Raw genomic sequence first — 112,373 nt, 5'->3', positions numbered from 1 at the left:
TGCCGTCGGCCGCCATGACATAGATCTGCGGCTGTCCGGCGCGCGTCGAGACGAACGCAAGCCGCCGCCCATCCGGGGCGAACGTGGGGGAAAGATTATCGGAGTACCTCCCGACGGTCAACCGCTGCACGCAGCAGTTCTGCACCACATCCGCGACGAAGATGTCGGTGCCGTCCTCCCCGGAGTGCGCGTAGGCCAGCAGGCGGCCATCCGGGGAGAAGCTCGGCGTGATGTTCAGCGCCGTGGCCGTACCCGGCACCACGCTCCGCGGGCCGCCGCTGGTGCCCTGGATCACCACGCTCCCGGTGCCAGCGCCGAACCGGGTGTAGGCATACCGGCTTCCGTCGGGACTCCATGTCGGGGAGAGCACCTCCTCCCCGGGTGCGGAGACCTGGGTGAAGCCCCCGCCATCGCTGTCCACCCGGTAAAGCTTCCGCTCTGCCACGAACAGCAGCTGCGATGCGGCGTAGCCCGGCGTCCCGCTGATCCACCGGATGACCTCGTCGGCGGCCCGGTGCACCGCCAGGCGGAAGGCCACGTCGAACGGCGCCGGAAAAAGGAACCGCTGCTCCCGCCGCACCGTGCCGGCCACGACATCATGGAGGCGGAGCATCACGCCGCTCCCGTCCATCCCGACCTCCAGGGCGTACTCGGCGCCGAGGGTGCGGAACAGCGGGTAATTGACGGTCCGGCCACCGGCATTCGCGGCCACCGCCGCGCTGTCGCCGGCGGCCAGGGGGATGACCTCGAAGCGGTCGCTGAAGTCGAGGTCCCGGGTCACGATGGCGCGCACCGAATCGAGGCCCCGGGTGGGAAGCACCACGATGGCCGGCCGCACTCCGGGCCGGTACTCGATCCCGATCCGGACCCCGTCGGGGGGCCGGAGCGTATCCTGGGCGGCCGCGCCGCGGGGAGCCGCGGCCGCAAGGAGCAGCAGGCCGCAGGCGGCGAGCGAAGGGGTGAGGCGCAGGGTCATTGCGTCCGTGGCGTGAAGTAGAAGGACACCGGCAGCACGTCCGCCGGATAGCCATCGGGAAGGCCACCGAAGGCCCGGCTGGCCCCGGCGGCCTCGATCGCGCCCTGGGCCGTCAGGTCGAACGAGAAACTCCCCGAGGCCCGGGTCAGACGAATCTCGCGTACCGAGCCGTCCCGGAGTATGAGGAAGCTCACCTCCGCCCGGAGCGCGGCGTTCCCGAGCGGCCGGGCCCAGCGCCGGTAGACCTCCTGCACGATGTTCCGGAGGTAGTCGGGATACGGGAATGCCATGCCGGGCACATTGACGGTGACGGCGTCGTTCCCCGTGCTCGGCGTCTCCCCCGGCAGGGGCTGGGTCCGCGGCGTGCTGACGGGGTTTGGCTCGGTCCGGGCCGGCGGCTTCTGCGGCGTCGGCTTCGGTGGCGCCGGCGTGGGCTTGGTCGGGGTGGGCTTGGTCGGGGCGGGCCTGGGCGGCTCCGGCGCCGGCGGGCGCGGCGCGGCCTCGGGGGTGGGCCGGGCCTCGGGCGCAGGCGCCGGGGCCGCCACCAGCTCCACCGCATACGCCGTGGGACCGAGGTCCACCGGCTTCACGGTGGTCCACAGGAGCGCGATCGCCGCGGCGTGCACCACCACCGTCCCCGCCAGCCCCGCGGCGATCCCCGGCCGGTCCCCGGGACGGCCGCCCTTCCCCGTCACGGCTGGTCTTCCTCCTCCGCCACCAGTCCTACATCAGATACCCCGGAGGTCCGGATCGTCGCCAGCACCCGTACCACGTCGCCGTACGGGACGCGCCGATCGGCGCGGAGGTAGACGGACTTGGGCCGCCGGCTCTTCACCAGCGCGGCAAAGGTCAGCCGGAAGTCGCTGTACGAGACCTGGGTCTCGTCGATGAAGATCCGGCCCTCCCGGTCCACGCTCACCACCATCCCCTCCTGCGCCGTGATCGGCCTGGCGGCGGCCTGGGGAAGCTGGACGTCCACCCCGCCCTGCATGATCGGCGCGGCGATCATGAAGATGATCAGGAGCACGAACGCGATGTCGACCAGGCTGGTGACGTTGATGTCCGCGTTGAGCGGCAGCTCGCCGTGCCCGCGCAGCCCGCCGCCCCGGCCGACGCCCCAGGCCATGCTAGAGCAGCCCCTCGCGGGCCATCGTGCCGATGAGCTCGTTGGCAAAGCCCTCGAGCTCGCCCGCGAAGAGGCTCAGCCGGTTGACGAAGAGGTTATAGGCGATCACCGCCGGGATGGCCACTGCCAGGCCCGCCACCGTGGTCACCAGCGCCTCCGCCACGCCGGGCGCGACGGCGCTGATGTTGCCCGAGCCCTTGGAGGCGATGCCGATGAAGGCGTCCATGACCCCGAGCACCGTGCCGAGAAGCCCGAGCAGCGGCCCGACCGAGCCGATGGTGGCGAGCCACGGGATGAACCGCGCCATCACGTCGCGCTCCGAGGCCACTTCCTTGCCGAGCACCATCTTCAGCGCCTCGAGCTGGGTCATGCTCAGGGTCCCCGGCGCCGGCGCCTGGCCGGCATCGCGCAGCGACCCGGGCCGGAGCTCGCCCAGGAAGGACAGGCCCTCGCGGAACAGCCGGTTGAACGGAGACGGGGGCAGCTTCATCACGGCGTGATAGGCGTCCTTGAGGCGCGTGGTCCGCTCCAGCTCGGCGAAGAACCGGTTGGCCTGGAGCCGGCTGCGGCGGAACTGCCACCACTTGAGGACGATGACGAACCAGGAGATCGCCGAGAAGACCAGGGTGATGGCGAGGACGACCTTTGTCTCCGGGCTCGAGTGGAGCACGAGTTCCCAGGACGACGAGGGGAGGGCGGGACCGGCCTGGAGCATCAGCGGCACCATCGAAGCGGGGTGTCGGACAGTTCACGGGCCCCGCCCCGCACGACGCCGACCAGCGCGGCGCTCACGCGGGACAGGGCCCGGAAAGGATAGGCGAGGGGCCCGTCCTCAGGAAGGCAACTTGGCGATCTGGCGGGCCTCCGTGCCCGGCGGGATGTCGGGATGCACCACGCTCACCACCCGGGCCGTGGCGGTCCGTTCGCCCACGTGCACCACCTGGATGGTCCCCATCGGATCATCGGTGACCGTCGCCATGTCGACCCGGCCCCGCGCGCGCTGCCGCAGCTCGAACAGGTCGCCGATCGCCACGCCGTCCTTCTTGCCGCGATTGAGGAAGACGACGTCCTGCGGGCCGGTCAGCGGCTGGCGATCGCGGTGGGCCAGCATGTTGGCCTGGACCCCGTCGGAGATCGGCACCGGGCGCACGTTTCCCGGGTCCACGAAGCGCTCCGCGGGTAGCACCACCTGGTGATCCCGGACCGGGGCGTACGTCGCGATGACCTCGGCCACGTTTTCCGGCCGGCTCACGTCGACCACCCGGACCAGTCCTGTGGGCACCACCACCTGGCCGTAGCCCTCGATCGTCTGGCGGACCAGGCCGACCATGAGCGTGTCGCCCACCTGGTAGGTGCCGCCGACCGGCGGCACGATGCCGATCCGGGCATGCAGCGTCGCGGTGGTGCGGGCGGAGACTTCCTCGATCTGCAGTGGCGTGGTCGTCCCGAGCACCCGTCCGAACGGCAGTTGCTGCTCCTCGGTCAGGAACCCCGAGCTGTAAAACTCGCTGCGCCGGATGGGCCGGTAGTTCCGTTCCAGCGCCAGTTCGAGACTCGGCCCGACCTGCCCGAGCCGCCGACGGTCCCCGACCAGCGGCGTGAGGTCGACGTCGTCCCGGTTGTCGGACACCGGCTCCTCGGTGATATCGGCCACCTGCGGCTCGGCGAGGCCGGCCGCCGCCGGATCTTCCGCGGCGGCCTCGGCGGGTTCCTCCACCGGGATGCCGGCCTGCGGCTGCGCCTCGACCGCCACCGGTTCGGCGCCCGCCGGAACCGGGGTGTCGGTGGCGGGGACGGCGGCGACGTCGCCGCCACCCGAGAGGCGGAGGACCTCGTTGGGGTAGATCCAGTGGGGATCTTCCACCACGTTGGTGTTGAGGCGGTAGATCTCGGGCCAGAGGAACGGATCGCCGAGGTACTGGCGGGCCAGATCCCACAGGGTGTCGCCGGGGCGAACGGTATGGGTCTCAGGACGCGCCTGAGCCCCGGCCGCGAGAGGCAGAGTCAGCGCCGCGAGCACCGCGCAGAGGCGCAACCGAGCGGAAGTGGACATCACGCTACCCTCTAGGGTGGGAGACAGGGTAACCCAATATATGACATGGGGCTTCGCGGCGCCACTCAGAGACTAGGTGAGGCGGGTAGCCGTAAGTCGAATGGAATGATGCGGTTGGGCTGGTGATGCGAGTCACACCCACCGGGGACGGGGCGAACGGGAGCTCCGTCAGGGCGAACAACACGACCGCCAGCGGCCCCGCGGGGCGGCTGGCGGCCGAAGTCAGGTGGGCGCGGTGACTCAGAACGGCAGGTCGTCGTCCTCGCCATCGAGTGCGCCGGGAAAGTCGTCGAACGACTCCTTGCCGCCCTCCTTGCCGCCTTCCTTCGCATCCTTCTTGGCCGGCGCCGCCGGGCTGGCGGCCCCCGCGCGCGCGGGGGTGAACCCGCCGCCGTCCCCTGCCGCTCCACCCTTGCCGGAGAGCATGATCACTTCGTTGGCGATGATCTCCGTGGTGTAGCGGGTCTGCCCGTCCTTGTCCTGCCAGGAGCGGTACTCGATCCGACCCTCGACGTAGAGCTTGTCGCCCTTCTTGCAGTACTTCTCGATGACGTCGGCGAGGCCGGTGCCACCCCCGCGCGTGTTGTTCCACGCGACGACGCGGTGCCACTCGGTCTTCTCCTGCTTGTCACCGCCCTGGCCGCTCCACTGGCGGCTGGTGGCCAGGCTGAAATTGGCGACGCGGCCACCACCGCTGGTGCTGCGCACTTCCGGATCCTGACCGATGTTGCCGATCAGGGTCACCTTGTTGAGGCTGCGACTCACGGGAACCTCCACTGCTGGGGGACAGTTGGTCTGGACGGACGGGGCCGAGAATACCGGGAACCGCCGTCCGTCGCCTACACGAAATCTAGCGGGATGGGCACGGAATCACGCGCCATCGGGGAGGGCGAGGCGGAGGACAATGGCATCCTCGGCCGGATTCCGGTAGTACCCTGACCGGCGCCCGACCGGGCGGAAGCCGCGCCGCTCGTAGAGGGCGCGCGCAGCCTCATTCCCCGCCCGGACCTCCAGGTACACCTGCCGCGCCCCGCGCGCCCGGAGGAGGCCCAGCCCCTCCTCGAGGAGCCGGGCCCCGAGACCCTCCCGGCGGTGCTCCGGCGCCACCGCGAGGTTCATGATCTCGCCCTCGCCGGCCACGGCGCGCCCCACCAGGTACCCGCCGATCTGGCGGTCCCACTCGGCGACCAGGCCGATCCCGAGGGGAAACCGGAAGACGTCCTCGAACGCCGCGGCGCTCCAGGGGTCGCTGAAGCACCGCTGCTCGATCGGCGCGATGCGCGCGGCGTCAGCGGCCCGCGCGGGCCGGATCAGCCAGGGGTCGGCCATGCTTGAGTTCCCACTGGACCTGGGCTTCGGCGGGGCGGCCATACTCCGGCTCCCAGGCAGCCACCGCGGCCACCTGACGGACCCCGCCCGCGCGCCCCACGAGATCGAGCAGCATCGCCGCCTCCGGCCACGTCGGCGGGCTCCCCAGCGTCGAGGCCGCCGGCCCGACAATCGCCACAGGCGCGGGCACCAAGGCGTGGATGGCGTCGGGACGAAGCACCGCGGGCGCCAGGATGGTCTCCACCCCGGAGGGGCTGACGCGATAGGCGGCGGCGAAGAGGTCGCCGCGGAGGGCGTTGCTGACGGCCAGCACCACGCCGTCGACCGTTCCCCGCGCCGCGGCGCACACCAGGAGCGACGGCGTCACCCACAGGGGCATGCGCCGCGCCCGGACCAGGGCCTTGGCCACGGCCGCCCCCACCCGCAGCCCCGTGAAGCTGCCGGGACCATCCGCGAGCACGATGCCCTCGAGGGCGCCATACCCCAGGCCCGCCTCGGCCAGGCAGCGTTCGATGGCGGGCAGCAGTTCGGCGGCGTGGCGCCGGGCACCGACAACCTCGGCCCGCGCCGCCACGAGCCCCGGCCCGCCGAGGGCGATGGAGGCGCGGTCGGTGGCGGTGTCGATGGCCAGCCACATCAGGCCAGTTCCTCGAGGCCGCGACGGTCGGGATCCGGCAGGTGTGTCAGGCGGTACCGTCGGTCGGCGGCCGGGAGCCAGGGACCGGCGCGTTCCGGCCACTCGACGATCAGGGCATCGCCCTCGGCGAGCAGCCCCTCCCAGTCGAGGTCCGCCGCCTCGGAGGGATCCCGGAGGCGGTAGCAGTCGAGGTGGAACACCGGGCCGCGCCGGCCGGCGTAGCGGTGCACCAGCGCGTAGGTGGGGCTGGTGGCCTCCTCGCGGACGCCGAGCCCGCGCGCGAGGGCGCGCGCGAAGGTGGTCTTGCCGACCCCGAGGTTGCCCTCGAGGGTGAGGACCGTGCGGGGCGGGAGCGCCGCCCCCAGCGCCTCGGCCGTCGCGGCAAGTTCCGGTTCGGTCAGCACCTGGATCATGCGCGCTTCCGGGTGGTCGCCGGGCCGCGCCCCACCTCGGGCGCCTCCAGCGCCCGCAGCTCGGTCACCTGGTCGCGGAGCATCGCGGCCACCTCGAACTCGAGGTTGGCGGCGGCTTCCTTCATCTGGCGTTCGAGCGCGGCGATGGTCTGCGCCCGCTTCGCAGGGTCGCGGAAGTCGAGCTCCACCAGACGCTCGTCCTTCCGCTTCTCGGGCTTCTCGGTGCGGGCATCGGCCACGCGCGTGGTGAGGCGGACCTCGTCCATGGACTTGATGATGGAGCGCGGGGTGATGCCATGCTCCGCATTGTGCGCCAGCTGCCGGACCCGCCGCCGCTCCATCTCCTTGAGCGCACGGTCCATGGATCCGGTCATCCGGTCGGCGTACAGGATGGCCTTCCCGTTGACGTTCCGCGCCGCGCGGCCCACCGTCTGGATCAGGGAGCGGTCGGAGCGCAGGAACCCCTCCTGGTCGGCGTCGAGAATGGCCACCAGCGACACCTCCGGCAGGTCGAGCCCCTCCCGCAGAAGGTTGATCCCCACCAGGACGTCGAACTCCCCGAGCCGGAGCCCACGGAGGATCTCCATCCGCTCGATCGCGTCGATGTCGGAGTGGAGGTAGCGCACCCGGACCCCGGTCTGCTGGAGGTAGTCGGTGAGGTCCTCCGACATGCGCTTGGTGAGCGTGGTGACCAGCACCCGTTCCCGCAGGCGGACCCGCTCGCGGATCTCGCCGAGGAGGTCGTCCACCTGGCCCTGCACCGGCCGGATCTCCACCATCGGGTCGACGAGGCCGGTGGGACGGATGATCTGCTCCACCACCCGCCCGGCGGAGATCCGCAGTTCGAGCTCACCGGGGGTGGCGGAGACGCACAGCATTTGCGGCACGATGGTCATGAACTCGTCGAAATGCAGCGGCCGGTTGTCCAGCGCCGAGGGCAGCCGGAAGCCGTACTCCACCAGGGTGGTCTTGCGAGCGCGGTCCCCGTTGAACATGCCGCCGATCTGCGGCAGCGTGACGTGGGATTCGTCGGCCACGACCAGGAACTCGGGCGGGAAGTAGTCGAGCAGGCAGGCGGGCCGCTCCCCGGCCTGCCGTCCGGAGATGGGCCGGGAGTAGTTCTCGATCCCGGCGCAGGTGCCCACCTCGAGCATCATCTCGATGTCGAAGGTGGTGCGCGACTCCAGCCGCTGGGCCTCGAGCAGCTTCCCTGCCTCGCGCAGCTGCCGCAGCCGCTCCGCCAGCTCGGCGCGGATGACCTTCACCGCACGCTCGATGGTGGGCCGCTCGGTGACGAAGTGCTTGGCCGGGTAGATGGCGCAGCGCTCGAGGCTGGCGATGACCTTGCCGGTCAGCGGATCCACCTTGGCCACCCGCTCCACGCGGTCACCCCAGAACTCCACCCGGAGCGCCTGTTCGGCGTACGCCGGGAAGATCTCCACGGTATCGCCGCGGACCCGGAAGGTGCCCTGCTCGAACGCCACGTCATTGCGCCCGTACTGGATCCGCACCAGGTCCGCGAGCAGGCTGTCGCGGCCCTTCTCCTCGCCCACCTGGGCAGTCACCAGGAGCCGGCGATACTCGGCCGGGTCGCCGAGGCCGTAGATGGCGCTCACCGTGGCGACGATGACCACGTCCTCGCGCTCCATGAGGCTCGAGGTGGCCCGCAGCCGGAGGCTTTCGATGTCGGCGTTGATGGAGGCGTCCTTCTCGATGTAGACATCGGTCGAGGGGACGTAGGCCTCCGGCTGGTAGTAGTCGTAGTACGAGACGAAGTACTCGACCGCGTTCCCGGGGAGGAACTGGCGGAGCTCGCCGTACAGCTGGGCGGCCAGGGTCTTGTTGTGAGAGAGCACCAGCGTGGGCTTGCCGTAGTTGGCGATGACGTGGGCCAGCGTCATCGTCTTCCCGGATCCGGTGACCCCGAGGAGGGTCTGGTAGCGGTCCCCACGGACCAGCCCCGCCGTGAGGTCGGCGATGGCGCCGGGCTGGTCGCCCGCGGGCTGGAACGGGGCGACGACCTGGAAGGCGGGGCTCGACATGGGCCCAATATACCAGCTACGGCGTTTCTTCGGGAGCCGGAGCCGTCAGCGGCCGGCGGCGAGCTCCAGCAGGCGCTTCCAGTGCTCCGGCGCGACGGGCATCACGCTGAGGCGGCTCATCCGGACCAGGGGCAACTCGGCGAGCTGGGGATCCTGCTTGATGGCCGCGAGCGGTACCGGATGAGGCAGCCGGGCACCGGGGGCAAGGTCTACGACCACGAGCTTGGGGTCGTCGCGAGTCGGATCGGCATAGGCGGCGCGGGTGACCCGGGCCTGCCCCACCACGGCCTTCTCCGCCCCGGAGTGGTACACCAGGACCCGGTCGCCGCTCTTCATCTCCCGCAGGTACTTGAGCGCCAGGTTGTTGCGGACGCCATCCCAGACCGCGGTCCCCTCCGCGACCAGGCGGTCGAAGGAATACGTGGAGGGCTCGGTCTTCAGCAGCCAGTAGTTCGTCATCCGTCAGGGCCGGTCGGGAGTCGGGCCGGCTAGGATAGCCGTTCCCGGAGCGGGGTCAATGCCGAAGCCTGCCGCTGTTACAAACTGGCAAGCCGCGCGAGGTCCGGCTTGCCGCTCGGCAGGCGTGGCAGCTCCGTGAGGACCCGGATGGTGGTGGGCTGCAGGTGTCGCGGGAGTTCCCGCCCGCAATACCGGCGGATGGCGGCGACCTCCACGCCGGGCGCCAGGACCACGTAGGCCACCAGCGCGTGGCCGCGCATCGGGTCGGGGAGGGCCAGCACCGCGTGGGCCCCGGTCAGGCCGGAATCGGTAAGCGCGTGCTCCAGTTCCTCCGGGTTCACCCGGTAGCCGAGCGACTTCACCTGCCGGTCGCGGCGTCCCACAAAGTAGAGGAACCCCGCGGCATCCCGGCGGGCGAGGTCGCCGGTGCGGACCGCGCGACCGGACGCCCCGCGCGGATGGGGCACGAAGGCGCGGGCCGTGGCCTCCGGGTTGTCCCAGTACCCCAGGGTCACGGTGGGCCCCGCCTGCACGATCTCCCCGACCTCGTCGATGCCGCACTCCGCCCCATCCTCGCGGACCAGGAAGATCTCGGTCTCGGCGATGGCCCGCCCGATCGAACCGGCCCGACGATGGACCTCCTCGGGGGGCAGAAAGGTGCTGCGCAGCGCCTCGGTCAGGCCGTACATCAGGAACAGGCGGGCGCCCGGCTGGGCCCGCACGATGGCCAGGGCGGTTTCCGCGGAAATGCCGCCGCCGGCGTTGGTCAGCACCCGGAGGTCGGGCAGTGGCTGTTCCCGGAAACCAGGGGTCGCGAGCCACTGGTGCCACAGCAGCGGCACCGCTGCGAGGACGGTGATCCGTTCCCGGCGGAAGGCATCGATCACGTCGGCCGGCAGCGCGGCGTCGATGATGACCAGCGTCGAGCCGGCCTGCACCGCGAGCAGCACTTGGCTCAGTCCATAGACGAAGCTCACCGTGAGCACGCTCGCGATGCGATCGGTGGGAACAATCCCGAGGTATTCCGTCACGATCCGCGCCGAGGCCACCAGGTTCCCGTGCGTCACCACCACGCCCTTGGCGAGGCCGGTCGAGCCGGACGTGTAGATGAGCTGCGCGGGATCGTCGGCATCCCGGGCGATGGGGGTCCGCCCGCCGACTCGTGTCAGGTCCGTCGAACGGAGCAGTGTCAACTCTGCGTGGGGGATTCCCTGGGGGAGGCAGCCCGGATCCGCGACCACAATCCGGGCACCGGAATGGCGCAGAATGTGCTTTATCTGTGCATCGCGGAAGGCCAGATCGAGCTGCACCGCGATACCACCGGCCGCGAGAACCCCGAAGTAGGCAGCGATGGCCTCCGGTCCGCGCGGGCAGAGGATGGCCACTCGATCGCCCGGCACCAGGCCTGCCCGCGCGAGGGCCGCCGCCCACGCGGAGGCGCGGCGCCTGAGGCCCAGCCAGGATGTGGCCGATCCGGGAGCGAGGATCGCTGGCCGATCCCCGGACTGTTCTGCACGGACCCAGAGCAGCTCGGCGAGGTTCACGGTTGGACTCCGGGCGCAGAGTTGCTGCAATTTCAGCCATGCCGGTGACCTGGCTCGCATATCCGTCGTCAGGCACCTGTTGCATGGACGCGTCAGTTGTCGCAGTATCAGGCTACCATTTCAGGAACTGCCATGTCCATGCCAGCGGGCCGTGCGGTCCCTCAACCACTGCTTGGTAACCCCGACGCCGAGATTGCGCGGATCGCCAGCGCCCTCCGGAAGTCCCTTGCGGAAACCCTGGGCCGCCGCGGCTTCGTCGTGGCGATCAGCGGCGGTATCGACTCCGCCGTCTGCGCGGGCCTGGCTGCCCGGGCGGTGGGTCCCGCCCGGGTGTTCGGCCTGCTCCTCCCGGAATATGAGTCCGATCCCCTCAGCACCCGGTTGGGACGCGCGGTGGCCGATGCGTTCGGTATCCCGACCGTGGTCGAGGAGATCGGACCGACCCTCGCGGCCCTGGGCTGCTACGCCCGCAGGGATGAGGCCATCCGACGCGTAGTTCCCGCGTTCGGCCCTGGCTGGGGCTGCAAGATCGTGACCCCGACGGACCGTCTCGAGGCGGACAGCCTCAACGTGCCGTCCCTGCTGGTGCAACCCCCGGACGGTGAAGCACAGCGGGTGCCGCTGCCGGCCCGCGAGTATCGCGAGATCATCGCGGCCACCAACTTCAAGCAGCGCGTCCGCAAGCTGATGGACTACTACCACGCCGACCGGCTGCACTACGCCGTCATCGGCACGCCCAATCGCCTGGAGTACGACCAGGGGTTCTTCGTGAAGGGCGGTGACGGCCTGGCGGACGTGAAGCCGATCGCCCACCTCTACAAGTCGCAGGTCTATCAGCTGGGCGCCGTGCTGGGCGTCCCGGAGGAGATCCTGCAGCGTACCCCGACCACCGACACCTTCTCCCTGCCCCAGACCCAGGAGGAGTTCTTTTTCGGGCTGCCCTACACCACGCTCGACGCCGTGCTCCATGCCCGGAACGCCGGCTGGAGCGTGGTGGAGGCGGCCGAGCGCCTGGGCCTCACCCCGGAGGGGGTGGAGCGCGCCTGGAGCGACCTGGCCCAGAAGCGCGCCACGACCCGGTACCTCCACCTGCATTCCCTGCTGGTGGAACCGGTGGACCTGGGCGAGGGGGCGCCGGCCTGATGTGCGGACTGGCGGGGATCCTGCTCGGCCAGCCCCGGGGCGTGCCCCGGGAGCAGCTGGTGCGCATGGGCAGCGCCATCCGCCACCGGGGACCGGACGGCTTCGGGCTCTACCTCGGCCGCCGGGTCGGGCTGGCCCACGTGCGGCTCAGCATCATCGATCTCGCGGGCGGCGCCCAGCCGCTCACCAACGAGGTCGGCGACGTGATCGTCGCCTACAACGGGGAGATCTACAACTACCGGGCGCTGCGCGCGGAGCTGCTGGCCCTGGGTCACCGCTTCCGCACCGCGAGCGATACCGAGGTGCTGGTGCACGCGTGGGAAAGCTGGGGCCCCGCGATGCTCCCGCGCCTGGAGGGGCAGTTCGCCTTCGCGCTCTATGACCGGCGGACCGAGCGGCTGGTGCTGGCACGGGACCGGTTCGGGGTGCGCCCGCTGTTCTATGCCCAGCACCGTGGCGACCTGTACTTCGGGTCGGAAGTGAAGGCACTCTTCGCGAGCGGCGCCCTGCCCCGCGAGGCGGACCCCGTCGGCGTGGACCAGGCGCTGCTCCTGTGGGGCCCCCGGGCGCCCCGGACACCATTCCGCGGGGTGCGTCAGGTGGAGCCGGGGAGCTGGCTCGAGTGGCACGCCGGGTCGCTCACCGGGGGCCGCTACTGGCAGCCGGACTTCCCGGAAGCGGCCGCGGCCCCCGCTGACGCCGTGGAGCAGCTGGATGCGCTGCTCCGGGCCAGCGTCCGCGACCGCCTGGTGGCCGACGTGCCGGTGGGTGCCTACCTGAGCGGCGGGCTCGACTCGAGCGTCATCTGCCGCCTGGCCAATGAAGCGGCCCATGGCGGCCTGCGCACCTTCTCGATTGCGTTCGAGGACCCCCGCTTCGATGAGCGGCCGCACCAGGAGCTGGTGGCCCGGGCGCTTGGCACCCGGCACACGGCGCTGACCATCGGGAACCGCGCGATCGCCGAGGCGTTCCCCGCCGCGGTCTGGCATGCCGAGACGCCACTCATGCGGACCGCGCCGGTCCCGCTCTATCACCTGGCGCGGCTTACCCGCGAGCACGGCATCACAGTGGTGCTCACCGGCGAAGGCGCCGACGAGCTGTTCCTCGGCTACGACCTGTTCAAGGAAACGCTGGTCCGCCGCTTCTGCCTGCGGCAGCCCGGATCGAGTGTCCGGCCGCGCCTGTTCGAGCGGCTCTATGGCTACCTCGGCGGGGCCGCCGGGGGAGAGTTCTGGCGTCAGGCGTTCCTGGAGGCCGGACCGATCGACGACCCGCTGTTCTCGCACCTGCCGCGCTTCGCCGCCAGCGGCGCGGTCCGCGCCTTCTATTCCCCGGCATTCCGGGCGGCGGTCGAGTCCGCGGACCCGCTCGTGGAGCTGCGGGCCACGCTCCCCGCGGGTTTCACCGGGTGGTCGGCGATGAACCGGGCCGCGTGGCTGGAGCTGGAGACGCTGCTCGCCGGCTACCTGCTCGCGGCCCAGGGCGACCGCATGAGCCTCGCCTTCGGCGTCGAGGGCAGGTACCCGTTCCTGGACCACCGGCTCTTTGCGTTCGCGGCGGCGCTGCCGGAATCGGCCAAGCTTCGCGGGCTGCGGGACAAGCGGTTGCTGCGGGCCTGGGCCCGCACGATGCTGCCGGCGGCCGCGGCGGAACGGCCGAAGCAGCCGTACCGGTCCCCGGACGCGCAGGCCTTCTTTGCGCCGGGCGCGCCCGGCTGGATCGACGAGGCCCTGAGCCCCGAGGCGCTGGCCACCGTGGGGCTCTTTGCCCCCGCGGCGGTGGCCGGGCTGGTGCGTCGGGGCCGCGCCGGGCGCATCACCGGCGCCCGGGAGGGCCAGGCCCTGGTGGGCATCATCTCCACCCAGTTGTGGCACCAGGCGTTCCTGCGCGATGCCGAGATCGGCGTCGTGCTCGCGGTTCCCGATACGGTCCTTGATGAGTCGCGCCTGGTCGGACAGGGCGCCGCCTGACGCAGTCCCCGGAGGATGCACCCATGACCGACGCACAAGTCCTCGCCGATGTCCGACAGTTCATCGTGGAGAACTTTCTTTACATGCGCCCGGAGATCGTGCTGGCCGACGACGACCGGCTCCTCGAGCGGCGCCTGATCGACTCCATGGGCATCATGGAGGTCATCGGGTTCCTCGACGAGCGCTTCGGCGTGCAGGTGCCCGAGGGGGACATCCGGGAGGCCAACCTGGGCAGCCTGCGCGCGATCGCGGACTACGTGCTGCGGCGGCAGCATGGAGACCGGGCGGCGTGAGCCCGTCGCAGTTCGGCGCCCATCCTGCCGGGGTAGCACCCAGCCATGCGCTGGAGGTCTCGCTGGCGCTGCTCAAGGGTCGCTGGTACAAGTTCTGGTACCGGCTCCGCGGCCTGCGGTTCACCGCCGGGCGCAATTTCCGGGTCTTCGGCACCCTGGTGCTGAGCGGGCCCGGGGAGGTGATCATGGGCGACAACATTTCGCTCATGGGTCGGGTGACGCCCTGGACCCACGGCCGCGAGGCCCGGATCACCATCGGTGATGGCACCATGATGGACGGGGTCCGCCTCGGCTGCGCCCAGGCCATTTCCATCGGCCGGGATTGCATCATCGCCGAATGCCGGATCACTGACACCGATTTTCACAGCACGCACGTGAATCGCCGGACTGACCCGACGGCCCCGATCCGGACGGCCCCGGTCATCGTCGAGGACAACGTATGGATCTCGCTCGAGGTCGGGCTGCTGCCCGGCGCCTGGATCGGCCGGAACTCGGCCGTGGGCTACGGCTCGGTGTGCGTCCGCCGGTATCCCGAGAACGTGATCCTCTTCGGGAACCCGGCCAAGGTGGTGGCGCCGGTCCCCGGCACCGAACCGCCGACCGACGGCCCGACTCTCCTCGACTCCAAGGAACGCTGACATGCCCCGTCGCGCCGCCTCGGCGGTCCTGCCCGCCCTCCTCGTCGGCCTGCTGGCATGCGAGACCACGGACATGAGCCACGTCGCGGACTTCCCCGCCCCGCCCGCGCTCCCGGCGCTCGCGGCGGTACCCGACAGCGCCCTCACCCGGCTGGCGGCGCGGGTCGTGCTTTTCGGGCACCAGTCCGTCGGCGCCAACCTCCTCGAGGGAATCCGGGAGGTCGCCGGGCGCGACCCGCGGGTGGCCCTCCGGGTCACCCCGCTGCGCGAGGTCGGCCCGGCGCCCGCCGGGGCGTTGCTGGAGACGCTGATCGGTGACAATGGCCAGCCGGCCCGCAAGACGGACGATTTCCTCGCGGCCCTCGGCTCCCCCGCGGGGCAACAGGCGACCCTCGCGCTGCACAAGTACTGCTACCTCGACTTCGGGCCCGGGACCGACCCGGCGGCGGTCTTCGCCAACTATCGCGAGCGGATGGCGGCGCTCCGCCTGGCCCGGCCCGGCCTGCTCCTGGTCCACGTCACGGCGCCCCTCACGGCGCGCGAGACGGGGCCCAAGGCGCTGGTCAAGCGCCTGCTCGGCAAGACCACGCAGGATGACCTCAACGCGCGCCGCGCGGCCTACAACGCCCTCCTCCGCGCCGAGTACGCCGGGAAGGAACCGGTGTTCGACCTCGCGGCCTACGAGTCCACCGGGCCGGACGGGGTGCGCGCCGGGGTGCTGCGCCAGGGCCAGGCCGTCCCGGCGCTCGCCCCTGCCTGGACCGATGACGGCGGGCACCTCAACGCGGCCGGCCGGCAGCGGATCGCGGAGCAGCTCCTCGCCTTCCTGGCCCAGCTCCCCTGAACGCGCACGGGCGGCCCGCCCGGGCCGCCCGTGCTGCAGCTTCCCGCCGACCGCGGCGGCCCTAGGTACCGCCGCTCGCGGGGGCCTCGCGGCGCTCCACGTCGTTGATGCCCTTCACCTTCCGGATGGCCTTGATCACCCGGGCCAGGTGCGCCCGGCTCTCGACCTCGACCACGATCGAACTGAAGACGGTCCCGTCCTTGGTGGAAAGTTCGGCGGCCTTGACGTTGGTGCCGCTCTGGCTGATGGCCTGCATGACGTCGGCATAGAGCCCGCGGCGGTCGTCCCCGCTCACCGCGAGGCGCACCGCGAAGGCCTCCCCCTTGGCCTCCTGCCAGTCGATCTCGACCCGACGGCCCTCGCCGTTGAGATTGAGCAGGTTCGGGCAGTCGGCGCGGTGGATGGAGATGCCGCGACCCTGGCTCACGTACCCGACCACCTGGTCCCCGGGCACCGGCTGGCAGCACTGCGCGTAGCGCACCATCAGGCCGGAGAGCCCCTGGATGCGGATGCCCGATCCCAGGCGGATGCGGTCGATCACCCGCCCGATGACGCTCGGCTTCTGCTCCTGCAGGTCGTCGGCGGAGACCTCCGGGTAGACCGCCCGCAGCACCAGCACGATGGTCAGGTCGCCCCGCCCCAGGCCGATGACCACCTGCCGGCCATCCACCACGCCGAGCCGCTCGGCGGCCTGATCGAGCGCGCCCGGCTCCGGCACCGCCAGCCGGCGCCGCTTGCACTCGCGGGCCAGCAGCTCCTCGCCCAGGGAGAGCGCCTCCTGGTCCTCCTGGTGGCGGATCCATGCCTTGATCTTGTGGCGGGCCCGCGCGGTCTTCACGTGCGCCAGCCAGTCGCGGCTGGGCCGGGGCGCGGCGCCGGTGAAGACCTCCACGGTGTCGCCGTTCTTGAGCTCGCGGTGCAGCGGCGCAATCCGGCCGTTCACCTTGGCGCCCTGGCAGCGGAGGCCCACGTCGGTGTGGACGATGAACGCGAAGTCGATCGGGGTGGCGCCCTTGGGCAGCTGCTTCACGTCGCCCCTGGGGGTGAACACGAAGATCTCGTCCTGGTAGAGGTCCACCTTGAGGAACTCGAGGAACTCCTCGGCGCTGTGGGTGTCCTGCTGCAGCTCCAGCAGCTGGCGGAACCAGGCGAAGTGGTGGTCGATCTCCTTGCGCTTCGGGTCGGCCTTGTAGAGCCAGTGCGCCGCGATGCCGTACTCGGCGGTCCGGTGCATCTCCTGGGTCCGGATCTGCACCTCGAAGAGGTGCCCGCCGGGCCCGAAGATCGTGGTGTGCAGCGACTGGTACGCGTTGGACTTGGGGCTCGCGATGTAGTCCTTGATCCGTTCCTGCAGCGGGGTCCAGTTGTGGTGGATGATGCCCAGGACGTGGTAGCACTCCTGGACCGACGTGACGATCACCCGGACCGCCATGAGGTCGTAGATTTCGTCGAACGGCTTGTTGCGCTTCTTCATCTTCTGGTAGATCGACCAGAGATGCTTGGGCCGCCCGGTGACCTCGTACCACGAGATGCCGGACGTCTTGAGCTCGTGTTCCAGCGGCACCTGGAGCTTGAGGATCATCTGCTCCCGCTCGGCCCGCCGCGCCTGCACCTGCGTGACCAGCGCCCGATAGTCCTCGGACTCGAGGAACTTGAAGGCCAGGTCCTCCAGCTCCGCCTTGATGCCCGCCATGCCGAAGCGGTGCGCCAGCGGGGCGTAGATCTCGCGGGTCTCGGTGGCGATCCGGGCGCGCTTCTCCGGCGCCAGCGGGTCGAGGGTCCGCATGTTGTGCAGCCGGTCGGCCAGCTTGATGATGATGACCCGGGCATCCTTGGCGATCGACAGCAGCAGCTTGCGGTAGTTCTCCACCTGCTGCTCCGCCGTGGAGCGGAAGGTCAGGCTGGCGATCTTGGTGAGGCCATCGACGATGCCGGCGGTCTCGGCGCCGAACTCCCGCGCGATGTCCTCGGTGCGGATATCGGAGTCCTCGACCACGTCGTGCAGCAGCGCCGCGACGATCGACGTGGTGTCGAGCTGCTGCTCCACCAGGGTCCGCGCCACCGCGATCGAGTGCTGGATGAAGTCCTCGCCCGAGACCCGCTTCTGGCCCCGGTGGGCCGACGCGCTGAACCGCAGGGCGCGGTCGATCTGCTCGAGGTCCAGCCGGTCGGCGTGGCGCTCGAGCAGGGCGCGGAAATCGGGGGCGATGTCGGGCAGCGTTCCGGTCATGCGTGTCCAGGGCGACGAACAGCCCCACCCCCGCTCGGAAGGAAGCGGCGGGCGTTCCGGGGCTCCTGAACGTAATTCCGCACCGGATGCGGGGTTGCGCAAGTGGCGGCAGTCCCTGCCGCCCCGTCAGAGCAGCCCGGCAGCCACGAAGGACAGGAATCGATCCCCCGCCACGATCACATGGTCATACACCGGAAGGTCGAGCAACCGGCCCGCCTCCACCAGCTGGCGGGTGGCGGCCCGGTCTTCCGCCGACGGCGTGGGATCCCCGCTGGGGTGATTGTGGGCCAGGATAATCCCCGCACCGGCCTCGGCGATGGCCGCCCGGAAGACCTCCCGGGGATGCACCAGGGCGCTGTTGAGCAGTCCCCGGCTCACCAGGACGTCACGCCGGACCCGGCTCTGGCTGTCGAGGACCAGGACGTGGAACTCCTCCACGGGGAGGTCCCGCACCCGGGGCCCAAGAAGGGCAGCGACGTCCGCGGGCTCCCGGACCCTGGGGAGGACGGGACGCCGCTCCTCCACCAGCCGGGCGGCCAGTTCCAGGGCGGCCAGCAAGCGGGCGCCCTTGGCGGGCCCGACCCCACGGCTGCGAGTCAGCTCCGCGGGCGGCCGGGCGCGGAGCTCCCGCAGGGACCCCCCTGCGCGCTCCAGCAGTTCGGCCGCGATGGCGCCGGCGCCCTGCTCCGCCGCTCCGGTGCCGAGCAGGATGGCCAGCAGCTCCGCGGTGGCGAGCGCCGGCGCCCCGAGTCGCCACAGGCGCTCCCGGGGGCGATCAATGGGGCTGGCCTCGGAAGGGGCGGTCATCCCCTGACGATAGCCGTCGCGCCCGGCCGGACGGGTGCCGGAATCGCGCGATGCGGGAGCCTTCCGCCGGCGAAAACAGCACCGCCCGGCCGCGAGGGCCGGGCGGTGGCGGGGGGCGGTCAGGCGGGGGCTACTTCCCCACGCCGTGGCATTTCTTGTATTTCTTGCCGGACCCACAGGGACAGGGGTCGTTGCGGCCCACCTCGGCCACCGTTTCCGTGCCGGCCCTGGCGGGCGCCAGGGGGCCCCGATTGGTGGTCATCGGCGGGGGCGCCGGCAGCCGCGGCCCGACCTGCGGCGGGGGCGCCGGCGGCGCCTCCCGGGCATCCGGCGCGAACATGTCATCGGCCCCGGCGCTCGGGGCCGGCGGCCGCCGCGGCGCCGCGGCCGCCGGCGGGGGCGGGGCCTGGGGCCGGGGCGGCTCGGCGGTGATCTGGATCTTCAGGAACCGCTCGGTGAAGCTCGCGTGCACGTCACGCATGAGGTCCTCGAACATCTCGAAGGCCTCCTTTTTATACTCGACGAGCGGGTCTTTCTGGCCATAGGCCCGGTACTGGATGGCGTTGCGGAGCTGGTCGAGGTCGTAGAGGTGGTCCTTCCACTTCTCGTCCAGCACGGTGAGCATCACCGTCGACAGCACCTGGCTGTCCACATCGGGGGCCCCCAGCTGCCGGCCGAAGTCGAGCAAGTACTCGATCTTCCGGCGGAACGCCTCATGGCCTGCGGCGCGCGCCAGCCCCCGGATCTGGTCCAGGGTCCCGGCCCGGGCGGTGTCGGTGACCTCGTCGGCCTGCACCAGGAACTGCTGCAGCAGCGCCGCGCGGAGACCCTCGCGGTCGTAGTCCTCGGGCTTCTCGGCGTCGGCCAGCATGAGGGTGACCACGCGGTCCATCGCCTGGTCTACCATGCGGGTGGCCTCCGCCTTGAGCTGCTCGCCCCGTTCCAGGGCGAAGAGTCGCAGGCTGTAAACCACCTCGCGCTGCTGATTCATCACGTCATCGTACTCGAGCAGCCGCTTCCGGGCCTGGAAGTTCTGCAGTTCCACCCGCTTCTGGGCCTGGCTGATGGCGCCGGTGACCCACGGGTGGGAGATGACCTCGCCCTCCTCCGCCCCGCCCTTGTCCATCCACCCCGCGATGCGGTCGGTGCCGAAGAGCCGCATGAGGTCGTCTTCGAGGGACAGGAAGAAGAGCGAGCGGCCCGGGTCGCCCTGGCGGCCGGAGCGGCCCCGCAGCTGCCGGTCGATCCGGCGCGACTCGTGGCGCTCGGTGCCGATGATCTGGAGCCCGTCGGTGCTCTCCACCTTGGTGACGTCGGCGCCGAGTTTGATGTCGGTGCCGCGCCCGGCCATGTTGGTCGCGATGGTGATCGCGCCCCGCTGCCCCGCCTGCGCCACGATCTCGGCCTCGCGCTGGTGGTACTTGGCGTTGAGGACCTCGTGCTTGAGCCCGCGCCGCTTGAGCTGGCGCGACAGGGTCTCCGAGACCTCCACGGTCACCGTGCCGATCAGCACCGGCAGCCCCGCGGCGTGGATCCGCTCGACCTCGTCCGCGATGGCGTTGGTCTTCTCCCGGCGCGTCTTGTAGATCCGGTCCTCCTCGTCCGACCGGCGGATGGGCCGGTTGGTGGGGATGACGGAGACCTCCAGGCCGTAGATCGTGAAGAACTCCTGCTCCTCCGTCTCGGCGGTGCCGGTCATGCCGGAGAGCTTGTCGTACATCCGGAAGTAGTTCTGGATGGTGATCGTGGCGAGGGTCTGGGTCTCGCCCTTCACCTGCACGCCTTCCTTGGCCTCCACGGCCTGGTGCAGCCCGTCGGCCCAGCGCCGGCCCGCCATGACGCGACCGGTGAACTCGTCGACGATCACCACCTGGCCGTCCTGCACCAGGTAGTCCACTTCCTTCTCGTAGAGGGCGTGGGCCTGCAGCAGCTTGTGGATGATGTGCAGCTTCTCGCTCTTGAGCGCGTACTCCGCCTCGACCTCCCGCCGCCGCAGCACCCGCTGGTCGGGGGGCAGGCTGGTGTCGCGGTCGATCGCGTGCACCGCCTCCGAGATGTCGGGGACCACGAACAGCCCGGGATCGTTGGGCGACATCGCCACCGCGCCCTGGTCGGTCAGGTGCACCGAGTGGCCCTTCTCGTCCAGCACGAAGAAGAGCGACTCCTCCAGCTCCCGCATGGCCTGCTGCCGCATCGGGAGCTTGCGGTCGGCGATGTGGTCGAGCTCCACCCGCTGCACCGCGGACTTGACCCCCGGCTCGTTGAGCAGCTTGAGCAGCTTCTTGTTCTTGGGCATGCCCAGCCGGGCCACGTAGAGCTTGCGGGCCCCCTCGGCCAGCGTCTTCGGGTCGGCCAGCAGCGGCTCCCCCTCGGCCAGCATGGTGTTCACCACCGCCGTCTGCCGCCGCACCAGCTCCACCACCTGGCGATTGTGCTGGGCGTACTTGTCGTCGTTCTCGTTCCCCACCGGCCCGGAGATGATGAGCGGGGTCCGGGCCTCGTCGATGAGGATCGAGTCGATCTCGTCGACGATGGCGTAGGCGTGCTCCCGCTGCACCCGCTGCTCCAGCGAGAACACCATGTTGTCACGCAGGTAGTCGAACCCGAACTCGTTGTTGGTGCCGTAGGTGATGTCGGCGTTGTAGGCCGCGCGGCGCTCGGGCGAGGAGGGCTCGGTGTCGTCGAGGCAGCCGACGGTGAGCCCGAGGTAGCGGTAGACGTGGCCCATCCACTGGCTGTCGCGGCGGGCCAGGTAGTTGTTCACCGTGACCAGGTGGGCGCCCCGCCCCGCCAGGGCATTGAGGTACAGCGGCAGGGTGGCGACGAGCGTCTTGCCCTCGCCCGTGGCCATCTCCGCGATCCGGCCCTGGTGCAGGACGATCCCGCCGATCAGCTGCACGTCGTACGGCACCATGTCCCAGGTCAGTTCCCGGCCGGTCACCAGCACCGTGGTGCCGACCAGCCGGCGGCAGGCCTCGCGGACCGTGGCGAACGCCTCGGGGAGGATCTCGTTCAGGGCGGCCGCGAGGGCCTTCTTGTAGCGGAGTTCGAGGTCGTGGTAGCGGTCCTCGAGGGCATCGCGCTCGGCGGGATCGGCGCAGTCATGGCGCGCCTGCCGGACGGCGTCGAGTTCCGTCTTCATGGCGCCCGTGCGCTCCGCGAGCAGGGCCCGGAAGCGGGGGGTCTGCGCCTTCAGCTGGTCTTCCGTGTAGTCGGCGAGCGCGGCCTCCTGGCGCTTGATGGCGTCCACGAGGGGCTGGACCTTCTTCACTTCGCGATCGAACCGGGTCCCGAAGACCTTTGTGATCAGACTCTTAAGCATCCGCCAAATATAACCCGTTGGCAGAGATGAACCCCGCCACCGGCTCCGGAACCCAGTAGCGGATCGGCCGGCCTGACGCCACCCGGGCCCGCACCGTGGTGGCGGAAATCTCGACCTCGGGCACCGCGACCCTCCGGCAGGGCCAGGGCAGCACGGGGACCTCGACCCCGGACCGGGCGAATACGACCAAGGTGGCCAGCCCGACGAGGGCGTCCGCCTGGTGCCACGTCGGGAGATCCCGGGCGGCATCCGCCCCGACCAGGAGGGCAAATTCCCGGTCCGGCTCCCGGGCCCGCAGGGCCCGCAGGGTGTCGACGGTGTAGGAGGGGCCCGGGCGCTCGAGTTCCAGCGGTTCCAGGGCGAACCGTGGCTCCCCCGCGATGGCCAACGCCACCATCCGGGCCCGGGCCGCGGCCGGGGCGCCGTGGCGGCCGATCTTGAAGGGCTGTTCGCGGGCGGGCACGAACCGGACCTGCTCCAGCCCGAGCGCCTCCAGGACCGCCTGGGCCACGAGCAGGTGGCCGTGGTGGATCGGATCGAAGGAGCCGCCGAGCAGGCCGATCATCGCGGGAGGGGGAGCGGGGGAGCGGCCGCCGCGGTCAGGTGCCCGCGGCGGTCGAGTCCGCTGGCGCCGGGCAGGCGAGGTCCAGGCCGGGCGTCGAAGGATGGAAGCGGCGGATGTAGGTGCAGGTTTCCCGGCGATCCTCGGCGTACCCGACCGCCCGGTACGCGTCCACCAGCCGCAGGAGGGCGGTCGGGGTGATGCTCGCGCGGGGGTAGGTGGCGGCGATGTCCTTGAGGTAGAGGATCGCCGAGTCGTAGGCCTTGAGCCGGTAATAGTACTGGGCCGAGCGATACGCCTTGACCGCGAACCACTCCTCGAGGTCCACCACCCGCATCCGCGCCCGGGCCGCCGCCGGCGCGTCGGGGTAGCGATTGAGGAGTTCCTGGTAGGTGGCCTTGGCGGTCTGGGCGTAGCTGTCGTCCAGCTCCGGGCGCCGCCAGAGGTCGGCATAGGCATCGCCGGTACGGAGCAGCGCCTCCGGGGCCAGGCGGTTGTTGGGCGATTCGTCCGAGACCTTCCGGAACTCGCGCGCCGCCTGCAGCTGGTTGCCGAGCCCGAAGTACGACTCCGCCAGGTGGAAGTGGGCCATCACCGAGAGGGTGTCGCCCACCGGTACCTCGAGGGTCACCCGCTCGAAGAGGGTGGAGGCCTTGCTCCACCGGCCGCGCCGGAACTGGGCCATGGCCCGGCCCCACAGCGCGGTCACCTCGTCGCGCGAGAGGCCCGCGGCCGTGGGGACGGGGCCGGGAGTGGCCGCCGGCCGGGGGCCGTGGCCGCAGGCGCCGAGCAGCAGGAGGGCCAGCGGGGCAAGGCAACGCGCGGCACGACGCCGTGTCATCATCGGTCTCTTCACGTCACTGGGAATCCGCGGGGGCCTGGGGCGCCCCGAGGCGGGTCAGGCGTTGCTCCGCCATGGCCACAATGGAATCACTGGCACCGCGGCGCATCGCGTCCTGGTAGGCGATCGCCGCGCCGAGTATGTCGCCCTGGGCCACCCGGGCATCACCGAGCCCGACCAGCGCCCGGCGGCCCCGCTCGGAGTCCGAATCTACCGCCACCACGCGCTGGAACCACTGGGCGGCGACCTGCGGCTCGCCGACGAGCAGGGCCTCGAGTCCGAGCTGGACCCCGCAGGCGCCGAGCCCGTCGGCCGCGCGCTGACGGACGGTCGCCTCCCGGGAGCGCCGCAAGGCGACCAGGTAGACGTCGGCGGCCTCGCTGCAGGCGGTGGTCTGCTGCAGGGCGGCGCCGTACATCACGAGCATCTGGTCCACCTGGGCGGCGTCTCCCGCTGCCGCGAGCGCCAGCGGCCCGATGCCCGCGGCTTCGGCCGGTTCGAGCTGCCCGCTGCGCACCAGCGCCACGGTCTGCCGCGCGCTCACCCGCTCCGGGGCGAGGCGGCGCAGCGCCTCCACCGCCTGGCGCAACGCGACGCCATCTTCGGACTGCTGTGCCGCGCGGGCCACCTGCTCGAGGCCCCGCGCGGCCTCGGTGGCGCGCGTCGGGTCGGCGCTGGCCATCCGCGAGTACGCCTCGGAGGCCTCGCGGAGGTCGGCGGACTTGAGGGCGGACGCGGCGAGCTTGGCCCAGACGCGGGCGTGGTCGTCATCCCGGGCGGCGGCGCGGTACTCCTCGAGCGCGGTGCCGTACTCCCCCTGGCCATACGCGGCGTCGCCCAGGCGCTCATGATCCGCGGCGGAGCCGACACAGCCCAGGCAGAGGACGAGCAGCGGGGCCCAGCCCTTCACTCGGTGGCCCGTTCCAGCATGGCAAGGTAGGCCTCGACCCGGGCGTTCTTGGGACGGGCGAGGAGGCACTCATGCCAGACCTGCTGGGCGCCGGCGGCATCACCGGAGAGGTAGCGGGCCAGCCCGAGGGAGGCGAGGGCGTCGACGAAGTTGGGCCGGTCCCGGACCACCCGTTCCAGCTCCTCCCGGGCGGAGAGCGCATCCCCGGCCTCGAGGAGGGCGCGGGCCAGCTTGTACCGGATGTCGGCGAAGTTGGGGCCCAAGGCCACGGCCGCCCGGTACTGCTCGATGGCCTGCGGGAGCGCCCCCGATTCAGCGTAGGCCGCGGCCAGCAGGGAGTGGTGGTTGGCCAGGTTGGCGGCCACGTGCGCCGGGAAGCCGGAGGGCAGCTTTTCGTTATGGTCGGCGGCGTGGCGGAACGCCTCCTCCGCCTCCACGGTCCGGCCCAGGTCGTTGAGCAGGATGCCCCGGTGGATGTGCGCCTCGATGTAGCGCGGATTCTGCTCGAGGGCCTGACCGAAGTGCTCCAGGGCACGCAGGGGCTGCCCGAGCAGGGCGTAGCAGAGGCCCAGCAGGTGGTGGCAGTCGGCGAAGGTGCGGCCCGAGTCGACCACCCCCTGCAGGAGGTGGATCGCGCCGTAGTAGTCCTGCAGCGCAAAGCGCTCGCGGGCCTGGTTGATCAGCGGTTCGTCACTGACGCGCATTGGTCTCCCGGTACCAGGCGACGAAACGGCGAATACCCTCAGGAAACGGCGTGGCCGGATGGTACCCCAGCACGCGGGCGGACTTGGCAAGATCGGCCGAGGTGAGCAGAACGTCCCCGGGCTGCCGGGGGGCCCGCTCGATCCGGGGGGTGACGCCCAGCGCCCCGGCGATCGTCTCGATCATGCGCCGCAGGGGGACCGCCTCGTTGCCCCCGAGGTTGAAGGGCTCCACCCCGACGGGGGCGGTGGCCGTCCAGTCCACGGCGGCGAGGACCCCCGCCACGATGTCATCAATATAGGTGTAGTCCCGCGCCTCCGTGCCCTCCCCGAACATCGTGATCGCCTCCCCCCGGGCCAGGCGGCCGGTGAACTTGTGGATGGCGAGGTCGGGACGCTGGCGGGGACCGTACACGGTGAAGAACCTGAGGGAGGCCACCCGGAGGCCGGCGTGGGGCGCCAGCGCCTCCAGCAGCAGCTCGCCGGCCCGCTTGGTGGCGGCATAGGGGCTGATCGGGTGGATGGCGGCGGCATCCTCCCGGAACGGGGCCGGCGTGTCGTCCCCATACACCGACGAGGAAGACCCGAACACGAAGCGGGTGACCCCCGCGGCCCGCGCGGCGTCGACCAGGGACTGGGTGCCCGCGATGTTGGCGCGGACATACCCCGCCGGGTCCTCGAGCGAGGGACGCACCCCGGCCTTGGCGGCCAGGTGCACCACCACCGAGGCCGGAGTGAGCAGCGCCCCGAGGGCAGCGGTGTCGAGCAGGTCGCGTTCCTGGAACTGGAAGCCGCGCATGGCGCGGGCGGTGGCGAGGTTCCGCTCCTTGACGGCCCGGGGGTAGAAGGGATCGAAGTTGTCGATCCCCACCACCTCGTCGCCGCGGCGCAGCAGGTGTTCCGCCAGGTGGGAGCCGATGAAGCCGGCGGCCCCCGTCAGCAGCACGCGGGTCATTGCCCGAGGTGGGTCCGGAAGTAGGCGATGGTGTGCCGGAGCCCCTCCTCGAGCGGGACCTTCGGCTCCCAGCCGAGCAGCGTGCGGGCCTTGGTGATGTCGGGCTGGCGCACCTTCGGGTCGTCCACCGGCAGCGGGCGGGACTCGATCGTCGAGGCGGAGCCGGTGATCGCGAGCACCTTCTCGGCCAGCTGGCGCACCGTGAACTCGATCGGGTTGCCGATGTTGGTCGGGTCGGTGTGGTTGCTCATGAAGAGCCTGTAGATGCCGTCGACCTCGTCGGAGACGTAGCAGAACGAGCGGGTCTGCTGTCCCTCGCCGTAGATCGTCAGCGGCTCGCCCTTGAGCGCCTGGACCACGAAGTTCGAGACCACCCGCCCGTCCCGGGCGCGCATCCGCGGCCCGTACGTGTTGAAGATCCGGATGATCCGGGTGTCGATGCCGTGGTAGCGGTGGTAGGCCATGGTCATGGCCTCGGCGAAGCGCTTGGCCTCGTCGTAGACCCCCCGCGGGCCCACCGGGTTCACGTGACCCCAGTAGCTCTCCGGCTGGGGATGCACCTGCGGGTCGCCGTAGACCTCGGAGGTGGAGGCCAGGAAGAACCGCGCGCCCTTGGCCTTGGCCAGCCCGAGGGCGTTGTGGGTGCCGAGGGACCCGACCTTGAGGGTCTGGATGGGGAGCTCGAGGTAGTCGATCGGGCTCGCCGGCGAGGCGAAGTGGAGCACACCGTCGAGCGGGCCGTCCACCTGGATGAAGCGGCTCACGTCGTGGAGGATGAACTGGAACTTCCGGTTCCCCTCGAGGTGGGCCAGGTTCTCGCGCGCCCCGGTGATCAGGTTGTCCATCCCGATCACCTCGTGGCCCTCGGCCAGGAAACGGTCGGTGAGGTGCGAGCCGAGGAACCCGGCGGCGCCGGTGATCAGGACTCTCATGAGACCTTCCGGCCGATGCCGTGGTAGGAGAAGCCGAGCGCGCGCATGCGCACCGGGTCATACAGGTTGCGCCCGTCCACCACCAGTGGCTGCCGGAGCAGCGACTTGACCCGGTCGAAGTCCGGGTTCCGGTACACCAGCCACTCGGTGACGATGGCCAGGGCGTCGGCGCCGTGCGCCGCGCTGTAGGGGTCGGCGGCGTACATCACCCGGTCGCCGAAGACCTCGCGCGCGGTCTCCATGGCCTTGGGGTCGTGGGCCTGCACCCGGGCCCCGGCCGCGAGCAGCCCCTCCACCAGCGGAATCGACGGGCTCTCGCGCATGTCGTCGGTCTCGGCCTTGAACGCCAGGCCCCAGAGGGCCACGGTGCGTCCCGCGAGCTGGCCTCCGAAGGCGGACCGCAGCTTCTCGAGCAGCACCATTTTCTGCTTGTCATTGACGCGCTCGACCGCGTCGAGCACCTCGAAGTGCAGCCCGACCTCGGCGCCGGTCTTGATCAGCGCCTTGACGTCCTTGGGGAAGCAGCTGCCGCCGTAGCCGGGGCCCGGGAAGAGGAACGCCGGCCCGATGCGCCGGTCGGTGCCGATCCCCTTCCGCACGCTGTTGACGTCGGCGCCCACCCGCTCGCAGAACATCGCGATCTGGTTCATGAAGCTGATGCGCGTCGCGAGCATGGCGTTGGCGGCGTACTTGGTCACCTCCGCCGAGGGGATGTCCATGAACAGCACCGGGTTGCCGGTCCGCACGAACGGCTCGTAGAGCTCGGCCATGATCTCGCGGGCGGCGTCCTGGTCCACACCGACGACGATCCGGTCCGGCTTCATGAAGTCGTCGATGGCCGCGCCTTCCTTGAGGAACTCCGGGTTGGAGCAGACGTAGAACGTGCCCTGGGTCTCGGCGGCCACGGCGCTCCGCACCTTCTCGGCGGTGCCCACCGGAACGGTCGACTTTGTGACCACCACCTTGGGACCGTTGAGGTGACGGCCGATGGTTCGCGCCACCGCGAGCACGTGCTGCAGGTCGGCGGACCCATCCTCGCCTGGCGGGGTGCCGACCGCGATGAACACCACCCGGGCCTCTTCCACCGCCTTGCCCACGTCCGTGGTGAATGTCAGGCGGCGGTCCGCCTGGTTGCGCCGGACCATCTCCTCGAGGCCGGGCTCGTAGATCGGGATGTCGTTCTGCTTGAGCCGCTCGATTTTCCGCGCGTCGATGTCCGCGCAGACCACCTCATTCCCCGTCTCGGCCAGGCAGGCCCCGGTGACCAGACCGACGTACCCGCTCCCGACGACCGCGACTTTCATCCGCACACCCCCGAACGCATGTGGACCCGCCACTCACGCCTGACGATAGAATCCCGACACCGCGGCGACCACCGCGTCCTGCTGGGCGTCCGTGAGCTCCGGGTAGATGGGGAGCGACAGCACCGAGGCCATCGCCGCCTCCGTGACCGGCAGGCTGCCCCGGCGGTACCCGAGGGACGCGAAGCAGGGCTGCAGGTGCAGCGCCAGCGGATAGTAGACGGCACAGCCGATGCCCTGCGCCTTGAGGTGCTCGACCAGCGCGTCGCGCCGGTCCGCCCGCACCGTGTACTGGTGGAAGATGTGCTCGTTCCCCGCCTCGACCCGCGGGGCGCAGATGGCGGGCAGCCCCGCGAAGGCGGCGGTGTACCGCGCCGCCCGGGCCCGCCGCGCGGCGCTCCACCCGGCCAGGTGCGGCAGCTTGGCCAGCAGCACCGCCGCCTGCAGGGTATCCAGCCGGCTGTTGTAGCCCACTTCCTCGTGGTGGTACTGCTTGGCGCCGCCGTGGGTGCGCAGCCGCCGCAGCCGCGTCGCGAGGGCATCGTCCTGGGTGACCATCATCCCGGCGTCGCCCCAGGCCCCGAGGTTCTTGCTCGGGAAGAACGAGAACGCCCCCACGTAGCCGAGTTCCCCCGCCAGGCGCCAGGCGCCACCGACCTGCCGCCGGGCCCCGATGGCCTGGGCCGCGTCCTCGATGAGGGAGAGCCCGTGCCGCGCGGCGATGGCCCCGAGCGCCTCCATGTCGGCCATCTGCCCGAACAGGTGCACCACCACGATGGCGCGGGTGCGCGGCGTGATCGCCGCCTCGACCGCGGCCGGCGCGAGGTTGAAGCTCGACGGCTCGATGTCGGCGAAGACCGGGATGCCCCCGGCGTTGTGGATGGTCCCGGCGGTGGCAAAGAACGTGAAGGCCGGGCAGATCACCTCGTCGCCGGGCGCCAGGTCGAGGGTCCGGAGCGCGAGCAGCAGCGCGTCGGTGCCGCTGGCGCAGGCGATCCCGTGCCGCGCCGCGGAGAGCGCCGCTACCTGCTGCTCCAGCCGCGCGACCTCCTCCCCCAGGATGAACTGCTGCCGCTCCACCACCCCCATCAGGAGGGGCAGCACGTCATCCTTGATCGCCCGGTACTGGGCGACGAGGTCGAGCAGCGGCACGTTCACGCGAGACTCCGGGGGTCGGATGGATCGCCGGGGGCAGGGTGGCACCACCCGGTGGCGCCCCCGCCGGGGAGCAATATCAGGGCCAGCGAAGGCCCCGGAACCTAGCGGGCGTCCCGGGGAGGGTCAATCAGGCTAAGTGCGCCCTGGTCTTCACGATAGCTCGCGCCGCAGCCGCTGCAGGACGCCCCCCTGTCGCGCACATGCAACCGTTCCCCGCACTGGCACATCCAGCCCACCCGTCGCGCCGGCACCCCGACCATCAGGGCGTAGGCCGGGACATCGCTGGTCACCACCGCCCCGGCGCCCACGAAGGCGTATTCCCCGAGGGTCACGCCGCAGACGATGGTGGCATTGGCACCGATCGACGTGCCGCGACGGACCAGGGTGACCCGGTACTCGTGCTTGCGGGAGATGTGGGAGCGGGGGTTGTTCACGTTGGTGAAGACGCAGCTCGGACCGCAGAAGACGTCGTCCTCGAGCGTGACCCCCTCGTAGATCGAGACGTTGTTCTGGATCTTCACGTTGTTGCCGATCCGGGTCCCCGGCATCACCACCACGTTCTGGCCGAGGTTGCAGCGCTCGCCGATCACGGCGCCCGGCATCACGTGGCTGAAATGCCAGATCTTCGTCCCGGCGCCGACGGTGGCGCCGGCATCGACGTAGCTCGACTCGTGGACGAAATGGTCTGCCATCGCGCGAAGGCCTTGTTGGGTTCGCGCGAAAGATAGACGGGCAGGGGCGGGGGGCTACTGGGGCCGGAGCGGCAGGCGGAGCAGGATGGGCGGAGGCCAGCCGGTCCCGGGGAGGGGGGCACCGGCGTCGTCGTAGTTGGCCCAGGGGCTGTTGGCCACATAGACCAGCGCGCCCCCCGTCAGCACGCCCAGGGTAGGCTCGGTCGCGAGGGGCAGGTGGCGATCGAGCACCTCCAGGCGCGCCACGCGCTCCCCGGCGGCGTCGAGCGTGAGCGCCACCACGCGCGGTGGCGCCAGGCCATTCTGCAGCGCCACCAGCCGCCCCGGCGCGGCGAGGACGAGTCCGTCCAGCCCGAGCAGCGTCCCCACCCCATCGAGGGGCACGGTGCGCACCCGGCCGGAGGCGAGGTCCACGACCTGCAGGCCGTGCGACCAGTCGGCCACGTAGAGCCGCGCACCGTCCGGCGCCAGCGCGAGGCCCTGGGGGCTGCGGAGCAGCGGGTCGCCGCGGATCACGGCCTCGAGGGCCGGCGCGCCCGGCCGCAGCCGGTGGATGGCCTGGCCCACGTCATCGGAGAGATAGACGGTGCCATCGGGGCCGAGGGTGAGGTCGCCCAGGCCGGCCCCGGCGGCATCGACCCGGCGCTGGAGCGTCCCGGTGGCCAGGTCATAGGCGTAGAGCGCCGAGCGGCCGGCGTCGGCCGCGGTGTACCCCTCCTGGTTGGGGAGGGCCCGGGAGGCCAGCCAGAGGACGCCGGCCATGGAGTCCACCCCCAGGCCGATGACCGCATCGAGCCCGTCCTGGCCCGGGCGCAGGAACGGCACGGTCCGCCCCTGCAGGTCCACCGCCACGACCTGCCGCCTCCGGATGCTCGACACCAGGAACCGCTGCCGTGCCCCGTCCCACGCAATGCCCTCCGGATGGAACAAGGTGTCCGGCAGGGTGGCCTGCACACGGCTCCGTGCCAGCGGCGCCACGCCCGCCTGCATGCGCGCCTGAAGGGCCGCATACCCGGGGGCCCCGGCGAGCGCCGCGTGCAGGGGGTCGCGGTCCGTCCAGCCGGCCCCGAGGGCGATCACGGTGTCGAGTTCGCGGAACGCCAGTTCAGCCCGCCCGGCCCGCGCCGCGAACCGCGCCAGCGTCAGCCGGTAGGCCACCTGCGTGGGCCAAGCGCGCACCGCCAACTCCGCGGCACCGAGCGCCGCGGCGGTGTCCCCGGCGCGGAGCGCCGCGTTCGCGGCGCGCAGATGGGCGCGGGCCGCCTGGGCGGAATCGGCCGCCTGGGCCGCCAGGAGCCCGGGGCACAACAACACGAACAGGATCGCGTGGCGCATGCACAGCTCCTGGAGGTCTACCGGTCGAGGATTGTCCCGGAGCATAGCGGCAGGGCCGTCTCGTCGGGTTCGGCGGGGGTCCGGGCGGTGTTCGGATCTGGTAAGGCGCCCTCCCGCGGGAGCGCCCGCGGTATCTTCCGCGCATGGCTCCCGCCTCCCTGCCGCGCCATGACCGGCGCGCCGCACAGCTGCTCGGTCTCGGCGTCGCGGCCGCCATCGCGCTGGCGGCAGTAGCCGCCCACGGCGCCTGGCGGGCGGCGGAGCGCCATCGCCGCGCCGCGGAGGCCGCGGTGCACAGCCAGGTGACGCTCCTCGCCGCGGCGATCGCCAACAGCGTCCAGGTGCAGGCCTGGTTCGCCATCCGCACCCTGCTCAAGGCCAGCCATGATGCCGCGACGGCCGGCCCCCTGCCCGACCTCCAACGCCTCGTGGCCCGCGCGGAGCGCGAGGCGATCGGCCCCGGGTTCACGCTGCTCGCGCCCACCCGCGCCTTCACCGTCAGCGCCGATGGGCGCTGGACGACGGTCGGTCGCCCGCTCGATGGCGCCACCCGGACGGCCCGGCAAACGCTCCTGGCCGAGCGGATCCGCCGCGGCGCCGCGGACGGTGCCTCGTGGGGCCCCGGGGTCAGCGGCCCCGGCACGACCGTGGCCGCCCGCTTCCTGTACCTGGTGGCGGACGCCGGCGAGCAGGCCACGCTCCTTGTGGCCGCGCCGCTGGATGCCCAGGGACGGTGGCATGGGTTCGAGGTGCCCCTGGCCCAGTTCCAGGCGCGGATCCTGGCTGGCGTGGCCCGGTCGTACGCCGTCGCGGTACCGGGAGACAGCAGCGCCACACTCCGCCTCCGGATCACGAGCCCCGCCGGCGAACAGCTCTACCAGAGCGACCCGCCCCCCGCCCCGCCGTACCTGGCCGAGGCCCACATGGGCGGGAGCCTTGCGGCGCTGGTCGAGGTCTCGCTCCCGCCGGGGGCCGCCGAGCGGCTGGTGGATGGCGGGCTCCCGACCTCCCCGCGGGCGTGGATTCTCGGGGGCTTCCTGTTGCTCACCCTGCTCATCCTCGGCATCGGGGTGGCGGCCTGGCGCACCTGGCGACTCGGCCGGCAGCAGGCGGACTTCGCGAGCAGCGTCACCCACGAGCTCCGCACGCCGCTCACCCAGATCCAGCTCTTCGCGGAGACGCTGCAACTGGACCGGGCGCGGAGCCCGGAGGCCCGCCGGGGCGCGCTCGAGGCGATCGTGCGGGAAACCCGCCGCCTGGTGCAGATGCTGGAGAACGTGCTGGCCGTCTCGCGGGTGGGCCGCCCCTCCGAGCGCCTGTACTTCCGGGAGGAGCGGATCGACCTGCTGCTCCAGGAGGTGATGGCGGGCTTCGGGCCGCTGCTGCGGCAGCGCGGCATCACGCCCGTGGTGGACGCCGCGACGCCACTGCCCTTCCCCGCCGACGGCGAGGCGCTGCGCCGGATCCTCATCAACCTGGTGGACAACGCCATCCGGCACGCGCCGGGGGGCCGCGCCATCACCGTCCGCGCCGCCCGCGAGGGTGACGGCCTCCGGCTGAGCGTCGAGGACGAGGGCGCGGGCGTGCCCGAGGGCGACCTGGCGCGGCTGTGGCGGCCCTTCGAGCGGGGAGCGGCGACCGGCGGCAGCGGGCTCGGCCTGGCGGTGGTGCGTCGCCTGGTGGACCTGCACGGCGGCGCGGTGCGGGTGGAACGCGGCGCTGCCCGGGGCGCGCGCTTCGTCGTGACCCTGCCACGCCCGGCCGCAGGGGCGGCGGCATGACCCGTGTGCTGGTGGTCGAGGATGATCCCGGCATCGGGGAGGGGCTGCGGCTCAACCTTGAACTCGAGGGCTATGCGGTCCGCATCGCCACCACAGGCCCCGAGGGACTGGACCTGGCCCGCCGCTGGCAGCCAGCGCTGGTGGTGCTCGACCTCATGCTCCCCCTGCTCGACGGCATGCAGGTGCTGCGGACGCTGCGGGAGGAGGGCCACGACGTCCCGGTGCTGATCCTCTCCGCCCGGGGCGACGAGGCCGACCGGTTGCGGGGTTTCCGGCTCGGCGCCGACGACTACGTGGTCAAGCCCTTCTCCCTGCCCGAGTTGCTGGCGCGCGTGGCTGCCATGCTCCGCCGCGCGGGTCGCAGTGGGGGTACGGCGCACGAGCGGTGGGAATTCGCCGGCATCGTGGTCGACGCCGGGACCCACGAGGTCCGCCGCGACGGGCAGCCGGTGGCGCTTCGACCCCGCGAGTTCGACCTGCTCGTCGCCCTGCTCCGGCGGGAGGGGCGCGTGGCCACCCGGACTGAACTGCTGGAGGAAGTGTGGCGTTACGAGGCCGACGTGGTGTCCCGCACCGTCGACGTGCACGTCGTGGAGCTGCGGCGCAAGCTGGAGCCTGACCCGGCGCGCCCGCGGCACCTGCTGACAGTGCGGAAGACGGGATATCGCCTGGTCCCCGGGTAAGGCCGGGAGAGCGGTGGCCTAGGACAGCGCGGGCTCGAAGCTCCCATCCGGCCGGACCATCTTCACCTCGGTTTCCAGCTCCACCCCGAACTGCTCCCGCACCGTCCGCCGTGCCAGTGCAATCAGTCCGCGCACGTCGGCGGCACTCGCGCCGCCGGTGTTCACGAAGTAGTTGGCGTGCATCGGCGACACTTCCGCCCCGCCCACGCGAGTGCCCTTGAGTCCCGCCGCCTCGATCAGCTGACCCGCCGAGCGGGGCGCGTCCGGCCGCTTCCAGCCCGGCCCCCCCGGGTTCTTGAAGACGCTGCCGCAGCAGGGCTGGTTGAAGGGCGTACCCTCCTGCCTCCAGCGGAAGAGCTCCGCCACCTCCGCCTCGATCGCGGACCGGTCGGTGGCCTCGAGGCGGACGGTCGCCGTGAGCACCACGAGCCCGGTGAGCCCGCTGTGCCGGTACCGGAAGGGAATCTCCCCGCGCGGGATCACCCGGTCCACACCGCTGGCGTCCACGGCGAGCACCGACTCGACCACCTCGGCCCACTCGCCGCCGTGGCAGCCGGCGTTCATGTAGACGCCGCCCCCGACGGTGCCGGGGACGCCCACGAAGCGGTGCAGCCCCGCGAAGCCGGCCTCGGCGGTCTTCCGGGCGGCCAGCGGCTGCGGCAGGCCGGCGCCGGCGCGCCAGCGCCCGTCCCCGAGGGGCTCCAGGCGGTCGAGCCCCCGGCCGAGGCGGATCACCAGCGCGTCGAGGCCTTCATCGGGGAGGAGCAGGTTGGAGCCGAGCCCGAGGGCGAACCACGGAACCCCGTGGGCCGCGGCGCACTGCAGCGCGGCGCCCACGTCCTCGGGCCGCTGCGGGAGGAGGACGGTGGCCGGTCCGCCGATGCGGTAGGTGGTGTAGCGCGCGAGGCCTTCGGCTTCCCGCACCTCGCCCCCCACCCGCGCGCGGAGGGCGGCGATGAAGGCCGGGGTGCGGGCGGAACTCATGTCGTCTCGCGCGACTTCCGGGCGATCTCGTGCCATTCCTGCAGCGAGCAGACGGTGCGTTCCCGGCTCTTGAGCGCGATGATCGCGTCGCAGGCCGCCGACGCCGCCGACATCGTGGTGGTGTACGGCACCCGGTGGGCCAGGGCCGCGGCGCGGATGGTGTAGTCATCCTGCTGGGTCAGCTTGCCGAGCGGGGTGTTGATCAGCAGGCGGATCTGCCCGGAGACCAGCAGGTCGATCGCGTTGGGCCGCCCCTCGTACACCTTGAGCACCCGTTCGGCGGGGATGCCGCGCACCCGGAGGTGCCGCGCGGTGCCGTCGGTAGCGTAGATGCGGAAGCCGAGCTCGTGCAGTCGCCGTGCGATGGGCACCACGGTGACCTTGTCGTGGTCGTTCACCGTGACGAAGACGCCGCCCTCGAGGGGCAGCGGGCCATCGGCGGCGTGCTGGGCCTTGGCGTACGCCATTCCGAACGACTCCGCGATCCCCATCACCTCGCCGGTGGAGCGCATCTCCGGGCCAAGGATGAGGTCCACCCCGTGGAGCTTGTTGAAGGGGAAGACCGCCTCCTTCACCGCCACGTACGGCTGGTCCACGCTGTCCTGCAGGCCGAGCTCGTCGAGGGTCTTGCCGGCCATGACCGCGGCGGCCAGGCTGGCGAACGGCACCCCGGTGGTCTTGGAGACGAACGGCACGGTGCGCGAGGCGCGCGGGTTCACCTCGAGCACGTACACCACACCATCCTTGATGGCGTACTGCACGTTGATGAGCCCCACCACCCCCAGCTTCGCCGCGAAGGCCCGGGTGTAGCGCTTCATCTGCTCCACCTGCGCCTCGGAGATCAGGTAGGGCGGCAGCACGCAGGCGGAGTCGCCGGAGTGAATGCCGGCATCCTCGATGTGCTGCATCACCCCGCCGATCACGCAGCGGTGGCCGTCGGCCAGGGCATCGACGTCGGCCTCGAAGGCATCCTCGAGGAAGCGGTCGATCAGCACCGGGTGGCCGGGCGCCACCCGGGTGGCGCGGCCGAAGTAGTCGCGCAGCGACGGCTCGTCGTAGACGATCTCCATCCCCCGCCCGCCCAGCACATAGGAAGGCCGCACCAGGCAGGGGTAGCCCACCTGGCCGGCCACCCGCACCGCCTCGTCGAGCGACATCGCGGTCCCGGCCGGCGGCTGGGTGACGTCGAGCTCCCGGGCCAGCGCCTCGAAGCGCTTGCGGTCCTCGGCGGCATCGATGTTGTCGGGGGAGGTGCCCAGGATCTTCACCCCGGCGGCCTCGAGCCCGCGGGCCAGCTTGAGCGGCGTCTGCCCGCCCAGCTGCACCACCACGCCGAGCGGCTGCTCCACGTGCACGATCTCCAGCACGTCCTCGAGCGTGAGCGGCTCGAAGTAGAGGGTATCGGAGATGTCGTAGTCGGTGGAGACGGTCTCGGGGTTGGAGTTCACCATCACGGTGCGGAAGCCCAGCTCCCGGAAGGCCAGGGTGGCGCGGACGCAGCAGTAGTCGAACTCGACACCCTGCCCGATGCGGTTGGGACCGCTGCCCAGGATGATCACGGTCTTCTCGCCGCGGGCCCGGGCCTCGTTCTCCTCGTCGTAGCAGGAGTACAGGTACGGGGTCTGCGAGGGAAACTCCCCGGCGCAGGTGTCGACCGTCTTGAAGACCGGCCGGACGCCCAGGGCGTGCCGCCGGGCCCGGACGTCGGACTCCCGGGTCCCGCGGAGGTCGGCGAGCTGCCGGTCCGAAAAGCCGAACTGCTTCATGCGGCGCAGCTGGTCCTTCTCCGCCGCGCCCTCCGGCCGCCGCTCCGCGTAGTCGCGCTCGGCCTCGATCAGCTCCAGCATCTGGTCGAGGAACCAGGGGTCGATGCCGGTGCGGTCGGCGACCTCCTCGATGGTGACCCCCATGAGCATCGCCCGCTTGACCTGGTAGATCCGTTCCGCGGTCGGGGTGCGGATCGCGGCCTTCACCGCCTCGAGCGAGGTGTCCGTCAGCCGGTCGTCGATCGGGGCCTTCCCCACCTCCCAGCCGGAGCGGTCCGCCTCGAGCGCGCGGAAACCCTTCTGGAACGCCTCCTTGAAGGTGCGCCCGATGGCCATCGCCTCGCCCACCGCCTTCATCTGGGTGCCGAGCCTGGGGTCGGCGGTGGGGAATTTCTCGAAGGCAAAGCGGGGGATCTTCACCACCACGTAGTCGAGCACCGGCTCGAAGCTGGCCGGGGTGGTCTTGGTGATGTCGTTCGGCAGCTCGTCCAGCGTGTACCCGACCGCCACCTTGGCCCCGATGCGGGCGATGGGGAACCCGGTGGCCTTCGAGGCGAGGGCCGAGGAGCGCGACACCCGGGGGTTCATCTCGATCACCAGCTGCTCGCCCGTGGTGGGGCAGACGGCGAACTGGATGTTGCAGCCGCCGGCGGCGACGCCCACCTCCCGGATGATCTTGATCGCCCCGTCCCGCATCGTCTGGTACTCGCGGTCGGTCAGCGTCATCGCCGGCGCCACGGTGATCGAGTCGCCGGTGTGGACGCCCATCGGGTCGAGGTTCTCGATCGAGCAGACGATCACCACGTTGTCCTTGCCGTCGCGCATCACCTCGAGCTCGAACTCCTTCCACCCGATGATGCTCCGCTCCACCAGCACCGAGCCCACCGGCGAGAGCTCCAGGCCCCGCTCCACGATCGCGATGAACTCGTCGCGGTTGTAGGCGATGCCGCCGCCGGTGCCGCCCAGCGTGAACGAGGGCCGGATGATCGCCGGGTAGCCGGTGTCGGCCACCGCCTCCAGCCCCTCCTCCAGCGAGCGGATGGTGCGGCCCCGCGGCGTGGCCAGGCCGATCCGCTGCATGGCGCGGGCGAACTCCTCGCGGTCCTCCGCCACCCGGATGGCCCGCTCGTTGGCGCCGATCAGCTCCACGTTGTACTTGGCGAGCGTCCCGTCCTTGTGCAGCGCCATCGCCACGTTGAGCGCGGTCTGGCCGCCCATGGTGGGCAGCAGGGCGTCGGGGCGCTCCCGCTCGATGACCCGGGCCACCCACTCCGGGGTGACCGGCTCGATGTAGGTCCGGTCCGCCACCTCAGGATCGGTCATGATCGTGGCAGGGTTCGAATTGACCAGGATGACCCGGTAGCCCTCCTCCTTGAGCGCGCGCACCGCCTGCGTGCCCGAGTAGTCGAACTCGGCGCCCTGGCCGATCACGATCGGGCCGGAGCCGAGCAGGAGGATGGAGCGAAGGTCAGTCCGTTTGGGCATTGACGACGTCCTGGAGGGTCTGGGCGAAGGAGAGCTGGGGCGTCCACCCGGTGTCGGCCGTGAGACGACGGGCGTCCCCGACCAGGTGCGGAATGTCCGCCGTGCGAGTGAGCTGCGGGTCGACCTGGGGCGTGGCGTGCACCCCCAGCAGGCCGGCCAGGTCGGTAAAGATGCTGCCGAGGCTGCGGCCCTGCCCCGAGGCGATGTTGTAGGCCTGGCCCGGCGTCCCCTGGAGCAGCAGCGCCAGGTACGCCCGCACCACGTCGCGAACATCAAGGAAGTCGCGCACCGGCTCCAGGTTCCCGGTCTTGACCGTGGCGGCCCCGATGCGGCGCGCGGCCGCGAGCCGGCGCGCAAAGGCGGGCACCACGTAGTTCTCGGTCTGGCCGGGCCCGGTGTGGGGAAACGACCGGGCAATCACCACGTGCAGCCCGGTGCGCCGCGCCACCTCGAGCGCGGCCACCTCCGCCCCGACCTTGCTCGAAGCGTACGGCGAGACCGGCTGCAGCGGGTCCTCCTCCGTCCGCAGGCGTCCCATCGTGCCGTGGCCGTACACCTCGGCCGTGGAGACGAGCAGGAACCGGGGCTCTCCCGCCCCTTCGTGACGCCGCTGTCCGAGGGCATCAGCCAGGCGGGCGGTGCCGGCCGCATTCACCTCCCACGCCAGGCCGGGATCGCGCCGCGCCTCCGCGCCGGAAGCGAGGGCCGCGAGGTGGATCACCGCGTCGGGCAGCTCCTCGACCGCGGCCCGCACCGAGACCCCGTCCGAGAGCTCGAGCGGCAGCCAGCGCACCCGTAGCCGCTCCGCGGCGGAGAGGAAGTCCGGCGGCGCCTCGCCGGGAAGCCGGGTGCCGAGCACCTCATGCCCGGCCGCCACCAGGGCGGGCACCAGCCACCGCCCCACGAAGCCCCCGGCCCCTGTCACCAGGATCTTCATTTCCCCGCGCCGAGGAGCGCCAGGTCGGCGTCCACCATCATGGTCACCAGCCGCCGGAAGTCCACCGTGGGCGACCACCCCAGGTCCCGGCGCGCCAGGCCGGGGTCGGCCAGCAGGACATCCACCTCGGCCGGGCGCAGGAACTTCGGGTCGGTCGTGACGTACTGCTGCCAGTCGAGCCCCAAATGGCCGAAGGCGATCTCGACCAGTTCGCGTACGGTGTGGGTCTCGCCGCTGCCGATCACGTAGTCCCGCGGCTCGGGCCGCTGCAGCATGCGCCACATCGCGTCGACATAGTCCCCCGCGAAGCCCCAGTCCCGCCGGGCATCGAGGTTGCCGAGCTTGAGCTCCGTGGCGCGGCCCAGCTTGATGCGCGCCGCGCCGTCGGTGACCTTCCGGGTCACGAACTCGATCCCGCGCCGGGGCGACTCGTGGTTGAAGAGGATCCCGCTCACGGCGTAGAGGCCGTAGCTCTCCCGGTAGTTGACCGTGATCCAGTGACCGTAGCACTTGGCCACGCCGTAGGGCGACCGGGGATAGAACGGGGTGGACTCCCGCTGCGGCGTTTCCATGGCCCGGCCGAACATCTCGGAGCTCGAGGCCTGGTAGAACCGGGCCCCGGGCCAGGCCAGGCGGATGGCCTCGAGGATGCGGGTCACGCCGAGGGCGGTGAACTCGCCGGTCAGGACGGGCTGGGACCAGGAGGTTGGCACATACGACTGGGCCGCGAGATTGTAGACCTCGTCCGGCTGCGTCTCGCCGATGACGGTGGTCAGGGAGTGCTGGTCAAGGAGGTCTGCCGGGAGGATCGTCACCCGCTCCAGCAGGTGCTCGATCCGCTCGTAGCTGTGGTGGCTGGTGCGGCGGACCACCCCCACGACCTCATAGCCCTTGGCCAGGAGCAGCTCGGCGAGGTAGGACCCATCCTGGCCGGTGATACCGGTAATCAGTGCCCGCGGCATGGTGGCGGGACCCTCCGGAGTTGTGCCAAGCGATTCAGGCGGTTATACTTGTGGGCTCTTTCAGCCGCCACAGTTCCACGTACTCTGGAAGGAAGCTTCGTATGGCCCGGGTGTGCACCGTCTGCAAGAAGGGGCCGATGACTGGCAACAACGTCAGTCACGCCAACAACCGGAAGAAGCGTCGCTGGTACCCGAACCTCCAGACCGTCCGTGTGCTGGTCGAGGGAGCGCCGCGCCGGGTGGCTGTCTGTACCCAGTGCCTCAAGTCTAACCGGGTCAAGAAGGCGACGACGGCTCGCGCCGTCGCCGTGTAGGCGCCTGCGGCGGCCGACGCTCACGTCGGCCGCCGACACCCGCGGGACCAGGCCAGAAAAAAGGGGACCAATCGGTCCCCTTTCGTCGTTCCTGGCGGAGGCGAAGGCGGCTGCCATCACTCGGGCAGCAGCTCGATCCGCGCCACCTCGGCGCCGTCGCCGGGCCGGTGGCCGAGCTTGAGGATCCGGGTGTAGCCGCCCGGCCGGGCGGCGAACCGCGGGCCGATCTCGGCGAACAGGCGGGTAAGCGCCTCGCGCTCCCGGATCTTGGCCGCGACCTGCCGGCGGGCGTGCAGGTCGCCCCGGCGGGCCAGGGTGATGAGCTTCTCGGCGTAGGGACGCAGCTCCTTGGCCTTGGCCACGGTGGTCTCGATCCCGCCATGCAGGATGAGGCTGGTGGCCATGTTCCGCATCAGCGCCCGGCGATGTTCGGACGTGCGCGAAAGCTGCCGGCCCTTGGCTTGGTGTCGCATCAGCCCTCCTCGCCGCCGTCCAGGGCCACGCGGGCACTCGGCGGGGTACCGGGGTGAGCCACGCGGAGGTCGCCATCGGCCTCCTCGAAGCGCATCCCGAAGTTCAGGTCCTGCTGGCGGAGGAGATCCGCGATCTCCTTCAGCGCCTTCTCCCCGACATTCTTGACCTTGAGCAGCTCGTCCTCGGTGTAGGTCACGAGGTCGCCCAGGGTGCGGATGTTGGAGTTCTTGAGCGAGTTGAGCGACCGGACCGAGAGACCGAAGTCATCGATCAGCTTGGTGAGCTTGTCGCGCAGGGCGCCACCGCCTTGCAGCCCGGCGGGCGCCTCGGGACGGCCCATCGGGACCTTGCCGAACTCGACGAAATACCGGAAGTGCTCCTGGGCCAGGGCCGCCGCATAGGCGATGGCGTCCTCGGGCGACAGGGTGCCGTTGGTCTCGACGCTGACCGTGAGCCGGTCGTAGTCGGTGCGCTGGCCCACGCGGGTCTCGGCAACCGAGAAATTGGCGCGGCGGACCGGGTTGTAGATCGCGTCGATGGTGATGAGGTCCACCGGCAGCGAGCGGTCCTTGGGGTGCAGCTCCGACTCGACGTAGCCGCGGCCCTTGTTGACGTGGAGCTCGCCGTTCACCTCGCGGTCGTCCTGCACCGTGAAGAGGAGGTGGTCGGGGTTCACCACGCGGACCGAGCCGCTCGGGATGATGTCCCGGGCGTACACGGGGCCGGCGCCGTCCTTCTTGATCTTGAGCACCGCCTCGTCGACGTCGTCGGCGAGCACGAGCGTGAGGCTCTTGAGGCGCTGGATGATCTGGTGCACGTCCTCGTGCACGCCGGGGATGGTCTGGTGCTCGTGCACCACCCCGTCGAGGCGGAACGCCCACACGGCGCTGCCCCGCAGCGAGGACAGCAGCAGGCGCCGGAGCGAGTTGCCCAGCGTGTACCCGAATCCCCGCTCGAGCGGCTGCAGCCGGAACTCGGCGATGTTCGGGTTGTCTTCCCGCTTGGTCATCTCGACCAGGTGCGGGCGGACCAGTCCGGTCAGGTCAATGGTCATGGTCACTTCGAGTAGAGCTCGACGATGAGCTGTTCCTGCGCATTGAGCGGGATGGCGTCGCGCGTCGGGCGCTCCGTGACGCGCCCGGCGGCCTTCTCGGTGTCCACCGAGAGCCACGACAGCGTGGTCCCGCGGGTGGCGAACTCCTGCGCGGCCCGGACCGTCACCAGCTCGCGGCTGGCCGGCGCCACGCGCACTTCCATGCCCGGGCGGATCACGTAGGACGGCACGTCGACCTTGCCGCCGTTCACCTGCACGTGCCCGTGCCGGACCAGCTGGCGGGCCGACTTGCGGCTGGCGGCGAAGCCCATGCGGAAGACGATGTTGTCCAGCCGGGTCTCGAGCGCGATCACCAGGTTGGTGCCCTTCACGCCGCTCTCGCGCGAGATGCGGTCGAAGGTGTTCCGGAACTGGCGCTCGGTGAGCCCGTAGATGCGCTTGACCTTCTGCTTCTCACGCAGCTGCTTGGCGTACTCCGACGCCTTGCGGCCACGGCCGGCGTTCTGGCCATGCTGGCCCGGGGCGTAGCCCCGGCGCTCCACGGCGCACTTCTCCGTCAGGCAGCGCGTGCCCTTGAGGAACAGCTTGGTGCCTTCCCGACGGCACTGGCGGCAGCTCGGACCGGTGTAGCGCATGGCTCAGACCCGCCGCTTCTTGGGGGGACGGCAGCCGTTGTGCGGAATCGGCGTGACGTCGCGGATGGAGACGACCTTGAGGCCGGCGGAGGCCAGCGCCTGGATGGCCGACTCCCGGCCGCTGCCCGGACCCTGGACCCGGACGTGCACCCGGCGCAGCCCGAGGTTCATAGCCTCGCGGCCGCAATTCTCGGCGGCCACGGTGGCGGCAAAGGGGGTAGACTTCTTGGAGCCCTTGAAGCCCGCCTTGCCGGCGGAGCCCCACACCAGGGCATTCCCCTTCATGTCCGTGATCGTGATGAGCAGGTTGTTGAAGGTGGCGGCGATGTGGGCGACGCCCTCGCTCTCCACGACCTTCTTGCCGCGCTTGGCGGCAGGCACCTTCGCCGGGGCTGCGGCGGCGGGCGCCGCGGCCGGGGCGGGCGTCTGGGGCTTCTCGGGAGCAGTCATTACTTCTTCGTCACCTTCTTCTTGCCCGCGATGGCCCGGCGCGGGCCCTTCTTGGTGCGGGCGTTGGTATGCGTGCGCTGCCCGCGGACCGGCAGGCCCCGGCGATGCCGCACGCCGCGATAGCTGCCGATATCCATGAGCCGCTTGATGTTCATCGCGATCTCGGTGCGCAGGGCGCCCTCGACGCGAAGCGAACGCTCGATGAACTGGCGCAGCCGCGCCACTTCAGCGTCCGAAAGGTCCCGCACTCGGGTATCCGGGCTCACGCCAGTCTCGGACAGGATCCGGTTGGCGGTCGGACGGCCGATGCCGTAGATGTAGGTGAGGCCGATCTCGACCCGCTTCTCTCGCGGCAGATCCACGCCAGCAATACGCGCCATCGGTTACCCCTGCCGCTGCTTGTGCTTCGGGTTGCGCTTGCAGATGATGCGGAGCGTGCCCTGCCGCCGCACGACCTTGCAATGCTCACAAATCGGCTTGATGCTCGAGCGAACCTTCACGGACTTCCCCCAGGAACAGGGTTTCGAAGAGCACGAGAATGTACCGGGGGCATGTGGATAATGCAAGGGAGGGGACGGACTTAGGCGGGGGTTTTCAGCCCTGGGGCCGGGCGGCCTCCGCCATCTCCCGGTAGACCGCCCGGGGATCGGCCGCCTGGAGGATCGGCCGACCCACCACCAGGTGCGTGGCCCCCGCCCGCGCCGCAACGTCCGGGGTGGCGGTCCTCACCTGGTCCCCGGCGGCATCCCCGGCCCGCCGGATCCCGGGCACCACCACCCAGGCCTCCGCCCCCAGCCGCGACCGAACCGTCGCCACCTCGAGGGGGGAGCAGACCACACCCCGGAGCCCGGCCACCTGCGCGGCCTCCGCCAGCCGGCCAACCTCGTCCAGCAGCACCACCTCCGGCCCCCGCCCCGTGGCCGCGCCGTACCCGGCCCGGCTGTGCGAGGTCAGCACGGTGACCCCCACCACCCCGAGCCGGCCCCCGCTGGCCCGGGCGGCCTCGGCCATCATGTCGGCCCCGCCCAGGGTGTGGACCGTGGCCATGGCCACGCCCAGCCCCGCTGCGGATTCGACCGCCCCCGCCACGGTGTGGGGGATATCGTGCCACTTGAGATCGAGAAAGACCTGGAGTCCCCGGCCGGCGAGTTCCCGGAGCAGCGCCGGGCCCTCCCGGGTGAACAGGATCGAGCCGACCTTGACCCAGCGCACCTCGGGGAGGCGGTCGAGCAGCCGCCGGGCCTCGTCACCCGGCAGGTCGAGCGCCACGACGAGTTCAGCCATCGCCCGCCTCCAGGTCTGCCACGATCCGCTCGGGGATCCTCGGGTTGCACATGGCCGCAGTCCCGACTGCCACCAGCGCGGCCCCCGCCTGCAGGTACTGTCGGGCATCCCCCGCCGACCGGATGCCACCCATGCCGATCACCGGCATGCCGCCGCTGCGGTCCATGATCTTCCGCACCGCCAGGACCCCGACCGGCAGCAGGGCCGGCCCGCTCACCCCGCCGTTGCCATTGCCGAGCCTCGGCAGCTGGGCCTCGCCGTAGAGGTATCCCGGCATGGTGTTCACCACGCTCACGCCGTCGGCCCCGGCGCCGCGCACCGTCAGCGCCATGCCGGCGATATCCGGCAGCGCGGGCGAGAGCTTGGCGAACAGCGGCTTGCGGGTCCGTGCCCGGCACAGCTCCAGGACCCGGGCGGCACTCGTGGGATCGGCGCCGAACTCCATGCCGCCGGCGTGGGTGTTGGGGCAGGAGAGGTTGATCTCGAAGCCCGCGATCCCGTCGAACTGGTCCAGCCCGGCCACGACCTCGGCGAAATCCGGCGCCTCGAACCCGACCACGTTGACCAAGGCCCGCGCGGCGTGCAGGTGGCGCATGAGCCACGGGAGCTGCTCCGCCTGGACCCGGGCCAGCCCGGGGTTGGCCAGGCCGACGGAGTTCATCATGCCGCCAGGGAACTCGGCCACCCGCGGCGCCCGGTTGCCGGGACGGGGCGCGGTGGACACCGCCTTGGTGATGATCCCGCCCAGGCGCTCCAGGTCGATCACGCCGGCCACCTCGCGGCCGAAGCCGGCCGTGCCGGCCGCGAGCAGGACGGGGTTCTGGTAGGCGACGCCGACTACGGTGCGGGCGAGGGCGCTGGCCACTAGCGGTTCACCGGTTCCCGCGGCGAGGTGGTCGGCCGGGCCGGCTGTCCCGGTCGGCCCGTCGGCCGGCGCACGCCCTCCGGGCGGAAGGCGGCGATGAACCGGCGCAGCGAGTCCTCGAGCGCCGCCACTCCGGGATCGTCCCCCGCGGCGGCGAGGCGCACGTAGGGGCTGGTGCCGTACCGATCCTCGAGGACGCGCACCAGGCTGTCCCGTGCCTCGGGCTGCAGGTCGATCAGCGCCATGATGGCCTTGGGGGCGAAGGGCGACTCCGGCCACTCCTGGGCGATCCGCGCGAACTGGTTCCGGCTGAATGCCGTGGCCCCCACGCTGTCGCGGGCCATCTCCCCCGCGGCGAAGAGCCGGAGGTCACCGCGCGGTGTGCCGGCGGGGGCGGAATCGGCGGCGATGGCCACCCGGCGCACCTGGGTGCCGAGCACCGACAGCCGCGGGCCGTAGGGTCCCGGCACGTCATCGCCTCCCTCCAGCTCGTCGAGCAGCGCGAGCAGGTCGGGCACGGTCTCTGCCCGGGCGACGCGGACACGGACACGGTGATAGCGCGCCTCGCCCTCGAGGGGCGACCGGCCGGCGAGCGTCATGGCCTCGCGGAACCGCCGGTCGGCGCCCGCCGTGTCGGCGGGGGCGCGGCGGACGCCATCCTGGAGCAGGAGGGCGGCCCGGAGTTGCGGCGGGAGGCCCGGCGCGGCGGCGAGGGTCTCGAGGAGGGAATCGGCCACCGCGGGGTGCTGCCGGGCGAGGACAGCCATGAGGGAATCCCAGGGCGCCGCCGAGTCAGCGGCGTCCCGGAGCGAGTCGGCGAGGCCGAGCGCGTCGGGCACCCGCCCGACGCCGGCGAGGGCCACCATCCGCTCCCCCGGCGCGCGGGGGTCCGCGGAGGCGGACAGCTCGGCGAGCGCCGGGACGAAGTCCCCGGCGATGCGGAGCGCGCGGCCATGGGCGTAGAGCGCCAGGTTGCGTCGCTCGGGGTCCGGGCTGTCCGTCAGGCGGGCGTAGGCCGCGGTCGCGCCGACCGGGTCGCCGAGGGTCACCCGGCACCCGCCGACCAGCATGGCGGCCTGCTCACGGAACTCCCGGTTCTCGGCGCGCACCATCACCTGCTCCAGCAGCGGGAGCGCCCCGGCGCAGTCCTTGAGCCGCGCCTGCGCGGTGCCCTGGAGCAGGCGCGCCTCATCGTCCCACTTGCTGCCGGGATGGCGCACCAGCACCGATTCGGCCTTGACCGCGACCTGCCCCCAGAGCGAGCTGGCGTCGAAGGTCCGCCCCTCGCGCTCCGCCTTGCGGGCCCGGCCGGCGAGGCGCTTGGCGTTGTACATCCCGTTGTAGTAGGCGCACCCCGCCCCGAGCAGCAGCAGTGGCAGCAGCCAGGTGGCCCGCTTCACCGGCTCCCCCCCGCTCCACCGGTGCCGCTGCGGCGTTCGTACTCCAGCAGGTAGGCCACCACCGCGTCCGCCATGGCGGCGGCGAAGGACTCCTGTGACTTGCGGTTGGTGAGGAGGCGGGCATCCTCCGGATTGGTGGAGAAGCCCATCTCCACCAGGATGGCGGGCCGCCGGGCGGTATTGAGCACCGCCAGCCGGTTGTGCTGCTTCACCCCGCGGTTGTCGCCAGCGTGCACCAGATCGAGGTTCTCCTGCACCAGCTCCGCCGCGCGGGCCGACTCGCGGAGGTACTCGTTCATCTGGAGGTTGCGGAGGATGAAGTCGAGGTCGCCCCCCTGCTGCCGCGGGGCGTCCTCATACCGGAGGGCATCGTTCTCCATGTCGGCGATCCGGTCGGTGGCCTCGGTGTTCTCCTCGCCGATGATGATCGTATGAAACCCCCGCACGGTGGAGAACCTCCGGCGGGCGCTGGTGGGCAGTGCGTCGACGTGCAGGCTCACGAAGAGGTCGCACTCGGCCGTGCAGAATGGGGCGCGTTCGAGCACGCTGATCAGGGTGTCCGTCTGGCGGGTCATCACCACCCGGATTCCCCGGCGGCGGAGTTCGTCCCGGAGCAGCAATCCCACGGCGAGGGTCACGTGCTTCTCGTTCATGCCCCGGGGGAAGTAGATCCCCGGGTTGCCCGGATCCCGGCCGCCGTGCCCCGGGTCCACCACCACCACGTGCCCGGGCCGCAGGCCGTTCGGGAGGCGGGCGACCGGCGCGGACGCCGGGGGCCCCGTCTCCACCAGGCGCGCCGCGCCGGGCTGGAAGTCGTACCGCTCCGCCAGCACCCCCGGCAGCACCTCGGCGACGAACTGCAGCGGCAGGAACAGCGAATCACGGCCGCGCCAGGCCCAGCCGACCAGCGGCTGCAGCCGGTCGTTGAAGACGAGCCCGGGCGCATTCAGCAGGAATCGGAATGACTGCCGCGCCAGGATCACCTCGGCCCAGGGCTCCCGGATCTGCAACCGCCCGTTGAGCGCCTCGACGAACGCCGTGGCCGAAACCCCGGGGCCGGCGGGGCCATGCGCCGTGACCGGCAGCCGGGTGGTGCCACGCGGTGTCTGCACGGTGACCATCTGCGGCGCCGGCCGGGGCCCGCCGGCGAGCGCCGCCAGGAAGAGTGCCGTGATCATGCGCGCCGGCTCATCGCGCGCGCCATCTCCCGCTCGGCGTCACGCTTCTTGAGGTCTTCCCGCCGGTCGTGGGCCTTCTTGCCGCGGCCCAGCGCGAGCGTCACCTTGGCCACCCCGTTGCTGAAGTAGAGCTCCAGGGGGACCAGTGTCAGGCCCTTCTGCTCCACGGCGCCGACGAGCCGCTCGATCTCGCGCCGGTGCAGCAGCAGCTTCCGGGTCCGGACGGGATCGTGGTTGTAGCGGTTGCCCTGCTCATACGGGGTGATGTTCACGCCCTCGAGGAAGACCTCCCCGTTGGCGAGGCGGGCGAAGCCCTCCTTGATCGAGGCCTTGCCGCTGCGCAGCGACTTCACCTCAGTGCCGGTCAGGACCAGCCCCGCCTCCCACGTCTCGAGGATGTGGTAGTCGTGGGTCGCCTTGGGGTTGCGGGCGACCGAGAGTCGCCCCGAGGCGTCGGGAGTACGGCGGGCCCGGGAAGTCATCGTAACCCGAAGATAGACAGGGGGTTCGGCCCGGGGGAAGGTATCCCAAACGAAACGGGGCCAAGGTGTGCCTTGGCCCCGCGTCGGGGAGAGTGCCGAAGGGGGGACTCGAACCCCCACGGGCTTGCGCCCACTGCGCCCTGAACGCAGCGCGTCTACCAGTTCCACCACTTCGGCGTGGGCGGACAAACTACCCTTTCACCGTGGGCCGCGTCAACTCGCCCCCCGGGCTCAGTACCGAGGCAGCGCCGGGTCCTGCTCGGCTGCCCAGGCGTCGATGCCGCCCGCGAGGCTCCGTGCCCGCTGGAAACCCGCCGCCCGCAGGAGCTCGACGGCCTGCAGCGACCGCATGCCGTGGTGGCAGAGCACCACGAGGTCCCGCCGTGAGTCCACCTCGGCCAGCCGGCCCGGCAGGTCCCGCAGCGGAATGAGCTGGCTGCCCGCGAGGTGCGCGATGGCGAACTCGTGCGGCTCGCGCACATCGAGCAACGCGGGCGGCGCCCCGCCCTGCAACAGTGCCGCGAGTTCCGTGACCGCGACTTCCATCTCCCCGTGCGACGCTGGAGCGCCGAGGCCGCAGAAGGCCTCGTAGTCGATGAGCGCCGTGACCGTCGGCTGCGGCCCGCAGAGCGGGCACTCCGGATCCTTGCGCAGGCCGAGTTCGCGGAAGCGGAGCCGCAGCGCATCGAAGAGCACCAGCCGGCCCACCAGCGACTCCCCGGCGCCCAGGATCAGCTTGATGGCCTCCAGCGCCTGCAGGCTCCCGATGACGCCGGGCAGGACGCCGAGGACGCCCCCTTCCGCGCAGCTTGGCACCAGACCCGGGGGCGGTGGCTCGCTGTAGAGACAGCGGTAGCAGGGGCCGCGCGTGGCGTCGAAGACCGAGACCTGTCCCTCGAACCGGAAGATGCTCCCGTACACCAGGGGCTTGCCCAGCAGGACGCAGGCGTCGTTGACCAGGTACCGGGTGGGGAAGTTGTCGCTGCCGTCGACCACCAGGTCGTAACGGCCGAGCACCTCGAGCGCGTTGCGTGAGGTGAGCCGCTCCCCGATCGGTTCGAGGTGGACGTGGGGATTGAGGTCGTGCAGGCGGTCGCGGGCGGACTCAAGCTTGGGGCGGCCGATATCGGCGGTCCCGTGGAGGATCTGCCGCTGCAGGTTGGTGACGTCGACCCGGTCGAACTCGGCCAGCCCCAGGTGCCCCACGCCTGCCGCCGCGAGGTAGAGCGCCGCCGGGGAGCCCAGTCCGCCGGCACCGACCAGCAGGACCCGGGCGGCCTTGAGTTTCCGCTGTCCCTCGACGCCCACCTCGGGCAGGAGGAGGTGGCGGGAATAGCGCAGGATCTCGTCGTTGCCGAGGAGGGGGGTATCCATGGGGAGGAAACATAACGCCCGGCCTGCGAGGGCCGGGCGTGGAGTGCCGTGGAAAGGCAGCGTTCAGACGGTCGGCGCGATCGACACCAGCTCCTGGACCTGGGTCTCGTGCTTCATGAGATCGGCGAGCGCGATCCCGCCGAGCAGGTCGTCGACCCGCTGCTGCAGCGCCTGCCAGACCGGCCGGATGCTGCAGGCCGCCCCGGGATTGCACCGGTCGTTGTCGACCTGATGGGTGGCGCAGTTCATCTCGAACGTCTGGTGCTCGGAGGCGGTCATGATGTCGCGCATGGAGATCGCGGCCGGGTCCTTGGCCAGGTAGTACCCACCCTTGGCCCCGCGCACGCTCTCGACCAGGCCGGCCCGACGCAGCCGCAGCAGGATCTGTTCGACGTAATCCCCGGGAAGCCGTTCCTGCTCGGCGATCTCGCGGGCAGCCACCGGTCCACTCCCCGCCGCACCACGCCGGGCGAGATGAATGGAGATGATGAGGCTGTATTCCGTCCAGGTTGTGATTCGCATAGGGGAACTATACGACCGTATATTGAAAACCTGCAAGCGGATAACCGTGAAATCCGCATAAACATGCGTTCATGCTTGGTGCCCCCCCGGCTCAGCCCCCGCCAGGCAGGCCGACGCCCCCAGGGACCCCGATCTCGGTCATCGCCCGGAGGTCCAGGACCTCCTCCAGCTCGGCGCCGGCCAGCAGCCCCTTCTTCACCACCAGTTCCTTGACCGTCAGGCCGGTGGCGATGGCCTCCTTGGCCAGCTTGGCGGACTCGGCGTACCCGATCTTGGGGGCCAGCGCGGTGACCAGCGCGGGGCTGCGCTCCAGCCAGTAGGCACACAGCTTCTCGTCCGCCCCGATGCCGGCCACGCACCGCTCCGCCAGCACCCGGGTGGCGTTGCCCACGATCGTGAGCGCGAAGACCATGTTGTGGGTCATGACCGGCATCATCACGTTGAGCTCGAGCTGCCCGGCCTCGGCCGCGAGAGCCACGGTGGTATCGAGGCCCAGAGCCTGGTAACAGACCTGGTTGACCATCTCGGCGATCGACGGATTCACCTTGCCGGGCATGATGCTGGAGCCGGGCTGCACGGCCGGCAGGAGGATCTCGGCGAGCCCGGTGCGCGGACCGGAGGCCAGCAGCCGCAGGTCGTTGGCGATCTTGTTGAGGTCGAGCACCCAGGCCCGGAAGGCCCCCGAGAACGTGGCGATGTCGCCCATCGACTGCATGAGCTGGATGCGGTCCTCGCCCTCGTGCAGCTCGAGCCCACTCACCGCGCGCAGGTGCTTCACCATCAGCGCCGGGTAGGCGGCCTCGGCGTTGAGCCCGGTGCCCACCGCGGTGCCGCCGATGCCCATGGCCCGGAGCCAGTCGGCGGCCTGGGCGAGCTTCTGCCGGTGGCGAGCCACCGTGTGGCCGTACGCGGTGAACTCCTGGCCGAGACGGATGGGCGTGGCGTCCTGCAGGTGGGTCCGGCCCGACTTGATGACGTGGTCGAACTCGCGGCCCTTCGCCAGGAAGGCCGCGGCCAGCGCATCCATCGCGGCGAGCGTGGCCGGCAGGGAGGCCAGGGTGGCGAGGCGCATGGCGGTGGGGATCACGTCGTTGGTGCTCTGCGCCATGTTCACGTGATCGTTGGGGTGCACCGGCTGGTAGGCGCCGCGCGTCCCGCCCAGGATCTCGTTGGCCCGGTTGGCGAGGACCTCGTTGCAGTTCATGTTATGGCTGGTCCCGGCGCCGGCCTGGTACACGTCCACGATGAACTGGTCACGGTACCGGCCCCCCAGGATCTCGTCCGCGGCCTGGACGATGGCATCAGCCAGGCGCCCCTCGAGCCGGCCGGTCTGCTTGTGCGTCAGGGCGGCGGAGCGCTTGATCCAGAGGACCGCATCGACGAACGCCGGCAGCGGTCGCAGCCCGGAGATCGGGAAGTTCTCCGCGGCCCGGACGGTCTGGATGCCATAGAGGGCCTCGGCGGGCACCGGCTTCTCGCCGAGCGGGTCCTTCTCGATGCGGGTGGTCATGGCGTGTTCCTTGGCGGCTCGACGGCTCGGCGGCTCGACACATTGGCGAAGGGTGGGACGATGACGATGGCGCAGCGGCACCTCCCGGCGGAGGCACGGTTCGACGTGAGCCAGGGCACGAAGGCGGACCTGTTCCGCGGCCCGGGGTTGCTTGCCGGGCTCAACTGCTTTGAGCGGGGACAGGCGCAACGGGTCCATGCCCACGCCGGCGCGGACAAATTTTACTTCCTCGTCTCGGGAAAGGCGAGGATGCAGGTGGGCGAGGAGACCTTCGACGCCGTGGCGGGCGACCTGGTCTGGGCCCAGGCTGGCGTGCCGCACGGCGTGCTCGAGACGCTGGAGCGGACCGTCATGCTGGTGGCGATGGGTCCTCCGCCGGGGTGATCCCGCCCCGCCGGGTGAACCGCGCCACCGCCCGGCGCAGCGGGACCAGCCCGAAGGCGCGCAGGGCGAGCGCCACGCCGAGCAGCACCCCGATCCCCACCGTGTAGAAGCGCCAGGCGAGCAGGAGCGTCACGCCCCCGCTGAGCTGGCCGGCCGCGCCGCCCAGCAGCGCGAGGTCCACCGCGCCCGCGCCCGCGGGCGTCGGCAGCAGCAGCTGGCTGTAGAGCAGGACGAAGCTGCCGACGAGCAGCACCCCGAGCGGGGGAGGCGCCGGCAGCGTGGCCGCGAGCACCGGCAGCACCAGGGTCCGCGCGGCCACGTTGATGAGCGAGGTGGGCAGGCAGACCAGCAACAACGGCCAGGGGAGCCGCGCCCTCCCCGCGCGGAGCCGGTGCGCCCCGCGCTCCGGCTCACGGAACGGCACCCGACGCCAGCGCCACGCCACCGCGCCGGCGGCGACACTCAGCAGCCCCACGAACGCCACCCAGGGCCAGCCGCTGCTGAGCCGGCCGCGCAGTTCCGGCCCCGCCTGGCTCCACCAGTCCGGGGCGTACCGCCAGAGCAGGATCCCGCCGAAGGCGAACACCACCGGATACGCGAGCACGACCTCGATTCCGACGGCGAGGAACGCCTGCGCCGCCGGCACCCCGGCGCGAAGCAGTCCCGCGAGGCGAGCGGCCTCGCCGCCGACGCGCATCGGGGTGAGGCCCGCCGCCGCATCGCCCCAGGCGTTGAGCTGGAGGGCCTGCCGGGGCGTGACCGGGTACCCGACGGCGCGAGTGCAGGCCCGGATGCGCACCGCGCGGGCCGCCAGGTCGAGCAGGACGAGCGCCAGGCAGGTCCCGTGCGCGGCGAGCGGCGAGAGGGCCATCACCGCCCGGACGCCAGCAGCGAGCGATACACGGCGAAGATCCCGTCGAAGGCCTGGTCCCAGGCGTGGTGCCGCTCCGCGAAGCCGCGGGCCACCTGCCCCAGCGCCTGGCGGCCGCCGCGCAGCAGGGTCAGCGCCGCCTCGGCGCAGGCGTTGGTGTCACCGACGGCGTACAGCGCCCCGGCGCCGGAGGCACGCACCCGATCCGCGACCCCGCCCGCCTCCACCGAAAGTACCGGCGTCCCGGTGGCCATCGCCTCGAGGGCGCTCAGGCCGAAGCTCTCCGCCGGCCCGGGGGAGAGATAGAGCTCGGCTGCGGCGAGCAGGCGGGCCACCTCATGGCGGTCCCGGACATACGGGATGAACCGCACCTGCTTCCCTTCGGCCAGGGCGCGCAGCCGCGCTTCCCGGGGACCGGCGCCCACCAGCACCAGCCAGGCCCCGGTACGGCGCTCCACCTCGGGCCAGGCGCCGAGCAGCAGGTCGAGCTGCTTCTCTTCCGTGAATCGCCCCAGGTAGAGCGCCAGCGGCGCGTCCGGCAGGTTGTACCGGCGCCGGGTCTCGGGGGCCTCCGCGCGGAGGTCCGGATGGAAGCGTCCGAGGTCCACGCCGAGGGCCACGCGGTGCACCGGCCCGACGCCTTCCTGCTCCAGTTCGCGCGCCATGCTCTCGCTCGCGGCGAGGATGCCGCGGTACATGCCCGCGAGTCGTCGGACATAGCCCCAGGCCGCGCGGCCCAGCGTGGAGCGCACGCCACCGGCACCGAGCGGATCGATGATCCGGGGAAAGTGCGTGTGATAGAACCAGACCAGCGGCGCCTGCAGGGCCCGGTTGGCCCGCCGGGTGATCCAGGGCACCAGCCACGGGCTGCCGACCTCGATCAGGTCGGGCCGCTCGTGCTCGAGGATCCGGCGGGTGGTGCGGGTGGCGAGCAGGAAGCGGTACGACTGGTCGAACGGGATGCGCGGCCCCTTGAGCCGGTAGCAGCGCACGTGGCCGGCGTGCCCGAGGCCATCGTGCGGGCCGGGGACGACCAGCAGCTGCCGCAGGTCGGCCCGCGACTGGACGTACGCAGCCTTGGCCAGGAGATAGGTGCGGATGCCGCCGGTGGCGTCGCCGAAGTACTTGGTGATGTCGAGGACGGTGAGCGTGCCGGGGCGCGCGAGCCGGGAGGGGAAGCTGCTGCGCGAGAGATCGAGCGCGGGGTCGCCCGGGGGCAGGAAGCCGGGCGGCGCGCCGCGATCAGTCGGAACAGTCACCGAGCGGATACACGGTGCCGCAGTTGGGACAGGGGTTCTTGCAGCCCCAGGGCCGGCGCGTCACGGCAACGCCGCAGCGGTTGCAGGCCGGAGGCTCCGCGGCACGCCGGCTCGGCGGCGCGGCCGTCGATCCCGCGCCGCGTGGCGCCGGGCCGTCACTCATGGCGGTAGGCGCCGGTGAGGAAGGGGTTGGTGAGTCGCTCCACCCCGATGGTGGTTTCCGGGCCATGGCCGCAGAGCACCCGGGTGGAATCGGGGAGCGTCAGGAAGACCCGCTGCAGGCTCTGCATGAGGGTGGCGAAGTCACCACCCGGAAGGTCGGTCCGTCCGACGGAGCCGCTGAAGAGGACGTCCCCGCCGAGGATGAAGCCGTCGGCCACGAAGCTGACGCTGCCGCGGCTGTGTCCCGGCGTGTGACGCACGGTGAAGCGCTCGCCGCCGAACCGGAGCTCCTGCCCCTCCGCGAGCGGCTGATCGGGTGGCGGCGGCGCCTGGAGGGCGAGCCCCATCCACCGGCCCTGCCCCGGGAGGCCATCGTAGAGCTCGCGATCATCGGGGTGCAGGTGGATCGGCGCGCCGGTCTCCTGCTTGAGCCGCCGCACGCCCATGATGTGGTCCACGTGACCGTGGGTGAGCCAGATGGCGGCGAGCTGCACTCCCTCGCGGCGGAGGGTGGCCAGGAACAGCTCTTCCTCCTCCCCCGGGTCCACGATCACCGCCTGCCCTGCCGGCCGGTCGATCAGCAGGTAGCAGTTCTCCTCGAACTGGCCGTTGGGCAGGCAGGCGACCTCAAGCGCCGACACTGGCCTTGGCCCGGCGTTCGGTGAGGTACTTCTCGACGGCGATGGCGGCGGTGGTGGCGTCGCCCACGGCGGTGGTGACCTGGCGGGTGAGCTGTACCCGGAGGTCGCCGGCGGCGAAGAGGCCGGGAATCGAGGTCATCATCCGGTCGTCGGTGATCACGTACCCGCTCGCGTCGTGCCGGAAGTGCTCGCGAATGAGCCCCGAGTTGGGCCGGAAGCCGATGAACACGAAGCAGCCGCTGGCCGCGAGCCGCGACTCCGCGCCGGTCACGGTGTCCTTGAGGCGCAGCGCCGTCACCTCGCGCAGGCCGGCCTGCTCCCGCCCCTCGACCTCGAGCACCTGCTTGTTCCACACCGGCTCGATCTTCGGGTTGGCGAAGAGACGCTCCTGCAGCACCTTGGAGGCCCGGAGCTCGCTGCGCCGGTGCACGAGGTACACCTTGGCGGCGTAGCGGGTGAGGTAGTCCGCCTCCTCGACCGCGGCGTCACCGCCGCCGATGACCGCGATGGTCTGGTTGCGGAAGAAGGCGCCGTCGCAGACCGCGCAGTACGACACCCCGAACCCCGCATACTCGGCCTCGCCGGGCACCTCGAGCTTGGTGGGCGTGCCGCCGGCGGTGAGGATCACGGTCGGGGCGCGGTAGACATCGCCATCGAGGGTCTTCACCTCGAAGGTCCCGTCGGGCTGGCGGAAGATGCCGTCGACCGTGGCCTGGCGGATCTCGGCGCCGAACTTCTTGGCGTGGGCAGTCATCCGCTCAGCCAGCTCGCGGCCGAGGATGGACTCGAAGCCGGGGTAGTCCTCGATCTTCTCGGTGTTGAGCAGCTCGCCACCGGGCACCCGGCTTTCGAGCACCACGGCCTTGAGCATGCCGCGGCCGGCGTACATGCCGGCGCAGAGGCCGGCCGGGCCGGCGCCGACGATGACGGTATCGAGATCGAATGCAGAAGTCTGGGTCATGGGCGTGTTCCACCGGCGCTCCGGCCGGGGGTCGGGTCAGCGGGAAATATAGGCGGGGTCAGGGGGTCAGCGGATGAGGCGGCCGCCATCGACGACGATCGTCTCGCCGGTGACGTAGTCCCCGCCTTCCAGCAGGTAGAGGATCGCCGCGGTCACATCCTGGGGCCCGCCGAGCCGGCCGAGGGGGGTGGTGCGGGCCAGGTGTTCGCGGGCGGCGGCGTCCCAGTCATCCGGGGGAAGCACCGCGCCGGGGGCCACGGCGTTGACCGTGACCTCCGGGGCCAGGGCCCGCGCCAGGGTGCGGGTGAGCATGACCACCCCCGCCTTGCTCACGCAGTGGGCGGCGTAGCGCGGCCAGGGCTCGAGCCCGCCGACGTCGGCCAGGTTGATGACCCGTCCGCGCGCCGCCCGCAGGGCCGGCAGCGCGCCCTGGGTGGTGAAGAACATCGACCGGAGGTTGGTGTCCTGCACCTGGTCCCACAACTCGGGGGTGGTCTCTTCGACCGTGGCGCGCACCATGATGCCGGCGCTGTTCACCAGGACGTCGAGCCGCCCGAAGGCCTCCGCCACCGTGGCCGGCAATGCCCGGGCCGCGGTGGCGTCCGAGAGGTCGGCCTGGAAAAGCTCGGCGCGCAGGCCCAGCTCCCGGATGGCGTGCAGGGTGACGTCGGCCTCGCGGCGGGAGCGATGATAATGCACCGCCACCGGCATCCCGCGACCAGCGAGCGCCAGCGCGATGGCGCGGCCGAGGCGGTGTCCGGCCCCGGTCACCAGCGCCACCCGCCCGGCGAGTTCCATCAGAGGGCGCCGTTGGTCACCGGGAGGATGTGGCCGCTGATGCCGGCGGACGACTCCCCCGCCAGGAAGAGCACCGCGCCGATCAGCTGCGACATCTCCACGTAATGCGCCTGCTCGCCCGCCACCGCCACGTTCTCGGGCGTACGCACCATGCCCGGGGCGATGGCGTTGACCCGGACCCCCTTGGGCCACAGCTCCGCGGCGAGACTCTGGGTGAGGCCGGCCACGCCCGCCTTCGCCGCGGTGTAGGCCGCCATCTGCTCGGCGGGCCGGAAGTAGGCCACGGAGGCGAAGTTCACGATCGCGCCCCGGCTGGCCGTCAGGGCCTCGACCGCGGCGCGGGACATCAGGTAGGCCGTCTTGAGGTTGATGGCGATCTCGCGATCGAAGCCATCCACCCCGGTCTTGCCCACCGGGCCATAGGTGGTGAGCCCGCCCGCCACGTTCACCACGGCGTCGAGCCGCCCGTAGTGCTTGAGGGCGATCTCCACCGCGAGGGCGGCCACGTCAGGCTCGGTGAGGTCGCCGGCGGCGGGCCGGGCCTCGATGCCCTGCGCGGCAAATTCCCGGACCCGCTCCGCCACGCCGACCGCGTTGCGGTCGACCGCCACCACGCGGGCGCCCGCCCGCCCGAACGCCTCAGCCACCGCGTGGCCGATCTGCCCCGCGCGACCCACGCCGGTGACGAGCACCGTCTTGTCCTTGAAGTCCCACTGTGTGGCCATGCTCACTCCCGGTAGTGCGTGGGTGCCCGTGCCGCTCAGGCCGTCGGCGCCGCGACGCGCGGCCGGGCGGCCTCGAGGGCCTCCAGCCACGCCAGCGGCACCTGCTGCCCGCCGATCGCGGCGGTGGCCGGCTGGGTCAGCTCGTCGCCGTGCCAGTCGGACCCGCCACTGACCCGCAGCCCCAGCTGGCGGGCGTGTTCCGCGAGGCGGGAGCGCAGGTCGGCGTCGTGGGTGGGGTGCCGCACCTCCACCGCGTCGAGCCCTTCGGCCTTCAAGACCGCGAGGGCGTTGCGGGTTCCCCGTTCCTTGAGGTGGGCCGCGGAGACCACCCCGCCGGCCTGGTGGACCAGGGCGGCGACCGTCTTGAACGCCGGCAGCCGCTTCTCCACGAAGCCCGGCCGCCCCCAGCCCACATAGCGATCGAACGCATCCTGCACCGTGCGCGCGGCCCCCACCTTGACCAGCGCGCGTGCCACGTGCGGCCGGCCGATCGCGCCGCCGGCCGCCTCGGCCAGCACGTCCTCGAGGGCGATGCTGGCGCCCAGGGCGCGAAGCTTCTCCACCATCTCCCCGCCGCGGCGCGCCCGATCATCCCGGGCCAGCACCAGGAACTCCTCCAGCGGCGCCCAGGCCACCGGCAGGAAATAGCCCAGCAGGTGCATCTCGCCCCACGTGGCCTGGACCGAGAACTCGCAGCCGGGAATGACCCGGAGCCCCGCGGCCTCGCCGGCGGCCAGCGCGGCCGGGACGCCGGCCAGGGTGTCGTGGTCGGTCAGCGCGATGGCGGCAAGGCCAGCCCGCGCGGCGCGGCGCACCACCTCCTCCGGCGGATGGGCTCCGTCGGAGGCCGTCGAGTGCAGGTGCAGGTCAACGCAGGGTACCGGGACGGTGTCGTTCAGCGGCGGTACTCCGTCTCGGGCGCCGTCCACGACGGCTGGGAACGGTGGAACAGCTCGAGCAACTGGGCGTCGGAGAGCTCCAGCAGCGCCTCCTCGGGAAGCCGGGAGCCGAGCGGCGCGAACCGCGCCACGCGCACCTCGCCGGCGGCGCCGGGCTGGCTGAAGCGTACGCCGAACTCGTCACGGGTGTACTGGGAGACGCGGCCGGTCGGGCTCACGTCCCAGCGCTGGCCATCCACGGTCACGCAGCGTCGGGGCATCGGCGGTCCTCCGGGCGTACGGTCGGGAGTTGGGGCATGGCGATCACCCGTCCTGGTCGGGTTCGGCGGCGAGCGCGGGCGGCACCTCGTCCCAGAGGTCCCACGCGTCGGCCTCGTAGGTGGCGAGTTCCCGCAACCGGGCCTCGAGCTTCTGCTCCAGGTCGGTGCGCGAGGCCCGGGCCCGGTGGGTCAGCTCGGTGCGGCTCTCGCTGAATTCGATGAACCGCCCGCCCGCGCCCTGCTGGCGGAAGAGCCAGAGGCTGCGGCCCCGCTGGCCGCCGAGTTCGGCGAGCAGGTGCACGGTCCGCACGTACTCCGCCTCGTGGCTCGGCGGCACGGTCACCCGGGAGATGGTCAGGACGCGGGTCATCTCAGCCGGCGTCGTCCGGGAACTGCTCCAGCATCTTCTTGACGTCGGCCAGGAAGCGGTCGGCGTCGGCGCCATCCACCACGCGGTGGTCGAACGACATGGTCAGCATGCCCTTGAGCCGCGGCGCGATGGCATCGGTGCCGTCGGGCAGGGTCACGACCGAGGCCCGCTTCTCGATGGTGCCGACGCCGAGGATGGCCACCTGGGGCTGGTTGATGATCGGAAGCCCGGCGTAGCTGCCGAAGGTCCCCGGATTGGTGATCGTGAAGGTGCCGCGCTGGACGTCGTCGGGGCTCAGCTTCTTGGTCCGTGCGCGCTCGCCCAAGTCGTTGATGGCGCGGGCGATGCCCAGCAGCGAGAGCTCGTCGGCGTGCTTGATGACGGGGACGATGAGGCCCCAGTCCAGCGCCACGGCGACGCCGAGGTTGATGTCCCGGCGGAAGATCGTGGCGTCGCTCGCGACCGCCGCGTTGAGTCCCGGATGCCGGCGCAGGTTGTCGGCGATGGCCTTCGCGATGAAGGCCAGGTAGGTCAGGTTCACGCCCCGCTCGGCGAAGTCCTTCTTGCGGCGCGCGCGGACCTGCGAGACGCGGGTGTAGTCGACCTCGAACAGCGTCTGCACGTGCGCCGAGACCCGGCGCGACATGATCATGTGGTCGGCGGTGAGCTTCCGGATGCGCGACCACGGCTCCACCCGGTCGCCCTCCCATGCCTCGGCGCCGGGGGCCGCGTGCGCCGGCGCGGGGGCCGCCGCCGGCCGCGCGGGTGCGGCCGGCGCCGTCGGTGCGGCCACGGGTGCCGCCGCGGGCGCCTCGATGTAGCCGATGATGTCGCTCTTGGTCACCCGGCCCGCGTGCCCGCTCCCGGCCACCGTGCCGATGTCGATCCCATGCTCGGCCGCCATCTTCCGGACCAGCGGCGTGGAGCGCCGACGGAGCCGGTCTTCCGCCGACTCCGCCGCCGGCTCCGCGGCCCGGCGGCCCGGCGCTTCGGCGGCCCGGGTCGGCGCGGCGGTGGGTGCCGTCGCGGCCACCGGCGGGCTTGCCGGTGCCGGGGCCGAGGCCGAGGCAGGCGCCGGAGCGGACACGGCGGCGCTGGCATCAGTCTCCAGCCGCGCAACGACCGTGTTCACCGCCACCGTCTGGCCCTGCTGCACCAGGATCTCCGCCAGGATGCCCGCGCTGGGCGCCGGGATCTCGGCATCGACCTTGTCGGTGGAGATCTCGAACATGGGTTCGTCGCGCTTGACCGCGTCGCCCACCTGCTTGATCCACTTCGAGAGGGTCCCCTCGGCAATGGACTCACCCATCTGCGGCATGATGACGTCAATGCGGGCCATGGCAACTCCGTCGGCTCGGCGACTCCGCGCCCCGGCGGCTCGGCGAGAACGGCCGAGTCCGGTGCGGCGGCGGTCGAGCGGTTAGTAACTCGCCAGCCAACGGCTGGCGGTGATCAGGTCCTCGGTCTGGGGCAGCACCGTGTCTTCAAGCGTCGGGGCGTAGGGCAGCGGCACGTCGTGGGCCGCCACCCGGCGCACCGGGGCGTCCAGCCATTCGAACGCCAGTTCGTTGATCCGGGCGATGATCTCGCCCGCCACACCACCGGTGCGGGTGTCCTCGTGGGCCACCAGCACCCGGCTCGTCTTCCGGACCGAGGCCACGATCGCCTCGTCGTCCAGCGGCAGCAGCGTCCGGAGGTCCAGCACCTCCACCGACAGCCCATCCACGGCCGCCAGTCGTTCGGCGGCCTCCAGCGCCTTCCAGACCATCGCCGACCAGGTCACGATCGTCAGGTCAGCCCCGGCCCGGGCCACCCGCGCCCGGCCGATCGGGGTGAGGATCTCCTCCCCGGCCGGGAGGTCCTCCTTGATCCGCCGGTAAAGATACTTGTGCTCGAAGAAGAGTACCGGGTCCTCGTCCCGGATGGCGGCCTTGATCAGTCCCTTGGCGTCCCGGACCGTGGCCGGGCAGACGATTTTCAGCCCGGGGGTGTGGAGAAACGCCGCCTCCGGGTTCTGGCTGTGGAACGGCCCGCCCCGGACGTAGCCCCCGCTCGGGCCCCGGACCACCATCGGGGTCGGGAGCCCCGCACGATACCGGGCGGTGGCCACGTAGTTGGTGAGCATGTCGTAGCCGCAGGCGATGAAGTCGATGAACTGCATCTCGCACACCGGGCGGAGGCCCATGTGCGCCGCGCCGGCGGCCGCGCCGATGATGGCCTGCTCGCTGATGGGGGTGTCGATCACCCGGCCGGCCCCGAACCGCTCGAGCATCCCCTCGGTCACCCGGAACGGCCCGCCCAGCGCGCCGATGTCCTCGCCCAGCAGGAACACCCGCTCGTCGCGCTCGAGCTCCTCCCAGAGCCCCTGGCGGATGGCCTCGAGATAGGTGGTCTCAGCCACGCGGCGGCTCGGCGATGCGGCGGTACCACTCGAGCGGCGCGGCGGCGGGATCGGCGTAGACCCCCGTGAGCGCGGTGCCGGGGTCGGGGAACGGCTCCTCCAGGCAACGGGCCAGCGCCTCGTCCAGTTCCCGCGCCACCCGGGCGTCGGTGGCGGCGAGCTCGGGCTCGGTGGCCCAGCCCTCCGCCCGGAGCCGCGCCAGGTGGCGGTCGATCGGGTCGTTCCGCTCCCACGCCTCGATCTCGCCCGCGGGGACGTAGCGCTGGTCGTCGTGCTCCGCGTGGCCCTTGCGGCGGTAGGTCACGAGCTCCACGAGCGTCACGCCGTCCCCCGCGCGGGCGCGGTCCACGGCGGCCTTCGTGGCCTCCCAGGTGGCCACCACGTCATTGCCGTCGGCGCGCTCCGCGGCGATCCCGTAGCCGGGCGCCTTGTCCACCAGGCGCGCGGCCGCGGTCTGCAGCCGCGCCGGGGTGCTGTAGGCGTAGCCGTTGTTCTCGCACACCACCACCAGCGGCAGCCGCTGCACGGCGGCGAAGTTGATCCCCTCGTGGAAGGCGCCGGTGCTCATGGCGCCATCGCCCACGTAGACCAGTCCCACCCGCCGCTGCCCCGTCATCCGGAAGGAGAGCGCGATCCCGGCCATCACCGGCACCATGGCGCCGAGGGGCGAGACCTGTCCCAGGAAGCCGCGCGCGAGGTCATTGAAGTGGATATTGAGCTCGCGGCCGGCGGTGGGGCTCTCCGCCTTGGCCATGTACTGCCGGAACACCTCGAGCGGGGTCGCCCCCTTGACCAGCATGGACCCGAGGTTCCGGATCAGGGGCGAGAGGATATCGCCGGGCTCGAGCGCGTAGGCGCTGCCCACCGCGTCCGCCTCCTGCCCCAGGGAGCGGAACAGCCCCCCCACGACCTTCCCCTGCCGGTGCAGCCCGACCAGGCGCTCTTCCAGCGAGCGGGTCAGGCGCATCCAATAGTAGAGGTCGAGCAGCTGGGGGCCGGTGAGCCCGGCGGGGGGCGGGGTGGCGCGAGGGGCGGCGGTCATGGATCGGGTTGGGAGGCGGAAGATCGGGAGCCGGGCCGGGGGAGTCAAGCAGGAGGCCCGGGCGATGTGCCCGGGCCTCCGACCCGCTCCCCGCCCGGAAGGTGGCCGTCAGCGTGCCGCGGGCCTCAGCGCCTCGAGCACCAGCGCGGTCATGATGCGCATGGCGTGCGGCACGGTCTGGTCATCGGCGTAGAACGTCGGGGTGTGGTGTCCGCCGGAGACCTTCCCCGCCGGCACGGCGCCGATCCGCACGTAGAAGCCGGGCACCTCGCGCGCAAAGTAGGAAAAGTCTTCCGCACCGGTGACCGGCGGCGCGACCCGCACGTTGGAGGCGCCGGCCACCCGGGCCAGCACGGGGCCGAAGCGCCGGCTCAGGGTGGTGTCGTTGACCGTCATCGGATGCGAACGGTCGAACTCGAGGGTGAAGGTGGCCCCGGCCGAGCGGGTGATGCCGTCGAAGATCTCGCGCATGCGGCGCTCGATGGTGTCCAGGTCCGCGTCATTGAAGGTGCGGATCGTCCCCTCGAGCAGCATCTCGCCCGGGATGATGTTGTTCCGGTCCCCGCCCCGCATCACGCCGACCGTCACGACGTTGTCGGAGAACGGCGACAGCGTCCGCGACCGGATGGTCTGCAGCGCCAGGACGACCTGCGAGGCGGTGACCGCGGCGTCGATACTCAGGTGCGGCGTGGAGCCGTGCGCCTGGCGGCCAAGCACCTTCGCCGACCAGCGCGTGGCCGCGGCGTAGGTGGGGCCCGGCGTATAGGCCACCCGGCCCAGGAGCTCGTCCTCTCCTTCGGCGTCGGGAGGAACGCCATTGGCGTGGAACGCGACGATCAGGTCCGGGCGGGGGTCGCGCAGCGCGCCCTCCGCGATCATGAGCGACGCGCCGCCTGCCTCACCCGGGGGTGGCCCCTCCTCGGCCGGCTGGAAGATGAACACCACCGTCCCGGTGAGCTGGGACTTCATCCCGGCCAGGATGTTGGCCACGCCCAGCTGCGCCGCCACGTGGGTGTCGTGGCCGCAGGCGTGGAAGACCCCGGTCTGGCGGCCGAGATACTCGGCCGTGACGATCGACTTGAAGGGGAGGTCACCCTGCTCCGTCACGGGCAGGGCATCCATGTCGGCGCGGATCGCGACGACCGGGCCCGGCTTCCCGCCCCGGAGGATCCCCACCACGCCGGTCCGGCCCACGCCGGTCCGCACCTCGAACCCGAGCCGGCGGAGCTCGTCCGCCACCAGGCCGGCGGTGCGGGTCTCGCGATTGCTGAGTTCCGGGTGCTGGTGCAGGTCGTGCCGGATCTCGATCATGCGGGGGGCGAGGCGTTCCGTGGCCCGCGCGACGTCGGCGTCGGACTGGGCGGCGAGGGCGGCCGGCAGCAGCAGGAGCGCGGCGGCAAGGGAGCGTCGGGTCATGCCAGGGATTCTCCGGTGAGGGCGCGGCTAGGTTAGCCCGCTTCGGGAGGGGACGGAAGGGCCCGGCGTCAGCGGAGCGTGGCCACGCCCCGCAGGCGGAGGTCGCGCGAGGAGGCGCCGACGAGGACCTCGAGCCGCCCCGGTTCAACCACGGGATGGAGCGCCGCATCGAGCACCGCCAGCTGGTCAGGCTCCACCCGGAACCAGACCTCCCGCGACTCACCCGGCGCCAGGTGCACCCGCTGGAAGCCCGCCAGTTGCATCACGGGGCGCGACACGCTGGCCACGGGGTCGCGGAGGTAGAGCTGGGCCACTTCGTCGCCCGCGCGGGTGCCGGTATTGGTGATGGTACACCGCACCTGCAGCCCGCTGCCCGTCGCGACCGTATCCGGAAGGATGCGCAGGCTGTCGTAGGCGAACGTGGTGTACCCGAGCCCGAAGCCGAAGGGGAACTGGGGCAGGCCGGTGAGGTCGTCGTAGTCGTCGCCGCGGCCGCTGGGCAGGTGGTTGTAGACCAGTGGCAACTGCCCCTCCGCCACCGGGAAGGTGATCGGCAGCCGACCGCCTGGCGACGCCGCTCCGAAGAGCAGCGCGGCCAGTGCCTCGCCGCCGGCCTCGCCGGGGTACCAGAGGTCGAGCACGGCGGCGACCCGGTCCAGCCAGGGGCGCATGGTGACCGCTCCCCCGCCCACGAGGACCACCACCACCGGGGTGCCGGTCGCGGCCACCCGCCGGATCAGCTCCTCCTGGCGCCCCGGCAGCGCGAGCGAGGCCCGGTCGCGGAACTCACCCTCCTCCAGCCCGGCCATCACCACCGCGACGTCCGCGGCTCGGGCCGCCGCCATCGCGTCGGCCATCCGCCGCTCGCCCTCGTCCACCACCCCGACGTCCCAGACCATGCGGAGCCGTCCGTTGCCCGCCGGCTGGCGGGCCTCCAGCCGGAGGCCGATGCCCCGCCCCGCCACGAGCCGCACCGGCACCAGTCGCTCGCTCGCTCCCTGCTCACTCCAGGCGTCGATCACCAGGGAGTCGTTGAGCCAGAGGCGGTACCCATCGGTGCCCACCAGGCCGATGCGGGCCGGCCCGGAGACTGGCGAGGTGATCACGCCATGCCAGCGGGCGCTGAACCAGGACGGATCCAGCGTGGCGGCCGGCGGCAGGAAGGTCCAGTGGAAGTCGATCCGGGAATCGAGGCGCTCCTCGGCCAGGCGCCCGAAGTCCGGCCCGGCGTAGTAGCGTGCCACCAGGCCGCGCACGCCCCCGGCAGCGCTGAGGGCCGTGCCCGGGACGGTCACGTAGCGCTGCACCGACCGGCCCGGCCCGGGGTGGTACCGCACCCGCGCCGCGCCGAGGCGGGCCTCGAGGGCGGCGCGCGCACTGACCAGGCGCCGACCCGACCCGGAGTAGCCGCCCAGCCTCGCCTCGTCGGCATCGACGCCGATGAGGGCCAGGCGGCGGATCCGGCGCGGGTCGAGCGGCAAGGTCCGGCGCTCGTTGCGAAGCAGGACGGCCGATTGGATGGCGGCACGTCGGGCCAGGGCGTGGGCCAGCGTGTCTGCGGCGAGGGCGCGCGCCACGGTGTCGCTGGTGTACGGCGCCTCGAAGAGCCCGAGCGCAAACTTGAGGCGCAGCACGCGCGCCACCGCGCTGTCGACCACCGCCGGCGCGATCAGGCCACGGTCGAACGCCGCCTGGAAGAGGGGGGCGCTGGCGGCATCGCCCTGGAAGATCACCTCGAGCCCGGCGGCCATGGCCTGCGCGGTGGCGTCGGCGTAGTCCGTGGCGGTGCCATGCAGCACGTTGGCGCCACCGACCCCGCCGGCGTCGGACATGACCACCCCGCCAAAGCCCCACTCCCGCCGCAGGACGTCCCGGAGCAGCCATGGACTCGCCGACGCCGGGCGGCCATCCACCGAGTTGTACGCCGCCATCAGGCCTCGCGCGCCGCCTTCCCGGAGGGCGCGGCGGAACGGGGGGAGATCCCGTTCCCGGAGCCGGCGCGCGCTCCATTCGATCGGATAGCTGTCGCGGCCCCCGTCGCCCACATTCGCCACGAAGTGCTTCGGCGTGGAAACGATGCCCCGCCGCTCGAAGGGCTGGATGAACGCCTGCCCCATCAGCCCGGCGAGCCAGGGGTCCTCGCCATAGGTCTCCTCCACCCGGCCCCAGCGGGCGTCGGTGGCCAGGTTGAGCACCGGGGAGAGCACCTGGCGGATGCCCCGGGCGCGGGCCTCGGTGGCGATCGCCGTGGCTACCTCCCGCATCAGCGCCGTGTCCCACGTCGCGGCGAGCGCGATGGCCTGGGGAAAGGCAGTGGCCCCCTCCCCCACCACGCCGTGCAGCGCCTCCGCCACCGGGATGAGCGGAATGCCCAGGCGGGAGCCGGCCAGGGCGTCCGCCTGGACCCGGTTCACCTGGCGGAGGGCATCGATGGTGCCCCCGGCCGCCTGCACCTGGATGCCGTACCGTCCGGGCCCGGCGTCCCGGCCGCTGGTGCTGTCGCCAGGGTGGAGGTAGAGCTGCCAGAACTTCTCCGTCGGCGTCAGCCGGGGCAGCAGGTCGGCCACCCGCGCCTCGATGGGGCGGGCGGGATCCTGGTACGGCAAACGCGTCCCCTGCGCCGGGAGCGCGACGGGGATGGCGGCAACGAGGAGGAGCGGCCTGGGTAGTCGCATGGGATGGGGGAAAAGATAGGGGCGGAGCTCGCGCTCCGCCCCTGGACCGCGCCGGCCGGGCCGGGCGGCTAGTTGGACTCGATCCGCATCCCGTAGAAGGAGCGGTAGACGAAGACCGTGGACACCAGGAAGAACACGGCCGACAGCGCGTGGCCCAGCATCGGGCCCTGGCTCTCGGCCAGGTAGACGCCCAGCTCCACGGCGAGCAGCCCGAAGAGCGTGGTGAACTTGATGACCGGGTTCATGGCCACCGACGAGGTGTCCTTGAACGGGTCGCCGACCGTGTCGCCCACGACCGACGCGTCGTGCAGCGGGGTGCCCTTCGCCTTGAGCTCGGTCTCCACGATCTTCTTGGCGTTGTCCCAGGCGCCGCCGGCGTTGGCCATGAAGATGGCCTGGTACAGCCCGAAGATGGCGATCGAGATCAGGTAGCCGATGAAGAAGAACGGCTCCACGAAGGCGAAGGCCAGGGTGGAGAAGAACACGCCGAGGAAGATATTGAACATCCCCTTCTGGGCGTACTGGGTGCAGATCTCGACGACCTTGCGGCTGTCGGCCACCGAGGCCTTCTCGCTGCCTTCCAGCTTGATGTTGGCCTTGATGTACTCCACCGCGCGGTAGGCGCCGGTGGTGACCGCCTGCATCGAGGCGCCGGTGAACCAGTAGATCACGGCGCCGCCGGTGATCAGGCCCAGCAGGAACGGCGGGTGCAGAATGGAGAGGTTCTCCATGCCCTGGGTGAGGCCGTGGGTCAGGGCCATGATGATCGAGAAGATCATCGTGGTGGCGCCGACCACCGCCGTGCCGATGAGCACCGGCTTGGCCGTGGCCTTGAAGGTGTTCCCGGCGCCGTCGTTCTCCTCGAGCAGCTCCTTGGCCACCTCGAAGTTCACGTCGATGCCGTAGTCCTTCTTGACCTCCTGCTTGATGTTCGGCAGCGTCTCGATCACCGAGAGCTCGTACACCGACTGGGCGTTGTCGGTGACCGGGCCGTAGCTGTCGACCGCGATGGTCACCGGGCCCATGCCCAGGAAGCCGAAGGCCACCAGGCCGAAGGCGAAGATCGCCGGGGCCTTCATGAAGTCGGCGAGGCCCTGGGTGCTGACGCCAAAGGCGAGGGCCATCAGCGCCATGATCGCCATGCCGAGCCAGTAGGCGGAGAAGTTGCCCGCCACCAGGCCGGAGAGGATGTTGAGCGACGCGCCGCCCTCACGGGAGCTGGTCACCACCTCGCGCACGTGCCGCGAGTTGGTGGAGGTGAAGACCTTGACCATCTCCGGGATGATGGCGCCGGCCAGGGTGCCGCAGGTGATCACCGCCGACAGCTTCCACCACATCGACGGATCGAGCTGGGGGCCGAGGGTCGGGATGATCAGCTTGGAGAGCACGAAGGTCAGGATCACCGACACGATCGAGGTGATCCAGACCAGCGAGGTGAGGGGGTGCTCGAAGTCGAACTTGACCGCGTTGCCGTACTTGGCCTTGGCCATCGCCTCGTTGACGAGGTAGCTGCCGGCGCTGGCCAGGACCATCATCACGCGCATCAGGAAGATCCAGACCAGCAGCTGCACCTGCACGCTCGGGTCGTTCACCGCCAGGACGATGAACGAGATCAGCGCCACGCCGGTGACGCCGTAGGTCTCGAAGCCGTCGGCGGTGGGGCCCACCGAGTCGCCGGCGTTGTCGCCGGTGCAGTCCGCGATGACGCCGGGATTCCGGGCGTCATCTTCCTTGATCTTGAACACGACCTTCATCAGGTCGGAGCCGATGTCGGCGATCTTGGTGAAGATGCCACCGGCAATCCGGAGCGCCGCGGCGCCCAGCGACTCGCCGATCGCGAAGCCGAGGAAGCAGGCGCCCGCCACCGTGTTGGGCACGAACAGCAGGATCGCCAGCATGAACAGCAGCTCGACCGAGATCAGCATCATCCCGACGCTCATCCCCGCGCGCAGCGGGATGGCGTAGACCGGGTAGCCCTTGCCCGCGAGGCTGGCGAAGGCGGTCCGGCTGTTGGCCAGGGTGTTGATGCGGATGCCGTACCACGCCACCCCGTAGCTGCCCGCCATGCCGATCAGCCCGAACACCAGGATGATCGCGATCTTCCCCCACTCGAGCCCCGTGATCCGGAAGTAGACCAGGATCACCACCGCAATGAAGGCGAACAGGCCCAGCAGGAACTTGCCCTGCTGCACCAGGTACGCCTTGCAGGTCTCGTAGATGAGCGCCGAGACCTCGGCCATCGACCGGTGCACCGGCAGCTTCTTGACGGCGTTGTAGCTCCACAGCCCGAACAGGAGGCCCAGCACGCAGACCACCAGGCCCGAGAGCAGAATGTCGTGGCCGTTGATGCCGAGGAACTCCACCGTGCCCAGGTCGGGCAGCTGGAGGTTGACCTCGCCGCCGGGCCGGTGCTCGGTGACCGGGGCGGCAGCCCCGGCGTCCTGCGCCATGAGGGGGGCCGCGACGAGCGCGAGGTTGGCCACCAGCACCACGGCGGCCAGCCACGGCGCCAGGCGGCGATTCACCTTGGCCATCATCTTCAGCATGGGGGACCTTCTCCTGGAGGATCGGGATCGAGGGGACGGGCGCGGCGAGGGGCGGATCTGCACCCGCCCCTCGCCGCCCGCCCGGATTCAGTACGCCCCGCGCACCGGGTGCGACGGGTCGGACAGCGTGTGCACCATCGTGAGGAACCGCTTGGCCAGCTTGTCCGCCTCGCTCTCGCCCGGCTGGTTGGTCTCGACCGTCACGAGGGTGTAGTGCCCCCCCTCGGCCTGGACGTTGACCGCGATCTGGCCCAGCGTACCCGAGAACCGGCGCCGCCGCGGCGCCTCCTCGGTCGGCGCCAGCCGCGGGCCGAAGAACGCGTTGGCCTGGGCGATCACCGCCTCGGGCGGGAGGTGGCAGCGATGGAAATATTTCATGGGCGGCTCGGTGGCTCGGCGGCCCGGGTCTGGCGCCTCGGCCGAGGCGCCGGACCACCGGACCACCGGGAGGTCACTTCTCCCCGTACTCGTAGTATTCCACGCCCAGGTGGGTGATCGCCGACTCCCCCATCAGCCAGCGCAGCGTGTTCTTCATCTTGGTCTGCTGGATGAAGAGGTCGTGCTCCGGGTACAGCCCCGGGGCCACCTGCGGGCTCTTGAAGTAGAACGACAGCCACTCCTGGATCCCCGACAGCTTGGCCCGCTGGGCCAGATCGAAGAAGATCGCCAGGTCGAGCACCAGCGGCGCGGCCAGGATGGAGTCGCGGCAGAGGAAGTCGACCTTGATCTGCATCGGGTACCCGCACCACCCGAAGATGTCGATGTTGTCCCACCCCTCCTTGTTGTCCCCACGCGGCGGGTAGTAGTTGATCCGCACCTTGTGGTAGATCTCCCCGTACAGGTCGGGGTAGAGGTTGGGCTGCAGGATGTGCTCCAGCACGCCCAGCTTCGACTCTTCCTTGGTCTTGAAGCTCTCGGGATCGTCCAGCACCTCGCCGTCCCGGTTGCCCAGGATGTTGGTGCTGTACCACCCCGCCACGCCGAGCATGCGCGCCTTGAACATCGGCGAGAGCACGGTCTTGAGCATGGTCTGGCCGGTCTTGAAGTCCTTGCCGCCGATGGCCACGCCCTTGTCCTTGGCCAGCTGCTCCAGCGCCGGGAAGTCGCAGGTCAGGTTCGGCGCGCCGTTGGCGAAGGGCACCCCCTCCATCACCGCCGCCCAGGCGTACAGCATCGACGGGGCGATCGTCGGGTCGTTGGTCTCCATCCCCTTCTCGAACGCCGCCAGCGTCTGGTGCGCCGGGCCGGGCTGGATGAAGATCTCGGTCGACGCGCACCACACCATCACCAGCCGGTCACAGCCGTGCTTGGCCTTGAAGTCGCGGATGTCCTTCCGCAGCGCCTCGGCCAGGTCCTTCTTGGTCTTGGCGGTCTTGACGTTCTTGCCTTCCAGCTTCTTGACGTAGTGCTGGTCGAACGCCGCGGGCATCGGGGTGATCGCCTGCAGGAAGTCCTTGATCGGCTCGACGTGTTCCCACTTGTCGAGCACGCCGCAGTGCAGGCAGCTCTGGTAGGCGTTGTCCGGGACCGGGTCCCAGGCGCCGAAGACGAGGTCGTTGAGGTCGGCCAGCGGCACGAATTCCTTGATCAGCGGGGCGCGCCCTTCGGTGCGCTTGCCGAGACGGATGGTGCCCATCTGGGTGAGGGAGCCGATCGGCTTGGCCTTGCCGCGGCGGATCAGCTCCACCCCCGCGATGAAGGTGGTCGCCACGGCGCCGAGACCGACGCAGAGGACACCGAGCTTGCCCTGGGCCGGCGCGATCGGCCGGGGAGTTCCTGCGGTCGACACTAGGACTGTCCTTTCGACGCTTCGGGCGCGGCCGCGCCCTCCGTCACCTGGTAGACATACACGAAGCGCTGCACCACCGTGATCACCGAGGTGAGCGCGAGAACCGCCACGATCCAGAACAGCACGACGCCGCCGGGGCCCGCGCCCCAGAGGAGCGTCGGGAGGCTGAGCCCCACGATCCGCTCCGCCCGCTGCACCATCCCCACCTTGCAGTCGATCCCCAGGCCTTCGGCGCGTGCCCGGGCATACGAGACCAGCAGGCTCGCGATGATCGCCACCATGCTGATGATGATCGCCAGCTCGCGATGGGTCACCGACCCGTCGGGCGCGAGCAGGTAGAAGACGGCGATCCCCATGAAGGTGGCCCCGTCCCCGACCCGGTCCAGCGTGGAGTCGTAGAAGGCGCCGAACCGGGTCACCTGCTGGTTGGCCCGGGCCACCGCCCCGTCCAGGGTGTCCACCACCCCGCTCAGCAGGTACAGCAGGCCCCCCAACCGCACGTGGCCCAGGCCGAAGGCCACCGCGCTGGCCACCACCAGGAGCGTGCCGATGGTGGTGATCACGTTCGGACGGATACCAGCCCGGATCAGTCCCTCGACCATCGGCCGGGTCAGCCCGTAAAAGACCCGTTCCACCGACTTGGGGATCAGCTTCACCGAATGGGCGTCCTCGGGGGTAGCACAGGGGCGGGCCCGTCCTGGCTGGGGCCCAAAACCGCGGCAAACTATAACCCGGGAAACGCTTTATAGGAAGGACGCGTGCCGCCGCACCCCCGCCCGTGGATCGCTATTCGGGATAGACGAGGAAGGGCCGTCGACGGTCGAGGAACCGCGGCAGTTCGGCGGCCCACTCGGCCAGGAGGCCGGCGCGGGCGTCGCCCTCGCCCCGGATCACCTGGTCCACCTCCCCCCGCGCATGGCCGCCATCGCCGACCAGCCGGTCGAAGTGGGCGGGGTTGGGCGGGAAGAGCCCCCCCGGCACGCCCGCGTCGCTCACGGCGGCGAGCAGCAGGACCGCGGTCCGGATGGGGTCGTAGCGCTGGCGGTCGGTGACCGTGAGGCGGATCCCCGTGACCAGCGTATCGGCGAACTTGCCGTCGCCCGGCCGGCGCGGGGTGAACTGCACGGACTGGAACGACACCCCCGCCGGGGCGGCAGCGCGCAGGGCCGCCAGCACGGCCGCGGTATCAAGGCCGGGCGCCCCCACCTGTTCGAAGGGATGCTCGGTCCCCCGTCCCACCGAGAGCGTGGTGCCCTCGAACAGGCAGGTGCCGGGATAGTGGATCAGCGCGTCCAGGGTCCGGAGATTGGGGGACGGAGGGACGAACGGCAGGCCGGTCTCGTCCTGGTACATCTGCCGCCGCCAGCCGGCCACGGGCACCACCGTCAGCGCGGTGCCGAGGCCCAGGTCGTGGCGCGCCAGCCGCGCCAGCTCGCCGAGCGTCATGCCGTGGCGCATCGGGATGGCCAGCATGCCCACCGGCGTCCGGTACGCGGTGTCGAGCACATTCCCCTGCACCGCCCCGCCGATCGGATTGGGGCGATCGAGCACCACGACCGGGATGCCCCGTGGCGCCGCGGCGCGCATCACGCCCACCGTGGTCCACAGGTAGGTGAAGTACCGGGCTCCGGCGTCCTGCAGGTCCACCAGGATCACGTCCACGCCGGCGAGCTGCGCGTCCGTCGGGGCGGAATTGCGGCCGTAGAGGCTGTAGATTGGGAGGCCGGTCGCGCTGTCGGTGGTCGAACTGACCGCCGCGCCGGGGTCGGCGGTACCGCGGAAGCCGTGCTCCGGGCTGAACAGCGCCACCAGATGCACCCCGGCGCCCCGGAGCCGGTCCACGCCGGCGCGGCCGGCCGCATCCACGCCGGACTGGTTCGTCACCAGGGCCACCCGGCGGCCGCGCACCAGGTGGACGCTGTCACTCAGCAGCACCTCGAGCCCCGGGCGGACCGCGGGCGTCACGTCGGGCCCGGACCGAGCCGGGCCCCGCCCCGGGCAGGCCCCGGCCAGAACCATCCAGCCTCCGAGCAGCCAGTGTCGCGTGTGCATCGATCCCCGTGGGTAATGATGGCCCTGCTGCTGGCGGCCGCGCCGCTCGCCGCGCAGCAGAGCGCGCGCTTCGGCGGCGGCCCCGTGATGACGGCGGTGGACTCCACCGCGGTGGAACGGCTGCTCGACTCCCTGCCGCTCCGCGCCAAGGTGGCCCAGCTGGTGATGCCCTGGATCCCCGGCGCCTACCAGGCCTTCGACGACAGCGCCTTCGCGGTGATGCAGGGCTGGGTCGACTCGCTGGAGGTCGGCGGCCTGATCGTTTCGATCGGGTCGCCCGTCGACGTCGCGCTCAAGCTCAACCGCCTGCAGCGCCGCTCCCGTCTGCCCCTCCTCGTGGCGGCGGACCTCGAAGGGGGCGCCAGCTTCCGCCTCACCGGCGCCACCCCCTTCCCTCCCAATATGGGCGTGGGCGCCGCCGCCCGCGACAGCGACGCCTACGAGGTGGGCCGGATCACGGCGCTCGAAGGCCGCGCCGTGGGGATCCACCTGGCGTTCGCGCCCGTGGCGGACGTCAACAACAATCCCGCCAACCCGATCATCAACACCCGTTCCTTCGGCGAGGATCCCTACCTCGTGGCGCGGCTGGTCTCCGCCGCCATCCAGGGGCTGCAGGATCACGGGATGCTCGCCACCGCCAAGCACTTCCCCGGCCACGGCGACACCGAGACCGACAGCCACCTCGCCCTCCCGGTCATCCCCACCCCCTGGGCGCGGCTCGACACCCTGGAGCTGGTGCCGTTCCGCGCGGCGGTGGTGGCGGGCGCCGCGTTCATCATGTCGGGACACGTGGCGATGCCCGCGATCAGCGGCGACCGGAGCCGGCCCGCCACCCTGGACCCGAACGTGATGCAGAGCGTGCTGCGCGATTCGCTCGGCTTCCAGGGCCTGTTGGTCACCGACGCGCTCGACATGGGCGGCATCGTCAACGCCTACGGCGCGGGCGAGGCGGCGGTCCTCGCCTTCCGCGCCGGCGCCGATCTCCTGCTGCAGCCGGCCGACCCCCGCGCCGCCATCAATGCCGTCACCGAGGCGGTGGAGTCCGGCCGGGTCACCTACGAGCGGCTCGACCGCTCGGTACGCCGAGTGCTCCGCCTCAAGATGCAGCTGGGCCTCTTCGCCCACCGGACCGTGCCCATCGACAGCGTGCCCGTGGTGGTGGGCAGCCGCGCGTTCCAGCCCTTCTCTCGGGACCTCGCCACCCGCGCCGTGGTGCTCGCCCGGGACAGCCTCGGCGTGGTGGACAGCCTGCGCGCGGGGCCCCGCACCATCGCCCTCATCACCTACGGCGAGGAGAACGCGGGCACGGTCGGGAACACGATGCTCCGCCAGCTGCGCGCCGCGGGCCACCGGGTCACGCTCTTCCGCCTCTGGCCCGCCACCGGCGCCGCGGGCCTCGACTCCGCGCGCGTGCTCATCCGGCGCAGCCCCTACACGATCTTCGCCGCCGCCGTGAAAGTGAGCGCCTGGAAGGGCACCGTCGGGCTGCCGGAGCCGGTGGCGCGCCTGTTCGACAGATCGGTCTACCGGCGCCGCATGGTCGTGGTATCCCTGGGCTCCCCATATGTCGCCGGGCAGATGCCCCGCATCGGCTCCTACCTGCTCGCCTGGTCGGCGAATGGCCTGGGCGAATGGGCCGCGGCCCGCGCCCTCACCGGCGAGGCGCCCATCACCGGCCGCCTCCCGGTCCGCATCCCGCCCCACCTGCCCCTCGGCGCGGGACTCGACCGCGGCGCCGCCCGCGCCCCGTGAGGCGCCGTCGCGCGGCGCTGGGCCTCGCCTTCGGCCTGCTGGCCTGCGCCGCGCCCGGCGCCGTGGCGCCGGTGCCCGCAGGCCTGGGGGCCGCGGCTGGTTTCCTCGATTCGGTGATCGCCGATGGCGTGGCCCCCGGGGCGGTGCTCGGCGTGAGCCTGGCGGGCTGCCACTACTATCATGGCGCCGGCCGCCTGGGCCAGGACGACGCCACCCGCCCCGACAGCACCACCATCTACGACCTGGCCTCGCTCACCAAGGTGATCGGCCTGACCACCGCCACCATGGCCGCCGTCGAGCGCAGGGTCCTTGCCCTCGACGCGCCGGTGGTCCGCTACGTCCCCGCCTTCCGCGATTCCGCCGTCACCATCCGCCACCTGCTCACCCACGCGAGCGGCCTCCCGGCCTGGCGCCCGCTCTACCAGGAGGCGCCCACCCGCGCCGCGGCGCTCGCGCTGGTCAACGCCACCCCGCTCGCGGCCACGCCGGGCGACACCTTCGTGTATTCGGACCTGGGCGCGATCCTCCTGACCCAGGCGGTGGAACAGGCGTCGGGCGCACGGATCGACACCCTGGTGGAGCGGCTGCTGGCGGGCCCGCTCCACCTGCGCGAGACCCGATATCTCCCGCCCCCGAGCTGGCGGCATCGCATCGCGCCCACCGAGGACGACCCCTGGCGGGGCCGGGTCCTCCGCGGCGAGGTGCACGACGAGAACGCCGCCCGGCTCGACGGGGTCTCCGGTCACGCGGGGCTGTTCAGCTCCGCCCGGGACCTGCTCCGGATCGGCGACTGGCTGCTCGAGGGCCTCGGCACCGCGCGCGATGCCCCCTGCGCCGGCGCCGCCCTCCCCCCTGGGCCCGCAGCCCTCTCTGGCTTCATCCGCCGCCAGGACTTGCCGCCAGGTTCCAGCCGCGCCCTCGGCTGGGACACCCCGTCGGGCGTGAGCAGCGCGGGCACCCTGATGTCGCGGACCAGCTTCGGGCACACCGGGTTCACGGGGACTTCGATCTGGATTGACCCCACCCGGCGGCTGGTGGTGGTGCTGCTCGCCAATCGGGTGCACCCCACCCGGGACAACCCGCGCTTCGGGCCGGTGCGCGGCCAGGTGGCCGACCGGGTGGTGCGGGGGCTCGGAATCGAGGCGCTTAGCCGTTGACCAGTAAGGGGTTGGGGCCGCCCCGGCCAGCGCGATGATTGACACGGCCGGGCGCAGGTTCGTAGCTTGTACCAGCACCCCGGACCGCTGGCGTTCCGCCAAAGCGGTACCCGGGACAATTCACGAAGGGAGCAGTCAGTCATGGAAAGCACGGAACCGCAGGTCTCCACGCCGGGATTCACGCTCATCCTGACCGATCGGGCGGCGGAGGAAGTCCACAAGTTCATGCAGGCCGAGGACGTCCCGGGCGAGTCGGCGGGCCTGCGCGTGAGCGTGCTCCCGGGCGGCTGCTCCGGATTCAAGTACAGCCTGAACGTCGAGGAGCGGGCGCTCGAGGATGATTCGGTGCTCGAGGTCAACGGCACCCGGGTCTTCGTCGACGGGTTCAGCATGCAGTACCTGAACGGCATCACCATCGACTACGTCACCTCCATGCAGGGCTCCGGGTTCACCTTCCACAACCCGAACGCGACCGGCGGCTGCGGCTGCGGCTCGTCGTTCACGGCCTAGCCTGAGCCCCGCCCGATCTCCGTAGCGCCGCACACCCGTGCGGCGCTACTCTTTTCCCCCCATGGCCACCCTCGATCTCGCGGTCATCGCGCTCTACTTCTGCCTCACCCTCGGCGTGGGCCTCTGGGTATCGCGCCGGCAGCAGACCGCCGGCGACTACTTCCTCGGCGCGCGCGACCTTCCCGCCTGGGCCATCCTCCTCTCCATCGTGGCCACCGAGACCTCCGCCCTCACGGTGATCTCGATCCCGGCCGTCGCCGCCCGCGGTGACCTGACCTTCCTGCAGCTGCCGCTGGGCTACCTCATCGGCCGCCTCGCCGTCTCGGTGTGGCTGCTCCCCGGCTACTTCCGCGGCGAGCAGGACACCGCCTACGCCCGGCTGGAGCACCGCTTCGGCACCCCCACGCGGCGGCTGACCTCGGGGATCTTCCTGGTGACCCGCGCGCTCGCCGACGGGGTCCGGGTCTACGCCGGCGCCATTCCGCTGGCGGTGCTCGCGGGGTGGGACGTGGCCCCCGCCATCGTGGTGATGAGCCTGATCACCCTGGTCTACACCTGGCATGGCGGGCTCAAGGCGGTGGTCTGGGTGGACGTGATGCAGCTGATGGTCTACGTCGCCGGCGGGGTGGTGGCGTTCTGGATCGCGGCCGGCATGGCGGGCGGCCCGGCCGCGGTGCTGAGCCAGGCGGCGGCGGCGGGCAAGCTGCGCTGGATCGACCCCGCCATCAGCTTCACCGCCACCTATACCCTGCTCGGCGGGGTGGTGGGCGGCGCCATGCTCTCCGCGGCCTCGCACGGCACTGACCACCTGATCGTGCAGCGGCTGCTGGCCAGCCGGGGACTCGCCGCGGCCCGCTTCGCGCTGGTCGGGTCGGGCGTGGTGGTGTTCATCCAGTTCACCCTGTTCCTGCTGATCGGCATCGCCATGTGGGCCGCGGGCCAGGCGCCCACTGACCTCCCCGCGGACCAGCTGTTCCCCCGCTTCGTGGTGAACCACTTCCCGCACGGGCTGTCCGGCCTTATCGTGGCGGCGGTGCTCGCGGCCTCGATGGCCACCCACAGCTCGGCCATCAGCGCGCTGGCCAGTTCCGTCACCCACGACTTCTACGCCAGCGCCACCGGACGGCGGGATCCCGCCCACCTGCTCAAGGTGGGCAAGCTGGCGAGCCTGGTCTGGGGGGTGCTCATCACCGTGGTGGCCCTCGTCTTCCACGCCACCGCCGGCGGGGGCCAGACGCCGGTGGTGGTGTTCGCGCTCTCCATCGCCTCGATCACCTATGGCGCGCTGCTCGGCGCCTACCTGCTCGCGGCGGCCCCCGCCCGCATCGGGGGGCCGCACGTGCTCCTCGCGGTGGCGGCGAGCGTGGCCGTGATGCTGACGCTGTTCCTTGCCAAGGCGCCGCTGGCCTGGCCCTGGTACGTGCCGGCCGGCGCGCTGATCACCCTCGTCGTCGGATTCGCGGGGGGCGCGGTGCGCCCCCACCGGGAGGGAGTTGCATGAGCCGGATCATCATCGGGGTAGACGCGGGCGGCACCAAGACCACCGTGATCGTGGCGGAGGACGGCGCCATCGTGGCCCGGGCCAGCGGGCCAGGCGCCAAGATGCGCTCGGGCCGCGGCCTCACCTGCGCCACCACCATCGGCGAGATCGCGCGGCGGGCCCTCGGCGAGCGGGGCCGGCTGCGTGCCGATATCCTGGTGGCCGGCGTCGCGGGCGCGGGCCGCGAGGCCGAGCGGGAGGAGCTGCGACAGGCCTTCCGCAGCGAGGACTTCGCCGACCGGATCACGGTCACCGGCGACACCGAGATCGCGCTGGCGGCAGCGTTCCAGGATCGCCCCGGCATCGTGGTCACGGCGGGCACCGGCAGCATGGCGGTGGCCCGCGACCCCAGCGGCCGGCTGCACCGGGCCGGCGGCTACGGCTGGCAGATGGGCGATGAAGGCAGCGGCTATGCCATCGGGCGCGCGGCGCTGGGCGCGGTGGGCCGCGCGGCCGACGGCCGCAGCCCGAAGACCGCCCTGACCGACCTGCTGCTCAAGGCCACCCGCGCCGAGACCATGGACCGGCTGGTCCAGTGGGCCGCGGCGGCCGGCGTGCCCGAGGTGGCGGCGCTGGCGCCGCAGGTCTTCGAGGCCCAGCGGCTCAACGACACCGTAGCCGCCGGCATCATCGACTACGCGGCCCGCGAGCTCTCGGCGCTGGTCTCCCGCCTGGAGCCCCACTTCGGCGCCGACGAGCGCGCTCCCATCGAGGTGGCCACCAATGGCGGGCTGCTGCTTCACGACGGTCCCCTCTACCGGCTGCTCACCACCCGCCTCGGCGAGCAGCCCCGGTTCCGCCTGCGCCCAGAGGCCATCGACGCGGCGAGCGGCGCCCTCCACCTCGCCGGCACCTAGCGGCGCCCCCGGCCAGGACACGACGAAGGGCCGCCCGCGGGCGGCCCTTCGTCGTTCCGGCCCCGGAGGGCGAACTCAGCCGCAGCTGGCGCGGCTGAACACCAGGTAGTGCAGCACCGCCGCCGCCACGGCCACCCCCAGCAGCCCCAGCCAGGGCATCTTGAACTTGCCGGGGCCATTCGGGTTGCGCATCCGGCTGTGGAACGCCCCGTAGAGGAAGTAGATCACCAGGCCGGCCAGCAGCCACCAGCTGAACCGCCGCCAGGTCAGGCAGGGGAGCTGCAGCATGAGGTACAGGCAGGCCACCACCGAGATGAGCGGGGTGACCGGCACCCACGGCACCCGGAAGGGCCGGACCCGCTCGGGCTCCTTGTACCGAAGCACGATGACCCCCACCGATACCAGCACGAACGCGAACAGCGTCCCGATGTTGGTCAGGTCCACCACCTCCGCAATGTTCGCCGTGGCCGCGAAGGTCCCGACGAACAGGCCGGTGATGATGGTCCCCACGTACGGCGTCTTGTACTTGGGATGCACCTTGGCGATGAACGGCGGCAGCAGGCCGTCACGCGCCATCGAAAAGAAGATCCGCGGCTGGCCCAGCTGGAAGACGAGCAGCACGCTGAACATCGCGATCACCGCGCCGAGGGCGATGATGAACCGCGAGAAATTGAGCACCCAGGCGGGGCCGTTGGCGAACTCGAGCGCCGTGAGCATCGGCTCCGCGGTGCCCAGCGCCTTCCACGGGGCGATGCCGGTCATCACCGCCGAGAGCGCGATGTACAGCACCGTGCAGATCACCAGGCTCATGATGATCCCGAACGGCATGTCCCTGGCCGGCTCCTTGGCCTCCTCGGCGGCGGTGCTCACCGCGTCGAAGCCGATGTAGCTGAAGAAGATGATCGCGGCGCCGGCGCTCACCCCTGCCCAGCCGTTGGGCATGAACCCGCCGGTGGCGGGATCGGACCAGTTGCCCGGCTTGATCAGGAACGCGCCCACCGCGATGAAGAACAGGATCAGCCCCACCTTGAGCAGCACCATCACGTTGTTCGAATCCGCGGACTCCTTCACCCCGCGGATCAGGATCACCGTGATGAGCGCCACCGCCAGGAAGGCCGGCAGGTTGAAGATGATCGGGATGCCGCCGAGGTGCGGGGCATTGGTGATGGCGCTGGCCAGGTAGAGGGTGCCGGGGTCCGCGCCGCCGCCTGCCGCCGCGAGGGCATCGGCCGCCATCCGGGCCGAGCGGAAGTCGGTGGCCAGCCAGGCCGGCAGGTGCAGCCCGAAGAACTCCAGCAGCTCGCGGAAGTGGCCCGACCAGCCGATGGCCACCCCGATGTTCCCCACCGCGTACTCGATGATCAGGTCCCAGCCGATGATCCAGGCAATGAACTCGCCCAGCGAGGCGTAGGCGTAGGTGTAGGCGGAGCCGGCGATCGGCACCATCGCCGCGAACTCGGCGTAGCAGAGCGCCGCGAACCCGCAGGCCACGGCGGTCAGCACGAACGACAGGATGATCGCGGGGCCCGCGCCCGGGCGGACGGCATCCCCGACGATTGCGGTGCCCGTGGTGGCGAAGATGCCCGCCCCGATGGTGGCGCCGACGCCCAGGGCGGTCAGGTGCCACTTGGTGAGCGAGCGCCGGAGCCCGCCACGCTCCGCGATGTCGTTCTCGCAATCGGCGACCGACTTGCGAACGAAGAGACCTTGCATGGAGTTCTAGGGGTAGCGAGGGGTAAGGGAACAGACTAGAACGGCATGTAGCGATACACCCAGGTGCTCTCCGTGGGCCGCCCGTCGGGCCCGAGCGCGGGGTAGAAGCGGAACTCGAGCATGCTCCGCCGCAGCTTGTCCACAAAACGGCTGCCGCCGATCGGCGGGTCGAACACGACCTTCTGTGGCACCCCGGTGGCGTCGATCGTGAACACCACGCGGATCTCGCGACCCCGGAGCTCCTTCGGCACCTCGTCCGGGGGCAGGACCTCGTGCCGCAGCCGGGGCCCCCGACCGATGCCGCCACCCCCGCCGCCCCCCTCGCCGGGCCCCGTGCCAGGGCCGGTCCCTGGTCCGATGCCTCCGCCCGTCCCGCCACCGGCGCCTCCGCCGGCGCCCGGGCCTGTCCCGGGTCCAGCGGCAGCAGTGGCCGAGGGCGCCGGAGCAGCCACTGCGGCCTCCGGCACCGGCGCCACCTCGACGACGGGGGGCGGCACCTCAGGGACCGGCGTGGGGGCAACCTGGACTGGGGGTGGCGTCACGACCGGGGGGGTCACGGCCACGGGCGCCGTGGTGGTGTGCTCCGGCGCGGGGAGAGAAATATACGCCACCTCACGACCGCCGCCACCGCCACCACCTCCCCCGCCCCCGGCCGCCTTGAACGGGTCCCCGGCAGAGAAGATCCGGGCCACGTCGTGCCGCACCGAGAAGAGCAGCAGCGCGGCGAGCACCAGGTGGCACGCCACCGAGACCAGCACGCCCAGGGGGCGGCCGCGTTCGCGGGGGGCGGAGAGCGAGAAGTCGTAACGGGCGCGCAGGGCATGCTCCGGCATCGCAGGGGGGGACGTCCGGTCCCGGGTTCCGCACACGACCGGGAAAGATACGAACCGGGGGGCCATCTGGTGACGGCCCCCCGGTCTGGATCGGTCCCTGCCGGCGCCGCTACGGGGCGGCCGGGGTGAAGCCGATGACCTGCACCCCGGCACCCCGGGCCACGTCCATGGCCTCGATCACTTCCTGGTACAGCCGTTCGGGCGCGGACTTGATGAACAGGAGCTTGGCCGGCCGGGTGTCGAAGATCGCGTGGATCTGGGTGTCGAGCTGCTCCTTCGGCACCGGCTGGGTGTTGATGGCGTAGCCCCCGTCGACGGTGAGCTCGAGCACGATCTGGTTCGAGGCCGCCGTCGGCTTCGCCGCCGCGGTTTCCTGGGGCGGCACCTGGATGTCGAGCGCCATGCGCGCCAGCGGCTGCGACACCATGAAGATGATCAGCATCACGAGCATGATGTCGATCATCGGGATCACGTTGGGTTCCGAGTTGACTTCGCCCGGCCCCGCTGAGCCTCCACCGGCCATGGCTACTCCTCCTTGACGGCGGCGTCGAACAGCCCGCCCTGGACCTGCGGCTCGGTGATCGCGGCCATCACCCGGGCGCCGGAGCGGCGCACCAGTTCCACCGCGTCCTGGATGCGGCCGAACTTGAGCTGGTTGTCAGCCTTGAAGTACACGATCTTGTCCTCGGTCCGCGCGGCGTACATCGCCTTGAGCGTCTCCTCGAGCACCACCGGGTCGACGGGGCCCTTCCCGTTCAGGAAGTACTGGCCCGCGGCGTCCACCCCGAGGATGATCTCGTTCTCGCCTTCCGGCCGGCTGTCGAGGTTCTTGCCCTTCGGCATCGTCGCCTTGAAGCCGGCGGCGATCAGCGGCGTCACGATCATGAAGATGATCAGCAGCACGAGCATGATGTCGATCATGGGGATGACATTCGGCTCGGCCTTGACGGCGCTCCGTCCGGCATTACCCGCTGACATGCCCATGGCCGGTCACCGCCTTCTGGGCCTGGAATTCCTTGGTGAAGATCGAGCGGCCGAACTCGCTCCCCACGCTCTTGATCAGGTAGTCGATCAGCTCCTTGGAGCTGTAGGTCATCTCGACCGTCAGGTTCTCGATCTTGGTGGTGAAGTAGTTGTAGAACCACACCGCCGGGATCGCCACCATGAGGCCGAACGCCGTGGTGATCAGCGCCTCGGCGATACCGGCCGAGATGCCGGCCAGGCCGCCCGACGCGCCCGCGGCCGCCATGCCGGTGAACGCCGTCACGATGCCCATCGTGGTGCCGAGCAGGCCGACGAACGGCGCGGTGGCGCCCACCGTGGCCATGATGCTCATGCCGCGACGGAACTCCGCGAGGGTGATCAGCATCTGGCGCTCCACCGCCCGCTCGGCCGAGTTGATGTCGGCGGAGGTGATGGTGGCGCGGTCCTGGATCAGCGTCTTCACCTCGGAGAGCGCGCCGCCCAGCACCCGGGCCACGTGGCTCTTCTGGTTCTTCTCGGCCAGGGCGATCGCCTTCTCGAGGCTGTCTTCCTGGATCGCGCGGGAGAACTCCGGCGCGAACTTCCGGGTGGCCTGCTGGCTCTTGTAGATGTGGATCATCTTGGCGATGGCCACCGACAGCGACCACAGTGACATGATCGCCATGATCACGATGACGCCGCGGGCGAACATGCCCGCCGCATCCCAGAGCTTCAAGATATCAACGCCGTGTTGCATGACTGACCGTCCTCGGTAAGGAGAAAAGACCTACTGACCGATCTTGAATGACACCGCCTGCTGCACCAGCACCCGGACCGGCTGGCCGCGGGACTTGCCCGGCTTGAAGTTGCACCCGGCGCTGGTGATCCCCTGCCGCGCCGGTTCCTCGAACGCCTTGTGGGTGCTGCTGATCACCTTGAGCGTGGCCACGTCCACCCGCCCGTCGGTGTTCACGATGAACTGCAGCACCACCTTCCCGGGAATCCCGGCCGACATCATCACCGGCGGGAACTTCCCGATGCACGCGCTGCCGTCGATCGCCTGCGGCGTCTCGTCCACCTCGGCCGCCAGGAAGACCTCACCCTCGATCGTGGGCACCGGACCGGTCCCGCCCACCACGCCCGTCGCGATGCCCCCCTCGACGCCCTTGCCCGTGAAGTCACGCGGGTCGAAGCGCTCGTTCAGGTTCACCGGCGGGATCTCCGTCGGGATGTTGTCGGGCGGCGTGATGATCTGGAAGCCCTGCGGCGGCGGGTTGGCGCTCACCACCACGTTCTCCGGCGGCGGCTGCACCGGCGGCGGCGGCGTCTCGGGCGGCTTGAGGAAGACCATCGTGGTGTCGATCACGATGTCCTTCACCACCTCGGCCGCGCCCTGCGTGGCCTTGATGGCACCCACGATGAGCACGCCGTGCAGCGCGAGCGACACGACCTGCTGGCCCAGGGTGTTCTGACGTTTCCGGTTGGATTCGACGAGGTTCTCGAACACGGCGCGACCCCTCCGAGGGTGGGACGGTGACCGAAGCTACAGGGCGCCCATTGCAGCACACCGCCCGGCAAATGACAAAATGATGACAGCCCGATTAGCTCTGCCGTCCCGGCGGGCGCGCCGTTCCGGTGTCACAGTACGCACCAGAGCGCCCCGCTCACACAGCGGGCAGAGGAGAGGAGGGGGCCAATATACGCGTGGCCCGGAGGTGCGCTAGAGGAAGTCCGCCGGGTCAGCCAAGGAGGGTGGGTTCCGGGGCCACGCCGGCCGGCGGCAGCTCCCGGTGCTTGGGGAGGCTCACCGTGAAGACGGTGCCCCGCCCGGGGCGGCTCTGCACGGCGATGGTGCCCCCATGGGCTTCGGCGATCCACTTGGTGATCGCGAGCCCGAGCCCGGCGCCGGGACGGGCCCCGGTCCGGGTGCGCGCGGTATCGACCCGGTAGAACCGGTCGAACACGTATGGCAGGTGGGCCGCCGGGATGCCGATGCCGTCGTCCCCGACGATGATCGCGGCCGTCTCCTCCTGGTCCACCAGCGCCAGGCTCACCTTGCCGCCGGAGGGCGTGTACTTGATGGCGTTGGTGACCAGGTTGAGCAGCAGCTGCCTGATCCGGCTCCCATCCACCGGCACCACCACCGGCGAGGCGGGGAGCTCGGTGCGCACCGCGATCCCCGGCTCCTCGCCCAGGATGCCGGCGGTCTCGGAGGCCTCGCTCACCAGGTCGCGCAGGTCGAGCGGGGTGACGGCGAGCGCGGCCCCGCCCTCGTCGGCCCGGGCGAGCGTGAGCAGGTTGTCCACCATCTCGCTCATCCGGTGGATCTCCTCCAGCACCTCCTCGAGCGCCTGCAGCCCCTCGGTGGAGGCGCCCGGATCGGTCATCGCCCGCTCCACCCCCGCGCGCAGCACCATCAAGGGGGTCTTGAGCTCATGGCTGGCATCCGCCGTGAACTGGTGCAGGCGTTCGAAGCTCTGCTCCAGCCGCGCCAGCATCCGGTTCATGGTGGCGGCGAGCCGCGCCAGTTCGGCGGCCGAGGCCGGCAGCTCCACCCGGCGATGCAGGCTCCGCCCGTCGGTGATCGCCTCGATCTCGTCGACCATCCCCTCCAGCGGGCGCAGGCTGGCATCGGCGAGCACGTAGCCGAGCCCGACGCTCCCGATCAGGATCACCGGGGCGATGACCAGCATGGCCTGCAGCAGCTGTTCCGGCCCGAAGGGCACCGCGTCGAGGGGGGCGGCCACGAAGATCGTCGCGGGATGGGCCCAGACGCCGGGAAGCGGCACCCGCGCGTAGCGCACCACCACGCCGTCATCGGCCAGGTTCACCACCCCGGTGCGGACCGCCTCGAGCGCCTGGCCATCGTCGGTGGCGAGCAGCCGGGCCAGGGCCGCGAGCGAGAGCGGCTTGGCGATGGCGTTGCGGTAGATGGGGGCGCGATCGGGGTCGAACACCACCACGAGGTCCCGGATGCCATCGAGGTAGCCGCCCACCGCACTGAAGCCGAGGCCAGGGGTCTCGCCCGGGGCCAGGCTGCGGCCCAGCTGCCGCTGGTAGCCGATGAAATACTGCGCCGCCAGGTTCCCCTCGAGGCTCAGCCGCTCGTCGAGCTCCCGCACGCTCGAGCGCTGCCGCTCGAGGTAGAGCGCGCCGCCAAACGCCCCAATCGAGGCCAGCAGGGCCACGGCGTACCAGACGGTGAGCCGGCGGCGGATGGAGGACATGCGGGCTAGGCCTTGATCACGTACCCGACGCCGCGGACGGTATGGATGAGCCGGGTGGCCTGGCCCTGGTCCACCTTCTTGCGGAGCCGGTTGATGACCACGTCGACGATGTTGGTCCCCGGGTCGAAGTGGTAGTCCCAGGCGTACTCGGTGATGAGGGTCCGGGACATGACCCGGCCGGCGTGCCGCATCAGGTACTCCAGGACGGCGTACTCCTTGGGCGTGAGCTCGAGCCGGCGCCCGGCGCGGGTCACCTCCCTGGTGCCGAGGTCGAGCTCGAGATCGCCGATGCGGAGGGCGCGGGGCGCCAGCTGCTTGGGCCGGCGGCCCAGCGCCTCCACCCGCGCCAGCAACTCCTCGAAGGCGAACGGCTTGGTCACGTAGTCGTCGGCGCCGGAGCGGAGCGCCTGGACCTTGAAGTCGAGGGCGTCCTGCGCCGTGAGGACCAGGATCGGCATGGTGTTGCCGCGGTCCCGCAGGGTCCGCAGCACCTCGAGGCCGGTCATGCCGGGCAGCCGGAGATCCAGGACGAGCAGGTCAAAGCTGCCGTGCGTGGCCGACTCCAGTGCCTCCGCGCCGTCGGCCACCAGCTCCACCTGGAAGCCCTGCTCCGTCAGGCCGCGGTGCACGTACTGCCCCACGGTGCGGTCATCCTCGACCAGGAGGATCTTCATGCCGGCGCCCCCGGCTCGAGCGGGGCGGACCGCCGCGCGATGGGCAGGAACACCCGGAACGTGGAACCGCGCGCGGGCTGGCTCTCGACCTCGATGCGGCCCCCGTGCTCCGCCACGATGCCGTAGCACACCGACAGGCCCAGCCCCGTCCCGCGGCCGGGCGGCTTGGTGGTGAAGAACGGCTCGAAGATCTTGGCCACCTCGGTGCGCGGGATGCCCACCCCCGTGTCGGCGATGTGGATCTCCACCTCGTCCGCGTGCACGGTGCCCGGCAGGGTGCGCACCGTGAGGCTGCCGCCGTGCTCCATGGCGTCGAGCGCGTTCAGCATGATGGCCATGAACACCTGGATCAGCTGCTCGGCGTTGGCGTGCACCATCGGCAGCGTCTCGCACAGGTCGCGGGTCATCTCGATCCGCTTGAAGCGCTCGTGGTGCTTGATCAGGAACAGCGTGTCCTCGACGATCGCGGTCACGCTGACCGGGCCCTTGGCCTTGCCCTTGGGGCGGCTGAAGTCGAGCAGGCCGTCCACGATCCCCTCGCAGCGCTGCACTTCCTTGTCGATGATCTCGAGGTACTCCTGCATCCCCGCCCGCTGGCCGGCCGGGAGGTCGTCCTCCACCCGGTTCTCCAGCGCCGCCACGCAGGCGCCGATGGTGGCCAGCGGGTTGTTGATCTCGTGCATGATCCCCGCCGCCAGCTGGCCGATGGCCGCCAGCTTCTCGCTCTGCAGGATGCGCTGCCCGGCCACATGGGCCTCGGTGACGTCCTCGCCGATGGTGATGACGTGGGTGATCGTCTCGCCGTCCTGCCGCATCGGGATCTTGCTGATGCGGTAGTACTTGGTCTCCCCGCCCACCGCCACCTCGAGCTCCATCTGCCGCCCCTGCCCGGTGCGGAAGACGTCGTCGAACTCCTCCCGCAGCTGCTCGGCGTTCTGCCGGGTGAGCACGTCGAACACCGGGCGCCCCACCACCTCGTCGCGGCGCAGGCCCTGGGTGCCCATCTCGCGCTTGCGGTTCCAGATCTGGATGCGGTACTCGCGGTCCACCACGTAGAGGCCCACCGGCAGGCAGTCGATCACCAGCGTGATGAAGCGGCGCTGTTCCTCGATCTCCCGGGAGCGGAGCGCCACCTCGTAGGCGAGGTCCTCGGACAGCTCGATGGACGCCAGGAAGGGGGCCAGGATGTCGGCCACGATGGGGAGCAGCGCGCCGTCGCCCACGCTCGCGGGCGTGACTTCGAGCACGCCGAGCCGCTCCCCCTCGTGCAGCAGCGGGAGGCGGAGGGTCTCGGGGGCCACGTCGGGCAGCACGGCGAAGGACCGGCTGGTCCGCCGCCCCGCCGCGGGCACCGGCGCCGTGATGGCCCGCAGGGTGGTCGCGTTCGGCTCGCGCAGCCACAGCTGCACCGCCTGCGCCCCGAGCCCGGCCCGGAGCACCTCCGCCACCGTGCCCAGGGTCTCCTCGGCCGCCAGCCCGGTATTGAGCAGCCGCGCGATCCGCCCCACCAGCGCCAGTCCCTCGCCCTGCTCGACTCCGTGCATGCCCCTCCACCCCTCGGTCAGCGGAAGCCCGTCAGCTGGATCCCCCGAATGAAATACCGCTGCGCGAGCAGAAAGACCAGCAGCAGCGGCAGCGCGGCGGCCACCGCGGCCGCCATCTGGTAGGGCCAGTTGCTGGCGTAAAAGCCATGGAAGGCCGCCACGCCGACCTCCACCGTGCGCCGGTCGAGCGATCGCGTGGCGATCAGCGGCCAGAGGTAGCTCTTCCAGGCGTCCACGAAGGCGAACAGCGCCAGGGTGGCGAGCGCCGGCCGGACCGCCGGGAGCGCCACGTGGCGGAACACCGCGAACTCGCTCGCGCCGTCGAGCCGGGCGGCGTCCTCGAGCTCCCGGGGCACCGCCTGGAACGCCTGGCGCAGCAGGAAGATGCCCCACACCGACACCAGCTCGGTGCTCACCAGGCCGTGCACCGAGTCCACCCACCCCAGCCGGTTGAGCAGCAGGAAGCGCGGGATCAGCAGCACCACCCCCGGCACCATCAGCAGGCCCAGCGTGGCGGCGAAGAGCCGCCGCCGGCCGGGGAACTCGAGCCGGGCAAAGGCGTACCCGGCCGCGGCCGAGGTCGCGACCTGTCCCAGCACCACCCATCCCGCGAAAACGAGGGTGTTGGCGAAGAACCGCCCGAACGGCAGCGCCGTGAGCGCCGCCGGGTAGTTGCGCCACTGCGGCACGGCGGGGAGCAGCGGGGCCGGCTGGCGGAACACCTCGAACTCGTCCATCAGCGAGGTGGAGAGCATCACCGCGAAGGGGGCGAGCATGGCCGCGCCGAGCAGCGCCGCCGCCACCCATCCGAACGCGCGCCGGGGCGACATCGGCTACACCAGTTCCACCCGGCGGCCGAGCCACCGGAACTGAAGCCAGGTAAGCCCCAGCAGCAGGAGCAGCAGCACCAGGCTCATGGCGCTCGCGGTGCCGAAGCGGAGGAACTCCCAGGCCTCCTGGTAGATCCGGTACACGGCCACGTCGGTGGCCTGCAGCGGCCCCCCCTCGGTCATCACCGCCACATAGGTGAAGACCTGGAACGATCCGATGATGCCGGTGACCAGCACGAAGAGGACGGTGGGGCGGAGCAGCGGAAGCGTCACCCAGAGGAACCGGGCCACGGGCCCCGCCCCGTCCATCCGGGCGGCATCGTGGTAGTGGCCCGGGATGGCCTGCAGCCCGCCCAGGAAGACCACCATCTGGTAGCCCACCTGCACCCAGACCGACATCAGCATGAGCGACAGCAGCGCGGTCCGCGGCTCGCCCAGCCAGTCCGGTCCCGCCACCCCGGCCGTCCGGAGGAGGGTGTTGAGCAGGCCGGTGTCGGGCTGGTAGATCCACTGCCAGACCAGCGCCACCGCCACCACCGAGCTCACGAAGGGAATGAACAGCAGCGTGCGAAGCACCCGGACCTGGAGCCCCGACCGGTCGAGCACCACGGCCGCCACCAGGGCCAGCACCACCGTCACCGGGACATGCAGGGCGTACAGCGCCGTCACGCCCAGCGAGTGCAGGAACCGGCCGTCGCCGAGGATGGTCCGGAAGTTGTCGAGCCCGACGAACAGCCGCGCCTCCCCGATGAGATCCCACCGGTGGAACGCCAGCACCAGCGTAAAGCAGGCGGGGAGGAAGGAGAACAGGAAGAGGTGCAGCAGCGCTGGCGCCAGGAAGGCCCAGGCCGCGAGGGTCGCCTCGAACCGGGCCGGATTGGCGCCGCCACGCCCGGCCCAGCCCGTGAAGGCCAGGGCCAGCACCGCGAGCGCCGCCCAGGCCAGCAGCTCGGCGGGCAGCGTGCCGAGGTCCGCCTCGTAAGGGCGTACCTGGAAGGCCAGCCCGCGCTGGGTCCGGGGCGTGGCCGCCACGATCCGCGCCCGGAGCACGCCGGCGCTGTCCTCCCGGGCAATGACGCCGGTCTCCGTGGGCCGCGGCAGGCCCTGGACCGCGGCGCCCGCGCCGATCTCCGGCAGCCGTGACTGGGTCACCCCCGGGGCCGTCGCGGCCATCTGCACCAGTTGCGCCAGCGTGGCCAACCGGGTGTCGGTGGCCTCGACCGCGGTGCGCCGCGCGCTCACGCCGAGGTCGAGGGCCAGCAGGACCGCGGCGACGCCGGCCAGGAGCGGGAGGCTCCGGGCCCAGCGCTCCCGACCACCGCGCTCAGCCACCACGCCCACCAGCACCACCAGCAGCGCCGCCAGGATGGTGAGCAGCCCGGCGTGCACCGAGAACACGCGGCCGGGCACCGTGTCCCAGGCCGCGGCCCAGCCCTTGAGGGTCCACTGGTCCCGGTCCAGGAACGGCACCACCGCCACGCGGCTGCGGGCGTGTGTCGCGATGAAGCCCTCGCTCCCCTGCTCCAGGCCCCGGATCAGCGAGTCCGGGAGTGGCAGGAGCCCGATCGTGTCCCTGAGGAGCGGCGCCTGCCCGAAGGACAGCTGGAAGCCGCCCGGCCAGGCCGACGAACTCGCCAGCGCGTTGGCGCCCGAGAGCAGGCGCCGGGCGTCATAGCTCACCCCGCCGGGCGGCGTCACCACGGCGAGGTACGCGGCCCCGTGCCGCGCGAGGGCCAGATTGGCCTCATCGCGCACCGCCTCCTCGACGGCGCGCGCCGAGTACCACTGCCCGCCCAGCGCGAACAGGGCCACCGCCGGCCCGAGCCCCACCGCCCAGCGGGCGGCGCTCATCGCTCGGTCTCCGCCAGCAGCCGGTCGATGTCGGCCGCGGCCGCGGCGAGCGCCTCGTGCAGCGGCCTCCCGGCCAGCAGCACCTCGTCGAGGGCCTGCGGCAGGCGGTGCTCCACCTCGCGCCAGCCGCGCACCCGCGCGCCCCACGGCACCCGGGCCCCCGGCATGGCCGCCAGGAAGACCTGCTCCCAGCCGAGGCTGTCCGCGGCGGCCACCTCGGCGGCCAGGCGGCTCACCGCCGACAGTTCGAGTCCCTGCTCCACCCGTATCCGCTGCGCCGCGGTGTCGGCGAGCGCCGCCGCCAGCCGCACCGCCAGGCGTCGCCGCGCCACGGTGGCGGGCACCGCCCAGCCCGAGGCGTACACCACGGTGGCGGGCGCCACGCCGGCGGCATGGGGGATCGGCGCAAAGCCGATGTCGAGCCGGCCGTCACGCACGTAGGGACGGAACCGGGGCAGCCAGAAATGCCCCGTTGTCAGCATGGCCACCCGCCCGGAGTTGAAGAGCCGGAACTGGTCGCCGAGGCTGCGGCGCAGCGTCATGACGCGGGGCACGATGCTGTCGCGCGCGACCCAGTCGAGGTACCACTGCAGCGCCCGCTGGGTGGCCGGACTGTCGAGGCACCCCGAGGCCGAGCGGCCGTCGGGGCAGAGCACGTCCCCGCCGCCGGACCAGATCCAGGGGATCCACAGGAATACCCGCCGGTCGAACACCGTGCCCCACTGGTCCACCGTGCCATCGCCATCGGTGTCACGGGTGAGCGCACGCGCCGCCGTTAGGAACTCGTCCCAGGTCCAGTCCCCGCTGGGGGGCGTGAGCCCCGCCTCGCGGAACAGGCGCCGGTTGTAGACCACCACCATCGGGCTGTAGCCCTTGGGAAAGGCCACCAGCTTGCCATCCCGCGAGAAGATGGCGCGGACCTGGGGTTCCCAGGCGGCGGTGTCGAGTCCCACCCGCGCGGCATAGGGGGCCAGGTCGAGGAGCACCTCGCGGTCCGTAAAGGCGGGCACGTCGATGTTGTCCAGCAAGAAGACGTCCGGCGGCGCGCCGGCCGCGATGGACGTGAGGACCTGCTCGCGGTACTCCGCCTGGGTGCTGATGGCGTCGTTCACCACCCGCACCCCGGGGTTCGCGGCCTCGAAGGCGCGGAGGTTCCGGGCCTCGATGCGCTGTTCCATGTCGTCGGCCCACGACGAGATCCGGAGGGTGCTGCCCGCCGGCGGGCCGCAGCCGGCACAGCACAGGAGCACCAGGGCGGCGCGGATCACGACAGGCGCCGCCCCGCCGGGTCGAACCAGTGCCGTTGCGCCGGATCGGCGGTGACGCCCACCGTGGCCCCGTGGGTGAGCGCGGCCTGCCCCGGCACCCGGGCCACGACGGCCTGAGCGCCCACCGTCAGGTGCACCAGGGTCTCGCTCCCCAGCCGCTCTACCAGGGTCACCTGTCCCTCGGCGCCGGTTGGCCCGAGCCGCAGCGCCTCGGGGCGGAGACCGCAGGTCGTGGCCCCGGCCGGCGCCGCGCCGGCGAGCAGCGTGGCGCCCGGCAGCTCCACGTCGAGCGGCAGCAGGTTCATCCCCGGCGCGCCCAGGAACCGCGCCACAAAGGTCGTGGCCGGCCGGTCGTACAGCTCCGCGGGCGTCCCCTGCTGCTCCACCCGCCCCGCGCGCAGCACGACGATGCGATCGGCCATCGTGAGCGCCTCGACCTGGTCATGGGTCACGTACAGCATGGTCGCGTGCAGCTGCCGCTGCACCCGCAGCAACTCGCCGCGCAGCTCGCTGCGGAGGGCGGCGTCGAGGTTGGAGAGCGGCTCGTCGAGCAGGAACGCCTCCGGCTCCCGCACCAGCGCGCGGCCCAGCGCCACCCGCTGCCGCTGGCCGCCGGAGAGCTGCGCGGGATGCCGCTCCAGCAGCTCGCCCAGGCCCAGCAGCTCCGCCACCCGGCGGATGCGGGGTCCGCGCTCCGCGGCGGGCACCCGGCGCATCCGCAGCGGGAAGGCCAGATTCTCGCGCACGGTGAGGTGCGGATAGAGCGCGTAGTTCTGGAAGACCATCGCCAGGTCGCGGTCGCCCGGCGGCGTGGTGGTCACGTCGCGGCGGCCGATGAGCACCCGCCCCCGGTCCGGCAGCTCCAGCCCCGCCACCAGCCGCAGCGCGGTGCTCTTGCCGCAGCCGGAGGGGCCGAGCAGCACCACGAAACTCCCGTCCGCGACCTCGAAGGTGCAGTCGGTGAGCGCGGGAACCGCCGGAGGGTAGACGCGGGTGAGGTCCTGCAGGGTGATGGAGGCCATGCCGCCTGTAAGTTGCCGTCGCCGGACCCCGGCGCAAGATTGCTGTCATGACTGCCACGCCTGAACTCACGCCCTGGATCAACGGCGCCGCGCTGCCGCCCGGCGGTCGCGCCCTCACCCCCGTGCTGGCCCCCTATACCGGCCAGCCCGCCGCGCGGGTGGCGGAAGCCACCGCCGCCGACCTCGACGCCGCCATCACCGCGGCCGAGGCCGGCTATCGCGCCATGCGCGCCCTGCCCCGCCACGCCCGCCGTGACCTGCTCACCCGCATCGCCGACGCCCTCACCCGGGAGCGGCAGTCCCTCGGCGAGGAACTCGCCGTGAGCTGTGGCAAGCCCATCGGCCAGGCGCTCGGCGAGGTGGACCGCGCGGTGATGACCTTTTCCCTTGCCGCCGACGAGACCCGCCGGTTCGGCGGCGAGGTGGTCCCGCTGGACGTGGATCCCCGCACCGTGGGCTACACCGGCACGGTGCACCGCTTCCCGGTGGGCCCCATCAGCGCCATCACGCCCTTCAACTTTCCGCTCAACCTGCTGGCCCACAAAGTGGCGCCGGCCATCGCCGTGGGCTCCGCGCTGGTGGTGAAGCCGCCACCGCAGTGCCCCCAGCTCGCCTTCCGGCTCGGGCGCATCCTCGCCGACTGCGGCCTCCCCGCCGGCGCCTACAACGTGCTCCACCTGCCCATCCCGGTGGCCGAGCGGCTCGCCACCGAGCCCCGGTTCGCCATGCTGACCTTCACCGGCAGCCCCGTGGTGGGCTGGCACCTCAAGAGCGTGGCCGGGAAGAAGAAGGTCTGCCTGGAGCTCGGCGGCAACGCCGCCGCCGTGGTGCATGAGGATGCCGGCGACCTGGACTGGGTGGCCCAGCGGCTGGCCCTCGGCGCCTTTGCGTACGCCGGCCAGGTGTGCATCAAGGTGCAGCGGGTGCTGGTGCACCAGCCGATCTACGAGGCCTTCGTGCGCAAGCTGGTGGCCGCCTCCGCGGCGCTCCCCTGTGGCGACCCGCTCGACCCGAAGACCGTGGTCGGCCCGATGATCGATGCCGGCGCCGCCGACCGGGTGCAGGCCTGGACCGACGAGGCCATCCGCGCGGGCGCAGAGGCGCTGCTCTCGCCGACCCGCGCCGGCAACGTCCTCACCCCGGGGCTGCTGGCCGGCGTCCCCCGGGACGCCAAGGTGTCGTGCCGGGAGGTCTTCGGCCCGGTGACGATCGTGGCGCCCTACCGCGACTGGCCGGAGGCGCTGGCCACCGTGAACGACTCCGACTTCGGCCTGCAGGCGGGCGTCTTCACCCACGACGTCAACCGGATCCACCAGGCGTTCCATGGCCTCGAGGTGGGCGGCGTGATCGCCAACGACTTCCCCACGCTCCGGGTGGACAACTTCCCCTACGGCGGCGTGAAGGACAGCGGCTTCGGCCGCGAGGGGGTCCGCTACGCCATGGAAGAGATGAGTGAGCCGCGCATGCTGGTGATCAACACCACGCGGTAGGCGGTCAGTCGAGGAATGCCACCTCGTCGTGCTCGCCCGTCTCGAAGACCGCTCGGCCACCGCCGAGCGGTTCGTCGTTGAGGAGAATGGGGCCGTCGGGCGCGCCCGGCGGGCGGGCGGCGAGGATCCGTAGCCGGGGGCCGTGGGCCCGCTCCACCCGCAGCACCACCTTGCCGGGCCGGCGGCGCAGGCGCAGGTCGAGTGTCGTCGCGCCCACTCGCACCCCGCGCAGCGCCATCTCGCTCCACGCCGGCGGCAGCCACGGCGCCACCCGCACCGCCTCCGCGAGCGCGTCCGGCGCGATGCCCCACAGCCCCTCGACCACCGGCGCGACCACCATCGCCGCCGACCATGCCTGGTCGGGACAGATCCCCGCGGCGCGCCGTTCCATGCCGTGCAGCACTTCATCGAAGGCGCCGCGGGCGCGCTCGTCGGCCAGCGCGGCGTTGGCGCGCAGGTGCGCCAGCGCCGCGGCGCCGCGCCCGGCGCGCCACTCCGCCAGGGACACCCAGCCGGTGTAGAGCGGCCACACCGCGCCCTGGTGGTAGCCCGCCGGGTCGAAGAGCGGGTCGCTCGCGGCGATCATCCGGACTCCCCAGGGCACGCTGAAGTCAGGGCCGGCCACCGCCGCGTACCAGTCCGCTGCGTCCGCCGCGGGGACCGCGCCCAGCAGCAGCGGCACGGCGAGCATGGCGGTGCAGTGCTCCCGGGGGGTGCCGTCCGCCTCGAGTCCCAGGGCCCAGCCATCCGGGGTGCGGAACCGCGCGGTGATCGTCGCGCGCGCGCGCGCGGCCCGCTCCTGCAGTTCGTCGGCGAGCGCGGTCTCGCCCCGCGCGCGGGCGACGGGCGCGAGCCCCTCGAGGGCCGCGAGCCAGCAGGCCGCCAGGTAGAGCGTGACGTGCAGCCCGCCGAGCGGCCCATGTTCGATCCACCCATGGCCGACGCGGTGGTTTTCGATGAGGCCATCGCCATCGGTGTCGGTCTCGAGGCAGAAGCGGTACGCCGCGAGCACGGACGGCCACAGGCGATCGAGGAACGGGAGGTCGCCCGACCAGGCGGCGTATCGCCCGCAGAGCAGCAGGAAGAGTGGCGTGCTGTCGGCGGCGTCGTAGTGGACCAGCCCGCTGGTGGTGCACTCGTGCATGACCTTGCCGGAGACATCCTGCGTCCGGGCCAGAAAGCGGAGCGTGTCCTTCGCGATCTCGCGGTCGCCCATTGCCAGCGTGGCGAAGCCGGTCCAGCAGGCGTCGCGCCCGAAGTACCACCCATAGCCCGGGCGGCCATCGCCCCACCCCGGCCGGCTGGCGGCGTACCCCGCCAGGAGCGAGCGCCCCACCCCCGGCGTCTCGGCCAGGAAGCTGTCCATCCGGACCTTGGCCCACCCGAAGGCACGGTCGAGGGTCGCGTCCGGCGTCTCGAGCCGGGTGATCCGTTCCTCGAGCCGGCGGGCGTGGAGGATCCGCTCCTGCCGGATGGCGCGCAGCTTCCGCCGGTCCAGCGCGTCGAGCGCGCGGTCCACCTCCGCGGCATCGCTCCCGCCGGCGAAGACCAGCGAGAGGCGGCCCGCGCCCCGCGCCACGACGCCGGCCCCCTCGGGCGCATCGGTGCCCGTCAGCTCGAGCTGCGCCGGGAGGCCCCGCACCTCGAGCACCGGCGGTTCCTCGCTGAGGCCGAGCCGGAGCCGCTGCTCCTCCGTAGCCAGCACGGCCACGCGCGAGCTGCCCGCCGGGTAGGGCCACATCCGCCGGAAGTCGGTGGACCAGGAGAGCGCGAGGGGGATCCCCAGGTCGGCCACGAGGCTGTAGAACAGCAGGCCCTGCTCCAGCGCGGTGCTCACCCGTTCCGTCAGCTCCACGTTGCCCGCGCGGAGCACCCGCACCACCTCGTCCGGCGCCACGCGGACGCTCAGCACCTCCGGGTCCCGCCCATCCACCAGCAGCCGAGCCTCACGGAGCATGCGATAGGGGTGGATCCAGGCCTCCTGCAGCCCGCCGCGTTCGCGGCCCACCGCCAGCACGCGGCGGCCGGCCAGGGTCCAGGGCTCGTCGCTCCGGGCCGGGGATTCGGACGTCAGGGGAGAGGCGGAGGGCGGCCATTCGTCCCATACGGCGCCGGCAGCGTCGGCCCCGGGGCGGCGGGGGCCGCCGCCCGGCGTCGCGGGCGCATCCGGCGTGGACGCCTCGGGGAAGAGGTCGAGCTCCTGCTGTCGTTCCACCGGCGGCCCCGGCCACCACGTCGCCGCGGCCGCCCGGGTGGCGTGCGGGATCGCGTCGCCGCGGATGGCGTTGGCCAGCACGGCGCGCAGCTGGCGGGCGAGGAGCGGGTCGGGGGCGGCGAGGGGCACGTAGGCGCCGAGGCAGAGGAGCCCGCCATCGTCCACCGCCTGTTCCCAGGCCACGGCGCGCTCGGCATTGAGGTGGATGAACGAGCGCTCCACCGCCACCACCCGGCCCCGCGCGGGGCGGGTACGCCGGTAACTCACGGCGGTGTAGCGCTCGCCCTCGGCTGGCGCCCAGGTGAAGGCGCCCTGGTGCAGGCCGTCAAAGAGCGGATGGGGTCCGAAGGCGCCGAGGCCCCGGAGGTGCGGAAAGGCCAGGAAGGAGCGGTACTCCTCGAGCCAGAACTCGTCCGCAGCGTGGCACCACTCCGCCTCACGCCGCTCGTCGGGAGGGGTGGGCTCGAGACCGAGACGCGCGGGCAGCCGCGCCGCGTCGAGGGTGCAGAGCAGCCGGCCCCCCGCCCGCAGCCAGCGCGGCAGGTCGGGACGGGCCCCCGGGAGGATCGCGTGCACCCAGAGCAGGTCCACCGGCTGCAGGGCCACGGCGCCGAGGTCCGCGTGAAGGTCCACCGCGATCCCCTCGAGCGTACCGAGCCACTCCGCCGCCGCCCGCCCTTCGTCCCCCGCGCTGACCAGGGCGACCCGCCTTACCACCGCACCTCCAGCGCGCGGCCCACCCGCCCCGTCCCTGCCTTCCGCCCCTCGACCCGTACCTCGAAGCGCCCGTCCTGCACCGCGACGTCCACCGCGTGCCCCGCCACCACCGCGCCCCGCAGCTCGGTGCGCCCGCCGAAGGGCAGCGGATCCACCAGCATCCCCTCCGCGCCCCGCGGCAGCAGGCCGGCGACGTGCCGGGCCAGGAGGTCGTTGACCCAGGAGTGCTGGTAGTCGTCGATGCCACGATACACACTGCCCCGGCCTGTCACCGGGTGATAGTGCTCGAAGCAATTGGGCCGTGCCGGATCACCCCCGACGCTCATCATCCGCACGAACTGTCGCAGCAGGTGCACCAGCTGCGGCGCCCAGGAGGGCCGGTGCAGGCGCACCACCCGCGCCAGCGCGTCGATGACGTGACTGTTGGTCATGGGCCAGACCCGTCCGTTCCATGGACAGACGTGGCGCTTGCCCTTCCACTCCGCGTCCGGGCTGTAGCGCGGGTCGTCCACGCTCGAGCTGGGCACCGGGAACGGGGTCCAGAACTCGGCGGGATCGAAGAGGTGCGCCCCGAACCCCTCGAGGTGGGCGGGCCCCGCGAGGTCGGTGAGGTAGGGATAGAAGCAGACCGCCGCCTTCACCCGGGTCCGCTCGCCCGTGGCGGGGTCCAGGTCGGAAAACATCCCGAGCCCCGGGTCCCACATCCGCTCGCGGATGGCGGCCGCGGTGCGCGCCGCCCGCCCGGCCCACGTGGCCCGCGTCCCGGCATCCGGGCCGCGCTCCGCCAGCAGCTGGAACAACCGCCAGGCGTAGAGCGTCACGTCGATGCCCTTGAGCCGGAGGCGATTCTCCCAGCCGTACCGGTCGGCGTCGGGGTCCACCGCCTCGTACCGCGACATGTACTCCTGCCCGGTCTCGTACTGGTCCACCACGTCGATCATCCCGCTGCCCTCGGCGTCGCGGGTGCGGACCAGCCACTCCCCGTAGGCCGCCAGGGCCGGCGTGATCGCCGCCAGCCAGGCCGGGTCGGGGTGGGAGTCGAGCAGGTCGGCGACCGCCCCGCCCCAGTCCGCGTGGTAGAAGTCGGGCTGCACCAGATGGTTCAGGTACACCCGGCCCGGCATGGAGCCGTCGGGGCGCAGGCGGTCGAGGAAGGTGTGCGCCACGCCCTGGGCCCAGGCGGGCGTGCCGCACCAGCGCAGCTCCCGGATGTGGCACATGGTGGAGTAGCTGATCGGCTGGTGGAAGTAGCCGATGCCTTCGCAGACCGTCGGGTGCCGGTACTGGCCCAGACCGGCGGGCACGCGGTTGAGGCGCAACCCGTACCAGCGGTACCACCAGTAGCGGTTGAAGTGCTCGTCGCTGGAGCGGAACCGCGGCACCTCGGTCGTGAAGGCCTTCCACTGGCGTACTGCCCGACCGCTCGGCGAGCCACGCACCGCGACGGCTGCCGGGCCCGGCACGGCGCTGCCCGCGGCCGGCGCCACCTCCACCTGCACGGTGGCCACGAAGCGGGCGCTCGCGTGCCGCCGCACCACCAGCCGGCGGCTGAGGCCCAGGTACACCAGCCCGCGGCGGTCGATCCCGCCGAGATGGATCTCCTCCCGCATCCCGCCCGCCACCGTCCACCGGTCGTAGAATGGGGTCAGCGTAAAGTTCGGCGTGGGTCCTGAGTGCTCGGACCGGACGGCGGCCCGGCGCACGGCCCGCGGGCCCAGGCCGTACTGCAGCCACACCTCCACCGCCTGGTCTTTCCGGTCCCGCAGCTGGCGACGCAGGCGGAGTCCCTCCCCCGCCAGCTCCACACCGTCGTCCGGCACCGACTCGCCCGCCACCGCGGTCCACTGCACCACCTGCAACTCCCAGCTCCGCCCGGAGCGATTCTCCAGGTGCCACTCGGAGGCGAGGCACCGCTCCCCCGGCGCGCTCCGCACCTCCCGCGCGTGCAGGCCGGGCGCGAGCAGGTAGTCGAGCGCGAGGTGCGCGGGCGTCCAGTGGGTGGCGTCGGCGCGCGCGGGCAGGGCCTCCCCGCCGGCCTCCACGAAGCTCACCGTGAACAGTGGCCCCACCGGGTACTGCAGCAGGTGCGCGTCGTCCCAGAAGCCCGGGGTGTCGTGCCACGCCGGGAAGGGCGGCGCCCAGACCAGGCCGTCGCCGGCGCCGAGATACCACTTGTCGGGACGGGAGAGGAGGACCAGCGAATCGGTGCGCATGACGGGGGGAAAAAGCAGAGGACCGCCGACCGAGTCAACTGCGACGCGCGGTCGGCGGTCCCGGGAGGCGGCCGGCGGGGCTCACCCCAGCTTGCGCAGCTCCGCCAGCAGCTCGGTGTTCTCCCGGCGGGTGCCCGGGGTCAGCTCGGCGAAGGTCCATTGCACCGTGCCGGTCCGGTCGATCACCACGTACGCGCGATTGGAGAAGAACTTGTCTTCCAGGAGCGTGCCGTACGCGCGGCTCACCTCGCGCTTGAAGTCGCTCAGCAGCTCCACACCGAGCTTCTCCTTGGCCTTGAATTCCTTGAGCGTGGGCACCGAGTCCACGCTGATCGGCAGCACCACCGTGTCGGCCGACTGGAACTGGGCGTAGTCCTCAGTAAACGCACAGACTTCCCTGGTGCACACGCCGGTGAACGCCAGCGGGAAGAACGCCAGCAGCACGTTCCGGCCGCGGAGGGCGGAGAGGGTCACCGTGCTGCCGCTGGTGGAGGCGAGGGTGAAGTCGGGGGCGGGGGCGCCCACGGCGGGCATCGACATCCAGGAGATCCTTGCGCAGGTCCGGCGCGCACCAGAGTGCGCGCGTCCAGCCGCGCGCGCGATCGCGCGCGCGGGTCCAGCACGGCTCAGCGACCGTAGCGCGTCCCGACCTCGGTCCAGTTGACCACGCTCCACCAGGCGTTCACGTAGTCCGGCCGGCGGTTCTGGTACTTCAGGTAGTAGGCGTGCTCCCAGACATCACAGCCGAGCAGAGGCGTCTTCCCCTCCATGACCGGGCTGTCCTGGTTGGCGGTGCTGTAGACCTCGAGCGTGCCATCCTGCTTGCGCGCCAGCCACGCCCAGCCGCTGCCGAAGCGGGTGGTGCACGCCTTGGCAAAGGCCTCCTTGAACTTGTCGAAGCCACCGAAGGTCTTGGTCATCGCCTCGGCCAGCGCCCCGGTGGGCTCCTTGGCGCCGCCCGGCGCCATGATCTCCCAGAACAGGGTGTGGTTGTGGTGGCCACCCCCGTTGTTCCGCACCGCGGTCCGGATCCCCTCCGGGACCGCGTCGAGGTGCGCAATCAGGGCGTCGAGGCCCTTCGCCTGCAGCTCCGCGTGGCCCTCGAGGGCGGCATTCAGGTTGTTGACGTAGGCGGCGTGGTGCTTGTCGTGGTGGATCCGCATCGTCTGCTCGTCGATGTGCGGCTCCAGCGCGGTGTAGTCATAGGGCAGCGGCGGCAGCGTGTGCGCCATGGGAGTGTCCTTGCGAGGGAAGAACTGGGACCGGGCCAGTGCGCCCGGCGTGGGGATCAGGAACAGGGCCCCGACCGCACCCGCGGTCTCGAGGAAGCGCCTGCGCTCCGGAGCATGACGAGAATCACCGGTACGCATGTCGCCAAATATCCACGGGCCACGGATCGGGGTCAACGCGTGACCGCCGAACCCTGCACCCGCGCGAACGCCACGGCGGCCAGCAGGACCGTCACCGCGGTGTACATCGCTTCGGCGGAGAGGCCGCCCGCCAGTGCCGGCGCGAGCGCCGCGGCGGCGGCCAGTGCCATGGTCCCGACGAGCCCCTGCCCCGCACCGCTCAGTCGGCGGCCCCCGCCGACCAGCCAGTCGAGGCCCCGCAGCGCCGTCGCGAGGCCCAGGACCACCAGCCCGCACCAGCCCGCCGTCGGGTCGCTGGAGAGGAGGCCGACGCCGGCGAGCGCCACCAGCGCCAGGTCGTCCCGGCGCCGGGCCGCGGCGAACACCGCGGTCAGCACCACCACCGGATACGCCACGGGCTGCCAGTGCTCCAGCCCGCCCGGCAGCGCCACCGCCACCACCCGGACCAGGAGCAGCCCACCGAGAATCGGGGTCAGTGGGCCACGTCCCATCATATGGAAGGGGGCGAGCCCGAGCAGCACCCCGGCACACCCCAGCAGCGCCGCCGCCATGCCCAGCTCGAACGCGGCGCTGTACGGTGCCTCCCCGAGCATCGCAAGCGCGAGCGGGAGCGGTCCGGCCACCCGGGCGAGCAGGTACCAGCAGGCACAGAGCAGCAGCAGGACCGGGGCGATCACGATCGGCCATCGGCCGGGGCGCGACCAGCGCCAGCCGCTCGCCGCCGACACCACCAGCGCGGGCAGGAAGAGGTGCAGGTGGGGTGCGCCGGCGGCTACGCACGCCGCGAGCAGGTGGACGAGGAACGCCGGAGCATCGATGTCGGATGCGGGCCGTGTGGCCACCGGGGCATCGGCCAGCACGGGCCGTGACCGCCACAGCAGCAGACCACCACCCGCCAGGAGGGCGAGGGTGACGACCTGGAACGACCGCGCCAGCGCGCTGAAGGGCATCGCCCCCGCCGTGGCCACCCGGATGCCCGCGAACGCGAGCCCGAGCAGCACCAGCCCGGCCATCACACGGGCGGCCGAGCGGCGGGAGCCGGCGGTCAGCCCCAGCAGCGCCCCGAGGACGAGGGGGACCGCGTCCCAATGGAAGAGCGGGCTGGTCATGGCGGGCAAAGATAGACGGCACCCGGGGGTCCCGCTGGTGGTGTCCGGCGCCAGATCGCCCTATGTTCGGTACGTCCGCACTGGCATGGCTCCTGCGCTCACGGTTCCCGGCCTCCCTCGACTGGGTGAATTCCGTTGATCTCCACCCGCGCGCGTCTTCCGCTCCTGCTCCTCGCCGGCCTGCTCGGCGCCGCCCCGCTGCCGCTCCTCGCGGATGATGGCGGCGATCCGGCACCGGTGCGGGCCGCGCTGGCCCGGGCGCGCGAGAGCCGGCGGCCGGACGCGGGCGTGCACCTGCGCGCCGCCGCCGACAGCGCCCCCGAGATCGCCGACTGGCTGCTGCTCCGCGCCGCCGCGCTGTCGGCGGATTCCCTCGAGCGGAGTGACCTCTACGCCCGGATCCAGCTGCCGGTGGTCCGGGCACGGATCGGGGTCACCGAGGCCACCGCGCGGGAGCGCGACGGCGACCTCGCCGGCGCCGCGCGCACCTTCGACTCGCTCGGCCTCTTCACTGACGCCACCCGGCTCCGGCTGCGACAGGCGCGGACCGACGCCCAGCGCCGGGGCCTCCGCGACGGCCTGCTGCGCCTCGCGCGACAGCGCGCTGGCACCCCGGCGGCGCAGGAAGCGCTCAAGTTCCTCGCCTCACCCACTGTCGTGCTGACGCCACAGGAGGCGCTCGAGGTGGCGCGGCTGGCCGGCCGGTCTGGGCTCCCGCTCGAGGCGGCCCTGCTCTACTCCCGGGCGGTGCGGCGCGGCCCCGCTGAGCCCGCCGACCTCCTGGCCTATGCCCGGGCGCTGGCCTCGCTCCGCCGGCACCGCGAGGCCATCACCACCTTCCACCGGATCCCGGCCACCTCCCCGCTCAGCGCCGACGCGCTGTACGGCGAAGCCGCCTCCCGGGCCCGCCTCGGTGAACGCACCGCCGCCCGCGCCGCCCTGACCCGGCTGCTGCAGCGCGTCCCCGACGACTCGGTCCTGACGCCGCGTGCGCTCTTCCTGCGCGGCAGCCTCGCCTGGGACGACGGCGCGCACCGCGACGCGCGCGAACCGTGGCTGGCGCTGGTCACCCGCTATCCGCACGCCGACTCGGTGGGCCGCGCGGGATTCCTCGCCGCGCTCGCATTGTATGAGGAAGGGCGGATCGACCAGGCGGCCGCGGAGTGGAGCCGCATCCACCAGCTCGACGCGGGCGCCGATGGCCTCGCGGCGGGGTACTGGGCCGCACGCGCCTTGCGTGAGGCGGGCGACACGAGCCGCGCCACGCTGCTGTGGCAGTCGGTGATGGCGCGCGACTCCGTGTCCTACTACGCCTACGCCAGCGCGGCCCGCCTCGGCCGCCCCGGCTGGCAGCCGGCCGCGGCGCCGGACCGATTCACCCACTTCCTCGATGTCGACAGCGCCATGAGCCGGATCGGCCTGCTCAAGGCCGCGGGCATGGTCGAGGAAGCGTCGTGGGAGCGCGCCTGGCTCACGGCCGAGCGGGTCCGCTCCCCGCAGCGCCTGCTCTCGGTGGCCGATGCTTTCCGGCGCCTCGGCGACCCGGACGCGTCGATTGCCAGCGCGCGCGCGGCCCTGGCCCGCGGCGCCCCACGCGATGCGCGCACCTACCGGCTGCTCTACCCGCGCCACTATGAGGACAACCTGGCCGCCGAGGCCCGGGCCATCGGGGTTGATCCGCTGGTGGTGGCCGCGCTCATCCGGCAGGAGTCGGCGTGGAATGCCGGGGCGCGCTCGCGGGTGGGTGCCCGCGGGCTCATGCAGGTGATGCCCGCCACGGGCCGGCTCATCGCCCGGCAGCTCGGCGTCCGCGGCTGGCGGGTGGATCACCTCGACGAGCCCGCACTCAACCTGCGCTTCGGCACCTTCTACCTGGGGCAGGTGCTGCAGCGGTTCAATGGCGACCTGGTCCGCGCCCTCGCGGCGTACAACGCGGGCCCCGGCCGGGTGCCGCTCTGGTCGGTGGGCCGCGCCGCCGATGACCCGGAGATGTTTGTCGAGCGGATCGGCTTCAAGGAAACCCGCGACTACGTCCGCACCATCCAGCGCAACGTGGCGCTGTATCGGGCCCTGTACCCGGCCGCTCCCGCCACCTGATCGCCGGGGGTTGCGGAATCGGGAGGCCCTGGGTAGCTTAACTGCCAGTTGAACATAGCCCTCAGGGGCCCCGGAGGCGGCAACCGGGTGATGCCAGGCCGCAGCGAGGCGCTCGGTCCCACAAGGGATCGGGCGTTTTGGTTTTCCCCCGCCAGGCCGGCCTACTCCGAACCCTTCACCTTGAGCCGACCCTCGTTCTCGCGGATGAAGGCGCGGATGTCGTCGGCCATGTCGAGCAGCTTTTCCCACTGTTCCTTGTAGAAGGTGATCGGGAAGCGGCCGAGGCCGTAGACCGACACCCCGCCCTTCTCGCTCACCTTGAGGCTGACGCCTCGCTGGGTGCGGTTCTTGAGGGCCGCGTTCTCGGCGCGGAGGCGTTCCAGCTCGGCCTTCATCTCGTCATCGGACATGGGATCGTTCCTGGGGGTCGGAAGCATCGGGACGGACCTGCGAGCGCGCTACAACGATAACCGGTCGGGGCGGGCGGAGAACGAGCGAGGGGCCACCCGGGAACGGGCGGCCCCTCGTCTGGTTCCCACAGGAGTGGAGCGGACCGGGATCGAACCGGTGACCCCCTGCTTGCAAAGCAGGTGCTCTCCCAGCTGAGCTACCGCCCCGTCTGGCGCCGCCTGAGTGGCCCGCGCCGGTGGCGAAGATACTCAGGGCCAGCCCGCCGGGCCAGCGATCCTACGCGTCAGCTCCCATACCCGCCGGGACGCCGTCGGCCTCCGCCGCGCGCGCGCGGCCCGCCCGCGGGAGGCGCGCCCCCTGACCGCGCGGTGGCACGCCCGCGGCGCCCGCACCGCCGCGGAACTGGGCCACCAGCGAGGAGAGCCCGCTTGCCAGGTCGGCCAGGTTCGCGCTGGTGCTCGAGATCTCCTGCGCGCCCTCCGACACGCTGCTGCTTCGCTGGTTGATCGTCACCAGGTCGCGACTGATCTCGTTGGCCACCGCGCTCTGTTCTTCCGCCGCCGTCGCGATCTGCGCGTTCATCGCCTGGATCTGCTCCACCGCGGTGTCGATCGCGTCGAGCGCATTGCGCGCCTCAACCGCCTCCGCGACCGTCGCCTGCGCCCGCATGCGGCTCTCCAGCATCGCGGCGGCCGCCTCCCGGGCCCGCTCCTGCAGGTCGCTGACGATCCGGGCGATCTCCTGGGCCGAGTCCCGCGTCTGGGTGGAGAGGGTCCGGACGTTGCCGGCCACCACGGCGAACCCCCGGCCCTGCTCCCCGGCGTGCGCCGCCTCGATCGTGGCGTTGAGGGCCAGCAGCCCCGTCTGCTGCGCGATGTCCTCGATCACCTTGAGCACCGTCCCGATGCTGGCGCTGGACTCCCCCAGCCGCTGCATGATCTCCGCGCCCCGGTTCACCTCGCTGGCCAGGCCGTTGATCGCCTCCTGGACCTGGTGCATCACCCGACGACCCTGCCCCGCGGCCGATTCCGCCGCCGCCGCCGCGGACACCGCGGCCGTGGTGCTCTGGGCGACTTCCTTCACCGTGGCGGCCATCTCGGTCATCGCGGTAGCCACCTGGCCGGTCTGCGCGTCGAGCTCCTCCACGGAGCGGCTGCTCCGGCTCACCACCTCCGCGGTGCGCCCCGCCATCCCCGAGACGTGACCGGCGGAATCCTCGATGCGCGCCACCACCGCCTGGAGCCGGTGCTCCGTCATGCTGAAGGCAAGCTCGAGTTCCCCGAGGTCGTCGCGGCGCCCGGTGATCACATGCTGCGCCAGCAGGTCCTGGTGAATGCTCCGCGCATGCCGCACCAGCCGCCGCAGCGGCCAGGCCACCACCCCCACCACCGCGGCCAGGACGGCCAGCCCCGCCGCCGCGGCGGGCGCGAGCGCCGCGTACGCCAGCCCCGTCTGCAGGTGCAGCAGGTAGCCGGCGGCCCCGAATGCCAGGGCCCCACCGGCCAGCATCCGGCTGGCGATCCCGGGGGTCCGCCACAGCAGCAGCCAGGTGGGCCATCCCGCGTTGATGCGCGTGTAGAGCCGCTCGGCGCGCCGGACGCTGTCCCGGTGCGGCGGGGTGCGCACCGACTGGTACTCCTTGAGCTGGCCGTCCTGCATGATCGGGGTGGCAAAGGCGTCCACCCAGTAGTAGCCCCCGTCCTTGCACCGGTTCTTGACCAGCCCGATCCAGGACTGCCCCGACTTGAGCGTGCTCCACAGCATCGCGAATGCCGCGCGCGGCATGTCCGGATGCCGGACGATGTTGTGGGGCTCCCCGAGCAGTTCCTCCTGCCCGAAGCCACTGATGGCGAGGAAATCGTGATTGACGTAGGTGATGCGGCCCTTGGCGTCGGTCGTCGAGAGGATGACCTCGTCCGGCCGGACCAGCCGTTCCACGTTGGTCACTGGCAGGTTCTTGCGCAACTGTTCCCCCGGGTGCGGTGAATTCCGTGCTCGCAGTATCGGCGAGCCGCCGTGGCGGGTTGAGCCCTGCCCGGGGGGGGGAACCGGGCCCCGAAACGCCAGCGAGCGCCGGCCCCGGGGGGCGCCAGCGCTCGCACAGCGGCCGGGGACCGGCGGCCGGGACGGGCTACCAGGCCAGCAGGCCCAGCTCGTCCAGGAGGGCCGCCACCGGAACCAGCGACCCGACGCTCGGCTCCCGCTTGAAGGCGTGGGCCGCCTCGCGGAGGGCGGCGGTGCCGGTCCGGCCGGTGGACAGCCGATAGCGCCGGTGGGCGTCGCCCAGTTCGCGGAAGACGCTGCGCAGGCAGGCGCGTTCCCGTTCGCTGTCGGCCTGTCCCTCAGCGGGCGTCGGGACGAGACTCAGCGTACCCCGGGCCGGCTTGCGCCGGGTCTTGGGACGGGTGGCCCGGTGGCGGCGGTCGAACATCTTGCCGGCCATGTCCAGGCGCTCGAGCACCCGGGCGGTCATGGGGTCCACGGGCGGCGTGCCGCGCGACCGGGAGGTGGAACGAGGGGAGTCCGTCATGGGCACCAGCCTTGTGGAGGGATGGCTGCCGGCTGGTAGCGCACCAGTCCGATGGAGGAAGATAACCGGGTTCCCGGATCGCCGGGGCCCCGCGCATTGCCTTTCGGGTCGGGGGTGGTATCATCAGGCGCGATCGATGCGCCAGTGCGCGGAGAAATTCCGAGCAGACAGTTGAGGCCCAGCACATTGCTGGGCCTCTTTTGCTTCCAGGATCGCATGCAGCGGTGGGGGAGTTCCCCACGTTGTGGGAGCACCCCCGCCCGTGAGGGTTTGTCACGGAATAGTTGGGACGGCGCCGGCACCCTGCCGGTTCTCCCGTCTCGAACATCAAGGAGTATGGCAATGCGTACGACCGGCACTGTGAAGTGGTTCAATGACGCGAAGGGCTTCGGCTTCATCACCCCCGAGGGTGGCGCGAAGGACTGCTTCGTGCACCATTCGGCGATCATCGGTGATGGCTACCGGTCCCTCGCCGAGGGCGAGCGGGTGGAGTTCGACGTGGTCCAGGGCCCCAAGGGTCCGGCCGCCGAGAAGGTCAGCCGCGTCGCGGCCAGCTGAATCGCGCCGCAGTGAGCGTGTAGGCACCGCCCGCCTGACTCCGGTCAGGCGGGCGGTGTCGCGTTGGGGAAGCCGGATGCCCGGTGGGCGGATCGGAACGCGCCCGCGCTTCCGGGCCCCGGGACGGGGAACTGGGGAACGACGGGCCGGGAGCCGTGCCCCACCGTGCCGTCATCCCGAGGGCCGCAGGCCCAAGGGATCCCTCAAGGTCCGAGGCGGCCCCGAAAGGATTCCCCCGGTCGCCGCGCTCCCTCGGAATGACAGCCAGTGGGGGGAACTCCTCGCGCGCGGCGCGCCCTCGGCATGACGGGCGGTGGGCGGCCCGGGCGTGCGTCCGGGCCATCTCCGACGGTCCGACGGCCCGACAGTCACCCGATCCCGGCATGGGCCCGGTTCAGCACCCCGTCCTCCATCTCGTAGATCGTGTCGAAAACATCTAGCGCCCGCTGATCGTGGGTCACCACGATCACGCCGGTGCCATGTCGATGCGCCACGTCGCGAAACAGCTCCATCACCTGCCGGCCCCGCACGCTGTCGAGGGCGGCCGTCGGTTCGTCCGCGAGGATGAGGCTCGGCTGGTTGGCCAGCGCCCGCGCCACGGTCACCCGCTGCTGCTCCCCGCCGGAGAGCTGGGTCGGCCGGTTGGCGGCCCGCGCGCCCACCCCAGCAGCTCCAGCAGCTCCATCGCCCGGTGACGAGCCGCCGCCGCCGGGTGCCCGATCAGCTCGCCCACCACCTGCACGTTCTCCACCGCGTTCAGGAACGGGATGAGGTTGGATTTCTGGAAGACGAAACCGACATTCTCGCGCCGGAACCGTCGCAGGTCGGCCAGCACCCGGGCGCCGTCCACCACCGGCTGGCCCCCGATCGCGACCCGGCCCCGCGTGGGCGGGTGGATGAGGCCCACACACAGGAGGAAGGTCGACTTGCCGGCCCCGCTCGGGCCCAGCAGCGCCACCAGCTCGCCGCGGCGCACCCGCATCGTCGCGTCGCGCAGGGCTACCACTTCGGTGTGGCCGCTGCCGTAGATCTTGGTGAGCCCCTCGGTCTCCAGGGCGGGCGTCTCCCCCACCCCGGCCCGGTGTGCGAGCGCCGGCATCAGCCGATCGCCTCGTTCGGGGCCACCCGCATTGCCTTCCAGATGCCAAGGAGGCTCCCCGCCACGGAGATGAGCAGGACGATGCCCGCCAGCCGGAGCAGGTCGTCGCCGGTCACCAGCACCCGCCGCGGGAAGAGGGGAAAGAGCCGCTGCCCGATGACGTACCCGATGCCATAGGCCAGGGCGCCCATGATGAGCGACTGCTGCAGGATCAGGCCGATGATGGTGTGGTTGGGCGCGCCGATGAGCTTGAGGAGGGCGATGGGGTGGAGCTTCTCCAGGGTGAGGGTGTAGATGATCAGGGCCATGATCACGGCGGAGATGATCGTCAGGAGCACCCGGAAGAGCAGGATCTGCCGCCGCGCACGGTCCACGCTACCCTTGAGCAGCAGGTCCTCCTGTTCCGCGGCGGCATAGACGGCCACGTCGCTCCAGCCTCGCAGGGTGCGGAGCACGGCGGCCGTGTCGGCCCCGGGGGCCAGCCGCGCGATGACGGCGCTGATCGCCGGCCCCGGCAAGGCGGCGATCGTGGCGGCCGGCCCGGCGGCGCGTTCCAGCACCGCCGGCTGAGTCCGCCCGAAGTCGCCCGCCAGCGCGCGGGCGCCGCGGGCCTCGCGTTCCAGGCGGGCGGCCTCGCCCGGCTCGTCGAACTGGATGGCCTGGGCGTCCCGGCTGGTGACGCTGGCAAGGCCGTCGCCCCCGGAGGAGACCATCCCGCGGGTGATCCCGACCACGGTGTAGCTCTCCTTGCCCAGCCGCACCCGCTCCCCGAGGGCCAGGCCAAGGCTCGCGTCGGCGATCATCTGGAAGTGGTTCCGGGTCAGCGGGCCCCCCGCCACCAGGGGCAGCCCCTCGCCCTTGTCAGTGGGCCAGCCCAGCCCCAGTACGCCCATCCGGAGCGGCTGTCCCCGGTGCTCGCGCTGGATGGTGTGGAACACGAACTCGCGGGCGCCGGTCACCCCGGGCACCGCCGCCACCCGGTCCACCACGCTGCGCGGCAACCGGGACACCTCGGCGAAGGGGCCGCGGGTGTCGCGCTGCACGATCCAGAGGTCGGCCCCGACGCCGCGGGTGACCACCAGCGCATCATCCACCAGCCCGCGGTAGATGCCACCCATCCCCATCACGACCATGAGCAGCATCCCCACGCCGATGGTCGTGAGCGTGAAGCGGCCCAGGCTGTGCCGGATGTCGCGGATGGCGAGGTTCATCGCGGCGTGACCCGGCGGCCTTCACGGAGCGGCGCCGGGCCGGCCGCCGCGGGGCTCACCACCAGGTCTCCGGCGGCCAGCCCCGCCGTCACCTCCACCAGATCCGCCCCCCGCAACCCCACCGAGACCGCGCGCCACCGGGCGCTGCCCTCCACCGCGAGCAGGACCCCGGGCGCGCCGTCCTTCACCCGCAGCAGGCCGACTGGCAGGGCCACCACGCCCTCCCGCCGCTCGGCCAGGATGTACACCTCTGCCCGCTGCCCGACCGCCCACCGGGCCGGCAGCGCCTCGAGCCGGACATCCACCACGAGCTCCCGGGTCTCGCGATCGGCCTCCCGTCCCACCCGGGCCACCCGCCCGACATACTCCCGGCCCGGCTCGGAACGGAACACGACCCGCGCGGGCTGGCCATCGGCCAGGCGGGCCAGCTCCGTTTCATCCACCCACGCGCTGATCCACATCTCGCGCAGCGAGACCAGCCGCAGCACCGTCGCCCCGGCCGACACCACGTCGCCCGGCTCGCGGTCGCGTCGCACCACCAGCCCGTCGAACGGCGCCTCGACCGAGGTGTCGCGCAGCCGCGCCCGCTGGTACTCCAGCGAGTGCTCCGCGGAGGCCAGTCGCCGCTGTCCCTCTGCGATGGCCGCGCCGGCACTGGTCAGCTCGGCCTCCGCGATCGCCAGTGCCTCCACCGCCATGTCCAGGTCCACCGGCGCGGCCGAGTTCCGGGCGAGCAGCTCGGCCGTCCGTGCATGGTGGGTCCGGGCCTGCGCCAGGACGGCGGCGGCCCGCCGCTGCCCGGCCTGCAATCGCTCCAGGGTGGCCGTCGCCGCGGCCACATCGGATTCCGCCATCGCGACCTGTTGCCGGATGTCGCTGTCCTCGAGCTGGAACAGCAGTTCCCCGGCCCGCACCCGCGCGCCCTCGTCGACCGCGACGCGGGTGATCAGCCCACCCAGCTTGGGCCCGATGACCGCCGCGTGGCGCGCCTCCAGCGTCCCGGTGCCGAGGACCTCGGCGGAGATGGTGCCGATCGCGGCGGTGTGGATGGTGACCGGGACGGGAGCGAGGAAGAACCGCCACGCCACGGCCACGAGCACGAGCAGCGGCACGGCCACCCGGAGGCCCATCCGGACCGCCGGGGACTGGCGCCGCCACCACGGCGGGCGGCGCGCCGGGCCGTCGGGACCGTCGCTGGCATCTGTCATGGACTCGCCTCCCCCTGGGTGTCTCCCGCCGCGCCCCCGCCGCCGCGGGGTCGGCACGGCGGGTCAGCTTCGAGTATCATATAACTATATGGCTATACATTGGCCGTCAAGGCGGAGGCCCCGGACGGGCCGGGCCCCCTGCCGCCGGGGGGCCCCGACCGAGCGGGATGTGGGGCGATCACAGGCGGGACGTGCAGGGCGAAGGCGGACCCTGCGGGCGCAGGGCCGGATCGGGTTGCACGCGCGGGCCGGGCACGGGGGGCCATCGGCCGCCGCCCGAACGCCTGGAGGCGGGGGCGGGGCGGCGCGGCGGCCACGACCGCCGCCCGCTAGACCTCCTGCAACCGGCGACCCGTGGCTGCCCCGTGCACCACCCGCCCGAGGCTCGAGAAGCCCAGCGCCGCCACGAAAAGCACCAGCCCCACGCCGCCGTCGGACCAGGCCATGATCCGCGACAGCAGCAGGTAGTAGACCAGCCCGAGGTCCGTCAGGCCGACGAGCGCGAGGTTGAGCCAGAACCCGAGCCGCGAGTTGTGCCAGTTGAGCGTGAGCGCGATCGCCGTCACGAGCAGCCCGATCCACAGCAGGTTGAACGCCCCCATCCCCATGAACGCGGCCGCCGGCGCGGCCACCGCGGGCATCGTGACGCCCGGCGGCCCGGCGCTGGCCAGCATCGCCGCGAGGCCGGCCCCGCCCTCGCGCCCGAGCCGGGAGAGTTGCATCCCGGCGCCGAGCACGTGCAGCACGCCCCAGAGCGCGTAACAGATGGCGCCCGTCCGCGCCGCCCAGTGGGTTCGCATGGGTCAACCCTCCAGCGTGGCGGGCCGCTCGGGACGGCGACCCTGCTCGATGTATGGCTTCAGGATGTCATGCAGCAGCCAGGTCCAGCCCTGCTGCAGCCCCGCCAGCGCCGCCTCGCCCAGCAACCCGAAGGGCGTATCGCGGAAGGAGATGAGCGTGGTGCCGGCGCGGGGACCGGCGGTGAGCCGGAAGGTGGTGACCGAGCGCGCCGGGCCCCCGAAGTCCGCGGACATGTCCCCGGCCCACTGCAACGTGGCCTGTTCCTCGAAGACCGTGATGGTGCCGAAGAGCGAGCCTTCGCCGTTGCCCCAGTCTTCCACCACCTGCCCGCCCACGCGGCCCTCCAGCCGGAAGCGCTTCGGGCTGGTCCCGACGTAGAACTGCTTCGGCCACCACTCACCGATCTCTGTGGTCAGCGAGCGCCAGACCTTGTCCCGGCTCGCGGCGATCTCCACCTCGAGCTGGATATCCAGTGCCCTGAACTCCGTCGCCTTCGCCATGATGTCCTCCGTGGGTCGTTCTGCGTGGAACTTCAGCCGCAGCAACTGCTCCGCCGCGGCCGCTTCAAACGGCCGGATCCAGCGCCGGGCGATCTGGTGGATGGGCATCGGGTTGAGGTGGTTCCAGCGCTGGCGACCCTCGCGGCGGACCAGCACGAGCCCCGCCTCGACCAGCACCCCGAGGTGCTTCATGACCCCGAACCGGCTCAGCGCACAGTGTTCCACCAGGTCGCCGGTCGTCTGCGGCCCCCCCCGGAGCCGGTCCAGGATCTCGCGGCGGGTCGGGTCCGCCAGCGCCCGCCACACCCCGGCCAGGTCGTCGGCACTCGCGGCTCGATGGGCCGCCACGGGGTGACGCGCATTCATATGTGACCAATATGTCACTTGTTATGTCCGACGTCAAGCGGGCGGGGGCCGGCGGGGGCACCCCGCCGGGGGCCGCGCACCACCACGCGGATGACCAACCCGCCCGGCGACTCGCCATGCACTCCCCGCGGCC

The 112,373-nt window shown here is 71.9% G+C and carries 104 protein-coding genes, 2 tRNA genes and 1 pseudogene (1 of these 107 only partly in view); 17 read left to right on the top strand and 90 right to left on the bottom strand.

Annotation, left to right across the window (positions count from 1 at the left end; genetic code table 11):
- The 12 genes from IPJ95_08920 to IPJ95_08865 all read right to left on the bottom strand — a co-directional run.
- Positions 1-976: the 5' portion of a PD40 domain-containing protein gene (locus IPJ95_08920; GenBank protein MBK7923740.1), read on the bottom strand. The gene continues 365 nt to the left of window position 1, outside the view; the window shows 976 of its 1,341 coding nt (coding positions 1-976); the start codon lies at positions 974-976; the stop codon falls past the left edge of the window.
- Positions 973-1,671 (bottom strand): TonB C-terminal domain-containing protein, encoded by a 699-nt coding sequence (locus IPJ95_08915; GenBank protein MBK7923739.1) that lies wholly within the window; start codon positions 1,669-1,671, stop codon positions 973-975. The genes IPJ95_08920 and IPJ95_08915 overlap by 4 nt, the downstream gene beginning before the upstream one ends.
- Positions 1,668-2,102, bottom strand: a complete 435-nt coding sequence (locus IPJ95_08910) for a biopolymer transporter ExbD (GenBank protein MBK7923738.1) — start codon at positions 2,100-2,102, stop codon at positions 1,668-1,670. The genes IPJ95_08915 and IPJ95_08910 overlap by 4 nt, the downstream gene beginning before the upstream one ends.
- A 1-nt stretch (position 2,103) precedes the next feature.
- Entirely contained in the window at positions 2,104-2,817 is a 714-nt protein-coding gene (locus IPJ95_08905) for a MotA/TolQ/ExbB proton channel family protein (GenBank protein MBK7923737.1), read from the bottom strand.
- Between the two features lie 117 nt (positions 2,818-2,934).
- The gene (locus IPJ95_08900; protein MBK7923736.1) at positions 2,935-4,155 is read right to left on the bottom strand and encodes a LysM peptidoglycan-binding domain-containing protein; all 1,221 of its coding nucleotides are present in this window, start codon (positions 4,153-4,155) and stop codon (positions 2,935-2,937) included.
- Positions 4,156-4,395: 240 nt separating this feature from the next.
- A complete protein-coding gene (locus tag IPJ95_08895) occupies positions 4,396-4,920 on the bottom strand; it encodes a single-stranded DNA-binding protein (protein MBK7923735.1) in 525 nt (174 codons plus the stop codon).
- Between the two features lie 105 nt (positions 4,921-5,025).
- Positions 5,026-5,484, bottom strand: coding sequence for a ribosomal protein S18-alanine N-acetyltransferase (rimI, locus tag IPJ95_08890; protein MBK7923734.1), 459 nt, complete (start codon positions 5,482-5,484; stop codon positions 5,026-5,028).
- Positions 5,444-6,121: a tRNA (adenosine(37)-N6)-threonylcarbamoyltransferase complex dimerization subunit type 1 TsaB gene (gene tsaB, locus IPJ95_08885; GenBank protein MBK7923733.1), complete on the bottom strand. Its 678-nt coding sequence runs from the start codon at positions 6,119-6,121 to the stop codon at positions 5,444-5,446. Before tsaB ends, rimI begins: the two co-directional genes overlap by 41 nt.
- Complete coding sequence (tsaE, locus tag IPJ95_08880; GenBank protein MBK7923732.1) at positions 6,121-6,534, bottom strand: tRNA (adenosine(37)-N6)-threonylcarbamoyltransferase complex ATPase subunit type 1 TsaE; 414 nt, start codon at positions 6,532-6,534, stop codon at positions 6,121-6,123. Before tsaE ends, tsaB begins: the two co-directional genes overlap by 1 nt.
- Positions 6,531-8,576: an excinuclease ABC subunit UvrB gene (gene uvrB, locus IPJ95_08875; GenBank protein MBK7923731.1), complete on the bottom strand. Its 2,046-nt coding sequence runs from the start codon at positions 8,574-8,576 to the stop codon at positions 6,531-6,533. Before uvrB ends, tsaE begins: the two co-directional genes overlap by 4 nt.
- Positions 8,577-8,621: 45 nt before the next feature.
- On the bottom strand, positions 8,622-9,035 hold the full coding sequence (locus IPJ95_08870) for an EVE domain-containing protein (protein MBK7923730.1): 414 nt from the start codon (positions 9,033-9,035) through the stop codon (positions 8,622-8,624).
- A 77-nt stretch (positions 9,036-9,112) separates the two neighbouring features.
- Positions 9,113-10,579, bottom strand: coding sequence for an AMP-binding protein (locus IPJ95_08865; protein ID MBK7923729.1), 1,467 nt, complete (start codon positions 10,577-10,579; stop codon positions 9,113-9,115).
- Positions 10,580-10,711: 132 nt separating this feature from the next.
- On the opposite strand from IPJ95_08865, the gene nadE reads away from it, so the two are divergent.
- From nadE to IPJ95_08840, 5 genes are read left to right on the top strand one after another with little or no spacing between them, the layout of a single operon-like run.
- Positions 10,712-11,722: an NAD(+) synthase gene (nadE, locus tag IPJ95_08860; protein ID MBK7923728.1), complete on the top strand. Its 1,011-nt coding sequence runs from the start codon at positions 10,712-10,714 to the stop codon at positions 11,720-11,722.
- A complete protein-coding gene (gene asnB / locus IPJ95_08855; protein ID MBK7923727.1) occupies positions 11,722-13,692 on the top strand; it encodes an asparagine synthase (glutamine-hydrolyzing) in 1,971 nt (656 codons plus the stop codon). The genes nadE and asnB overlap by 1 nt, the downstream gene beginning before the upstream one ends.
- Positions 13,693-13,715: 23 nt before the next feature.
- Positions 13,716-13,985, top strand: a complete 270-nt coding sequence (locus IPJ95_08850) for an acyl carrier protein (GenBank protein MBK7923726.1) — start codon at positions 13,716-13,718, stop codon at positions 13,983-13,985.
- Entirely contained in the window at positions 13,982-14,623 is a 642-nt protein-coding gene (locus IPJ95_08845; protein MBK7923725.1) for an acyltransferase, read from the top strand. The genes IPJ95_08850 and IPJ95_08845 overlap by 4 nt, the downstream gene beginning before the upstream one ends.
- Before the next feature lies 1 nt (position 14,624).
- Positions 14,625-15,467 (top strand): hypothetical protein, encoded by an 843-nt coding sequence (locus IPJ95_08840; GenBank protein MBK7923724.1) that lies wholly within the window; start codon positions 14,625-14,627, stop codon positions 15,465-15,467.
- A gap of 61 nt (positions 15,468-15,528) precedes the next feature.
- On the opposite strand, the gene IPJ95_08835 is transcribed toward IPJ95_08840, so the two are convergent.
- The 13 genes from IPJ95_08835 to IPJ95_08775 form a co-directional block, all read right to left on the bottom strand.
- Positions 15,529-17,697, bottom strand: coding sequence for a bifunctional (p)ppGpp synthetase/guanosine-3',5'-bis(diphosphate) 3'-pyrophosphohydrolase (locus IPJ95_08835; protein ID MBK7923723.1), 2,169 nt, complete (start codon positions 17,695-17,697; stop codon positions 15,529-15,531).
- Between the two features lie 126 nt (positions 17,698-17,823).
- Entirely contained in the window at positions 17,824-18,504 is a 681-nt protein-coding gene (gene radC, locus IPJ95_08830) for a DNA repair protein RadC (protein ID MBK7923722.1), read from the bottom strand.
- Between the two features lie 130 nt (positions 18,505-18,634).
- Entirely contained in the window at positions 18,635-21,826 is a 3,192-nt protein-coding gene (gene secA, locus IPJ95_08825; GenBank protein MBK7923721.1) for a preprotein translocase subunit SecA, read from the bottom strand.
- Positions 21,819-22,391 carry a nicotinate (nicotinamide) nucleotide adenylyltransferase gene (nadD, locus tag IPJ95_08820; protein MBK7923720.1) on the bottom strand — a complete coding sequence of 191 codons (573 nt, stop codon included), beginning with the start codon at positions 22,389-22,391 and terminating at the stop codon, positions 21,819-21,821. The genes secA and nadD overlap by 8 nt, the downstream gene beginning before the upstream one ends.
- A 34-nt stretch (positions 22,392-22,425) precedes the next feature.
- The gene (gene bamD / locus IPJ95_08815; GenBank protein MBK7923719.1) at positions 22,426-23,229 is read right to left on the bottom strand and encodes an outer membrane protein assembly factor BamD; all 804 of its coding nucleotides are present in this window, start codon (positions 23,227-23,229) and stop codon (positions 22,426-22,428) included.
- 16 nt (positions 23,230-23,245) lie between these two features.
- On the bottom strand, positions 23,246-24,139 hold the full coding sequence (locus IPJ95_08810) for a hypothetical protein (protein MBK7923718.1): 894 nt from the start codon (positions 24,137-24,139) through the stop codon (positions 23,246-23,248).
- Positions 24,136-24,843 carry a tetratricopeptide repeat protein gene (locus tag IPJ95_08805; GenBank protein ID MBK7923717.1) on the bottom strand — a complete coding sequence of 236 codons (708 nt, stop codon included), beginning with the start codon at positions 24,841-24,843 and terminating at the stop codon, positions 24,136-24,138. The genes IPJ95_08810 and IPJ95_08805 overlap by 4 nt, the downstream gene beginning before the upstream one ends.
- Positions 24,830-25,795, bottom strand: coding sequence for an NAD-dependent epimerase/dehydratase family protein (locus IPJ95_08800; GenBank protein MBK7923716.1), 966 nt, complete (start codon positions 25,793-25,795; stop codon positions 24,830-24,832). Before IPJ95_08800 ends, IPJ95_08805 begins: the two co-directional genes overlap by 14 nt.
- Complete coding sequence (locus tag IPJ95_08795; protein MBK7923715.1) at positions 25,792-26,727, bottom strand: SDR family oxidoreductase; 936 nt, start codon at positions 26,725-26,727, stop codon at positions 25,792-25,794. Before IPJ95_08795 ends, IPJ95_08800 begins: the two co-directional genes overlap by 4 nt.
- Positions 26,724-28,031, bottom strand: a complete 1,308-nt coding sequence (locus IPJ95_08790; GenBank protein MBK7923714.1) for a UDP-glucose/GDP-mannose dehydrogenase family protein — start codon at positions 28,029-28,031, stop codon at positions 26,724-26,726. Before IPJ95_08790 ends, IPJ95_08795 begins: the two co-directional genes overlap by 4 nt.
- Positions 28,032-28,064: 33 nt before the next feature.
- A complete protein-coding gene (locus tag IPJ95_08785) occupies positions 28,065-29,186 on the bottom strand; it encodes a DegT/DnrJ/EryC1/StrS family aminotransferase (protein ID MBK7923713.1) in 1,122 nt (373 codons plus the stop codon).
- A gap of 101 nt (positions 29,187-29,287) precedes the next feature.
- Positions 29,288-29,878 carry an N-acetyltransferase gene (locus IPJ95_08780; GenBank protein ID MBK7923712.1) on the bottom strand — a complete coding sequence of 197 codons (591 nt, stop codon included), beginning with the start codon at positions 29,876-29,878 and terminating at the stop codon, positions 29,288-29,290.
- Between the two features lie 54 nt (positions 29,879-29,932).
- Positions 29,933-31,213: a hypothetical protein gene (locus IPJ95_08775; GenBank protein MBK7923711.1), complete on the bottom strand. Its 1,281-nt coding sequence runs from the start codon at positions 31,211-31,213 to the stop codon at positions 29,933-29,935.
- A gap of 143 nt (positions 31,214-31,356) precedes the next feature.
- On the opposite strand from IPJ95_08775, the gene IPJ95_08770 reads away from it, so the two are divergent.
- Complete coding sequence (locus IPJ95_08770) at positions 31,357-32,994, top strand: HAMP domain-containing histidine kinase (protein MBK7923710.1); 1,638 nt, start codon at positions 31,357-31,359, stop codon at positions 32,992-32,994.
- The gene (locus IPJ95_08765) at positions 32,991-33,677 is read left to right on the top strand and encodes a response regulator transcription factor (protein MBK7923709.1); all 687 of its coding nucleotides are present in this window, start codon (positions 32,991-32,993) and stop codon (positions 33,675-33,677) included. The genes IPJ95_08770 and IPJ95_08765 overlap by 4 nt, the downstream gene beginning before the upstream one ends.
- Positions 33,678-33,695: 18 nt before the next feature.
- Here IPJ95_08765 and murB read toward each other — a convergent pair whose 3' ends face one another.
- Genes murB through IPJ95_08745 form a run of 4 tightly spaced genes read right to left on the bottom strand, consistent with a single transcriptional unit; the run spans position 33,696 to position 39,811 of the window.
- Complete coding sequence (murB, locus tag IPJ95_08760) at positions 33,696-34,661, bottom strand: UDP-N-acetylmuramate dehydrogenase (protein ID MBK7923708.1); 966 nt, start codon at positions 34,659-34,661, stop codon at positions 33,696-33,698.
- On the bottom strand, positions 34,658-37,912 hold the full coding sequence (gene carB, locus IPJ95_08755) for a carbamoyl-phosphate synthase large subunit (protein ID MBK7923707.1): 3,255 nt from the start codon (positions 37,910-37,912) through the stop codon (positions 34,658-34,660). Before carB ends, murB begins: the two co-directional genes overlap by 4 nt.
- Positions 37,896-38,849, bottom strand: a complete 954-nt coding sequence (locus tag IPJ95_08750) for a GDP-mannose 4,6-dehydratase (GenBank protein MBK7923706.1) — start codon at positions 38,847-38,849, stop codon at positions 37,896-37,898. The genes carB and IPJ95_08750 overlap by 17 nt, the downstream gene beginning before the upstream one ends.
- A complete protein-coding gene (locus tag IPJ95_08745; GenBank protein ID MBK7923705.1) occupies positions 38,846-39,811 on the bottom strand; it encodes a GDP-mannose 4,6-dehydratase in 966 nt (321 codons plus the stop codon). The genes IPJ95_08750 and IPJ95_08745 overlap by 4 nt, the downstream gene beginning before the upstream one ends.
- A 101-nt stretch (positions 39,812-39,912) precedes the next feature.
- Here IPJ95_08745 and IPJ95_08740 point away from each other — a divergent pair, with 101 nt between their 5' ends.
- On the top strand, positions 39,913-40,125 hold the full coding sequence (locus IPJ95_08740) for a 50S ribosomal protein L28 (protein MBK7923704.1): 213 nt from the start codon (positions 39,913-39,915) through the stop codon (positions 40,123-40,125).
- Positions 40,126-40,241: 116 nt separating this feature from the next.
- On the opposite strand, the gene rplQ is transcribed toward IPJ95_08740, so the two are convergent.
- From rplQ to IPJ95_08665, 15 genes are all read right to left on the bottom strand, one after another.
- On the bottom strand, positions 40,242-40,598 hold the full coding sequence (rplQ, locus tag IPJ95_08735; GenBank protein MBK7923703.1) for a 50S ribosomal protein L17: 357 nt from the start codon (positions 40,596-40,598) through the stop codon (positions 40,242-40,244).
- A complete protein-coding gene (locus IPJ95_08730; GenBank protein ID MBK7923702.1) occupies positions 40,598-41,653 on the bottom strand; it encodes a DNA-directed RNA polymerase subunit alpha in 1,056 nt (351 codons plus the stop codon). Before IPJ95_08730 ends, rplQ begins: the two co-directional genes overlap by 1 nt.
- Positions 41,654-41,655: 2 nt before the next feature.
- Positions 41,656-42,288: a 30S ribosomal protein S4 gene (rpsD, locus tag IPJ95_08725; protein MBK7923701.1), complete on the bottom strand. Its 633-nt coding sequence runs from the start codon at positions 42,286-42,288 to the stop codon at positions 41,656-41,658.
- 3 nt (positions 42,289-42,291) lie between these two features.
- Positions 42,292-42,738: a 30S ribosomal protein S11 gene (rpsK, locus tag IPJ95_08720; protein MBK7923700.1), complete on the bottom strand. Its 447-nt coding sequence runs from the start codon at positions 42,736-42,738 to the stop codon at positions 42,292-42,294.
- Entirely contained in the window at positions 42,738-43,118 is a 381-nt protein-coding gene (gene rpsM, locus IPJ95_08715) for a 30S ribosomal protein S13 (GenBank protein ID MBK7923699.1), read from the bottom strand. Before rpsM ends, rpsK begins: the two co-directional genes overlap by 1 nt.
- Positions 43,119-43,121: 3 nt before the next feature.
- The gene (gene rpmJ / locus IPJ95_08710; protein ID MBK7923698.1) at positions 43,122-43,238 is read right to left on the bottom strand and encodes a 50S ribosomal protein L36; all 117 of its coding nucleotides are present in this window, start codon (positions 43,236-43,238) and stop codon (positions 43,122-43,124) included.
- Positions 43,239-43,332: 94 nt separating this feature from the next.
- Entirely contained in the window at positions 43,333-44,022 is a 690-nt protein-coding gene (pyrF, locus tag IPJ95_08705; protein MBK7923697.1) for an orotidine-5'-phosphate decarboxylase, read from the bottom strand.
- On the bottom strand, positions 44,015-44,887 hold the full coding sequence (locus tag IPJ95_08700) for a dihydroorotate dehydrogenase (GenBank protein MBK7923696.1): 873 nt from the start codon (positions 44,885-44,887) through the stop codon (positions 44,015-44,017). The genes pyrF and IPJ95_08700 overlap by 8 nt, the downstream gene beginning before the upstream one ends.
- A complete protein-coding gene (locus IPJ95_08695; GenBank protein MBK7923695.1) occupies positions 44,887-46,287 on the bottom strand; it encodes a hypothetical protein in 1,401 nt (466 codons plus the stop codon). The genes IPJ95_08700 and IPJ95_08695 overlap by 1 nt, the downstream gene beginning before the upstream one ends.
- On the bottom strand, positions 46,284-47,465 hold the full coding sequence (locus IPJ95_08690) for an N-acetylmuramoyl-L-alanine amidase (protein ID MBK7923694.1): 1,182 nt from the start codon (positions 47,463-47,465) through the stop codon (positions 46,284-46,286). Before IPJ95_08690 ends, IPJ95_08695 begins: the two co-directional genes overlap by 4 nt.
- Positions 47,462-47,947: an SsrA-binding protein SmpB gene (gene smpB / locus IPJ95_08685; GenBank protein MBK7923693.1), complete on the bottom strand. Its 486-nt coding sequence runs from the start codon at positions 47,945-47,947 to the stop codon at positions 47,462-47,464. The genes IPJ95_08690 and smpB overlap by 4 nt, the downstream gene beginning before the upstream one ends.
- Positions 47,948-48,040: 93 nt before the next feature.
- Positions 48,041-48,124, bottom strand: a tRNA-Leu gene (locus IPJ95_08680).
- A 54-nt stretch (positions 48,125-48,178) separates the two neighbouring features.
- A complete protein-coding gene (gene moeB, locus IPJ95_08675) occupies positions 48,179-49,321 on the bottom strand; it encodes a molybdopterin-synthase adenylyltransferase MoeB (GenBank protein ID MBK7923692.1) in 1,143 nt (380 codons plus the stop codon).
- Positions 49,322-49,384: 63 nt separating this feature from the next.
- Positions 49,385-49,843 (bottom strand): Rrf2 family transcriptional regulator, encoded by a 459-nt coding sequence (locus IPJ95_08670; GenBank protein MBK7923691.1) that lies wholly within the window; start codon positions 49,841-49,843, stop codon positions 49,385-49,387.
- Positions 49,844-49,934: 91 nt separating this feature from the next.
- A complete protein-coding gene (locus IPJ95_08665) occupies positions 49,935-51,353 on the bottom strand; it encodes an aspartate ammonia-lyase (GenBank protein MBK7923690.1) in 1,419 nt (472 codons plus the stop codon).
- A 66-nt stretch (positions 51,354-51,419) separates the two neighbouring features.
- On the opposite strand from IPJ95_08665, the gene IPJ95_08660 reads away from it, so the two are divergent.
- The gene (locus IPJ95_08660) at positions 51,420-51,737 is read left to right on the top strand and encodes a cupin domain-containing protein (GenBank protein MBK7923689.1); all 318 of its coding nucleotides are present in this window, start codon (positions 51,420-51,422) and stop codon (positions 51,735-51,737) included.
- On the opposite strand, the gene IPJ95_08655 is transcribed toward IPJ95_08660, so the two are convergent.
- From IPJ95_08655 to IPJ95_08565, 19 genes are all read right to left on the bottom strand, one after another.
- A complete protein-coding gene (locus tag IPJ95_08655) occupies positions 51,703-52,608 on the bottom strand; it encodes a flippase-like domain-containing protein (GenBank protein MBK7923688.1) in 906 nt (301 codons plus the stop codon). The two genes, IPJ95_08660 and IPJ95_08655, sit on opposite strands and share 35 nt — an antisense overlap.
- Entirely contained in the window at positions 52,608-53,867 is a 1,260-nt protein-coding gene (locus IPJ95_08650; GenBank protein MBK7923687.1) for a glycosyltransferase, read from the bottom strand. Before IPJ95_08650 ends, IPJ95_08655 begins: the two co-directional genes overlap by 1 nt.
- 155 nt (positions 53,868-54,022) lie before the next feature.
- Complete coding sequence (locus IPJ95_08645; protein ID MBK7923686.1) at positions 54,023-54,646, bottom strand: MBL fold metallo-hydrolase; 624 nt, start codon at positions 54,644-54,646, stop codon at positions 54,023-54,025.
- Positions 54,647-54,656: 10 nt separating this feature from the next.
- The gene (gene trxB / locus IPJ95_08640) at positions 54,657-55,631 is read right to left on the bottom strand and encodes a thioredoxin-disulfide reductase (GenBank protein ID MBK7923685.1); all 975 of its coding nucleotides are present in this window, start codon (positions 55,629-55,631) and stop codon (positions 54,657-54,659) included.
- A gap of 66 nt (positions 55,632-55,697) precedes the next feature.
- A complete protein-coding gene (locus IPJ95_08635; protein MBK7923684.1) occupies positions 55,698-56,429 on the bottom strand; it encodes an SDR family oxidoreductase in 732 nt (243 codons plus the stop codon).
- Positions 56,429-57,154, bottom strand: coding sequence for an SDR family oxidoreductase (locus IPJ95_08630; GenBank protein ID MBK7923683.1), 726 nt, complete (start codon positions 57,152-57,154; stop codon positions 56,429-56,431). Before IPJ95_08630 ends, IPJ95_08635 begins: the two co-directional genes overlap by 1 nt.
- Positions 57,155-57,189: 35 nt before the next feature.
- On the bottom strand, positions 57,190-58,083 hold the full coding sequence (locus IPJ95_08625) for a PHP domain-containing protein (protein ID MBK7923682.1): 894 nt from the start codon (positions 58,081-58,083) through the stop codon (positions 57,190-57,192).
- A complete protein-coding gene (locus tag IPJ95_08620) occupies positions 58,050-58,313 on the bottom strand; it encodes a hypothetical protein (protein MBK7923681.1) in 264 nt (87 codons plus the stop codon). Before IPJ95_08620 ends, IPJ95_08625 begins: the two co-directional genes overlap by 34 nt.
- Positions 58,314-58,356: 43 nt before the next feature.
- Positions 58,357-58,683: a hypothetical protein gene (locus IPJ95_08615; GenBank protein ID MBK7923680.1), complete on the bottom strand. Its 327-nt coding sequence runs from the start codon at positions 58,681-58,683 to the stop codon at positions 58,357-58,359.
- A gap of 1 nt (position 58,684) precedes the next feature.
- Entirely contained in the window at positions 58,685-60,022 is a 1,338-nt protein-coding gene (locus IPJ95_08610; GenBank protein ID MBK7923679.1) for a 2-oxo acid dehydrogenase subunit E2, read from the bottom strand.
- Between the two features lie 81 nt (positions 60,023-60,103).
- On the bottom strand, positions 60,104-61,084 hold the full coding sequence (locus tag IPJ95_08605) for an alpha-ketoacid dehydrogenase subunit beta (GenBank protein MBK7923678.1): 981 nt from the start codon (positions 61,082-61,084) through the stop codon (positions 60,104-60,106).
- Complete coding sequence (locus IPJ95_08600; GenBank protein ID MBK7923677.1) at positions 61,077-62,126, bottom strand: thiamine pyrophosphate-dependent dehydrogenase E1 component subunit alpha; 1,050 nt, start codon at positions 62,124-62,126, stop codon at positions 61,077-61,079. The genes IPJ95_08605 and IPJ95_08600 overlap by 8 nt, the downstream gene beginning before the upstream one ends.
- A gap of 108 nt (positions 62,127-62,234) precedes the next feature.
- Positions 62,235-63,542 (bottom strand): amidohydrolase, encoded by a 1,308-nt coding sequence (locus tag IPJ95_08595; GenBank protein MBK7923676.1) that lies wholly within the window; start codon positions 63,540-63,542, stop codon positions 62,235-62,237.
- A gap of 68 nt (positions 63,543-63,610) precedes the next feature.
- Positions 63,611-66,217, bottom strand: coding sequence for a glycoside hydrolase family 3 C-terminal domain-containing protein (locus IPJ95_08590; protein ID MBK7923675.1), 2,607 nt, complete (start codon positions 66,215-66,217; stop codon positions 63,611-63,613).
- Positions 66,218-66,285: 68 nt separating this feature from the next.
- On the bottom strand, positions 66,286-68,751 hold the full coding sequence (locus tag IPJ95_08585) for a sodium-translocating pyrophosphatase (GenBank protein MBK7923674.1): 2,466 nt from the start codon (positions 68,749-68,751) through the stop codon (positions 66,286-66,288).
- 99 nt (positions 68,752-68,850) lie between these two features.
- The gene (locus IPJ95_08580) at positions 68,851-69,141 is read right to left on the bottom strand and encodes a hypothetical protein (GenBank protein MBK7923673.1); all 291 of its coding nucleotides are present in this window, start codon (positions 69,139-69,141) and stop codon (positions 68,851-68,853) included.
- A 73-nt stretch (positions 69,142-69,214) separates the two neighbouring features.
- Entirely contained in the window at positions 69,215-70,552 is a 1,338-nt protein-coding gene (locus tag IPJ95_08575) for an inositol-3-phosphate synthase (protein MBK7923672.1), read from the bottom strand.
- A complete protein-coding gene (locus IPJ95_08570) occupies positions 70,552-71,208 on the bottom strand; it encodes a CDP-alcohol phosphatidyltransferase family protein (protein MBK7923671.1) in 657 nt (218 codons plus the stop codon). Before IPJ95_08570 ends, IPJ95_08575 begins: the two co-directional genes overlap by 1 nt.
- A 130-nt stretch (positions 71,209-71,338) precedes the next feature.
- Positions 71,339-72,517, bottom strand: coding sequence for a DUF1343 domain-containing protein (locus IPJ95_08565; GenBank protein ID MBK7923670.1), 1,179 nt, complete (start codon positions 72,515-72,517; stop codon positions 71,339-71,341).
- Between the two features lie 102 nt (positions 72,518-72,619).
- On the opposite strand from IPJ95_08565, the gene IPJ95_08560 reads away from it, so the two are divergent.
- From IPJ95_08560 to IPJ95_08540, 5 genes are all read left to right on the top strand, one after another.
- Positions 72,620-74,356, top strand: coding sequence for a hypothetical protein (locus IPJ95_08560; GenBank protein MBK7923669.1), 1,737 nt, complete (start codon positions 72,620-72,622; stop codon positions 74,354-74,356).
- Entirely contained in the window at positions 74,353-75,513 is a 1,161-nt protein-coding gene (locus IPJ95_08555) for a beta-lactamase family protein (protein MBK7923668.1), read from the top strand. The genes IPJ95_08560 and IPJ95_08555 overlap by 4 nt, the downstream gene beginning before the upstream one ends.
- 141 nt (positions 75,514-75,654) lie before the next feature.
- The gene (locus IPJ95_08550) at positions 75,655-76,023 is read left to right on the top strand and encodes an iron-sulfur cluster assembly accessory protein (GenBank protein ID MBK7923667.1); all 369 of its coding nucleotides are present in this window, start codon (positions 75,655-75,657) and stop codon (positions 76,021-76,023) included.
- A 61-nt stretch (positions 76,024-76,084) separates the two neighbouring features.
- A complete protein-coding gene (locus tag IPJ95_08545; GenBank protein ID MBK7923666.1) occupies positions 76,085-77,524 on the top strand; it encodes a sodium:solute symporter in 1,440 nt (479 codons plus the stop codon).
- Positions 77,521-78,420, top strand: a complete 900-nt coding sequence (locus tag IPJ95_08540; protein ID MBK7923665.1) for a hypothetical protein — start codon at positions 77,521-77,523, stop codon at positions 78,418-78,420. The genes IPJ95_08545 and IPJ95_08540 overlap by 4 nt, the downstream gene beginning before the upstream one ends.
- 75 nt (positions 78,421-78,495) lie before the next feature.
- On the opposite strand, the gene IPJ95_08535 is transcribed toward IPJ95_08540, so the two are convergent.
- The 13 genes from IPJ95_08535 to IPJ95_08475 form a co-directional block, all read right to left on the bottom strand.
- Positions 78,496-80,133 (bottom strand): amino acid permease, encoded by a 1,638-nt coding sequence (locus tag IPJ95_08535; GenBank protein MBK7923664.1) that lies wholly within the window; start codon positions 80,131-80,133, stop codon positions 78,496-78,498.
- Positions 80,134-80,168: 35 nt separating this feature from the next.
- Positions 80,169-80,966: a hypothetical protein gene (locus tag IPJ95_08530; protein MBK7923663.1), complete on the bottom strand. Its 798-nt coding sequence runs from the start codon at positions 80,964-80,966 to the stop codon at positions 80,169-80,171.
- A gap of 109 nt (positions 80,967-81,075) precedes the next feature.
- Entirely contained in the window at positions 81,076-81,438 is a 363-nt protein-coding gene (locus tag IPJ95_08525) for a biopolymer transporter ExbD (GenBank protein ID MBK7923662.1), read from the bottom strand.
- Positions 81,439-81,491: 53 nt separating this feature from the next.
- Positions 81,492-81,887 carry a biopolymer transporter ExbD gene (locus tag IPJ95_08520; GenBank protein MBK7923661.1) on the bottom strand — a complete coding sequence of 132 codons (396 nt, stop codon included), beginning with the start codon at positions 81,885-81,887 and terminating at the stop codon, positions 81,492-81,494.
- A 43-nt stretch (positions 81,888-81,930) separates the two neighbouring features.
- Entirely contained in the window at positions 81,931-82,641 is a 711-nt protein-coding gene (locus IPJ95_08515) for a MotA/TolQ/ExbB proton channel family protein (protein MBK7923660.1), read from the bottom strand.
- 75 nt (positions 82,642-82,716) lie between these two features.
- The gene (locus IPJ95_08510) at positions 82,717-83,436 is read right to left on the bottom strand and encodes an energy transducer TonB (protein MBK7923659.1); all 720 of its coding nucleotides are present in this window, start codon (positions 83,434-83,436) and stop codon (positions 82,717-82,719) included.
- A gap of 232 nt (positions 83,437-83,668) precedes the next feature.
- The gene (locus tag IPJ95_08505) at positions 83,669-85,156 is read right to left on the bottom strand and encodes a HAMP domain-containing protein (GenBank protein ID MBK7923658.1); all 1,488 of its coding nucleotides are present in this window, start codon (positions 85,154-85,156) and stop codon (positions 83,669-83,671) included.
- A 5-nt stretch (positions 85,157-85,161) separates the two neighbouring features.
- Positions 85,162-85,830 (bottom strand): response regulator transcription factor, encoded by a 669-nt coding sequence (locus IPJ95_08500; protein MBK7923657.1) that lies wholly within the window; start codon positions 85,828-85,830, stop codon positions 85,162-85,164.
- Positions 85,827-87,374 carry a PAS domain-containing protein gene (locus IPJ95_08495; protein MBK7923656.1) on the bottom strand — a complete coding sequence of 516 codons (1,548 nt, stop codon included), beginning with the start codon at positions 87,372-87,374 and terminating at the stop codon, positions 85,827-85,829. Before IPJ95_08495 ends, IPJ95_08500 begins: the two co-directional genes overlap by 4 nt.
- A gap of 17 nt (positions 87,375-87,391) precedes the next feature.
- On the bottom strand, positions 87,392-88,204 hold the full coding sequence (locus IPJ95_08490) for a carbohydrate ABC transporter permease (protein MBK7923655.1): 813 nt from the start codon (positions 88,202-88,204) through the stop codon (positions 87,392-87,394).
- Positions 88,205-88,207: 3 nt separating this feature from the next.
- Complete coding sequence (locus IPJ95_08485; protein MBK7923654.1) at positions 88,208-90,055, bottom strand: sugar ABC transporter permease; 1,848 nt, start codon at positions 90,053-90,055, stop codon at positions 88,208-88,210.
- Entirely contained in the window at positions 90,052-91,323 is a 1,272-nt protein-coding gene (locus IPJ95_08480) for a sugar ABC transporter substrate-binding protein (protein ID MBK7923653.1), read from the bottom strand. The genes IPJ95_08485 and IPJ95_08480 overlap by 4 nt, the downstream gene beginning before the upstream one ends.
- Positions 91,320-92,345, bottom strand: coding sequence for an ABC transporter ATP-binding protein (locus IPJ95_08475; protein MBK7923652.1), 1,026 nt, complete (start codon positions 92,343-92,345; stop codon positions 91,320-91,322). The genes IPJ95_08480 and IPJ95_08475 overlap by 4 nt, the downstream gene beginning before the upstream one ends.
- Before the next feature lie 47 nt (positions 92,346-92,392).
- Here IPJ95_08475 and IPJ95_08470 point away from each other — a divergent pair, with 47 nt between their 5' ends.
- Positions 92,393-93,835, top strand: coding sequence for an aldehyde dehydrogenase family protein (locus tag IPJ95_08470; protein MBK7923651.1), 1,443 nt, complete (start codon positions 92,393-92,395; stop codon positions 93,833-93,835).
- Between the two features lie 4 nt (positions 93,836-93,839).
- Here IPJ95_08470 and IPJ95_08465 read toward each other — a convergent pair whose 3' ends face one another.
- From IPJ95_08465 to IPJ95_08445, 5 genes are all read right to left on the bottom strand, one after another.
- Positions 93,840-96,767 carry a hypothetical protein gene (locus IPJ95_08465; GenBank protein ID MBK7923650.1) on the bottom strand — a complete coding sequence of 976 codons (2,928 nt, stop codon included), beginning with the start codon at positions 96,765-96,767 and terminating at the stop codon, positions 93,840-93,842.
- A complete protein-coding gene (locus tag IPJ95_08460; GenBank protein ID MBK7923649.1) occupies positions 96,761-98,980 on the bottom strand; it encodes a hypothetical protein in 2,220 nt (739 codons plus the stop codon). The genes IPJ95_08465 and IPJ95_08460 overlap by 7 nt, the downstream gene beginning before the upstream one ends.
- Before the next feature lie 81 nt (positions 98,981-99,061).
- Positions 99,062-99,520, bottom strand: coding sequence for a redoxin domain-containing protein (locus IPJ95_08455; protein MBK7923648.1), 459 nt, complete (start codon positions 99,518-99,520; stop codon positions 99,062-99,064).
- An 86-nt stretch (positions 99,521-99,606) separates the two neighbouring features.
- A complete protein-coding gene (locus tag IPJ95_08450; protein ID MBK7923647.1) occupies positions 99,607-100,212 on the bottom strand; it encodes a superoxide dismutase in 606 nt (201 codons plus the stop codon).
- Positions 100,213-100,382: 170 nt separating this feature from the next.
- Positions 100,383-101,459 (bottom strand): hypothetical protein, encoded by a 1,077-nt coding sequence (locus IPJ95_08445; GenBank protein ID MBK7923646.1) that lies wholly within the window; start codon positions 101,457-101,459, stop codon positions 100,383-100,385.
- A gap of 135 nt (positions 101,460-101,594) precedes the next feature.
- Between IPJ95_08445 and IPJ95_08440 the strand changes: the two genes are divergently transcribed.
- Positions 101,595-103,556, top strand: a complete 1,962-nt coding sequence (locus tag IPJ95_08440; GenBank protein MBK7923645.1) for a lytic transglycosylase domain-containing protein — start codon at positions 101,595-101,597, stop codon at positions 103,554-103,556.
- Positions 103,557-103,717: 161 nt separating this feature from the next.
- On the opposite strand, the gene IPJ95_08435 is transcribed toward IPJ95_08440, so the two are convergent.
- The 4 genes from IPJ95_08435 to IPJ95_08420 all read right to left on the bottom strand — a co-directional run bounded on the left by IPJ95_08435 (position 103,718) and on the right by IPJ95_08420 (position 106,440).
- Positions 103,718-103,966, bottom strand: a complete 249-nt coding sequence (locus tag IPJ95_08435) for a hypothetical protein (protein ID MBK7923644.1) — start codon at positions 103,964-103,966, stop codon at positions 103,718-103,720.
- Positions 103,967-104,100: 134 nt separating this feature from the next.
- A tRNA-Ala gene (locus IPJ95_08430) sits at positions 104,101-104,173 on the bottom strand.
- Between the two features lie 70 nt (positions 104,174-104,243).
- Complete coding sequence (locus tag IPJ95_08425) at positions 104,244-105,932, bottom strand: methyl-accepting chemotaxis protein (protein MBK7923643.1); 1,689 nt, start codon at positions 105,930-105,932, stop codon at positions 104,244-104,246.
- A 166-nt stretch (positions 105,933-106,098) separates the two neighbouring features.
- Positions 106,099-106,440, bottom strand: coding sequence for a hypothetical protein (locus tag IPJ95_08420; GenBank protein MBK7923642.1), 342 nt, complete (start codon positions 106,438-106,440; stop codon positions 106,099-106,101).
- 393 nt (positions 106,441-106,833) lie between these two features.
- Between IPJ95_08420 and IPJ95_08415 the strand changes: the two genes are divergently transcribed.
- A complete protein-coding gene (locus tag IPJ95_08415; protein ID MBK7923641.1) occupies positions 106,834-107,055 on the top strand; it encodes a cold shock domain-containing protein in 222 nt (73 codons plus the stop codon).
- Positions 107,056-107,423: 368 nt separating this feature from the next.
- On the opposite strand, the pseudogene IPJ95_08410 reads toward IPJ95_08415, so the two are convergent.
- The 5 genes and pseudogenes from IPJ95_08410 to IPJ95_08390 all read right to left on the bottom strand — a co-directional run bounded on the left by IPJ95_08410 (position 107,424) and on the right by IPJ95_08390 (position 112,240).
- Positions 107,424-108,154 (bottom strand): annotated as a pseudogene (locus IPJ95_08410) (ABC transporter ATP-binding protein).
- A complete protein-coding gene (locus tag IPJ95_08405; GenBank protein MBK7923640.1) occupies positions 108,154-109,365 on the bottom strand; it encodes an ABC transporter permease in 1,212 nt (403 codons plus the stop codon). Before IPJ95_08405 ends, IPJ95_08410 begins: the two are co-directional and overlap by 1 nt.
- Entirely contained in the window at positions 109,362-110,573 is a 1,212-nt protein-coding gene (locus tag IPJ95_08400) for an efflux RND transporter periplasmic adaptor subunit (protein ID MBK7923639.1), read from the bottom strand. Before IPJ95_08400 ends, IPJ95_08405 begins: the two co-directional genes overlap by 4 nt.
- 329 nt (positions 110,574-110,902) lie before the next feature.
- Entirely contained in the window at positions 110,903-111,373 is a 471-nt protein-coding gene (locus IPJ95_08395; protein MBK7923638.1) for a hypothetical protein, read from the bottom strand.
- A gap of 3 nt (positions 111,374-111,376) precedes the next feature.
- Positions 111,377-112,240, bottom strand: coding sequence for a metalloregulator ArsR/SmtB family transcription factor (locus tag IPJ95_08390; protein MBK7923637.1), 864 nt, complete (start codon positions 112,238-112,240; stop codon positions 111,377-111,379).
- Positions 112,241-112,373: the final 133 nt, after the last annotated feature.

This window comes from Gemmatimonadota bacterium, from assembly GCA_016713785.1.
In the GTDB taxonomy this organism is placed as follows: domain Bacteria; phylum Gemmatimonadota; class Gemmatimonadetes; order Gemmatimonadales; family GWC2-71-9; genus JADJOM01.
Note: the sequence above shows the minus strand (reverse complement) of the source record. Positions and strands in the feature narration are given on the sequence as shown.

What these genes read in the sequence shown, in the direction of transcription:
- IPJ95_08530 (MBK7923663.1), bottom strand. Translation starts at nt 80,966, where the DNA reads ATGCCGGAGCATGCCCTGCGCGCCCGTTACGACTTCTCGCTCTCCGCC.
- IPJ95_08405 (MBK7923640.1), bottom strand. Translation starts at nt 109,365, where the DNA reads ATGAACCTCGCCATCCGCGACATCCGGCACAGCCTGGGCCGCTTCACG.
- IPJ95_08870 (MBK7923730.1), bottom strand. Translation starts at nt 9,035, where the DNA reads ATGACGAACTACTGGCTGCTGAAGACCGAGCCCTCCACGTATTCCTTC.
- IPJ95_08840 (MBK7923724.1), top strand. Translation starts at nt 14,625, where the DNA reads ATGCCCCGTCGCGCCGCCTCGGCGGTCCTGCCCGCCCTCCTCGTCGGC.
- trxB (MBK7923685.1), bottom strand. Translation starts at nt 55,631, where the DNA reads ATGACCCAGACTTCTGCATTCGATCTCGATACCGTCATCGTCGGCGCC.
- IPJ95_08460 (MBK7923649.1), bottom strand. Translation starts at nt 98,980, where the DNA reads ATGCGCACCGATTCGCTGGTCCTCCTCTCCCGTCCCGACAAGTGGTAT.
- IPJ95_08505 (MBK7923658.1), bottom strand. Translation starts at nt 85,156, where the DNA reads ATGTCCTCCATCCGCCGCCGGCTCACCGTCTGGTACGCCGTGGCCCTG.
- tsaE (MBK7923732.1), bottom strand. Translation starts at nt 6,534, where the DNA reads ATGATCCAGGTGCTGACCGAACCGGAACTTGCCGCGACGGCCGAGGCG.
- IPJ95_08395 (MBK7923638.1), bottom strand. Translation starts at nt 111,373, where the DNA reads ATGCGAACCCACTGGGCGGCGCGGACGGGCGCCATCTGTTACGCGCTC.
- IPJ95_08560 (MBK7923669.1), top strand. Translation starts at nt 72,620, where the DNA reads ATGATGGCCCTGCTGCTGGCGGCCGCGCCGCTCGCCGCGCAGCAGAGC.
- uvrB (MBK7923731.1), bottom strand. Translation starts at nt 8,576, where the DNA reads ATGTCGAGCCCCGCCTTCCAGGTCGTCGCCCCGTTCCAGCCCGCGGGC.
- IPJ95_08495 (MBK7923656.1), bottom strand. Translation starts at nt 87,374, where the DNA reads ATGCACGGAGTCGAGCAGGGCGAGGGACTGGCGCTGGTGGGGCGGATC.
- IPJ95_08470 (MBK7923651.1), top strand. Translation starts at nt 92,393, where the DNA reads ATGACTGCCACGCCTGAACTCACGCCCTGGATCAACGGCGCCGCGCTG.
- IPJ95_08450 (MBK7923647.1), bottom strand. Translation starts at nt 100,212, where the DNA reads ATGGCGCACACGCTGCCGCCGCTGCCCTATGACTACACCGCGCTGGAG.
- IPJ95_08585 (MBK7923674.1), bottom strand. Translation starts at nt 68,751, where the DNA reads ATGGCCAAGGTGAATCGCCGCCTGGCGCCGTGGCTGGCCGCCGTGGTG.
- IPJ95_08665 (MBK7923690.1), bottom strand. Translation starts at nt 51,353, where the DNA reads ATGACCACCCGCATCGAGAAGGACCCGCTCGGCGAGAAGCCGGTGCCC.
- IPJ95_08740 (MBK7923704.1), top strand. Translation starts at nt 39,913, where the DNA reads ATGGCCCGGGTGTGCACCGTCTGCAAGAAGGGGCCGATGACTGGCAAC.
- IPJ95_08620 (MBK7923681.1), bottom strand. Translation starts at nt 58,313, where the DNA reads ATGCCCCGACGCTGCGTGACCGTGGATGGCCAGCGCTGGGACGTGAGC.
- IPJ95_08775 (MBK7923711.1), bottom strand. Translation starts at nt 31,213, where the DNA reads ATGCGCCACGCGATCCTGTTCGTGTTGTTGTGCCCCGGGCTCCTGGCG.
- IPJ95_08900 (MBK7923736.1), bottom strand. Translation starts at nt 4,155, where the DNA reads ATGTCCACTTCCGCTCGGTTGCGCCTCTGCGCGGTGCTCGCGGCGCTG.
- carB (MBK7923707.1), bottom strand. Translation starts at nt 37,912, where the DNA reads ATGCCCAAACGGACTGACCTTCGCTCCATCCTCCTGCTCGGCTCCGGC.
- IPJ95_08750 (MBK7923706.1), bottom strand. Translation starts at nt 38,849, where the DNA reads ATGAAGATCCTGGTGACAGGGGCCGGGGGCTTCGTGGGGCGGTGGCTG.
- moeB (MBK7923692.1), bottom strand. Translation starts at nt 49,321, where the DNA reads ATGGATACCCCCCTCCTCGGCAACGACGAGATCCTGCGCTATTCCCGC.
- smpB (MBK7923693.1), bottom strand. Translation starts at nt 47,947, where the DNA reads ATGACTTCCCGGGCCCGCCGTACTCCCGACGCCTCGGGGCGACTCTCG.
- rpsM (MBK7923699.1), bottom strand. Translation starts at nt 43,118, where the DNA reads ATGGCGCGTATTGCTGGCGTGGATCTGCCGCGAGAGAAGCGGGTCGAG.
- IPJ95_08435 (MBK7923644.1), bottom strand. Translation starts at nt 103,966, where the DNA reads ATGTCCGATGACGAGATGAAGGCCGAGCTGGAACGCCTCCGCGCCGAG.
- IPJ95_08515 (MBK7923660.1), bottom strand. Translation starts at nt 82,641, where the DNA reads ATGTTCGCCCGCGGCGTCATCGTGATCATGGCGATCATGTCACTGTGG.
- IPJ95_08800 (MBK7923716.1), bottom strand. Translation starts at nt 25,795, where the DNA reads ATGACCCGCGTGCTGCTGACGGGGGCCGCCGGCTTCATCGGCTCCCAC.
- IPJ95_08905 (MBK7923737.1), bottom strand. Translation starts at nt 2,817, where the DNA reads ATGCTCCAGGCCGGTCCCGCCCTCCCCTCGTCGTCCTGGGAACTCGTG.
- rplQ (MBK7923703.1), bottom strand. Translation starts at nt 40,598, where the DNA reads ATGCGACACCAAGCCAAGGGCCGGCAGCTTTCGCGCACGTCCGAACAT.
- IPJ95_08600 (MBK7923677.1), bottom strand. Translation starts at nt 62,126, where the DNA reads ATGACCGCCGCCCCTCGCGCCACCCCGCCCCCCGCCGGGCTCACCGGC.
- IPJ95_08745 (MBK7923705.1), bottom strand. Translation starts at nt 39,811, where the DNA reads ATGCCGCGGGCACTGATTACCGGTATCACCGGCCAGGATGGGTCCTAC.
- bamD (MBK7923719.1), bottom strand. Translation starts at nt 23,229, where the DNA reads ATGACACGGCGTCGTGCCGCGCGTTGCCTTGCCCCGCTGGCCCTCCTG.
- IPJ95_08690 (MBK7923694.1), bottom strand. Translation starts at nt 47,465, where the DNA reads ATGATCACGGCACTCTTCCTGGCGGCGCTCGCCGGCGGGCCCCGGCCG.
- nadE (MBK7923728.1), top strand. Translation starts at nt 10,712, where the DNA reads ATGTCCATGCCAGCGGGCCGTGCGGTCCCTCAACCACTGCTTGGTAAC.
- IPJ95_08635 (MBK7923684.1), bottom strand. Translation starts at nt 56,429, where the DNA reads ATGGAACTCGCCGGGCGGGTGGCGCTGGTGACCGGGGCCGGACACCGC.
- IPJ95_08475 (MBK7923652.1), bottom strand. Translation starts at nt 92,345, where the DNA reads ATGGCCTCCATCACCCTGCAGGACCTCACCCGCGTCTACCCTCCGGCG.
- IPJ95_08670 (MBK7923691.1), bottom strand. Translation starts at nt 49,843, where the DNA reads ATGCGAATCACAACCTGGACGGAATACAGCCTCATCATCTCCATTCAT.
- IPJ95_08390 (MBK7923637.1), bottom strand. Translation starts at nt 112,240, where the DNA reads ATGAATGCGCGTCACCCCGTGGCGGCCCATCGAGCCGCGAGTGCCGAC.
- IPJ95_08780 (MBK7923712.1), bottom strand. Translation starts at nt 29,878, where the DNA reads ATGGCAGACCATTTCGTCCACGAGTCGAGCTACGTCGATGCCGGCGCC.
- IPJ95_08400 (MBK7923639.1), bottom strand. Translation starts at nt 110,573, where the DNA reads ATGACAGATGCCAGCGACGGTCCCGACGGCCCGGCGCGCCGCCCGCCG.
- IPJ95_08420 (MBK7923642.1), bottom strand. Translation starts at nt 106,440, where the DNA reads ATGACCGCCCGGGTGCTCGAGCGCCTGGACATGGCCGGCAAGATGTTC.
- IPJ95_08850 (MBK7923726.1), top strand. Translation starts at nt 13,716, where the DNA reads ATGACCGACGCACAAGTCCTCGCCGATGTCCGACAGTTCATCGTGGAG.
- IPJ95_08795 (MBK7923715.1), bottom strand. Translation starts at nt 26,727, where the DNA reads ATGAGAGTCCTGATCACCGGCGCCGCCGGGTTCCTCGGCTCGCACCTC.
- IPJ95_08550 (MBK7923667.1), top strand. Translation starts at nt 75,655, where the DNA reads ATGGAAAGCACGGAACCGCAGGTCTCCACGCCGGGATTCACGCTCATC.
- IPJ95_08765 (MBK7923709.1), top strand. Translation starts at nt 32,991, where the DNA reads ATGACCCGTGTGCTGGTGGTCGAGGATGATCCCGGCATCGGGGAGGGG.
- secA (MBK7923721.1), bottom strand. Translation starts at nt 21,826, where the DNA reads ATGCTTAAGAGTCTGATCACAAAGGTCTTCGGGACCCGGTTCGATCGC.
- rpsD (MBK7923701.1), bottom strand. Translation starts at nt 42,288, where the DNA reads ATGCGCTACACCGGTCCGAGCTGCCGCCAGTGCCGTCGGGAAGGCACC.
- IPJ95_08455 (MBK7923648.1), bottom strand. Translation starts at nt 99,520, where the DNA reads ATGTCGATGCCCGCCGTGGGCGCCCCCGCCCCCGACTTCACCCTCGCC.
- IPJ95_08790 (MBK7923714.1), bottom strand. Translation starts at nt 28,031, where the DNA reads ATGAAAGTCGCGGTCGTCGGGAGCGGGTACGTCGGTCTGGTCACCGGG.
- nadD (MBK7923720.1), bottom strand. Translation starts at nt 22,391, where the DNA reads ATGATCGGCCTGCTCGGCGGCTCCTTCGATCCGATCCACCACGGCCAC.
- pyrF (MBK7923697.1), bottom strand. Translation starts at nt 44,022, where the DNA reads ATGGCTGAACTCGTCGTGGCGCTCGACCTGCCGGGTGACGAGGCCCGG.
- IPJ95_08770 (MBK7923710.1), top strand. Translation starts at nt 31,357, where the DNA reads ATGGCTCCCGCCTCCCTGCCGCGCCATGACCGGCGCGCCGCACAGCTG.
- IPJ95_08660 (MBK7923689.1), top strand. Translation starts at nt 51,420, where the DNA reads ATGGCGCAGCGGCACCTCCCGGCGGAGGCACGGTTCGACGTGAGCCAG.
- IPJ95_08655 (MBK7923688.1), bottom strand. Translation starts at nt 52,608, where the DNA reads ATGGCCCTCTCGCCGCTCGCCGCGCACGGGACCTGCCTGGCGCTCGTC.
- IPJ95_08540 (MBK7923665.1), top strand. Translation starts at nt 77,521, where the DNA reads ATGAGCCGGATCATCATCGGGGTAGACGCGGGCGGCACCAAGACCACC.
- IPJ95_08610 (MBK7923679.1), bottom strand. Translation starts at nt 60,022, where the DNA reads ATGGCCCGCATTGACGTCATCATGCCGCAGATGGGTGAGTCCATTGCC.
- radC (MBK7923722.1), bottom strand. Translation starts at nt 18,504, where the DNA reads ATGACCGCCCCTTCCGAGGCCAGCCCCATTGATCGCCCCCGGGAGCGC.
- asnB (MBK7923727.1), top strand. Translation starts at nt 11,722, where the DNA reads ATGTGCGGACTGGCGGGGATCCTGCTCGGCCAGCCCCGGGGCGTGCCC.
- IPJ95_08415 (MBK7923641.1), top strand. Translation starts at nt 106,834, where the DNA reads ATGGCAATGCGTACGACCGGCACTGTGAAGTGGTTCAATGACGCGAAG.
- IPJ95_08615 (MBK7923680.1), bottom strand. Translation starts at nt 58,683, where the DNA reads ATGACCCGCGTCCTGACCATCTCCCGGGTGACCGTGCCGCCGAGCCAC.
- IPJ95_08630 (MBK7923683.1), bottom strand. Translation starts at nt 57,154, where the DNA reads ATGGCCACACAGTGGGACTTCAAGGACAAGACGGTGCTCGTCACCGGC.
- IPJ95_08595 (MBK7923676.1), bottom strand. Translation starts at nt 63,542, where the DNA reads ATGACCCGACGCTCCCTTGCCGCCGCGCTCCTGCTGCTGCCGGCCGCC.
- rimI (MBK7923734.1), bottom strand. Translation starts at nt 5,484, where the DNA reads ATGGCCGACCCCTGGCTGATCCGGCCCGCGCGGGCCGCTGACGCCGCG.
- IPJ95_08590 (MBK7923675.1), bottom strand. Translation starts at nt 66,217, where the DNA reads ATGCGACTACCCAGGCCGCTCCTCCTCGTTGCCGCCATCCCCGTCGCG.
- IPJ95_08730 (MBK7923702.1), bottom strand. Translation starts at nt 41,653, where the DNA reads ATGACCATTGACCTGACCGGACTGGTCCGCCCGCACCTGGTCGAGATG.
- murB (MBK7923708.1), bottom strand. Translation starts at nt 34,661, where the DNA reads ATGAGTTCCGCCCGCACCCCGGCCTTCATCGCCGCCCTCCGCGCGCGG.
- IPJ95_08545 (MBK7923666.1), top strand. Translation starts at nt 76,085, where the DNA reads ATGGCCACCCTCGATCTCGCGGTCATCGCGCTCTACTTCTGCCTCACC.
- IPJ95_08490 (MBK7923655.1), bottom strand. Translation starts at nt 88,204, where the DNA reads ATGTCGCCCCGGCGCGCGTTCGGATGGGTGGCGGCGGCGCTGCTCGGC.
- IPJ95_08445 (MBK7923646.1), bottom strand. Translation starts at nt 101,459, where the DNA reads ATGACCAGCCCGCTCTTCCATTGGGACGCGGTCCCCCTCGTCCTCGGG.
- rpsK (MBK7923700.1), bottom strand. Translation starts at nt 42,738, where the DNA reads ATGACTGCTCCCGAGAAGCCCCAGACGCCCGCCCCGGCCGCGGCGCCC.
- tsaB (MBK7923733.1), bottom strand. Translation starts at nt 6,121, where the DNA reads ATGTGGCTGGCCATCGACACCGCCACCGACCGCGCCTCCATCGCCCTC.
- IPJ95_08535 (MBK7923664.1), bottom strand. Translation starts at nt 80,133, where the DNA reads ATGCAAGGTCTCTTCGTTCGCAAGTCGGTCGCCGATTGCGAGAACGAC.
- IPJ95_08500 (MBK7923657.1), bottom strand. Translation starts at nt 85,830, where the DNA reads ATGAAGATCCTCCTGGTCGAGGATGACCGCACCGTGGGGCAGTACGTG.
- IPJ95_08835 (MBK7923723.1), bottom strand. Translation starts at nt 17,697, where the DNA reads ATGACCGGAACGCTGCCCGACATCGCCCCCGATTTCCGCGCCCTGCTC.
- IPJ95_08520 (MBK7923661.1), bottom strand. Translation starts at nt 81,887, where the DNA reads ATGATCGACATCATGCTCGTGCTGCTGATCATCTTCATGATCGTGACG.
- IPJ95_08910 (MBK7923738.1), bottom strand. Translation starts at nt 2,102, where the DNA reads ATGGCCTGGGGCGTCGGCCGGGGCGGCGGGCTGCGCGGGCACGGCGAG.
- IPJ95_08580 (MBK7923673.1), bottom strand. Translation starts at nt 69,141, where the DNA reads ATGAAATATTTCCATCGCTGCCACCTCCCGCCCGAGGCGGTGATCGCC.
- IPJ95_08485 (MBK7923654.1), bottom strand. Translation starts at nt 90,055, where the DNA reads ATGAGCGCCGCCCGCTGGGCGGTGGGGCTCGGGCCGGCGGTGGCCCTG.
- IPJ95_08805 (MBK7923717.1), bottom strand. Translation starts at nt 24,843, where the DNA reads ATGCGCGTCAGTGACGAACCGCTGATCAACCAGGCCCGCGAGCGCTTT.